The organism is Azospirillum sp. UFLA03-27, assembly GCF_059803775.1.
In genome coordinates this window covers 1-95,615 of sequence record NZ_JAUQTX010000001.1, presented here as the reverse complement: position 1 = coordinate 95,615, position 95,615 = coordinate 1, and the positions used below count along the sequence as shown (strand labels likewise).

Here is a 95,615-nt window from a genome sequence, read left to right as displayed (position 1 = left end):
CGTATAATCGTCGGCAGCGTCAGATGTGTATAAGAGACAGGGGTCGGGCGAGGCCTGGGGCGCCTTGGCCGACAGCACGCGGGACGCGGGCGAGGCCGCCGGGGCGCTGGCCGCCTGCGGGCGGGCGGTGGCGCTCGACCCCGGCGTGTGGCCCTGGCGGATCGCCCTGGCCGACGCGCTGCGCGCCGCGGGCCGGTTCGAGGAGGCCGTGACCACCGGACAGGTGTTGACGGCGGAACGGCCGGATTCCGCCGCGGCCCGGCTCGGTCTCGCCCGCGCCCTGGCGGCGGCGGGCCGGCGGGACGCCGCGCTGGAGGAGTACCGCGAGGCCGTGGCCCTGCGCCCCGGCGACCGCGAGGCGGCGCTGGAACTGGCGGCCCTGCTGGTCGAGTCCGGCGACGCGCTGGGCGCGCTCGAACTGCTGCAGCCCTTGTCCCGCCGGGACCCGGAGGACGCGGACCTCCACGCCGCCATCGGGCGGGCCTGGATCGCCCTGCAGGAGCCGACGAAGGCCCTGACCGCGCTGCGCCGTGCCGAACGACTCGACTCGGACGGCCGACTCGGCTGCGCGGCGCTGATCGCCACGCTGGAAGGCGGCGCGGGGGAGGACCTGTCGGCGGCCTATGTGCGCGCTCTGTTCGATCGTTACGCCGACCGCTTCGACCAGGATCTGGTGGACAAGCTGGGCTACTCCGCGCCGGCCCTGCTGCGCGAGGCGGTGGACCGGCTGGGGCCGGCATCCGAACATGGGGCGTCTGGGTTGCGGGTGCTGGACCTCGGCTGCGGCACCGGGCTGGCGGGCGTGGCGTTCCGTCCGCTGGCCGGGCATCTCGCCGGGGTCGATCTCGCCCCGCGCATGGTCGAGAAGGCCCGCGCTCGCGCATTGTATGATGAGTTGTCGGTCGGCGACGTGGTCGCGGCGGTGGAGGCGGCATCCGACGCCTGGGACCTGCTGGTCGCCGCCGACGTGCTGGTCTATCTCGGCAACCTGACCGCGCTGTTCGAGGGGGCCGCCAAGGCTCTGCGCCCGGCGGGCCGCTTCGCCGCGACGGTGGAGCGTCTGGATGGCGAGGCGGCGACCTCCGGCTACGCGCTCGGCCCGTCGCGGCGCTACGCCCACAGCGAAGCCTATCTGCGGGCGATGGCGGCGGCGGCGGGCCTGACGGTGCTCCTGATGGAGCCTTGCTCCCCCCGCCGGGAGAAGGGCGTGGGCGTGCCGGGTCTTCTCTTTATAGTGGAGAAGCCGGCGGTCTGACGAAAAGGCCGTTCGGGACGGGGGCGTCCGTTACGCCTCCGCCCGGAAGGGCTGCAGGCTGAGCAGGGCGCAGTCCCAATAGGGACGCGGGCCGAAACGCTCGGCCAGGAAATCGACGAAGACGCGGACTTTCGGCGACAGGTGGCGGTTCTGCGGGTAGACCGCGAAGACGTTCGATTCCGCCATGTAATAATCCAGCAGCAGGCATTGGAGCTGCCCCTTGGACAGAGCCTCGCCGCACAGGAAGGTGGGCAGAACGATGATGCCGACGCCGGCGATGGCGGACTCGCGCAGCAGGTCGCCGTTGTTGGTGCGCAGCGACCCCGACACGCGGACCGACCGCATGGCGTCACCGACGCGGAACTGCCACTGCTCGGCGGTCGGGATGTTGGTGTAGATCAGGCAGTTGTGGTTGGACAGCTCATCCGGTGTCTGAGGTATCCCGTGCTTCTCCAGATAAGCCGGGCTGGCGCAGACCACTTGGCGGTTGGGGGCCAGGCGCTTGGCGATCAGCGAGCTGTCGCGCAGCCGCCCGATGCGCACCGCCAGATCGTAGCCCTCGTCGATCAGATCGACGTAGCGGTCGTTCAGGTCCATCTCGATCTCGATGGACGGGTAGCGTTCGAGGAACTCGGCGACCGCCTTGGCCAGATGCAGCAGTCCGAAGGACACCGGCGCGTTGACCTTCAACCGCCCGCGCGGGGCGGCGTGCAGGTCGGCGACGGCCTGCTCCGCCTCCTCCAGATCGGCGATGATGCGGGTGCAGCGCTCGTAATAGGCCTGCCCGACCTCGGTCAGGCTGAGCTTGCGCGTGGTGCGGTTCAGCAGCCGCGCCCCCAACCGGTTCTCCAACTCCGCGATGCGGCGGGAAACCACGGACTTGGACAGGTTCAGGCGCTCCGCCGCGGTGGTGAAGCTCTTGGTGTCCACGACCTTGATAAAGGCCATCATGTCGTCGAGGCGATCCATCCCATTGTTCTACACCCGGGAACAATGAAGTTCCAGCGCCCTGGATTTGCTGGAGCGCGGCAACGCGCTATCTCTTTGGGACGCCGCAGCCTCCAGCGCGGCCGCAACGACAGAGGGGAGACGAGACATGGCGAAAGTTCTGGTGCTCTACTACAGCAGCTACGGCCACATCTCCACCATGGCGCAGGCGATGGCCGAAGGCGCCCGCTCGGTTCCGGGAACCGAGGTGACGGTGAAGCGCGTGCCGGAGCTGGTCCCCGAGGAGGTGCGGCAGAAGGCGCACTTCAAGGAAGAGCCGAACATTCCCATCGCCGACCCGAACGAACTGGCCAACTACGACGCCATCATCCTGGGCGTGCCGACGCGCTACGGCAACATGCCGGGCCAGATGAAGAATTTCCTCGACCAGACGGGCGGCCTGTGGGCGAAGGGCGCGCTGGTCGGCAAGGTGGGCGCCGCCTTCTCCTCCTCCGCCACCCAGCATGGTGGGCAGGAGAGCACGATCCTCACCACCCACACCGTGCTTCTGCATCTCGGCATGGTGATCGTCGGTCTGCCCTACAGCTTCCAGGGCCAGATGGGCGTGGACGAGGTGATGGGCAACAGCCCCTACGGCGCCAGCACCATCGCGGGCGGCGACGGCTCCCGTCAGCCGAGCGCGGTCGAACTGGACGGCGCCCGCTACCAGGGGCGGCATGTCGCGGAGATCACCAAGAAGCTGCACGGTTGAGGGTGGAGTGCGCCTCTTCCGCCCGGACGGCGGGAGAGGCGGCACCGGACAGACGGGAGTTCAGCGCATGGGCCTGTTGATCGACGGCCGTTGGCACGACCAGTGGTACGACACCAAGAACAGCGGCGGCGCCTTCTTCCGCCCGGAAACCCAGTTCCGCAACTGGGTGCGGGCCGACGGCTCGACCCCATTCCAGGCGGAGGCCGGGCGCTATCACCTGTTCGTGTCGCTGGCCTGCCCCTGGGCGCACCGCACGCTGATCCTGCGCAAGCTGAAGGGGCTGGAGGACGCCATCGGAGTCACCGTGGTCGATCCCCTGATGCGGGAAGAGGGCTGGACCTTCCCCGAGCCCGACCCGATCACCGGCTCCACCCGCCTGCACGAGGTCTACACCACGGCCGATCCCACCTACTCGGGGCGCGTCACCGTCCCGGTGCTGTGGGACAAGAAGACCGGAACCATCGTCAGCAACGAGTCTGCGGAGATCGTCCGCATGCTGAACCGGGAATTCGATGCCTTCGGCGACGCCTCGATGGACTTCTACCCGGCGGAGCTGGCGGAGGAGATCGACCGAATCAACGCCTTCGTCTACGACCGCGTCAACAACGGCGTCTACAAGGCCGGCTTCGCGACCAGCCAGGAGAAGTACGAGCAGGCGTTCGACGCCCTCTTCGCGGCGCTCGACGAGTTGGACGTGCGGCTGGCCGGACAGCGTTATCTGCTGGGGAACCGGCAGACCGAGGCCGACTGGCGCCTGTTCACCACGCTGGTGCGCTTCGACGCCGTCTATGTCGGCCACTTCAAGTGCAACCTGCGCCGCATCGCCGATTATCCGAACCTGTCCGGCTATCTGCGCGACCTTTATCAGGTGCCCGGCGTGGCGGAGACGGTCGACTTCCACCACATCAAGCGGCACTATTACGCCAGCCACACCATGATTAACCCGACCGGCATCGTGCCGAAGGGGCCGGCGCTGGATCTCGACGCGCCGCATGGACGGGACACGGTTGGATAACCCGGTGGGGTGACCGGGCCTCAGGGCTTGTAGCAGCGGGCCATGTCCTGGTTCTGGCCGATCATCTCGCACTGGAAGCTGTTGGAGAACTTGAAGCGGAACGGCCCGGTCTTGCGCACACTGACCAGGGTCTGTCCGCCGGGGTTCTTGAAGGCCACCCAGGCCGAGGAATCGAAATGGGTGGTGATCCCGTTGCTCAGCCGCACGCGGCCCTGGTTGTCCTTGATGACCTGCACGCCGGTGTTGAAGGCCATGACGCCCTTCGGTGATTCGGACGCAACGGCGAGGCCGTTCGTGCAGTTCACCCCCTCCGGCTGCACCGCGACACACTCATAAGGGCGCGGCTGCGACGCGGTGAGCACCATGGCGTAGATCGCCACTTCCAGAACGTTCATGGGCATGCGGAATCTCCCGGCAATCCGCACAAGGGTGCAGCAATGCACCGTGTACAGAATAATTCCGCCGTGGTTACGAAAAGTATAATGTCGCGGTCAAGGTTCTACCCTTTCGCGGACAGCGCTTTTTCCAGCTTCTCACGCAGGCCGAACGTGGTCAGCGGCTTCACCAGATAGCCGGTGGCGCCGGAGCGCAGGGCCGACAGGACGACGTCGGAGCGGTCGTGCTTGGTCAACATGATGACCGGCGCCCGCCCGTCCAAGGCCTCCAAAAAGGCCAGACCGCCCATCGGCGCCATGTCCACGTCGCAGAAGATCGCGTCGAAATCGACCCGGTTGCAGCGGGCCAGCGCCTCCGCCCCGTCGGCCGCCTCGATCACCGTGCCGACGCCCAACTGCTTCAGCAGCCGCACCGAGACGCTGCGGGTCACCACCTCGTCCTCGACGACCAGCACCGCGCAGGAATTGAACGACACGGCCACCCTCGCGCTTCGCCCCATGGGTACCCCTAAGGGTTACGCCCGCATGATATATCAGCGCGAAAGAAACTCAAATGCGTGCGATCAAGATTTTCACGTCGGCCAGGGCGCGGTCGAGGGCCGCCGCGTCCCGCCGCACCACCGCCGCGTCGCCGCGCAGGGCCGCCTCCTCCACCGAGCCGAAGAGGTCGGCGACCCGCCCGGCCCCGGCGGTGCGGGCGGCGCCGGCGGCCGAATGGGCGGCCAGCCGGACACCATCCAGGTCGCCGAGCGCCAATCGCTCTTTCAGGACGCGCGACAACTCGTCGGCGTTTTCCAGGAACAGGGCGTAGAGCATGGTGACGGTGGGGCCAGGGCCACCGAAGTTGCGCAACATCGGCTCGACGTCGAGGATGTCACGGTCGCATGGGGAGATGTTGAACGTCGGCGGTTCGGACGGGACAGACAGGGGCTGGGGCACGGCTGCGGCTCCCGGCAGGACACGGTATGGCCGTACAGTGCGTGTGGCAATTCAACCCGGTCAAGCCGTGGGCGGCGCGGCGAATGGACGCTTCGGCGATGCAGCAGCCCGCTGCGGAACCTGGGAAGGCGCAGCCTGTTCCCCAACGTCGCCAACAACCGCTGGAACGCCCGAGCAATGGCCGCCGCAACCGAGGAACAGCGTCTGGACACCCTGATCGTCGGTGGCGGCCCTGCGGGTCTGACCGCGGCGATCTATCTGGCGCGCTACCGCCGCCGCTTCCTGGTTGTGGATTCCGGGGCCAGCCGGGCCTCCTGGATTCCGCTGTCCCACAACCATGCGGGCTTTCCGGACGGGGTGACCGGCGACGAGTTGTTGGCCCGCATGCGCGCCCAGGCGGAGCGCTACGGCGCCCGGATCGTGCCGGGAACGGTGACGGAGGTGGAGCGGAGCGACGATGGCTACCGCGTGCGGACGGAGGACGGGCGGCTGTTCCGGGCCCGCACCGTGCTGGCCGCGACCGGCGTGATCGACCGCGAGCCGCAATTGCCCAACCTGTATCAAGCGGTGCAGCGGGGGCTGGTCCGCCATTGCCCGATCTGCGACGGGTTCGAGGTGACCGGCCACCGCATCGGCGTCATCGGGCACGGCACCGGGGCTCTGGGAGAAGCGCTGTTCCTGCGCACCTATTCCCGCGACATCACCGTGCTGACGCTGGGCGAACCGATGAATCTGGAGGAGGCGGAGGAGCGCCGCATGGCCGAGGCCGGGCTGCGCGCCGTCGAGGACCCGGTGGTGGAAATCCACACCGAAGGCGGGCGGATTGCCGCCCTGACCACGGCAGCCGGCGAGCGGCTGACCTTCGACACGCTGTACTCCGCCCTGGGCTGCCATCCGCGGATTGAGCCGGTGAAGGGGCTGGGCGTGCGCATCGGCCCGGACGGCCGGCTGGTTACCGACGACCACCAGCAGACGGGTATCGAAGGGCTTTACGCCGCGGGTGACATCGTGGAGGGCCTGAACCAGATTTCGGTCGCCATGGGGCAGGCCGCGATCGCCGCCACCGCCGTCCATCGCCGACTCCTGGCGGAGGATGGGGACCTCTGAGGGGCGATGCCTCCCTGGCGGGTGGTCAGCGGCACTGGGCAAAGTGTCGCATTTGACATTAATGAGTGGTAATACCAAACCAATGGCTTGAGCTATGCTCTTGCTTTGATGGAGCTTCCAGGAAAGGCATAAAGGGTTATGCCTTTTGGGCTCGGCCGGACGTTTACACCTGATTAAGAATTTGGGCTTTAGGACTTTCGCCATTGCGAAAGGCGGTCCGTGCGGCTGGGTGTGGCCCGGCGCACAGCGGGACGAGCGAAGGGGCGGCATGATGGCGCCATCAACCAACCCGCCGATCAACCCGGGCAGCCTGCCAGAACGAACGGAACCTGCTCCATGGCCCAATCCGTGACCCGCGCGCTTCAAGCCATCAAACGTCACAACGCCAAGCCGGAGCAGATCGACCACGCCATCCTCAGCGCCATCAACGTGACGCTGTGCATGCAGTCCGGCGGCAACGACCGGGTCGCGGAAGGCTTCAACCAGGACATCGCGCTGAGCGGACGGGCCTTCGGCGTCCGGAGCTGACCTACCCCTCCTTTTCCTCCCGCTTCCGCAGCTCGTCCTGCAGGAGATAGCGGGCTTCCGGCGGCAGATCGCCGATGGCTTCGGCCAACACGCGCAGGCGACGCCGCAGCCCATAGACGGTGTCCAGCAGCGACAGCACGACCGGCATCGCCTCGTCGTCGAGCGCCAGATCCTCCCGCAGATCGCAGATCAGTTCCAGCCGGGCCACGTCGGCCGCGCTGAAGACGAAACCGTTCCCTTCGTGCCGCGGCCTCAGCCAGTGCCGCTCCACCCACACCGTCAGTTGGGTGGAGGAGACGCGCCGGCAGGTGGCCAGAACCTCCTCGGTCCGCCACCCCACGCCGTCCGGTTTCCTGTCATCCTGGCCCATTTTATGCGGCCTCCATGTCCCGTCTCGGGTTGTGGTCGGACTTCCAATCCCGGACGAACGCCTCCAGCGCCGGGTCGGGTGCGTCGGGCAGGGCAATGCGCAGTGTCACATACTGGTCGCCCCGCACCCCGGTCGCTCCGGGAAGACCCTTGCCCTTCAACCGCAGCCGCGTGCCGTTGTTCGCCCCCTTCGGAACGGTCAGCATCACCGGCCCGTCGATGGTCGGCACGCGGACCTTGCCGCCCAGCACCGCCTCGGCCAGCGTCACCGGCAGGTCGAGTTGGATGTCGTCGCCGTCGCGCCGGAACCACGGGTGGGGCGTGACCTTGACGGTTACCAGCGCGTCGCCGGGCGGACCGCCGTTGCTGCCGGGCAGGCCCTGGCCCTTCAGGCGGATGGTGCCGCCATCCTCCAGTCCGGCGGGCAGGTCGATGTCCAGCGTCTTCCCATCCGGCATGGTGACGCGGCGCTTGCCGCCCTTGGCCGCCGCCAGGAAATCGACCGTCAGCGCCATGCTCAGGTTACCGCCCTTCATCGGCATGGCGCCGCCGCGGGCAAAGCCGCGCCCGCCGAACAGATCGGAGAAGATGTGTTCCAGATCGTCCGACGCGAATCCTTCCGCATGGGCGTAGCGGGCGCCCGCCGGGCCTTCCGCGAAGTCGCGGTAATACTGGCGCTGCGGCCGTTCCTGGCCGGAGGCGTCGATCTCCCCGCGGTCGAAGCGGGCGCGCTTGTCGGCATCCGACAGCAGACTGTAGGCGGCGCTGATGTCCTTGAAGCGCTGCTCGGCCTCCGCCTTGCCGGGGTTTAGGTCGGGATGGTGCTTCTTGGCCAGCTTCCGGTAGGCCTTGCGGATTTCGTCGTCCGAAGCGGTGGGGGATACGCCCAGAATCTCGTAAGGATTGCTCATGGCGATGACCGTGATTGGAAAGCGGGGGTCAGCGGCTAAGGGGTGAGCACGTTCGACGTGTATGTGTTCGACGCTCCCCCGCAAATCAAGAGGGGTGCCCTTCCGTCCGGCGCAGAGCGCCTGTGCTTGCGGCCGGGATGACGACGGGGCGGCGCGCGCCAATATGAGGCGGGCCGGACTTGGTTCCGGTTGAACGGTTCCAAAAGGAGATGGTCAGGGAGGAAGCCCCCGTCATGCCGCACACGCACCGGTCCTTCATGCCCACGGATCAGGCGGCCGCCGACCTGCGGCGGCGCCACAAGATCGCGAATGTGCTCCAGTCCCTCCTCCTGCTCGGCGGCATGGTGCTGCTGCTGGCTCTGTGCGGGATGATCCTGGCCGGGGTGGAAGGGGTGCTGTGGGCGCTTCTCGGTGGCGCGATCAGCCTGCTGTTCAGCCCGCGCCTGTCGCCGCGCATGGTGCTCGGCATGTTCGGCGCCCGCCGCCTGACCTATGTGGAGGCTCCGGTCCTGTTCGATGCGCTGGCCGCCATCGCCCGGCGGGCGGAGCTGCCTGCGGTGCCGGAGCTGTGGTACGTCGCCAGCCCGGCGCTGAACGCCTTCGCCGTGGGCAGCCGCCGCCGGTCGGCCATCGCGGTCACCGACGGGCTGCTGCGCGCGCTCAGCCTGCGCGAACTGGCCGGCGTGCTGGCCCACGAGGTCAGCCACGTGCGCAACAACGACCTGACCGTGATGGGGCTGGCCGACACGGTGACCAGCCTGACCCGGCTGATGTCGGTCTTCGGCATGGCCCTGCTGATTCTCAACCTGCCCCTGCTGATGATTCGGCAGGAGGCGGTTCCCTGGCTGCTGGTGCTGCTGCTTATCGCCGCACCCTGGATCGGCGTGCTTCTGCAACTCGCCCTGTCGCGCACCCGGGAGTTCGACGCCGACCTCGACGCCGCCCACCTGACCGGTGACCCGGAGGGCGTCGCCTCGGCGCTCGCCCGGATCGAACGGCTTCAGCACAGCCCGTGGGAGGGGCTGCGCTTTCCCGGCCGCCGCCGGGCGCAGAACATCCCATCCCTGCTGCGCACCCACCCGGACACCGAGGAGCGGGTGCGCCGCCTGATGGCGCTGCGCACCCCGCCGCCGGTCCTGCCGGGGCTCGACGCCCACCCCCTTCATGCCCGGCCGCACCTCGCCATGCCGGCGGCGGTGCGGCGCCCGCGCTACCGGATCGGCGGCTACTGGTACTGAAGGTTACAAGGCCGGCGTCCGCCTCTCCTGGACTCACGCTGCCCGGCTGGGTAGAACCGACGGGCGCGGTCGGGCAATTTTCCCAAATCCCAGGCTTGTCCAGGGATAGCGGAGCGCCCGTGGCGGTCGGTTGGCTACAAAAGGCGGGTCCCCTCCATGACCTTTCAAGGGCGTTTGGTCCTCCTGATCTCCGGGCTGGTGACGCTGGCGGTGGCGCTGGTCACGATTTTGCTGGCCTGGACGACCCATTCGGCGATCCAGACGCGGGTGGAAGCGGACGGCCGTGGCGCGGCGACCCTGCTGGCCCGCAGCGCCACGCTGGCGCGCGAGGTCCCGCGCGACATGGAGGCGCTTCTGGGCGACCGGCTGCTGTCGGAGGCAACGCTCGCCGCCCATCTCGTCGCGGTGATGGAGGCGGGCAAGGCGCCGATCAAGGCTGTGACCGACCGGCTGAAGGCCGTCGCGGATGGTGGCGGGCCGGATGAGATCTGGGTCACCGACAACCGGGGCCGCGCCTATCTGCACAACATTCCCGGCCCCGACATCACCTTCGGTCCCGACGCCCGTGCGCAGCCGCGCCAGGCGCCCTATTACGGCTTGCTGAACCGCGCGCCGGAGAAGGTGGTGACCGACGCTGTCACCGAAGGCGGCAAGCTGATGAAGTTCGCCGGTGTGGCCGGCGTCGACAAGCCGCGCATCGTCCAGGTCGGCGCCGATGTGCGCCGGCTGGGCGACATCGCCCGCAAGGCCGGAGTGGACGGGGTGATGGCCTCCCTGCTGGCCGGCGGCACGGTGGAGGGCGCGTGGCTGCTGGAGCGCGACGGGCGTCTCGCCGTGCACGCCACCGGTCCCAGCGCCGGGCCGCTGTCGGAGCGGGCGGTCGAGGCGGCGAAGGCCGCGGCGGCGGCCGGCGAGACCGGCCTTCTGCTCGAGGGCGACCGGCTGACCGCCTTTGCCCCGGTGCCGGCGGTTGCCGGGCAGGGGGCGGGCATCGCGGTGGTCCGCCTGCCGGCGGAGGACTTGGCCTCGGTGGTCGGGCGCCATGTGAAGATCGGCGTTCTGGTCGGGCTGCTCGTCCTGGCGGCGGGCGTCTACGGCGCCGTCCGCTTCGCGCGCAGCCAGATGGCCCCGATCGAGCGGCTGGGCGAGGCCGTCGCCGCGGTGGAGGCCGGGCGATTCAACCCCTTCACCCTGAATGAGGCGATGGAGCGCAACGACGAGATGGGCCGTCTCGCCCGCGTCTTCCGCAGCATGGCGCTGGAGGCGTCCTACCGCGAGGAGACGCTGGACGCCCAACTCCTGATGCGCACGGCCGAGTTGGAGACCCGCACCGAGAAGCTGGCCGCCGCCGAACACCTGATCGAGGAGGAGCAGCGCGCCGCCCGCGACGTGCAGGCGAATCTGCTGCCGCAGCAGCTTCCCGCCGGGCGCGACAGCCAGTTCTTCGGCCTTCTGGTCCCCGGCCCGGCGGTCAGCGGCGACTTCTACGACGTGATCGAGCTGGACGAGCGCCATTGCCTGCTGGTGGTGGCCGGGGTGTCCGGCTGGGGTGTGCCGGCGGCCTTCCTGATGCTGCTGGTGCGCGGCGCGATCCGCGAGGCGGCGGCCCGGCCCGGCATGACCCCGGCCGCTATCCTGGCGGCGGCCAACGACCGGCTGTGCGGGCAGAGCCCGTTCGACGGCTTCGCCACTGCCTTCGTCGCCCTCTACGACCGCGAGACCGGGATGCTCAGCCATTCCAGCGCCGGCAACCGCGCGCCCTGCCGCATCCGCGCGGACGGCAGCGTTCTGACCCTGGCCGACGCGGGCGGCCCGGCGCTGGGCGTGCGCAAGGGCATCCCCTACGGCGAGGCGGTGACCCGGCTGGAGCAGGAGGACACGCTGTTCCTGTGCACCGAGGGCGTACTGCGGGCGGTGAACGCCCAGCGCGAGCCGTTCGGGGAGGAGCGTCTGGCCGCCGTCCTGCACCAGGGCCGCGGCCTGTCGGCGCGCGACCGCTCCGAACTGCTGCTGCGCGCAGTGGAGGCCCATGTCAGCCCGGGCGGGCAAACCGGCGACATCGTCTGTCTGACGGTGCGCCGCCTGCTGCCCGCGTCCGAACTGGCGCCGGAGTCCGAAGCGGCTGTGTGACGCCCTTCGGCGATGTCCGTCGCCGATGGCCGGCAGCAAAAACGTTCCCTCTGATCGGGGTGATCCGGCTGGCCCGCCGGGTCATCCGTGCGACCACGGCGCGGAGCCGCGCGGCACCCCCATCTCCAGTCCTGGGTTCCGCCGTTCAGCTTCGGTTCAGTCGCCCCCGGACAGGATCGGCAGGACTTGCCTGTTTCTGCCGATGAGGGGACTTCCGATGTCCAACGCTTACTCCGAGGCCGCCGCCCGGCCGCCCGTCAAGACCCGCCCCGTCAAGACCCGCTACGACGGTGTGATGCTGTTCCTGCACTGGAGCGTCACCCTGCTGATCCTGGTGGCCTTCGCCATCGCCCAGGGGCGCGGGCTGGTGCCCCGCGGGCCGGAGCGGACCGCCCTGATGGATGTCCATCGCTCGCTCGGCGTACTGGTGTTGGCGCTGGTGGCGCTGCGCATGGTCTGGCGCGCCGTCAGCCCGCCGCCGCCGATGCCCGCCGACACCGCGCCGCTGCTCCTGCTGGCGGCCAAGGCGGGGCATCTGGCGCTCTACGCCCTGATGATCGCCGTGCCGCTGGCCGGCGTGACGATGACCCAGGCCCATGGCCATCCCGTCACCTTTTTCGGCCTGTTCACCCTGCCGACGCTGGTGGGGGAAAACCATGCCTTTGGCGACATCCTGGAGAAGCTGCATGAGCTTCTCGGCACCGCCATCATCGTGCTGGCCGGTCTGCACGCGGTGGCGGCCCTGGTCCACCAGTATGTGCTGAAGGACGGAACGCTGAGCCGCATGCTTCCCTGGGGAAACCGCTGAGCTGAGTAAAGGGCGGGCGGCGCCGGCACCGGAGTGCCGATGGGCGCCGCCCGCCGAGTGGCGAGGTCCTGCCTCCTCCATGGATGGACCCAAGCTCGGGTCCCCCATGGTCTGATGAACCCGCCCAAGCGGCATCTCTTCCCGACGCAATGGCGGTACCGCCCCCCGCTTTGACGCACCCCCCCCTGTTTTCCGGCTGTCCAGCGGGGGAGGTGAGGCGGTGAAGGGTAAGGCAATTCGTATGGCAGCGGGGGCTGCGTTGCTGGCGTCGGCGCCCGCCGGGGCGGTGCCGTTCGACCGGGTGTTCGTCTTCGGCGACAGCTTGTCTGACACCGGCCGCGTCTATGAGCTGACGCGCGGCGGCATTCCGCAGAGCCCGCCCTATTACGACGGGCGTTTCTCCAATGGCCCCGTCTGGGTCGAGCGGCTGGCCCCACTGATCGGCAGCCAGCCCGACCAGAAGACCAACTTCGCCTATGGCGGCGCGGAGACCGGCACCCTGTCGCAGACCGGCGTTCCCGGCATCCAGGGGCAGGTCGGGCAGTTCCTGTTCAGCCGCCCGAGCGGCACCGGCGGCGGGCTGTTCGCGGTGTGGGCAGGCGGCAACGACTACTTCAACCGCGTCTCGGCCGGGGCGGACCCGTCGGGCCTCGTCACCCAGACGGTCGGCAACATCGTCACCACGGTGGAGCGTCTGGCGGCGCTCGGGGGGAAGACCTTCCTGGTCCCGAACCTGCCGGACCTCGGCACCGTCCCGGACACCCGCAACTCCGACCGCGCCGCCCTGCTGAACACCGTCACCGCCTCCCACAACACATTGCTGTCGCAGGCGATGGCCGATGTGGAGAAGCGGCTGGGCGTCACCGTCGTGGTGGCCGACGTCAACGCGCTGTACCGCGCGGTGGCGGCCAACCCAACGGCCTACGGCTTCACCAACACCGTCACGCCCTGCGTGTCGGACAACGCGCCGACCGGCGCCTGCGGGACCGAGGCGCAGGCCGACCAGACCGTCTATTGGGACGAGATCCACCCGACCCGCGCCGCCCATCTGTTGATCGCGCAATACATGCAGGGCGCCCTGCTCGCCCTGAACGACGCGGCGGAGACAGTGGCGATGCAGCCGGAATTGGCCTTCGAAGCGACGCGAAGCTGGCACCGCGCGCTGCTCGGCTCCATCGCCGGACCCGCCGCGACGCGGGTGGAGGCGCCGCTCGGCTCCGGCGAACTGAGGGCGTTCCTGATCGGCGACGCCGCCTGGGGCCGTCTCGGCGGTACGGCGGAGCGCCAGGGCTTCCGCTTCAACACCCAGTCGGGCGGCGTCGGCGCCGAACTTCCGGTCGGGCCGGCCTCGCGCGTCGGGCTGTCGGTCGGCGGGTCGCGCGGCCGCGCCAGGCTGGACGAGGGGGCGGGCACGCTGGACATGACCAGCACCATCATCGGCCTGCACGCGGTGACCGAGGCGCGGGGCTTCCTGCTGGCCGTGGCGGGCAGCGTCTCCTTCGACCGCTACGGCGACATCGACCGGAACACCGGCTTCGCGCCGTTCCCCAACGCCTCGGCGGAGACGGATGGGCGGACCTACGCCCTGTCGGTCGCCGGGGGCTACACGGCGCAGCTCGGGCCGGTGGCGCTGGGACCGCGGCTGGGCCTGCGTTACATCCACACGCGCATCGACGGCTATCAGGAGAGCGGCGCCGGCCTGCTGTCGCTCGGCGTCGAGCGGCAGAGCGCCGAATCGCTGGAGAGCAGCGTCGGGGCCGAAGCCTCCACCGTCGTGGAGATCGGGCGGACGGTGCTTCAGCCCAGCCTGGGCATCGCCTGGGAGCACCAGTTTGCCGAGGACGCGCGCACCGTCACCATCCGCCTGCCCGGCGGTGCCGCCAACAGCGTGAGCCCGAGCGGCGACGGCCGCGACTCCCTGGTGATCGGCGCCGGCCTGTCGGCCCAGCTCTGGCAGGCGGTCAGCGCCTCGGTGGGTTACCGCGGCGAACTGTCCGGGGCAGACGGCCACAACCACGCCTTCACCGCCCGCTTGCGCATGAGCTTCTGAGGAAACGCCTATTCCATCCTTCCGGAAGGCTTTTTCCTGCTGGCGTTGCGGCGCCGCAAGAGGAACAATCGGTGCCGGCGCGTCGCCTCCGGGCACGCCCGCCCGAACAAGAACAACGGGAGGGAGTTTTATGGCCTACAAGCACATCCTCGTGCATCTCGATTCCGGCCCGCAGGTGGAAACCCGCCTCGACGCGGCCATCGCGCTGGCGAAGACCAGCGGCGCCTTCCTGCGCGGCCTGTTCGCCCAGCCGGACCGCAGCGCCACCAGCGTCATCGCCCGCCGCTCCAGCGACCATCTGGAGCAGGCAGCCGCCCGCAGCGAGGCGATGTTCCGCGACAAGCTCCAGGCGTCGGGCCTGCAGGGCCAGTGGCACGGCCTGACCCATGGCGAGCACAACCACGTCATCCGCGAGGTCATCATCTGGTCGCGCTTCGCCGACCTGACGGTGCTCGGCCAGTTCGACCGCAGCGCCCCCGCCGACGGCGTGGCGCCGGAGGAACTGAACGAGCAGGTGGTGCTGAATTCGGGCCGACCGGTGCTTGTGCTGCCCTTCGCGGGCACCTTCCCGGTGATCGGCAAGCGCGTCGCCGTCGCCTGGAACGCCGAGCGCGAGGCCGCCCGTGCCCTGTCCGACGCCATGCCCTTCCTCCAGGCGGCCGACGAGGTCACTGTCATCACCGTTCTGACCCAGGCCGCCCCGCCAGCCGGGACGGAGCCGCAGCGCATCGGCCTGCTCGACCATCTGGCGCTGCACGGCGTGACGGCCGACCAGACGCATTTTACGGTGACCGACATCGGCGCCATGGACGCGCTTCTGGCCCGCAGCATCGACTCCGGGGCCGATCTGCTGGTGATGGGCGCGCACGGCCATTACGGCTTCCCCTTCCTGCACCGCGGCGGCGGGACGCGTCATGTCCTGCGCACCTGCCCGGTGCCGCTGCTGCTCTCCCACTGACGCCGTCCGGTTGACGGAAACAGGCGGCGGGCTTTCCTCCGCCGTGCCGGGCGGCCATGTAGAGGCTTCCCGGCACCGGCTGGAGAGCGTGCATGTCCTGGCTCCGCGTCTTCCTGATCGCCTGTCCCGTCATCGTCCTGGCGGCGCTGTTCGCCGCCTGGGCGGCGACGGGCTTCGACCTATTCGGCCTCAGCCTGCCGGGCCTGCTCGCCCTGGTCGGCGGCGCCGTGCTGACCAGCGCCGTCGCCATCGGGCTGATGGCCCTGGTTTTTCTCAGCAACCGCAGCGGCCACGACGAGGCGGCGGGCCGCCCCGATCCCACGGACGAGCCGGACCGGTTCTAAAGCCCCGAACCCGAAAGGGGCCATCGGCCCTTTCTTCCGTCTGATGTCCGCATGGTCGGCGGAACGCCTGCGACTCCCCACCGTTGCTGAAGGGACGAAGGAGCCCCGGTTCTTGCGGCCGGACGGGCCATGCCTGCGGCCGGGGCGGGAAGGAGGGGAACGCCGCGATGGACGAACACCGCATCCGCCACCGTGCCTACGAGATCTGGGAGCAGGAGGGGCGCCCCGAAGGCCGCCGCGCCGAACACTGGGAACGGGCCTGCCGTGAACTCCAGGAGGAGGACGAGCGGGCGAAGGAGAAGGATTCCGAACCGCGGGACCTTGCCCAAGCCTCCGCGGATACCGGCGCCGGCATCTGACGTCCATCACAGCCATTCCTCCAAGGAGACGCCATGCCGCCCCGCCGTGACCCCGCTTCCTTCATGTGGTCGGAGGCTGTCGAACTGCTGGACCGTGCCGAGCGGCTGCACCGCCAGTTCTTCCGCCCGGCCCCGCCCGGCCCGCGCCGCGCCTGCTGGACCCCGCCCATCGACGTCTACGAGACGGAGGACGCGGTGACCATCGTCGTCGCCCTTCCTGGCGTCGGTGCGGAACAGCTTCACGTCGCCGTCGAGGACGGCGTTCTGGTGGTTGCCGGGGAGCGGACCCTGCCGCTGGGCTGCGACGGGATCATCCACCGCCTCGAGATTCCCCACGGCCGCTTCGAGCGGCGGATCGAGCTGCCCGCCGGGGCCTTCCGCATGGGACGGCGCGAGCTGTCGGCGGGCTGCCTCGTGCTGACGCTCGACAAGATGGGATGAAGGACGTTCGAATGACTGATGAGCACGCTGCCGAAGCGACACCGGCTCCCCAGACGCCATCCGCCTCGCCGCCCGCCTCCGGGTTGCCGGAGGATGTGATCCCGGTCATCCCCGTCCGGAACCTCGTGCAGTTTCCGGGTGTGGTGCTGCCGGTGACGGTGGGGCGGGCGCGCTCGGTCGCCGCGGCGCAGGAGGCGGCCCGCACCGAACGGCCGGTCGGCATCCTGCTCCAGCGCGACGAGGCGGTGGAGGACCCGACCGGCGCCGACATGCACCGCGTCGGCACGACCGCCAGCATCCTGCGCTACGTCACCACGCCCGACGGCTCGCACCATCTGGTGTGCCAGGGGCAGCAGCGCTTCCGCATCGTCGAATGGGTGCCGGGCCATCCCTTCATGGCCGCCCGCGTCGAGATGGTCGAGGAAAGCGACACCGCCACGCCGGAGGTCATGGCCCGCTTCCTGAACCTGCGCAACGAGGCGGTGGAGGCGCTGCAACTGCTGCCCCAGGCCCCGCAGGAGCTTCTGGCCGCCGTGCAGGCCATCGAAAGTCCCGGCGAACTCGCCGACATGACCGCCAGCTACATGGACCTGAAGCCCGCCGAGAAGCAGGAGGTGCTGGAGACCGTCGTCCTGCCGGAGCGGCTCGACAAGGTCGGCGGCCTGCTGGCCCGGCGGATCGAGGTGCTGCGGCTGTCCCGCGACCTCCGCGAGCGCACCCGCGAGGCGATGGACGAGCGGCAGCGTGAATACCTGCTGCGCGAGCAACTCCGCGCCATCCAGAAGGAGTTGGGAGAGGCTGACGAGGGGCGTCAGGCCGAGATCGGCGAGCTTCAGGACGCCATCGCCAAGGCCGGCATGCCGCCTGACGTGCGGGAGCACGCCGAGAAGGAACTGCGCCGCCTGGAGCGCATGCCGGAGGCGGCGGCGGAATACTCGATGGTCCGCAGCTACCTGGACTGGCTGATCGAGATGCCGTGGGACCGCCGGTCGGAATCCCGCATCGACATCGCCGAGGCCCGCCGCATCCTCGACGAGGACCATTACGGGCTGGAGAAGGTCAAACGCCGCATTCTGGAATTCCTGGCGGTGCGCAAGCTGAACCCGGAGGGGCGCAGCCCCATCCTGTGCTTCGTCGGCCCGCCGGGGGTGGGCAAGACCTCGCTCGGCCAGAGCATCGCGCGGGCGACCGGGCGGGCCTTCGCCCGCGTCTCGCTGGGCGGCGTCCATGACGAGAGCGAGATCCGCGGCCACCGTCGCACCTATGTCGGGGCGCTGCCGGGGAACATCGTCCAGGCCATCCGCAAGGCCGGGACGCGCGACTGCGTGCTGATGCTGGACGAGATGGACAAGCTGGGGCAGGGCTTCCACGGCGACCCGTCGGCCGCCCTGCTGGAGGTGCTGGACCCGGAGCAGAACGCGACCTTCCGCGACCATTACCTGGGCGTGCCCTTCGACCTGTCGAAGGTGATGTTCATCGCCACCGCCAACATGCTGGACACCATTCCCGGGCCGCTCCGCGACCGCATGGAGGTGATCGAGCTGTCCGGCTACACCGAGGACGAGAAGCTGGAGATCGCCAAGCGCTACCTGCTGGCCCGCCAGCTTACCGCCAACGGGCTGACGGCGGACCAGCTGGTGATCCCCGACGACACGCTGCGGGCGATCATCCGGGACCACACGCGGGAGGCCGGTAACCGCCAACTGGAACGGCTGATCGGTGCGGTCGGGCGCTACGCCGCCGTCCGCATCGCCGAGGGGGAGGTCGAGCGGATGCGGGTCGAGCCGGCGGACCTCACGGCGATCCTCGGACCACCGCGATTCGAGAACGACGTGGCGATGCGCACCAGCGTGCCCGGCGTGGCGACCGGACTCGCCTGGACCCCGGTTGGCGGCGACATCCTGTTCATCGAGGCCAGCCGCTTTTCCGGCTCGGGCCGCCTGATCCTGACCGGGCAACTCGGCGAGGTGATGAAGGAGAGCGCGCAGGCCGCTCTCAGCCTCGTCAAGTCGCGAGTGAGGGATCTCGGCCTCGACCCGGAGGGGCTGGACCGCTTCGACATCCACATCCACGTCCCGGCCGGCGCCATCCCGAAGGACGGGCCGTCCGCCGGGGTGGCGATCTTCACGGCCCTGGTGTCGCTGCTGTCCGGTCGCTGCATCCGTTCCGACACGGCGATGACCGGGGAAATCAGCCTGCGCGGTCTGGTGCTGCCGGTCGGCGGCATCCGTGAGAAGGTGGTGGCCGCCGAGCGCGCGGGGCTGAAGACGGTGATGCTGCCCGCCCGCAACCGCAAGGATTTCGACGACATTCCGGCGGCGGTGCGCGAGCGGCTGAGCTTCGTCTGGCTGGAGCGGGTGGACGACGCCGTCCGCGCGGCCCTGGTGTCGGAGCCCTCCGCGGAGGCGGCAGAGCGCAAGGCCGGGTAGCGTTCTCCGCAGGGGCCGGGACCCTTGCGCACCGGGGGTGCGGTGCGCCACATCAATGGCGCGCCCGCACGGAGCGCGCACAGGAGACGATCATGACGCCCGAGGAACGCACCCTCCTTTCCGATCTGTTCACGCACCTGCGCGAGGTGGAGAACCAGCCCCGCGATCCGGAGGCGGAACGCTTCATCCAGCAGATGCTCCAGGGCCAGCCCGCCGCCGCCTATTACATGGCACAATCGGTCCTGGTGCAGCAGCAGGCGCTGACCGCCGCCCAGCAGCGCATCGAGGATCTGGAGCGGCAGGTGAGGGAGGCGCAGGCCCGCGCCCAGCAGACCCAACCGCAGCCGTCAGGCGGCAGCTTCCTGTCCAACGCGCTCGGGCTGGGGCGCAGCCCATGGGCTGGCGGGGGCAACCGCCCGGCGGAGCAGCGGCCCGCTCAAGTTCCTCCGTCTCCGCAGGGGCCGGCTTACAACCCGATGCAGCCGCCGATGCAGCCGCCCGGGGCGCCGTCGCGCAGCCCGTGGGGGGCCGCTCCGCAGGCGGGCGGGCAACCCGGTTACGGGCAGCCCGGCTATCCGCCTCAGCCCGGTTACGCACCGCAGCCCGGCTTCGGCCCGCAGGGATACGCGCCGCGCGGCGGCGGGTTCCTGAGCGGTGCCGCCCAGACCGCGGCGGGCGTGGCCGGCGGCATGCTGGCGGCCAGCGCCATCTCCTCGATGCTCAGCCATTCGCCGGGTCCGTTCGGCGAGGCCGCAGCGGCGGCGGGCCAGACGGCCAGCCATGGCGAGACGATCATCAACAATTACTACGGCGACTCCGCCGACCCGGGCGCGGACCAGGGCTTCCCGCCGGAGGACAACAACCTCCAGAACGTCGACTATCAGACCGACGATGCCTCGTTCGATGACGGCGGCGGCGATGGCGGTGGAGACGACAGCTGGATCTGACCTTATCCAGTCCTTGCCTTATCCAATCTTTGGCGAAGGCGTGCCAACCTTTGGAAAAGGTCCGGTGCGCCTTCGTGCCGCCATCACAGTTAATATAAATTAAACAGTTAGGTCCCTACGGTGCGTCGGGCAAGGAAGGCCGTGCTCCCCCGATCCCCACGCAGACCCGAGGCCCATGACGACGCTCGTTCAGCCCCAGCCGACCGAAGACGCCGAGCGCAACGACGCGGAGCGCAAAGCCTCCGCCACCCAGATGTACCATGAGGTGGCGCGGATCATCGAACGGATGCACCGCCGGTTCCTCGACGTTCTGCGAATCGAGCTGTCCCGCATCGGCATCGACGACATCAGCCCGGTGCAGGTCATGATGCTGCTGAACATCTCCAATGGAGAGATCAGCGTGCGCGACCTGATCGAGCGCGGCTACTATCTCGGCTCCAACGCCTCCTACAATCTGAAGCAGTTGGTGGATAGCGGTTATGTGGACCGCTCCGCCTCGCCGCGCGACAAGCGCGCCGCCCGGCTGAAGCTGTCGGCCCGAGGGCTGGAGCTGTGCGAGCGGCTGCGCCACATGGCGTCCGTCCACTCGGACGGCCTGATCCGCAGCGACGGTGACAGCCAGGACTTCGAGGTCACCTACCGCACGCTGCGCCGTCTGGAGCGCAAATGGACGGACGTTATCCGCTCTGACGAAACGGAAATCCTCTAACGCGCATTGACCTCCCTCAGTGTGCGCGGCGGTACGCCGTGCCACGGTAAGGCTGCTGGGCTTTATGGGGAAAGTGGGATGAGGTTCGCCGTCGGCACGCAGGATTACCGCAGCATCGCCACCCATGGCGGCCGCACCCACCGTTTCCTGGTCTTCGAGGCCGAGGCGGGAGGCACACCCGTCGAGGTCGAGCGGATCGAACTGGCCGAGGACGAGGTGCTCCACCTCGCCGGCGACGGGCGCCCGCACCCCATCGACGCGGTGCGGGTGGTGATCACTGGCTCCTCCGGCGAGGGCTTCATCAAGCACATGAAGCGCCGCGGGATCGAGCCGGTGACCACGCTGGAGACCGATCCGGTGCAGGCAATCAGCGACTGGTTCGCAGGGACCATCAAGACGGCTCCGCCGCCCGAGCATCCCCACGAGCATCACGACCACGGTCCCGAGGACGCCCCGCAGGACCGCCACGGGGAGCCAGCCTGAGTCGTCACACTGGGAAGGACACGCTGGCAGTGGTGCCGGCGGCGTCGCTTTCCGTGTTCAGCGTGTCGCCGAGCTGGGCAGCCAGCGCCTCGGCCAGCATAAGCCCGTCCTCCGCCGTCGTGTCGAATCCGGCGGGCAGGGCGCGCCCATTGTCCTCGACGATCAGGCGGGCGCGCCCGTTGTTCTCCTGCGTCACCGATACGCGGATCCAGCCTTGCTCCGGAAAAGCGTGGTGCAGGCTGTTGGTGATCAGCTCCGCCGTGATCAGGCCCAGCGGCATGGCCTCGTACAGGCCGATCTGGATGGGGTCGCTCTTCACCTCGATGGGCACGTTGGCGAGGCCGCCGGGCGTCCCGTGCTTCACCGCGTCGGCGAGGGATTCGATGTAGCGGCCCAGATTCACATGGGTGCCGGTGCCCGACTCGTGGAGCTGGCGGTAGAGAATGGCCAGCGCTTCGATGCGCACCAGCGTCTGCTCGTAGGCGGCTCGGGCGTCCGGGTCGCGGATGCGGCCCGTCTGCAGTTTGAGCAGGCTGATGACGAGCTGAAGGCTGTTCTTGGCCCGGTGCTGAAGCTCGCGCAGTTCGGCCTCCAACTCGCGGATGCGCTCCGCGATTGGGTCCTCCGGCGCTCCCGAACCGGTGGCGGGGCGATCAGCAGGCAGGGCGACCGGCTGGGACCGGAGGGGATTGGGCATCACGCGATTCTCGGCTGAAGCTTGGCAATGTTTTCCTTAGGTACAGAACAATTTATGCGCTTGAACCCACTCCCGAGCTGGTTCTGAGGAAGTAACCCTCTGCGCATATCCAATTCGTTCGTCCACGTTCGGACGGAGAGGCAGGGCTTATGATCCCGGCGGACAAAGGGTCGGAGTCGCGGGCAGGCGGGGCAAGCCGGAAAATGCGTTTCCCCGGCCGCCCCGTCGTGGCATGAGTGCCGCCATGCGTTTGAGAACCCTTGCGATTCCCTTTTGCGCCCTGTTGGCCGTGGCCGGCGGTTGCGCCGCGGTGGCCGGAAACGGCCGACCGGCCGAGTCCTCCGTTCCGATTGCGCTCGACCCGGACCGCCCGGCTCTTGCGGAGGTTGGCGCTCTGCGATTTCGTGGCGCCCTCCGTCTGCCCGATGGGGCGGGGGTGGGGGGCTTGTCCGGCCTCTGGGTCAGCGACTCGGGCGACCGTTTCGCCGCCGTCTCCGACAACGGCAAGAGCGTCACGGGGCGGCTGTCCTACGACGCCCAGGGGCGTCTGGCGGGCGCCGGACACTACGATGTCCGTCCCCTGATCCTCGATAAGAGCCCGGACTACCGCGGCCGGCTCAATGATTCGGAAGACCTCGTCCGCCTGCCGGGCGGCGGCTGGCTGGTGCCGTTCGAGCGCAATCATCGCATCCTCCGTTACGATGGCGCCAACCGGCCGGAGGGAACCCCGCGGAAGCTTCCGGTGCCGCCCGGTCTGGAAAACGCCCCCGCGAACGGCGGGGTCGAGGCGCTGGCCGCGCTGCCGGACGGCCGCATCCTGGCCATCGAGGAGGGCGACGACGACGGCGTCCGCGAACGCCACGCCTGGATCGCTTCCGCCGCATTGAAAACGCGGGGAGACTGGCAGCCGCTGACCTACCGCGCCGCGCCGCGCTTCCGCCCCACTGCCGCGGCTCCGCTGCCGGACGGTGGGGTGCTGGTGCTGGAGCGGCGGGTGTCCCTGCTGGGCGGCTGGGCGGCGCGCATCGTCCATGTGCCGGCGGACTCTCTGCGCGGTGGCGCGACGATGGATGGGGTGGAACTGGCGCGCCTGGAGCCGCCGCTGCTGACCGACAATTTCGAAGGATTGGCGGTGCGGCCCGGTGAGGAGGGCGACCTGCTTGTCTACATCGTTTCCGACGACAACCGCAGCCCGCTCCAGCGGACCTATCTGATGATGTTCCAGCTTCCGGCCGGCGCTCTGAAAGTCACCGTCGCGGGGCACTGACCGGAAAGCGCCCCCGCGGTGAGCGGCGTCGCTCAGAAGTTGGCGTAGGGGCCGCCCTGGCCGGGCATGTCCGGCACACCCGGAGCGCCCGGACTCCCCATCGACTCGCGGTGATGGTGGACTCGGGCGATGCTGGGGGCGAGGTCTTGAAGCTCGATGAAGTTGTCGGCCTGACGGCGCAACTCGTCGGCGACCATCGGCGGCTGGGAGCGCACGGTGCTGATGACGCTGACCCGCACACCCTTGCGCTGCACCGCCTCGACCAGCCGGCGGAAATCGCCGTCGCCGGAAAACAGCAGGATGTGGTCGACGCGCTCGGCCATCTCCATCACGTCGATGGCCAACTCTATGTCCATGTTGCCCTTGATCTTGCGCCGGCCTGAGGCGTCCGTGAACTCTTTGGTCGGCTTGGTCACCATGGTGTAGCCATTGTAGTCCAGCCAATCGACCAGCGGCCGGATCGGCGAATATTCCTGATCCTCCACCAACGCGGTGTAGTAGAAGGCGCGCACCAGTCGCCCTTCGGAGGCGAAGCCGTCGCGAAGACGCTTATAGTCGATATCGAAGCCCAGGGACCGGGCAGCCGCGTACAAATTGGCGCCGTCGATGAACATCGCCAGACGCTCTTCCTTATAAAAGAGCTTCGTAACATCTTTCGGCAAAGTCGTATTCCGATCCAATTCCGTAATCCTTCCACGATGGATTGAATTATATGTCAGGCATACGCGAAATTGCGATTCACCAGATAAGTAAAGTAGGAGGTCGTCTACGCGCGAGCAAGGGGGAGCGCGGGCAGGGTCGCGCCGCGGGCGGGGTACGGCGGCCGCACCCGACAGGGCTCGAAGCGCTTGCGCAGGCGCGAACGCATCAATATATTCGGATGCCTTCGCAGATCCCGGAGTTGGTTTGGTATGGCTCGCGTTACCGTCGAAGATTGCGTCCTCAAGGTTCCGAACCGGTTTGAACTGGTCATGATGGCGGCCCAGCGCGCGCGAGAGGTCGCGTCCGGTGCCCCGCTGTCGATCGATCGCGACAACGACAAGAATCCGGTCGTTGCCCTGCGCGAGATCGCCGATGAGACGGTGATGCTGGATCATCTGAAGAACGCCCTGATCAAGGGCCACCAGAAGCACGTCGAGCCGGACGAGCCCGAGGAGGAGATCGTCGAGCTGATGGCCGGCGAGCACGACTGGGCAGCCCGCGGCGACACGTCGCTGGAGGATGAGGACGGGATGAGCGAGGCGGAGGAGGTCGGCGAAGGCGACGACCTGCTGTCCGACATGGAGAGCGACCCGGCGGCGGCCTTCGGCGAGACCGAGGACGACGTCGTCGGCCGCGATGCCGACGGGGATCTCTGACGCTGACCGACAGCGACCGGCTGTGGGGGCCGACGGCCCCCCTTTCCGTCGACCAACCAATCGTTTGCGAAACTTCATGGCGCACGCTGCGCCGGGTCGGGTGCCATGATCCGGCAATATGAGCTTGTCGAACGCGTCAAGGCGTACGACCCCTCGGCGGACGAGGAGTTGCTCAACCGCGCCTACGTCTTCTCCATGAAGGCGCACGGCTCGCAGACCCGCGCCTCGGGCGATCCCTATTTCCTCCACCCGCTGGAGGTCGCCGGCATCCTGACCCAGCTCAAGCTGGACGCCGGGACCATCGCGACGGCGCTGCTGCACGACACGGTCGAAGACACGGTCGCCACGCTGGAGGACATCGAGAAGCATTTCGGCAAGGAGATCGCCCGTCTGGTCGACGGCGTGACCAAGCTGTCGCGCCTGGAACTGCACAGCGAGCAGGCCAAGCAGGCCGAGAATTTCCGCAAGCTGGTGCTGGCGATGTCGGAGGACATCCGCGTCCTCCTGGTCAAGCTGGCCGACCGGCTGCACAACATGCGCACGCTGTTCCATCTGAAGAATCCGGACAAGCGCAAGCGCATCGCCCGCGAAACGATCGAGATCTACGCTCCCCTGGCCGAGCGGATCGGCATGCATCAGGTCAAGGACGAGCTGGAGGATCTCTCCTTCGCGGAATTGAATCCGGACGCCCGCGACAGCATCCTGGCCCAGCTTTCCCGCCTGCGGACCGAGGGCGAGAACCGCGTCCAGCGGATCATCCAGGAACTCCGTGGCACGCTGGCCGAGGAGGGGCTGCCCAACGCCGGGGTCACCGGGCGCGAGAAGACCGCCTATTCGATCTGGCGCAAGCTGCAGCGCAAGAATGTCAGCTTCGAGCAGCTGTCGGACATCATGGCCTTCCGGATCATGGTGGACACGGTGCCGGAATGCTATCAGGCGCTGGGCGTCATCCACGCCCACTACCCGGTCGTTCCGGGGCGCTTCAAGGATTACATCTCGACGCCCAAGCCCAACGGCTACCGCTCGCTCCACACCGGGGTGATCGGTCCGGAGCGCAACCGGATCGAGGTGCAGATCCGCACCAGCGACATGCACGAGATCTGCGAACTCGGCGTCGCCGCCCACTGGGCCTACAAGCAGGGCGAGCCGCGCACCCAGCAGGGGCGTGAGTACCGCTGGCTGCGCGAGCTTCTGGACATCTTGGAGCACGCCCAGAAGCCCGAGGAGTTCCTGGAACACACCAAGCTGGAGCTGTTCCAGGACCAGGTCTTCTGCTTCACGCCCAAGGGCGACCTAATCGCGCTGCCGCGCGGCGCCACCCCGGTGGACTTCGCCTACGCCGTCCACTCGGAGGTCGGCGACCATTGCGTCGGCGCCAAGATCAACGCGCGGATGCTGCCGCTGCGCACGCAGCTGCAGAACGGCGATCAGGTCGACATCATCACGTCCAAGGCCCAGACCCCGGTTCCGGGCTGGGAACGTTTCGTCGTCACCGGCAAGGCGCGGGCGCGCATCCGCAAGTTCCTGCGCACCCAGCAGCGCACCCAGTATATCGAGCTGGGCCGCGCCATCCTGCAGCGCCAGTTCAAGTCGGAAGGTTACGAGTTCTCGGAAAAGGCGCTGGAAGGCGTCATCAAGATCTTCCAGCAGCCAAGCGCCGACGATCTGATGGCCAGCGTCGGGTCGGGCCTGCATTCGGGCCGCGAGGTCTTCCACGCCGTCTTCCCCGGCCACAAGCCGCATGTGGCGACGCCCAAGGAAGGCGACGACAAGAACGCCATCACGGTGCCGAAGCCCAAGCCGAAGGCGAAGGGCAACAACGCGCCGCTGCCGATCCGCGGCCTGATCCCCGGCATGGCGGTCCATTACGCCCGCTGCTGCCACCCGCTGCCGGGCGACCGCATCGTCGGCATCGTGACCACCGGCAAGGGCGTGACCATCCACACCATCGACTGCGAGACGCTGGAGAGCTTCCACGAGTCGCCGGAACGCTGGATCGACGTCGCCTGGGACATTGGGCCGGACAGCCCGGAGGAGCATGTCGGGCGCATCTCGCTGGTGGTCAACAACGAGCCGGGCTCACTCGGCACGCTGTCCACGGTCATCGGCAAGAACGGCGGCAACATCACGAACCTGAAGATCACCAGCCGCAACACCGACTTCTTCGAGCTGCTGATCGACATCGACGTGAAGGATGCCAAGCATCTGACCAACATCATGGCGGCCCTGCGCGCCACCCCCGCCATCAACGCGGTGGAGCGCGCCCGCGGGCGGTGAGCGAGCCCGCGCGGCTGTGCCCGCCCAGAGCGCCCACCAGGAGCGAGGGAAGCATGTCCAGCCCGACCATCTTCAGCCGCCTGATCGCTGGGGAGCTGCCCTGCGCCGTGGTGTACGAGGATGCGGAGACCTTCGCCTTCATGGACGCCGGGCAGGTCAATCCCGGCCACGTGCTGGTGGCGCTGAAGCGCCCGGCCCCGACCATCCTGGACGTGACGGAGGACGAGGCGGCCGCCCTGTTCCGCACCGTCCACAAGGTCGCCCACGCCGTCCAGGCGGCCTTTTCGCCGGAGGGGATCACGCTTCTCCAGACGAACAGGCCGGCGGGCTGGCAGACGGTGCCGCACATCCATGTGCATGTAGTGCCGCGCTATGAAAACGATGGCGCCGATCTGGTCTGGCCGCGCCACGACCCGCCCATCGAGGAGCTGAAGGCGCTCGCCGCCCGGATCGCCGCGCATCACGTCGTCGAATGACGGCGTGACGCGACGCCACGCCACCGCTATATAGCAGGGAGAACCGGTGCCCGCCGGATGCAGGATGCGGGACCGGCGCGACACCGGAGTTTCGAGCCTATGCCCCGCCCTCTGCGCCTCGGCGTGAACATCGACCATGTGGCGACCGTCCGCAACGCGCGGGGTGGGCGTCACCCCGATCCCGTGCGCGCGGCGAAGCTCGCCGCCGAGGCCGGGGCCGACGGCATCACCGCCCATCTACGCGAAGACCGCCGCCACATCATCGATTCCGACATTGAGCGGCTGATGGCGGAGATCCGGCTGCCGCTGAACCTGGAGATGGCGGCGACGGACGAGATGCTCGCCATCGCGCTGCGCCACAAGCCGCACGCCTGCTGCCTCGTCCCGGAGAAGCGCACCGAGGTCACCACCGAAGGCGGGCTGGACGTCGCTGGGCAGATGGACAACCTGAAGCGCTACGTCGGTGATCTTGGCGCTGCGGGCATCCGCGTCTCGCTGTTCATCGACCCGGAGCCGGCGCAGCTCGACGCCGCGAAGGCGCTGGGCGCGCCCGTGGTGGAACTGCACACCGGCGCCTATTGCGACGCGCCCGCCGGGGCGGAACGCGCGGCGGAGTTGGAGCGCATCGTCCGGGCGGCGGCCCACGCCGAGGCCATCGGCCTGGAATGCCACGCGGGTCATGGGCTGAGTTATGAGACGGTCGGGGCGGTCGCCGCCATCCCGACCATCGTGGAGCTGAACATCGGCCATTTCCTGATCGGCGAAGCGATCTTCGTCGGGCTGGGCAACACGCTCCAGCGCATGCGCGCCGTCATGAAGGACGCCCGTGCGGCAAGCGGAGGCGTCTCATGATCCTCGGCATCGGGAACGACCTGATCGACATCCGCCGGATCGAGCAGTCGCTGGACCGTTTCGGCGACCGTTTCATCGCCCGCATCTTCACCGACGTGGAGCGCGCCAAGTCGGAGCGCCGCGCTGGGGCCGCCGGCAAGCACAGCGCGCGGGCCGCCACCTACGCCAAGCGCTTCGCCGCCAAGGAGGCCTGCTCCAAGGCGCTGGGCACCGGCTTCCGCGACGGCGTGTTCTGGCGCGACATGGGGGTGGTGAACCTGCCCTCCGGCCAGCCGACCATGCGCCTGACCGGCGGTGCACTGGAACGGCTGCAGGCGATCACCCCGCCGGGTATGCAGGCGCGCATCCACGTGACGCTGACCGACGAGTACCCCATGGCGGAGGCCTTCGTCATCATCAGCGCCGAACCGGCCGACACCTCCACCGACACGTCCATCACCACCTCCACGGCACCCCCCGCATGACCATGAACAGAGAGACCGCCTTGACCGGCAAATCCAAAGAGACAGGCGGCTTTGCCGAGACGGTGAAGACGGTCTTCTACGCGGTCATCATTGCCTTCGGCGTGCGGACCTTCGCCTTCGAGCCCTTCAACATCCCGTCCGGGTCGATGATCCCGACGCTGCTGATCGGCGACTACCTGTTCGTGTCCAAGTTCTCCTACGGATACAGCAAGTACACGGTCGGCTTCGGGTTGCCGCTGTTCGAGGGCCGCATCATGGGCCACGCGCCGGAGCGCGGCGACGTCGCCGTGTTCAAGCTGCCGCGCGACAACAAGACCGACTACATCAAGCGCGTCATCGGCCTGCCGGGCGACACCGTCCAGGTGACCGGCGGCGTTCTGCACATCAACGGCCAGCCGGTGAAGCGCGAGCGCATCGAGGACTATGTGTCCCGCGACGCGCTGGGGCGCGAGGTCCGCATTGCCCAGTATGTGGAGACCCTGCCGGGCGGGCGCAGCCACCGCATCATCGAGGAGTCGGACAACGGTCCGCTCGACAACACCCCGGCCTTCAAGGTGCCGGCGAACCATCTGTTCATGATGGGCGACAACCGCGACAACTCGCTGGACAGCCGCGTCCCGTCGCAGGTGGGGTATGTCCCGATGGAGAATCTGGTCGGGCGCGCCGAATTCCTGTTCTTCTCTCTGGAGGACGGAACCCGCTTCTTCGAGGTGTGGCGCTGGCCGGCGGACCTGCGGTTCAGCCGCCTGTTCAACGCCGTGAAGTGAGCCCCGCACAGCACCGGGGCGCGGAGACCGATTATTGTGAGCCCTGAAGAACGGGGGACCCCCATGGCGTCCGACGCGGACGTGAGCGCCGATTCCGCCGACCTTGCGGAACTGGCCGCGGCCATCGGCCACCGCTTTGCCGACCCGCAACGGCTGGCCGACGCGGTCACCCATCCCAGCCTGATGGGGCTGGAGCGCAACGTCCGCGGCGGACGGCCCGAGCAGGGGCCGGGCCTCGCCTACGAGCGCCTGGAGTTCCTGGGTGACCGGGTGCTCGGCCTCGTCATCGCGGAATGGCTGCTGGAACGTTTCCCCAACGAACGCGAGGGCGCGCTCGCCAAGCGGCACGTCTCGCTGGTCCGTCGGGAGGCGCTGAGCCGCGTCGCCGACGCGCTCCGGCTGGGGCGCTACCTGCGCCTGTCACCGTCGGAAGCTCAGGGCGGCGGCCGCAGCAACCGCACCATCCTGGCTGACGCCTGCGAGGCGGTGATCGGGGCGCTCTATCTGGACGGCGGCATGGACAAGGCGCGGGACTTCATCCGCTCCGCCTGGGCCGGGCAGATCGACCGCGCGGAGCCGCCGCCGCTGGACTCCAAGACGGCGTTGCAGGAATGGGCGCAAGGCAATGGGCGGCCCCTTCCCACCTATGAACTGATCGAGCAGAGCGGCCCGGCGCACGAGCCGGTGTTCCGCATCGCGGTCCGGCTGAAGGGCATGGAGCCGGTGACGGCCACAGGCCCGTCCAAGCGGGTCGCCGAACGGAAAGCGGCCAGCGCCTTGCTGCGCCAATTGGGAGTGCAGGTCGATGACTGACGGCCGCGACAAGTTTGAAAACGACGATTTCGACGATAAGGACGAGGGCGTGAGCGAGAGCGTGGACGCTGATCTTGAAGAGGGCGGCCCGGAAGAGGGCGCCGAAGAGGCTGCCTATGTGCCCGAAAACCCCCGCTGCGGCTTTGTCGCCCTGGTCGGCGCGCCGAACGCCGGCAAGTCGACCCTGCTGAACGCCATGGTCGGCTCCAAGGTGTCGATCGTCAGCTCCAAGGTGCAGACCACCCGCACGCGCGTGCTCGGCATCACCATCGCCGGCGACAGCCAGATCATCTTCGTGGACACGCCGGGCATCTTCAAGCCGAAGCGCCGTCTGGACCGCGCCATGGTGGCGGCGGCCTGGCAGGGGGCGGAGGACGCCGATCTGGTCGGCCTGCTGTTCGACGTGTCGCGCCGTGGGATCGACCAGGACACCCAGGGCATCATCACCCGCTTGAAGGAGCAGGGCCGCAAGGCGATCCTGATCCTGAACAAGATCGACCTCGTCCCGCGCGAGAAGCTGCTCGGCCTCGCCGACAGCTTCAACCAGGAAGGCATCTTTACTGATATCTTCATGCTGTCCGCCTCGACGGGCGACGGCGTCGAGCATCTGCGCGGCTTCCTGGCCGCCCGCATGCCGGAAGGCCCCTGGCACTACCCGGAGGACCAGATCTCGGACATGCCGATGCGCCTTCTGGCGGCGGAGATCACCCGCGAGAAGCTGTTCCAGCAGCTTCACCAGGAACTCCCCTACGCGGCGACGGTCGAGACCGAGCAGTGGGAGGAGTTCGAGAACGGGTCGGTCAAGATCTCCCAGGTCGTGTATGTCCAGCGCGACAGCCAGAAGGCCATCGTGCTCGGCAAGCAGGGCACCCGGATCAAGGCGCTGGGGCAGGCCGCCCGCACCGAGCTTGAGGAGATGCTGGAACAGCGCGTCCACCTGATGCTGTTCGTCAAGGTGCGCGAGGACTGGGAGAACGATCCGGAGCGCTACGAGGCCTGGAACCTCGACTTCGGCGCGTCCTAAAGCACCGGTCTGGGTATAGGCGTGGGCGGACGGTCCCCCATATAGAGGGGCGATCGTCCCCTATACGGACCGGCTGACCGTGCGCGTGCCCATCTTCAACGACTTGTACGACGCCGGCTCGCGCCTGTTGGGGCGAGCCGGCGATCTCGTTTCCGGCGGCATTCTGGAGCAGGACGTCCGTCTCGGCGTCACCGGGCTGCGGCGAGCCGGCAAGACCGTCTTCGTCACATCGCTGGTCGACAACCTGCTGAAGGCCGGGCGGCTTCCCTTCCTCGACGTGGTGTCCTCCGGTCGCTTCCAGGCCTCGCGCCTGCGCCCGCAGCCCGACGCCCAGGTTCCTCGTTTCGAGGTTGAGCAGCGGCTGGCCGAGCTTACCGGGCCGGCGCCCCACTGGCCGACCGAGACGCGGGGCATCAGCCAACTCCGCCTGTCCATGCGCTACCGCCCGAACGCGATGCTGAAGCGTACGGTGCAGCCGGTCGCCACGCTGAATCTCGACATCGTGGACTATCCCGGCGAATGGCTGCTCGACCTGCCGCTGCTCCACCAGTCCTTCGCGGAATGGAGCGCGCTCACCCTGGAGTTGGCCGGGCGTGCGCCGCGCGACGAGCTGTCGGTGTCCTGGCGCGGCTGGCTCGCCACCATCGACACGGCGGCCCCGGCGGAGGAGGAGCAGGCGCGGCGCGGCGCGGCGCTGTTCACCGACTACCTGCACGCCTGCCGCCGCTCCGACAATCTGCTAAGCCTGATCCAGCCGGGGCGCTTCGTCGAGCCGGGCGACATGGCGAACGCGCCGCTGCTGACCTTCTGCCCGTTGCCGGGTGACCGCCCTCGCACCCGCGGCAGCCTGTGGGCGCTGATGGAGGATCGCTACGAGGCGTACAAATCCAAGGTTGTCCGCCGCTTCTTCGCCGAGCATTTCGCACGGCTCGACCGCCAGATCGTCCTCATCGACGTGCTGGGCGCGCTGAATTCCGGTCCTGCGGGCATGGCGGACATGAAGCGCGCCCTGGAACTGAGTCTGGAGCCCTTCCGCCACGGGTCCAGCAGTTGGCTGGACTGGCTGTTGGGCCGGAAGATCGACCGCGTGCTGTTTGCCGCGACCAAGGCCGACCATGTCGCCTCGCACCAGCACAACAGCCTGCGCCATCTGCTGGACCGGCTGGTGTCCGACGCCCGCGCCGGCATCCGCTTCGAAGGGGCGCAGGTGGAGACCATGGCCATCGCCGCCCTGAAATCCACCGAGACGGTGGTGACCGAGCATGAGGGACGGCAGTTGCGCTGCGTGCGCGGTGTGCCGCTCGGCCGCGACCGCCCGACCGTGCTGTTCCCCGGCGAGATCCCCGAGGACGCCGACTTCCCGCCGGGGCAGGAGCGGCCCTACAACTTCATGGCCTTCCAGCCGCCCGCTGACCTCTCCCGCGAGGCGCGTGGCCTGCCGCACATCCGGCTGGATCAGGCCATGCAGTTCCTGCTGGGGGATTATCTGGAATGAGCGAGCGCACCAGCGACCGCCACTGGGTCCCGCCGATGGAACTGGACCCCACCCGCGCCGCCGCCGTCCCCGCGGCGGAGGAGGAGGCGATCATCGCCGGCCCCCTGGCCGGTTCGGCGGCGGAGCGCCTTCCCGCGCTGCTGGCGGAGGACCGGCCGCGCAGCCGGCTCGGCCGCTGGTTGGCCGGCTCGGTCGCCGCGCTGGTGCTGATCGCGCTGGGCTTCGACACCTGGGACCTGTTCAACCGCGCCTTCGCCACCAGCGCCGCGCTGGGCGTCCTGGTGGCCGCCGCCGTGACGGTGGCCGGCGGGGCGGCGCTGGCGATGCTGCTGCGCGAACTGCGCGCGCTGCGCCGCCTGCGCAAGATCGAGGAGTTGCGCGGCGAGGCCGGGCGCCTGTCCACCGAGATCGTGACGAAGGCCGGGGAGCCGGGCCACGCCGAGCGCTTTGCCGGGTCGCTGACCCGCCTCTATGACGGTCGTGCCGATCTGGCGTCCTCGCTGGAGCGGGTGCGCGACCATGTGACGGACGCCCACGACGACGCGGAGATCCTGCGCCTGCTCGACCGCGAGGTGATGGGGCCGCTGGACCGCCGCGCCTACCAGACCGTCCTGCGGGCGTCCCGCGACACGGCGGTGGCGACTGCGCTCAGCCCGGCGGCGGTCGTCGATCTCGCGGTGGTGCTGTGGCGCAACCTGAAGCTGGTGCGAGAAATCGCGGCGCTCTACGGCGCGCGGCCCGGCTATGTCGGATCGCTGCGCCTGTTGCGGCGGATGCTTGCCAACCTCGCCGTCGCCGGGGTGGCGGAAAGCGCCCACCACGTCGCCGTCGAGGCGCTGGGCGGCTCCATCGCCGCGGCGATCTCCACCCGCATGGGACAGGGGGTGATCAACGGGCTGTTGACCGCGCGGGTCGGGCTGACCGCGATGCATCTGTGCCGCCCCATCGCCTTCGGGCCGGACAACCGCCCCAGCATGGGCCAGATCCGCAAGGAACTGCTGTCCCTGCCGAAGCAGGTTCTGTAGCCGCTCACACCGTAGGGAAGGGCAGGCCGTGCCGGGGATGGGCGCGGTCGTGGATCAGGGCGCGGTCGCGGATCATCGGCCAGACGATGCGGCGCAGGAAGCGATGGTCCTGCGCCCGGTCGGCCTCTGCGGCGGCGTGGCGCTCGGCCAGCGGCAACAGGTCGGGCAGCAGTCCGGCGACGCCGCCCCAGTGACCGCCTGACATCACCTCCGTGTGCAGAACCCCGTCGCGCAGGACGTGGAAGGGCCGGTCGGAGGCGACCCAGGCATCGACGGCGGCCCTTCCGTCGGTGGATGGCAGCGTGTCCCAATCGCGGCAGAGGAAGCGCGCCACGGTGGGGTCGTCGGCGGCGGTCAGGCGCCAATAGGGTCCGGCGGTCGGCGCGTCTGAGGCCAATGCCACGAGGTCCGCCCCCGCCGCGGCCAGCGCGGCCATCCGGTCGGCGGCAAGGGTACCGTCGTGATGAACCCGGCAGATCCAACCCGGATAGAGCGCCACGGTCTGCCGCAAAATCTCCGCCGGGTCGTGGATATTGGCGGGTTGGCCGCTCCACAGGCTGAAGGCGATGACGTTGTGCCGCCGCGCTTCGGCCCCGCGTGGCCGAGCGGGCAACGGGGGCAGGGCAGGTGCCGTGTCGATGGCCGTCCGGTCCTTCAGTTCCAGCGCTTGGTCGCCCCAGGCGGCGGCCTCGTCCTCCCGACCGAGGAATGCGAGGGCGACGACCAACCGGTCGATGGCGTCGAGATGACGTGGATCCAGGCGCGCGGCCCGTTCCAGCGCACGGGCGGAGTCCTCAAGCCGGTGCACGACACCCAGCGCAATCCCCAGATTGAAGGCGGCGGACGGAAAATCCGGCGTGATGGCCAGGGCGTTGCGGTAGGCGAAGGTGGAGTCCTCCCGCAGTCCCATCGCGAACAGCGCGTTGCCGTAGAGAAAGGCGACGTCGGCGTCCAGCGGCAGCAGTTCCGCGGCTCGGGCCAGCGGGCGGAGGGACTCGGTGCCGCGCCCCTGCTCCACCAGCAGGCGCCCCTCCTCGTGCCGCAGCGCGCCCAAGCGTTCCACCGCGATAGCCAGGGTGGGGACGGAGGCGACGGCGCGCTCCAGGGCGGTGATGGCCCCGGCGGAGCGGCCCAGGCTGCGCAGGGCGTTCGCCATGTCGGTCCAGGCTTCCGCGAAATCGGGCTGGAGGGCGACGGCACGCCGGTAATCCTCCACCGCCGCCTCTGGTTGTCCTGAGGAGCGGCGGATGTTGCCGCTGTTGGCGTGCATGTCCGCCGCTTCGGGTCGCTGGGCGATGGCGCGGGCGATGAGTTGCAGGCCAAGCGCCTGCTCCCCCACCTGACCAGCCAGAACGCCAAGGAAATGCAAGGCGTCCGGCTGATCCGGGTCCACATCCAGGATGCGGTTGTAGAGCTGCTGGGCCTCGGCCAGCCGGCCGGCCAGATGGTGGTCCAGGGCGAGCGTCAGCGCTTCCGCGATCGTAGCCATGCATACAGGCTTAAGCACCCTGGCGCCCCTCCGCAAGCGTCATGGCTGTGAGAAGGGTGGGCGACGGTTCCTATGGTCCTGGAATGCGAAGCTTTCGTACCGGAAACAGCCTATGGGACTTCGTCCTTTGGCATAGCCGGAAAAAAGGTGAACGAACCCTTTACAATGCACGAGTGCGGCTGCAGTATATGATCTGGATTGTCCAATTATCGGTGTAATGTCATGAACGTGGCCATCGCCACCGCAACGGCTGCAAGGCCGTTGGCCTTCATGACGGCCCGCAACAGCGACGCTGTTGAAACCGGGGCCGACACCGGGACTCCGCCCGCAAAGGACCCCGTGACCGGGCAGTCCGAACCCCTCTCCGCCCGCTACACGAAGACCGCCTACCGTTACGATGCCGACGCGTCGCGGCTGGTTCTGCTGTTCCGCAGCCCGGAAGACGGCGCGACCCTCGACCAGATACCGACCGAGGCGGCTCTGCGGCAGTACCGTGAAGCGCAGAAGGACCGGAAAAGCGGCAAGGCGTCGCTTGAGCTTCTGGTTGGCGGCTCGGAAGGGCAGGACCAGCCGAACGGCGCCGGCCAGAGCGGGACCTCCGCCAACGGTTCCCCTGTGCACCGATGGGCCTCGGGTCAGTCCGGGGCCGGCGGGGGGCGTTCCGGCCCGTCACAGGGGACTTCCGCGCACATGTCGCCGGTGGTAGCCTCGACACCGATGGTGGCCCACGCGGCGGCCGCTCCCCCGGCGGGGACCGGTTCCGTCAACGTGGTCATCTGACCGACGCCGCGCGGACCGTACGGCGTCGGGCCGCCTGTTTCCTTTGGCCGCCTGTTTCCTTTGAAGGCATCCTCCGATGGCTCTCGACATTTCCTCCTCCACCCTGGGTGCCGCGGTCGGCTTGCGGCAGGCGCAGGGACAGATGGACTTCGGCGTGAAGACGCTGAACCAGACTGCGCAACAGCAGGATCAGGCGATCGCCACATTGCTTCAGGGCGGTTCGGATGGGTCCTCGTCCGGCGGAAACGTCACGGCCACGCGCGGGCAGAATCTGAACATCGTCGTGTAAGCGGCTGATTTGACGGGCTTGATCGTTCAAGCCAAGCCGCGGCCATAAAAAAAGCCCCTCTCGCTGGAGAGGGGCTTCGTGCGTTCCGGAGGACCGCTTACTTCAGCTCGTCGAAGGTCTCGATGATGTGGCTGACGATGCCGTATTCGCGGGCCTCGTCGGCCAGCATCCAATAGTTCCGGTCGGTGTCCTTGGAAACCTTCTCCACCGGCTGGCCGGTTTCGCGCGCGATGATGCGGTTCAGACGCTCACGCATGCGGATGATTTCCTTCGCCTCGATGGCGATGTCCGTCGCCCGGCCACCGGTGCCGCCCAGCGGCTGGTGGATCAGGAAGCGGGTGTTCGGCAGGCAGTAGCGGTCTTCCTTATTCGCGGCCAGGAAGATGTGGCAGCCGGCGCTGGCGACCCAGCCGGTGCCCAGCATCTTCACGCGCGGCTTCACGAAGCGGATCATGTCGTGAATGGTGTCGCCCGCCTCGACGTGGCCGCCGGGGGAGTTTACCACGACCGTGATGTCGTCGTTGCTCTCGTGGGCCAGAGCCAACAGCTGGGCCGAGACGGCCTGCGCCAGCTTCATGTCGATCTGCCCGAAGATCAGCACCGTGCGCGCCTTGAACAGGTTCGACTGCACGGCAGCGAACGGCGGCGGGGCGCTTTCCTTCGACTTCTCGTCCGGCTCCTGCTCGGGTTCGTCGTCGAAGCGGGTGTATCCGTCTTGCGCCATCGTTTTTGAACTCCCTGAGGTCGGCGTGTCTACCGGGGGGCTTTGGCTTGCGGGGGCCTGGGATGTCGGATGGGGACCGAACCACGCCACTCGTTTCTCCACATAGCCCGTATCGGTTCCTTGTTCAACGGGCCGCGACGCCAAATCCCACCCCGGTGCCGTCATAGTCGCGCTCAGGCTAGCCGCATCGGTGCGGATCGCCGCTTGCCGACCATCGCGAAGGAGAGGCACACTGCCCCTTGCACAATCGGAGGGCGGTGCATGGAAGGGGGCATCGGGGGCGGCGTCTCGGTCATCATTCCGGCCTACCGGGCGCAGGGCACCATCGCCCGCGCGGTGTCCAGCCTGTTGGCGCAGAGCTTTCCCCACTGGGAAGCGGTGGTGGTCAGCGACGACGGCGCCGACTACCGCGCCCTTCTGGCGGCCGCCGGCATCGCCGACTCGCGCCTGACCTTCGCAGGAACCGGCCGCGTCGGATCCGGCGCCCCGGCGGCGCGCAACGCCGGGCTACGGTGTGCGCGCCTGCCACTGATCGCCCCGCTGGACGCCGACGACCGGTTCGAGCCGGACCGGCTGGCGCGGCTGGCCCCGCTGGCGGCGGCGCAGGGGGCGGCGGCGGACAATGTGGCGGTGGTGCGCGACGGCGACGGCTTGCCGCTCTCCACCCTGTTCCCATCCGCTACCGGGACCACCACGCTGGACGCGGCGGTCTTTCTGAGAACCTCCGTCCCAATGTTCTTCGTGGTCCGTCGCGACCTCGTCCCCGGCTGGGAGGAGGGCGTCGATTTCTGCGACGACGTGGTCTTCAACATTCAGGTCCTCGACCGGCTGGGTCGCCTGCCGCTGGTGCTGGAGCCGCTCTATGAGTACCGGCAGCGGGAGGGGTCGATCACCTGCTCCGCCGACAGCGGCACGCGGGCTGACCTCTGCTACCGCCATGTTCTCGACCGATTGGACGGCGACGGGCTGCGGATCGCCGACGCTACGCTGCGCCACCGCTTCGCCGCCGCCCTGGGCGCCAAGCGCGCCCTGAACGCCGCCTACATGGCCGCGCAGGCTGCCGGACGCTGCGCCAATTTTCAGGAGTTCCTGGCTTTGCGGGAAAACTCCCTGCCGGGATAGTCGCCGATCACGCTCAGATGAGTCACCACCATGCCATCCGGCCAGAATTGATGAAGAGCGAGCGCGGACGGCTCCTCCGTCCAGCGGTAGGGCGGCTCCGGTGCCAGATCCAGCGCGATCTGGTAGGCCACGGACGGGGCGACGTAGCCATGCGCCCCGTTCCACGCGACCGCGGTCTGGCGGTGGGTGTGGCCGCACAGGACGGCCCGGACGTTCGGGCGGCTCCTCACCAGCCGCCCCAACTCCTCCGCACCCTCCAGGCAGCGCAGCGTGTCCAGGAAGGCCAGCCCGGTATCGAAGGGCGGGTGGTGCAGCGCCAGCGCCGTCGGCCGCTCCGGCTGCTCGGACAGACGCTGCGCCAGCCAGGACAGCCGGTCGGCGCACAGGCCCCCCACCGCCGAACCGGGGACGACCGAATCGAGCATCAGGATGCGGACCGGAAATTCTTCCACCGCGTGGTGAAGGAAGGGACCGGCCATGGGCATCCAGCCCGTGCCGGCGAAAGTCCGGCGCAGTTCCTCGCGGTCGTCGTGATTGCCTGGCAGCACGCGCAAAGGAATGGAGAGCGGTTCCAGCAGGGCGAACAGCGCCTCGTACTCGCCGGGCTTCGGCCCGTTGACGAGGTCGCCGGTGATGAGGACGAGGTCCGGGCGCGGCACCAGAGCGTTCAAGTGGGCCACCGCGGCGGCGAGGCGGGCGTTCGTGTCGTAGGCGGTGGTCGGGATGGTGCCGGGGGCCGTCACATGCAGGTCGGACATCTGGGCGATCAGCATCGGGCACCCCTTGGAACGCGAGGGTCGGAGGACCAAGGATTGTCACATCGCCGATTTCCCCGACGTGTTCAAGAGTCCAACCGGAGCAAAACTTCCTTTACGCTTCCATGACAGGCTGAGTCATCGGCCGAACGACAGTCCTGCCGCCACTGCATCGGATCGGGGAATGAGCGCGTCCACCTCCGCCTGTCTGCTCGCACGATTGCTGGCGTCCGGGAAGTTCTGGTTGAAGCGCGCCCGCATCGAATCCCCGGACCTCGGCGAGGGAGCCCCGCCACCCGGCGCGGATGGCGCCCTGCTGGCCGATCTTCGCATCGAAGGCGATCGGATTCGTGCGGTTCTACCGGCGGGCGAGGCACCCTGCTGCGCGCCCGGCCTTTGCCTCGATGGCGGACCGGTGCGTCCGCGCGGCGGCTGCACGGCGGTCGGGCCCGGTCAACCCGCTGATTTGACGGTGATTCTTCCCGATGGCGCGCGGTTGGAGATGGAGAAGGGCCGGGTTGTGGAACCCGAGCCGCCGCCCTTGCGCGCCTGAACCCTTGCAACCGTCTCGACTCCGGAACTGAACTGAACGATATAGTTCAGTTTACCGCCCGCCCATCACAGCGGCCCGGTTGACACGAAACGCCCCGCGCGCCCGTCCGGCGGGCCGGCGGGCCTGTGCGGGTTCCGTATTCATGCGCCACACGCTTCGCATCGTCGCCCTTCTGGTTCTGGTCGCTCTCGGCGGCGGCGCCTACTGGTACTTCGTCAAGCAGGGCGGAACCATCAACACGCTGCTCGCCGGCAAGGTTCCGTCCCCCGGCGGCGCGTCGTCCGGCGCTCCTGCGCCGGGCGGGGCACCGCCGATGCCGGTGGAGGCTTCGCCGGTCAAGGTCGGCACCGTGTCGCGCCAAGTCACCGCGGTCGGCTCGCTGCTGTCCAGCGAATCGGTGGTCATCCGGCCCGAGGTGGCGGGCAAGGTCTCCGAGATCGCCTTCCTGGAAGGGCAGGCGGTGAAGAAGGGGGCGGTGCTGATCCGGCTCGACGACTCCATCGCCCGCGCCACGCTGGCTCAGGCGCAGGCGAGCATTGCCTTCTCCCGCGCCGAGCTGGCCCGCGCCGACGAGCTGTACCGCCAGCGCACAGGCCCCGCCCGCAACCGCGAGCAGGCGCTCGCCAAGCTCCAGTCCGACGAGGCGGCGGTTCAGCTCGCCAAGGCGCAACTGGAGAAGCTGACCCTGACGGCGCCCTTCGACGGTGTGCTGGGCCTGCGCAAGGTCTCGGTGGGCGACGTGGTGGCTGCGGGCAAGGACATTGTGAACCTGGAGGCCATCGAGATCCTGAAGCTCGATTTCCGGGTGCCGGAGCTGTATCTGCCGACCGTCCGCACCGGCCAGACCCTGAAGGTCGCCGTGGACTCCTTCGGCGGGCGGACCTTCGACGGCACGGTCTACGCCATCGATCCGCTGGTCGACGTGAACGGCCGCGCCGTGGTGATCCGCGCCCGCGTCCCCAACAGCGACGGCGCGCTGCGCCCCGGCCTGTTCGCTCGGGTGGCCCTGACTCTGGACCAGACTCCCAACGCCGTGCTGGTGCCGGAGCAGGCGGTGAGCGCCTTCGGCAACAAGCAGTTCGTCTTCAAGGTGGTGGAGGGCAAGGCGGTGCAGACCACGGTCACGCTGGGCGAGCGCCGCAACGCCGAGGTGGAGATCACCGCCGGCCTGCAGCCCGGCGACGTGGTGGTGACCGCCGGCCAACTGAAGATCCGCGACGGTGCCCCGGTGATGGTCGTGAACAACAAGCCGGCGGGGAGCTGAGCCGATGGTCCTCTCCGACATCTCCATCCGCCGGCCCGTCCTGGCGACGGTCATGAGCCTCGCGCTCATGCTGATCGGCATCGTGTCGTACCAGCGCCTGTCGGTGCGCGAGTACCCGAAGATCGACGAACCCGTCGTCACGGTCGAGACCACCTACAAGGGCGCGTCGGCCGAGATCATCGAAAGCCAGGTCACCCAGATCCTGGAGGACTCGCTGTCGGGCATCGAGGGCATCGATGTGATGTCTTCGATCAGCCGCGCGGAGAAGAGCCAGATCACCCTGCGCTTCCGGCTGGACCGCAATGTGGACACGGCGGCCAGCGACGTGCGTGACCGCGTGGGCCGCGTGCGCGCCCAGCTTCCCAACGAGATCGACGAGCCGGTCATCGCGAAGGTGGAGGCCGACGCACAGCCGATCATCTATCTGGCCTTCTCCTCCGACCGCCATTCGCCGCTGGACGTGACGGACTTCGCCGACCGCTACGTCAAGGACCGCTTGCAGAACCTGCCCGGCGTCGCCCAGGTGCGGATCTTCGGTGAGCGGCGCTTCGCCATGCGGCTGTGGCTCGACCCGCAGCGCATGGCCGCCTATCGCGTCACCCCGCAGGACGTCGAGAACGCGCTGCGCAAGCAGAACGTCGAGATTCCGGCGGGCCGTGTCGAGAGCAAGGCGCGGGAGTTCACCGTCGTCTCCGAAACCGACCTGCGCACGCCGGAGGAGTTCGACCGCATCATCCTGCGCGACGACGGCGGCTATCTGGTCCGGCTGAAGGATGTCGGCCGGGCCGAGCTGGGGGCGCGGGACGAGCGGGTCAGCGCCCGCTTCAACGGGCGTGGCGCCGTCGCCATCGGCGTGGTGAAGCAGTCCACCGCCAACCCGCTGGACGTGTCCAAGGCGGTGAACGAAGCGCTGCCGAAGATCCGCGCCGCCCTGCCCGACGGCATGGGGGTGGATGTCGGCTATGACAGCTCCGTCTTCATCGCGAAGTCCATCGATGCGGTGTTCAGCACGATCTTCGAGGCCATCGTCCTGGTCGTTCTGGTCATCTTCGTGTTCCTGCGCAGCTTCCGCGCCACGCTGGTGCCGCTGGTCACCATCCCGGTGTCGCTGATCGGCGGCTTCGCACTGATGTACGCCTTCGGCTTCTCGGTCAACACGCTGACTCTGCTGTCCATGGTGCTGGCCATCGGCCTCGTCGTGGACGACGCCATCGTGATGCTGGAGAACATCTACCGCCACATCGAGGAAGGCGTGCCGCCCTTCCAGGCGGCCTTGCAGGGGTCGAGGGAGATCGGCTTCGCGGTCATCGCGATGACCATCACGCTGGCCGCGGTCTACGCGCCAATCGGCTTCATGACCGGCCGCACCGGCCGCCTCTTCTCCGAGTTCGCGCTGACGCTGGCGGGGGCTGTGATTGTCTCGGGCTTCGTCGCCCTGACGCTGTCGCCGATGATGTGCTCCAAGCTGCTGAAGCACCAGACCAAGCACAACGCGCTCTACAATGCCATCGAGCGGCTGCTGAACGGGCTGACCAACGGCTACCGGGCGCTGCTCCGCCTGTCGCTGAAGGCGCGCCCGCTGGTGCTGCTGGTCGGCGCGGTGGTGGCGGGGCTCAGCTACACGCTGTTCACCGGATTGAAGTCGGAACTGGCGCCGGTCGAGGACCGCGGCACCATCGTCGGCATCGCCATCGCACCGGAGGGCTCGACGCTCGACTACACGGAAAGCTACGCCAAGCGGATGGAGGACCTGTTCCGCCAGATCCCCATCGTCGAGAAGTTCTTCGTCGTGGTCGGCTTCCCGGTGGTCAACCAGGGCATCTCCTTCGTCCGCCTGATCGACTGGGACGAGCGCGATGTGAAGCAGCAGGCGATCACCGCCCAGCTCTTCCCCAAGATGTTCGGCATCCCCGGCATCCTGGCCTTCGTCACCAACCCGCCGTCGCTGGGCCAGAGCCCGGTGGACAAGCCGGTCAACTTCGTCATCCAAAGCTCGCTGCCCTACGACGAGCTTCAGAAAATGGTGGACGGGCTGATGGCGGAGGCGCGGAAGTTCCCCGGTCTGACCAACCTCGACACCGACCTGAAGCTGAACAAGCCGGAGCTGCGCATCACCATCGACCGCGACAAGGCCGCCGATCTCGGGGTGGACGTGGAGACGGTGGGCCGCACGCTGGAAACCCTGCTGGGCGGGCGGCAGGTCACGCGCTTCAAGAAGGAGGGCAAGCAGTACGACGTGGTGGTCCAGGTCGGCGACGTCGACCGCCGCAACCCGGACGACATCGCGTCCATTTACGTCCGCGGCACGCCGACCATGGCGGCGGAAGCCGGCGTCGCCACCAACACCGGGGCGATGATCTCGCTCGCCAACCTCGTCCACATCGAGGAGCGGGTGGCGCCCAAGGAGCTGAACCACTTCAACAAGCTGCGCTCCGTCACCATCACCGCCACCCTGGCGCCGGGCACCTCGCTGGGCGAGGCGCTGGGCTATCTCCAGGATGCTGCGAACCGGGTGCTGCCGGCCACCGCCCAGACCGACTATGCGGGGCAGAGCCGCGAGTTCCGGGAATCGGCGACGGGCCTCTACTTCGTCTTCATCCTGGCGCTGGCCTTCATCTATCTGGTGCTGGCGGCGCAGTTCGAGAGCTTCATCGACCCCTTCGTGATCATGCTGACGGTGCCGCTGTCGATGACCGGCGCGCTGGCCGCGCTGCACTTCGCGGGCGGGACGATGAACGTCTACAGCCAGATCGGGTTGGTGACGCTCGTCGGCCTGATCACCAAGCACGGCATCCTGATCGTGGAATTCGCCAACCAGCTCCAGCGCGAGGGGGTGGACATCCGCAAGGCGGTCGAGGAAGCCGCCGTGCTGCGTCTGCGCCCGATCCTGATGACCACGGGCGCCATGGTGCTGGGCGCCGTGCCGCTCGCCAACGCCCATGGGGCCGGCGCGGAGAGCCGGCAGGCCATCGGCGCGGTGATCGTCGGCGGCATGCTGCTGGGCACCTTCCTGACGCTGTTCGTGGTGCCGACCGTCTACAGCTACATCGCGAAGAAGAAGCCCTTCCCGGCAGTGGACGGCTCCTCCAGCCACCCCACGGGCGCGCAGCCGCAGCCGGCGGAGTGATCGTCGGTCGTTGATTTGGGACGGACGGTGAAAAAGAATGCGGGGCGCCCGGATCAGGGCGCCCCGTTGTCCTCCAGCGGCTCGACATCGACGCTGACGGACAGCGTGTGGCCGGCGGCGCCCATCAGGACGCCGCGGGCGGGGCTGACGTCGTCGTAATCGCGGCCCCAGGCGATGGTGATGAAGTCCTGGTCGGCGCGGCGCGCGTTGGTCGGGCAGACGTCGATCCAGCCGGTCTCGGCGCCGCACCAGACGGACGCCCAGGCGTGGCTGACGTCGGCGCCCACCAGGCGCGGCCGGCCCGGCGGGGGCAGCGTACGCAGATAGCCGGAGACGTAGCGGGCCGGCAGACCCATGGCCCGCACGCAGCCGACCACGATGTGGGCGAAGTCCTGGCAGACGCCACGCCGGTGCCGCATCACCTCGGCCATCGGGGTGGCGATCGTCGTCGCGGCGGGGTCGAAGGTGAAGTCGTCGTGGATGCGCCGCATCAGGTCCAACGCGGCTTCCGCCGCCGGGCGGCCGGGCGTGAAGGACTGCGCGGCGTAGTCGTGCAGCGTCGGGCTGGCCGCCACCAGCGTGCTGTCGAAACGGTACTGGACGACCTCCGCACCGTCCTCCGGGCCGGTCAGGCCGCCCAACGAATCGCGCACATGTTCCCAGGATGGGGTAAACGCGGCGTCCAGCGTCGGGGGCGGGCCGACCTCCACCTCGCTCTCCGCGGTGACGACCAGTTGCCGGTGCGGTTCCTGCATCGCGACGTAAGTGACGGTGTTGCCGAAATAGTCGGTGTGGGACGACTGCACCGCCGGCGCCGGCAGGATGGTCAGCGCGCTCTGGTGGACGCGCTGGCGCGGGTGCGGGCGGGCCGTCAGGTGCAGCAGATGGTGCGACACCGACACGTCCTCGCCATAGTCGTAGCGGGTCGTGTGGCGCACGCGGAAGCGAACGCCGAAACGGTCACCGGAGTGCTCGTCAGCGGGGGCCGCGCCGGCCATGGTCGGGGAGAGGTCAGGCCGGTCGGGCAAAGGCATGGCTGAAATAGGCGTGGGTCAGGAGGTTGGATATCTCAGGCAAAGACAGGGCGAGCGAGTCCAGCAGCGTGTGCAGGGCCGTGCCCGAGTCCAGAGCCTCCGGCGCGCGCAGCGAGGCGCGGGCGGCGCCGAGGATCGAGCGGGCCGAGGCGGCCGTGTCGCCCGGCACGGCCTGCGAACCGCTGGGCAGGGCCGCCACATGGCGCTCCAGCGCCGCCAATTGGAAATCCAGGGCGCGCGGGTTCGAATCGTCGGCCAGCAGCAACTCAAGCACCGGGCGGCGGCGCACGCTGGTCAGATAGCGGGACCGGTAGGTCATCACGCTCTCCCCCAGTTCCAGCAGCACGCTCAGCGTTGCCACCTGCACCGGCTCGTCTTGGCGGTCGAGCGTGTGGACCGGGATGCCGCGCATCACCGAGATGATGTGGAGCGCCCGCTCCATGCGGCGCCCGATGTCGAGGAAGCGCCAACCCTGGCCGCGCGTCATGCTTTCCTGCTCCAGCCCGGCGATGGCGGCGAGGCTGGTCATCAGGTCGTCCAGCCGCAACAGCATGGCGGCGGCGTCGAGCTTGTGCGCCGGCGGCTGGCTCTGCCGCTCCAGCATCGTCACCACCCGCCACATGTCGAGCGACAGGCGGTCGCGCACCGAATAGGCGGTTCGGTGCACCCGCTGCACCTGGGCGCGCAGGCTGTTGGGATGGTCCGGATCGACGACCGAGCTGTAAAGCGCCGCCCGCAACGCCCGCCCGCCGCCGAGCGCCGTGACGCGCGTCAGGTCCCAGGGGATCATGCCCTCCCAGGCCATCAGATGGAGCAGCGGGCGGAGTTGGAGCGACGCGCCGGGCACGTTGCCGTCGGTCAGGCGGGAATGGGTGGAACGGAGCAGGCGCACCGTGCCCTCCGACCGCTCCGCGTAGCGGCCCAGCCAGTAGAGACTGTCGGCCACCCGGCTGGGCAGGTCGGCAGAGGCCGCCTTGGGCACCGGCTGCGGCTCCTGGGCAGGCTGCGGGCGCGGCGTCGCCGGTGTGGTCTCGGCCCGGCGCCCGGACAGGATCCAGGTGTCCTTGCTGCCGCCGCCCCGCTGCATGGAGACGACCAGCTTCCCGGATTCGGTGGACACGCGGGTCAGGCCGCCGGGCATGACGGTGTAGCTGCCGTCCGGGCGGGCGCAGAGGAAGACACGCAGCACCAGCGGGCGCGGCTGCAGCCGCCCGCCCTGCCAGACCGGTGCCGTGGACAGGGCCAGCCGTTCCTGCGCGACGTAGCACCAGGGGCGGGCCTTGATGCGCTCCACCAGGGCGGCGCGCTCCCCCGCCGACAGGTCGGCGCCAAAGATCGGCTCGAAGGACAGGGACGGGAAAGCCGGCTTCACCACCAGCCCGTCCAGATGCTCGATGACGTAGGCGCGCTCGTCGTCGTTGCCGCACCACCAGACGGCGACGCCGGGCATCTTCAGCTCCTCGCCCAGCAGATGGCGGCAGAGCATGGGCAGCGACGACTTGACCGCCATGGATTCCATGAAGCCGGAGCCGAGCGCGTTCGCCACCACGACGTTGCCGGCACGCACCGCCTCGATCAGACCCGCCACACCCAGCGAACTGTCGGCGCGCAGCTCCAGCGGGTCGGCGAAGTCGGCGTCCAGGCGGCGCAGGATGACGTCCACCGGCTCCAGCCCCGACAGGGTCTTCAGATAGACCTGACGGTCGCGCACGGTCAGGTCGGCCCCCTCCACCAGCGTGATGCCGAGGTAGCGGGCCAGATAGACGTGCTCGAAATAGGTTTCGTTGTAGGGGCCGGGCGTCAGAAGGACGATCCGCGGCTGGTCGCGGCGCGGGCTCAGCGACAGCAACGTTTCCTTGTACGCCTCGAAGAAGGGCGACAGATGCTCCACCTGGCAGTGGCGGAAGCTGTCCGGCAGGACCTTCGCCAGCACAGCCCGGTTCTCCAGCGCGTACCCGCTGCCGCTCGGCGCCTGGGTGCGGTCGGACAGCACCCACCAGCGCCCGTCCGGCGCGCGGGCAAGGTCCGCCGCGTAGAAATGCAGGTGGATGTCGTTCGGCACTGGAATGCCGTGCACGGCGCGGCGGAATCCGGGGTCGGCGTGGATGACCGCCGGGGACAGCCGCCCGCTGCGCGTCAGGGTCTGCGGCCCGTAGATGTCGGCCAGCACCGCGTTCAGCAGCGTGGCGCGCTGGATCAGTCCCGATTCGACCGCCTTCCATTCGTGGGAGGGGATCAGCAGCGGCACCATGTCGAGCGGCCAGGGCCGCTCCATCCCCTTGGGGTCGCCGTAGATGTTGTAGGTGACACCGTTCTGGTGCAGCAGGCGCCGCGCCTCTTCCCACCGCTCGGCCATCAGTTCCGGGTCGAGGGGGCCCAGCGTGCCCATGAAGGTCTGCCAGTGCGGGCGCAGACGGCCCTGGCCGGTGACCATCTCGTCATAGACCTCGCCGCGGCCATAGCCCATGGCGTCGGCCTCGCCGAACAGCGACCCCTGGAGGAACGGCACCGGACGCAGCCCCGGTGGAGGGGGCGCGCTGGGGTCAAGAAAGGGCGAATCACGGTCGGCCAAGGTTCGGATCGTACGTTCACGGCGGTGCAATGCGCAGCAAGTGTGAACGCCCGCTCCCGCCGATGCAAGCGGCGCATCGGCGCCCCCCGGCCGAAAGGCGTATTCCGGCCGGGGGCTGAGGACCGATCAGCCTCGCCGCAGGTCCAGAGTCATCGGGAACTGAGGGTTGCGCTCCTCCGCCGGTGTCTCCATCGGGCCGGGGGTGTGGCCGAAGGGGAAGAAGCGGGCGAGGCGCCGCCCCTCCGCCTCGTTGGCGTTGACCGGGAAGGTGTCGTAGTTGCGCCCGCCCGGATGCATGACGTGGTAGGTGCAGCCGCCGATGGAGCGGCCCGCCCACAGGTCCAGGATGTCGAAGACCAGCGGCGTGTGCACCGGGATGGTCGGGTGCAGGCAGGAGGGCGGCTGCCACGCCCGGTACCGCACGCCGGCCACGAACTCGCCTTCCGTCCCGGTGGGGATCAGCGGCACGCGGCGGCCGTTGCAGGTGATGGCGTAGCGCGCGTCGGTCAGGCCGGTGACCCGCACCTGCACCCGCTCGACCGAGCTGTCGACGTAGCGCACGGTGCCGCCGCCGCCCGGCTCCTCACCCAGGACGTTCCAGGGCTCCAGTGCCATGCGCAGTTCCAGCGAGATGCCGCGCTGGTTGACGTGGCCGTAGACCGGGAAGCGGAAGTTCATGTGCGGGTCGAACCAGCGCTCCTCGATGGGATAGCCGTGGTCGCGCAGGTCGGCGATGACGTCCGCCAGATCCTGCTGCACGAAGTAGGGCAGCATGAAGCGGTCGTGCAGTTCCGTCCCCCAGCGCACCAGCTTGCCCTTGTAGGGCGCCTTCCAGAAGCGCGCGACCAGGGCGCGCAGCAGAAGCTGCTGGGTCAGGCTCATCTCCGCGTGGGGCGGCATCTCGAAGGCGCGGAACTCGACCAGCCCGAGCCGCCCGGTGGAGCTGTCCGGGGAATAGAGCTTGTCGATGCAGAACTCCGCCCGGTGGGTGTTGCCCTGTACGTCGGTCAGCAGGTTGCGCAGCACGCGGTCGACCATCCAGGGCGGGCAATCGCCCGTCGCGGCGGCCTTGTCGATCTGGTTGAAGGCGATCTCCAGCTCGTAGAGCGCGTCGTCGCGGGCCTCGTCCACGCGCGGCGCCTGGCTGGTCGGGCCAATGAACAGGCCGGAGAAGGCGTAGGAGAGCGACGGGTGGTTCTGCCAGAAGGTGATCAGACTGCGCAGCATGTCGGGCCGCCGCAGGAAGGGGCTGTCCGCCGCGGTGGCGCCGCCCATCACCACATGGTTGCCGCCGCCGGTGCCGCAGTGGCGCCCGTCGATCATGAACTTCTCCGCACCCAGCCGCGACTGGCGGGCGTCCTCGTAAAGTTCCAGCGTGTTGCGGACCAGCTCGTCCCAACTGTGGGAGGGGTGGATGTTCACCTCGATCACGCCGGGGTCGGGCGTGACGGCCAGCGAGTTCAGGCGCGGGTCCTTCGGCGGCTGGTAACCCTCGATCACCACCGGCATGTCCAGTTCGAGCGCCGTCGCCTCGATCTCCGCCAGCATCGCCAGATAGTCCTCCAGCGTGTTCATCGGCGGCAGAAAGAGGTGAATGCGCCCGTTGCGCGCCTCGCAGGTCAGGGCGGTGCGGACCACCCACCAGGCGGACTTGCCGTGCTCCGGCATCTCGCTGCGCACTTCGGCCATGGCGCGCTGGACGCGCTCGTTCCGTCGGGAGGCGTCCTGTCGTTCGGCCTCCTCGCGAAGGGCGTGCTGGCGCAGCGGCACCCGGTTCGGCGGCAGCGGCGCCCGCTCCTCGAAGGGATCGGTCTCCCAGGAGTAGGGATAGTCCTGCGGCGACACCCAGGGCAGCGAGCCGAGCGGCAGGCGGAAGCCGACCGGGCTGTCGCCCGGCATCAGCAGCAGCCGCTCCTGGCGCAGCGGCCACGCGCTGGACAGCCACACCGGCCCCTGCTGGGTCACCTTGCGGTTGATCGGCAGGGCGAAGCCGACCGGCTCGTTCAGGCCGCGGGTGAAGACATGGGCGAGGCGAGCGCGCTCCTCCTTGTCCTCCAGCTTGCTGTCCAGCGGATCGACGTTGACCGGCAGCAGCGATTCGCGGCGCAGGTAGTGCCAGGGGTCCTCATAGGCCGCCAGCACCAGCGCCGGGTCGAGCCCCAGCTTCTTCGCCAGCGTGACCAGGAAGGCGCCGGCATCCTCCGCCGTGTGCCCGTAGTCGGTGTCCTCGCGGGCCAGCAGGTCGCTGTTCGCCCACAGCGCCTCGCCGTCGCGGCGCCAGTAGACGGTCATCGCCCAGCGCGGCAGCGATTCGCCGGGATACCATTTGCCCTGGCCAAAATGCAGCAGCCCACCCGGCGCGAAGCGGTTGGCCAGCCGGTGCACGAGGTCGGCGGCCATCTTGCGCTTGTTGGGGCCGAGCGCCGTGGTGTTCCACTCCGCCCCGTCCATGTCGTCGATGGAGACGAAGGTCGGCTCGCCGCCCATGGTCAGGCGCACGTCGCCGGCGGTCAGCTCCTCGTCGATGCGGTGGCCCAGCGCCTCGATCCCCGCCCACTGCCGGGGGGTGTAGGGCTTGGTGACGCGCGGCGCCTCATAGATGCGGGTGACCGACATCTCGTGCCCGAACTCCACCTCGCACTCGTCGATGAGGCCGGAGATGGGGGCGGCGGACGAGGCGTCCGGCGTGCAGGCCAGCGGAATGTGTCCCTCGCCCGCCAGCAGGCCGGAGGTGGGGTCGAGGCCGACCCATCCGGCGCCGGGCAGGAAGACCTCGGTCCAGGCGTGCAGGTCGGTGAAGTCCTCTTCGGGGCCGGACGGGCCGTCGAGCGCCTTCTGGTCGGCGGTGAGCTGGATCAGGTAGCCGGAGACGAAACGCGCGGCCAGACCGAGGTTGCGCAGGATCTGCACCAGCAGCCACGCCGAATCGCGGCAGGACCCGGTGCGCTTGCCCAGCGTCTCCTCGCAGGTCTGGATGCCGGGCTCCAGGCGGATGACGTAGCCGATGTCCGTCTGAAGGCGCTGGTTGATGCCCACCAGGAAGTTGATGGACGCCGCCGGTTCCCGCGAGATGCCGGTCAGGTAATCGGCCAGCAGCGGCCCCGGCTCCTCCACCTCCAGATAGGGGCGCAGCTCGCGCTCCAGCCAGGGTTCGTAGGCGAAGGGGATGGTCTGGGCCTTCTCCTCCAGGAAGAAGTCGAAGGGGTTGATCGCCGCGATCTCCGCGACGAGATCGACCTCGATCACGAATTCGCGGGTCTTCTCCGGGAAGACGAAGCGGGCCTGGTAGTTGGACTGGGGATCCTGCTGCCAGTTCAGGAAATGATGCTTCGGGGTGACGCGCAGCGAATAGCTGAGGATCGGGGTGCGGCAGTGGGGAGCCGGGCGGAGCCGGACGATCTGTGGCCCCAGATTGACCAAACGGTCGTAACGGTAGACGGTCTTGTGGTTGAGAGCGACGTGGATCGCCATGAAGTTCCACCCGTTGTCTGCGCTGGCCGGTCCCCTGCGGCTCTCCGCCGCGCGGGCGAGGGCATAGTACCATTGAAGAGTTCGTGCAGACCAGAGCGCCTTCGCAATCGCGGCACGAACTGGTTGCACAAAAAACAAGCAGATGCATATTGGACCGGTTGCGCCTTTCTTCACCGCTCCACCCGCTTTATAAAGACCCAATTCCTGTCCGCCGGCCCCGTTCGCCGGACGGGAGCGACCCAGGCAGAGTGTGAATCGGAAATGGCGACGCTGGCTGGCCTGTCCTTGGGTGGCGGTGCATCTGCGGGCGATGGAGCGCCCGGCGGTGCCACGCGCGGAGTCGTCACCGGCAAATACTTCAACTTCAACCCGTTGCCGCCTCCGGCGGATATGCTCGGCAATCCATTGGTCGTCGCCAATTTGCCGACCCATAAGGCGCCGAAGGAGACGTGGCGCAGCCGGTGGCAGCGCCGGCTGGCGCGTTTCCACATCGGCAAGCAATCCGCGCAGGCGAAGCGGCGCTGGAAGATCCAGGACACCATTTCCTCTGTGATCGCCTCGGTGTCGCCGTCGGCGACCATGCTTGGGGAGCGGCGGGGACCGGAGAAACGCCCGGCGTCGAGCGTTCCGGTCATCGTGGTCCGGCACCCCTATCATCTCCGCCATGTCTTCGAGATGATCCTGCAGTCTCCCGACGACCTCGCGGCGGAGCGGCGCTTCCTCGAACTGCTGATGGGACGCGTTCTGCGCAAGTATGGGGAGCAACTCACCCAGATCCGCGGCTCCGCCTTCTCCTTCGAAAACGAGGCGCGGGAGTATTTCTTCGCGGGATTCAAGCTGGAACGGCAGATCAAGAAATACACGAGCCCTGAAGAACGCTTTGCGGCGCTGCAGTCGATCTACGTCAATTATTTTCATGGACGAAACTATTATCTCTACGCCCTGCTGCGTCGGGAAAAAATGGCGCCCGACAACAAGCTGTTCATGCTGAATTCCCGTGCCGTCTATTTCATGGCGCGGATCGGTTGGAACGGGGACCTGCTGGACAAGCCCAATCCGCGCTCCCTGCCCAGCCGCGAGGACATCTTTTTCCTCGTTCAGCGTGACAAGACGGTCCTGACGCGCTATCGCAGCGACCAGGATTTCCAGCGGCAGGTCAAAGCCGTCCTGGAAGCGTTTCCGGCGTAAGGGATGTGTGCGATGCGGGCAGCGATTCTTCTGGCGGGCATGCTGATGGCCGGCACGGCCGTGGCGGCGGACACCAGCGGAGAGGCCGCCAAGCCTGCGGACTGCGCCGGGGAGACTCCGGTCGCGCTCCTGCTGTGCCGTGATCCATCGCTGGCGGGGGCCGCCGACAAGCTCGATTCGGCGCTGCGTGCGCTGGCCGACGAGGCCGGGAAGGCTGGCGAGGAGGCGGTCGCCGCCGGCCAGCGCGCCTGGGTCCAGCGGCGGGACGCTGCCTGCCCGGTCGCGGAGGCCGATCTTGCCGACCCGAAGAAGAACAAGGACCGCGCCGCCTGTCTGACACGCCAGATGGCCGACCGCACCAAAGCGCTCGAATCGGAACTGGCCGCCCGCCGTGCCCCGCTGGCCGACGAGCCGCTGACCGTCACCGCCGCCGCCCCGCAACGCCCGGCTCAGCCTATCGGCCAAGGCCAGGCCAAGCCGGTCTCGGCGAAGCGCACGGTGGATGTGCCGGCCCTGACCGGCCGCTGGGCCAAGGCCGATCCGGCCACCCGGACACCGATCGACGATTGCCGGACCTCCTACCTGGAGATCACCAGCGACGGGGCCTTCAGCCTGCACGATCCGCGCATTGCCGCTTTTCCGCTGGAAGGCCCGCTGGCGCCCGGCGAGGGCGATCTGACGGAAGGTTTGTCCTTCGGCGGGGAAGAGGGTCTGCCGGAAGGTGTTCTGCGCCTGGACGCCGCCGAGGCGCCGCGGCTGGACAGATTGTTCCTGACGCTGGACCAACCGGCCTTCGGCGCCACCTTCGTCCGCTGCCGCTGACGCCGCGGACCGGCTCTCAACGGGCGAGCGTTTAACGGGCCAGCGTTTCCAGGCGCAAGCGCATGGTGCCGCTCAGTTCCTCACCCGGTTCGAGACGGTGCAGGCCGGTGTCCGGTTGCTCCGGATGGTTGACCGCGTCGGTCATGTGGGACACCGGCTCGACGCAGAGATAATCCTCGCCCGGTGGGGCATAGACGATGAGATGGCCGAACGGTCCTTCGGTCTCGATCGACAATCGACGGTTGAGCGTCGGCCAATCCAGCGCCGCCACCCCGTCCCAGCCGGTGAAGCCGTTGTCGAGAACGGTCCGGTCCATGACGATCCCGTCCGTGAAGGCCCAGCGGGGCGGCACCGCGGCGCGCTCCACCGGAAGGATGGTCGGCCCGTTCAGCCAGACGCCGTCGACCCGAGCGGTCAGGCGGGTGCCCGGTGGCTTCGGGAAATAGGGGTGCAGCCCGATCCCGGCGGGCATCGGCGTGTCGTCCTCGTTGACGAGGGAGAGGGTCAGGCTGGCCCCGTCCTCCTCCAGCACCACGGTCTGCGTCGCGCGGTAGCGCCAGGGCCAAGCGTCGGCAGGGTGCCGGAAAACCATGCGCACGGCGGATTCGGCGGCCTCCTCGACCGTCCAGGCGGCGCGCCAGCCATGGCCGTGGATGACATGCGGGTTGCCGTCTCCGTCGAGCGGAAGCCGCACCTGTCGCCCGTCGAAGCTGAATTGCCCCCCGCCGATCCGGTTGGAAAAGGGCACAAGCGGGAAGCAACCCATGTCGTTGGCCGAGCCGTGGCGCAACGCCCAATCGGTGGCCGGGCGCAGGAGGTCGATCGTTCCGTCCGCGCCGTGCCAGGCGAGGCGGGCAACGACGCCGCCGTGCCGCGGGCACAGCGTGCATTCCAGGGAGCCGTTCGCAGCGCTGCGATGCAGCGTGAGGGTGTGGGCGCCGATTCCCTGGTCCAACTCGACCTGCTCCATCCGGATCTCCTGCCAGCGGTGGTTGGGCGCCGGTATCGGTTCGGGTATCGCACAGCCCGCAGGGGAAGGGAAGGGCGGGGCTGCGCGCAAAAGTGTGCCACGGTCCAAGCCCGATGGCCCCTTGCAACACCTCTGCGCAAACATCCTCTGCCGCGGTGCAACCACACCGTTCGGTCATTTCGGCCGACGTATACCGGCTGTTTACCGGACCGCGCAGATTATGGCCGACTGTCCAGGCCATTCGCCGCCACGCCGATCCTGCCCATAGGCTGCCCGTGTCAATGCCCGCCTCAAGGACGCCCGCCTCCGCAGGGGCACCCGGCCCCGCCGGCACGCTCGACGAGGCGGTGCTGTGCCAGACGCTTGCCGATCACCATGGCGGGCCGGCGCGGATGGTCATCGGCATCGCGCTGCGTCCGCATCTCGACAGCCTCGTGCTGACCCCGACAGAGCTGATCCACAGCAGCCGGCATCTGAAGGCGCTGCAGGCCAAGGCCACGCTGATGGAGTCCGCCCTGGGCCGGGTCGCCACGGTGCAGGCCCGCCTTCCCGGCCAGGATGCCAAGGCGCGCCGCCGTGCGCTGGACAACGCGCTATCCGAAACCGTGGCGAAGGCCCGCGCCACCCAACTCGCCTTCACCGGGGCGGGGCGGGGGCGTGCCCTCATCGATTCCATCCTGCGCAGCGCACCGGGAAAATCGCCGACCGGCGATGCGGGATTCGATCTGCGCGCGGCGATTTGCCTGGAGCTTGAGGAACGTCGGACCTGGGCGTCGAAGCTCGACGCTCTGATCCAGCTGTTTCCGGCGGAGCGGCAGGACGCCCTGTCCACCGCGCTGGACGAGGTGATCGGCGACGTGCTGGCCTCGCCCGCCGCGACGCAGGAACTGTTCGGAAACACGCCGGCCGGTGGCTCACCGCTGGTGAGGCTGTGCGACCTTCTGTTCGGACGCGTGCCGATGGAGGCGTTCGGACCGAACCGGCTGGGCGTTCTCAACGGCCTGTTCCGCCAGGGGCGCTTGCCCGCCGCCCGCGACATGGTTCTGGAGCGCATCCGGCGCCAGCTTCGCGCGCCGCAAACGCTCGGGCGCGGCACGGCGGAACAGGAAGCCGACCTGCTGCGCGCGCTGATGGGGCATCTGCTGACCCCGTCAGGGCTGACCGGCGGATCGGCCATGGCCGACGCGCTGACCGTCCGCTACTCCCGCCGGTTGGAGCAGGGTGGTGCGAGCGCCTATCGGCGGTCCATCGTGGGGCTCAGCGAAACGCAGCCGGACCTGATCTGCCGAATCCATTATCTGGCCGCCGTCTCCACGGTGCCGGCCGCGGAGCGGCACATGGGTGAGATCGTGGACGCGCTGGACGCCGCGCTGAAGAACGAGCTGCTGGTGGAGACCATGGTGCTCCAGACGCCCGACACGGCGCTGGTGCGGCAGGCCCTGACCGGCGCGGTGGAGGCCATTCGCGGTTCGGCGCTGCCGGAGCACGATCGGGAACGGATCGCCGCCCGCGCGGATTCGGTGGTCGATGACTTCGTCCGGCGGGGCCGGCTCGTCCAGCGGCTGCGCCAGATCGAACCGCTGCCGCGCCGCCGGATCATTCGCCTCGCGGAACTTGCCTGTTCCGGTCTGATCGGCGACGGCGGGGCGCTTTCCGTCCTGCGCCAGCACATTCTGGAGACGGCCCGCCAGCCGCAGTTCCAGGCCGAACTGGCCGGCGCCCAGAGCGACGACATCGCCCAGGCGGAGGTCCGCCGCCTGTACGAACTGCTCGACCGTCTGAGTCAGATGCAACTGCCGCCGGCCAAGCCGTCGTCCCTGCGCGACCAGCCGGCGGCGCGGTCCGCCTTCGAGCCTTGCGGGGCGACGGCGCTGCCCACCGTCGCGGCTCCGCCGGTCCGCAGCATCGCCCTTCCGGTGAGCGTCGCTGCAGTAACAATGGAGGCACCGTTGGTCGGCGCCACCGCGTCGAGCCTATGCCCGGCCTGCTTCGTGCCGAAGGCCCCGCGCGAGGTGTGCCGGGATTGCGGCTATCCGGTCCGCGTGCCGAACCGAAACGGGGTCCATCTGCTTCCGGGAACGCGGCTGCTAGGGCGCTATCTGGTGGGCCGCGTCCTGGGGCAGGGGGGCTTCGGCGCCACCTATCTCGGCTGGGACGAACGGCTTCAGATCAAGGTCGCGGTGAAGGAATTCTACCCCGCCAATCTGGTGTCCCGCGTCGCCGGATCGCCGGGGATCGCCCCCTTCTCGGACGAGCACGCGGCGAGCTTCTCCACCGGGCTGGCGAAGTTCCTGGAGGAGGCGCGGATGCTCGCCCGCCTGCGGGAGGTCAAGGAGATCGTCAGCGTCCAGGACTTCTTCGAGGAGAACGAGACCGCCTATCTCGTCATGGAGCTTCTCGACGGGCGGACCCTGAAGCGGCATGTCTCCGAGAATGGCGGACGGATCGCGGCGCGCCCGACGCTGACTCTGCTGTCGCCGATCATCAAGGCGCTGCACGCCGTGCACGAGCAGGGCCTGATCCACCGCGACATCAGCCCCGACAATATTTTCCTGACGAGCGGAGGGGAGCGCAAACTGCTGGATTTCGGCGCCGCACGCCACGCCGCGGGCAAGAGCGCCGATCTGACGGTGATCCTGAAGCCGGGTTACGCGCCGCCCGAACAGTACGCCCCGGACGGAAAGCAGGGGCCTTGGACGGATGTCTACGCGCTGTGCGCCACCGTCTACTATGCGCTGACCGGAAAGACACCGCCCGATGCCACCAGCCGCTTCATGAATGACCGGGTGCCCCGTCTGGCCGAAGGCGGCGCCACGGTGCCGCCCGGGTTCGAGAAGGTGTTGCTGAGCGGCCTCTCGATGCGCTGGCAGGACCGGCCCCGCAGCATGCGGGATCTCCTGGTGGCGCTGACCGGGGCGATCAACGGGCCGTGACGACCCGGAGGATTGGGGCGGGAAACGGGGCGGCGCGCGGTTTCACCGCCCCAATCACCTGAACAGGACCGCCGCGATCGGCGATCCCTTCCCCGGCGCCGTTACTTGGCGTCGGCGGCAACCTGCATCTTGACGATCTTGTCCGGGTCGCTGACCTGACCGTTGCGGGACTGGCTGCCCTTCTTGATCTTGTCGACGAACTCCATGCCTTCGACGACCTTGCCCCAGACGGTGTACTGCTTGTCCAGGAACGAGGCCGGGGCGAAGCAGATGAAGAACTGGCTGTCGGCGCTGTCCGGGTCCGGCGTGCGGGCCATCGACAGCGTGCCGCGGACGTGCGGCTCGTTGCTGAACTCAGCCTTCAGCTTCTTGCCGGAGCCGCCGGTGCCGGTGCCGGTCGGATCGCCGGTCTGGGCCATGAAGCCGTCGATCACGCGGTGGAAGACGACGCCGTTGTAGAAGCCCTGACGGGTCAGCTCCTTGATGCGGGCGACGTGGTTCGGTGCCAGGTCGGGGCGCAGTTCGATGACCACGCGGCCGTCCTTGAGGTCGAGGTAGAGGGTGTTTTCCGGATCCAAGGCCTTGGCCTCCCCCTGAGCGAAGATGAATGTGGCGAACAGTGCCGCCATGAGAATGCGCGTCCACCGCAACATGCGAAACACTCCGATGTGCCGATTCCGCGGACGCGACCATAGGGGAAACCGGCGCCGATGCAAAGACGCCCTGCGGGGCTGCCTTCATCGGTGCCTTTCCGATCCGTTTCCGCCGCCGGCTCATCATTGTCCCAACGCTGCACGGTCGCGCCCCGGCCGCGATGGACGATAGACTGTCTTTCGGGTGTTCATACCCGAAAGAGACCGATGGCAATCTGGACGGCGAGGGGTGGGGCGTGCGGCAGCAAAGCGTGCGGCGGTTGAGACGATGGTTGGTGCTGGTGAAGCTGGTGCTGATCGGTGGCGCGGTCGCCCTCGCCGTCCAGCACCGGACCGATCTGGCCGCCACCGCCGCCACGCAGGCGCTGCGCCGTGCCGGCTTCCCGGACGCCGCCGTGACGGTGACCGACCTGTCGGTGGAGCAGACCAGCGCCGTGGTCCGCCTGGACCGGCAGGGCACGGTCGCTGGAACGCTCACCATCCGCCATCCGACGGACGTCCTTCTGGAGGGGCGAATCGAACGGCTGGATCTTGCGGATGTCCGCCTGAGGCTGGACGTGGCCAAGGACGGCGTCCTGCGCATCGCCGGCTATCCATTGACCGGCTCCGCCGCGGCGGGAGGCAACGGCGGCGCGGCGGGCGGCGGAAACGTCGTGATTCCCATCGACACCATCCAGCTCGCCGACTCCGCGGTGACGCTGGCGACACCGCGGGGTACGGCCGGCGGGACGCTGCGCCTGACCATGACACGCGACGGCGCGACCCACCGCGGGCAGGCGACGCTGACCGCCCCGGCCAAAGGGCTACCGGTCCTCACCCATTGGACGGGCGCCGGCACGATCGCCGAAACGGTGGGCACCCTGACCGCCAAGGCCCGACTCACCTGGGACGGCGCGGCGCTGAAAGCCCAGGGCGACCTGCTGCTCGCCGACCTCGCCGGGCAGTTCGGGCCGGTCGCCGCCAGCGGGATCAACGGGGTTCTGTCCTTTCCCAGCCTGCTTCCCCCGGTGGTCGCGCCCGGTCAGACGCTGGCGGTGAAGCTGCTCGACGTCGGGTTGCCGCTGACCGACGGCACCCTCCGCTTCGGCTATGGGGCTAAGGGCCGGCTGAGCGTGGAGCGGGCCGAGTGGCATTGGGCCGGCGGCGTGCTGCGGGCGGACCCGTTCGACATCGACCCGGCAGCGCCGCGCGGAACGGTGACGCTGCGGGCGGAGCGAGTCCATCTCGGTCCCATGCTGGCGATGGTCGCGGTGGACGGGCTGGAGGCCAGCGGAACGGTCAGCGGGCGCCTGCCGGTGCGCATCAGGACGGACTCCGTCCATCTGGACGGTGGGCTGCTGGAGGCCGACGGTCCCGGCACGCTGCGCTACGATCCCGAGAATCCGCCTAGCTTCCTGATGGGGGAGGAGGGCAGCCCGACCGCCCTGCTGATGGGGGCGCTGACCGATTTCCGCTATGACACGCTGAGCGCCACCGTAGAGGGGCAGGCTGGCGGAGAGCTGGCGGTCGGCATCGCCATCCGTGGGTCCAATCCGGCATTCTACGATGGCTATCCGGTCGCGCTTAACCTTAAGGTGAGCGGCGCGCTCGACCGGATCCTGCGGCAGAGCCTGGACACCTACCGCATTCCCGAGACGGTGCGTGATCGCATGACGGAGTTCCAACGAAAGAATCCATGAGACACACCGTTCGAAGCCGGCGCGTCCTGACCGCCGCACTGATCGCCGGGTTGGGGGCCGGAATGGGCGCCTGCACCCCGACCGTCAAGGTCGAGGCGCCCGACAAGCCCATCGAGATCAACCTGAACATCCGGATCGAACAGGAAGTCCGGGTGAAGGTCGAACGCGACCTGGAAAAGGCCATCGCGGACGATCCGGCCCTGTTCGGACTGCCTTCGGACAGCGGCGCGAAGGGAGAGAGAAAGCCATGAAGCGCATGTTTGCCGCCGCCGGGCTGGTCCTGGCGCTTGCCCTGTCGGTTCCTGCGATGGCGCCGGCCCAGGACGCCCTGGGCGCCGCCAAGGCCGCCGGGCAGATCGGCGAGCGGCCGGACGGGTTGGTCGGGGCAGTCCCCGGCGCGCCGGCTGCCGCGGCTCAACTCGCCGAGCAGGTCAACGCCCAGCGCATCGCCCGCTACCGCGAGATCGCGGGAAGCAACGGCACCTCGGTGGATCAGGTCCAGGCCCTGGCCGGAAAGCAGCTGATCGAGCGGACTCCTGCCGGCCAGTATGTGCTGTCGGGCGGACGCTGGGTCCGCAAGTAAGCCACCGGCGCCCATGACCGCCGACCTCAGCGCCCGGATCGGGGCCTGCCGCTCGGCTCTGGCCGCCGCACCGGGCGATTCCGCGGCGCTGGCCGGGCTGTTCGGTGCGCTCGACGCGCTGGGCGAGCCGGGCACGCCGGAGGAGGCGGTGGCCCGCTCCGCCTTCGGCGATGCGTTGCGGCGGCAGGGGCGGGCGGCGGAGGCCGAGGCGCACCACCGCGCCGCCCTGTCGTGGCTGCCGGATTTCGGCGGCAACCATTTCAACCTTGGCCTGACGCTCCAGGCGTTGGGCCGCACCGCGGAGGCGGTGGACGCCTATGGCGAGGCCGCGCGGCTGATGCCGCGCTTCGCCCCGGCCCCCTGCAACCAGGGTGTCCTGCTCCGTGCGTTGGGCCACCGCAAGGCGGCGGAGACGGCGTTGCGCCGGGCCGTGTCGCTCGACCCCGCTCTGGTTCCCGGTTGGCTCAACCTCGGCACGGTGGTGCAGGAGCGCGGTCAGCCGGAGGCCGCCGCCCATTGCTACCGCAACGCCTTGGCGCTTCGCCCCGATCTGGCTGAGGCCCATGCGAATCTTGGTTTGGTGGTGAAGGAGGCCGGGCACCTCGCGGACAGCCTGCCGTCTTTCGAACGTGCCTTGGCGCTCGGCCTGCCCGACGCGGGCGGCGTGCTCGCCCAACTCGTTCAGCAGATGCGGCATCTCTGCCGTTGGAACGGGCTGGCGGAGCGCTCCGCGCAACTGGCCGCTCTGGTGCGCGGCGGCGCGACGCGGCAGGTCCACCCCTGGATCTTCCTAGGCGAAGGCGCCGGCCCGGGGGCGGAGTTGGCCTGCGCCCGCCGCTACGCGGAGTGGCGGGCGCAGGGCATCGCCGCCATACCGATGCGCCGCGACGCCGGAGCACGCGGTCGCCTGCGCGTCGGCTATCTGTCCGCCGACTTTCACGAGCACGCCACCGCGGCCCTCATCGCTGAACTGATCGAGCGCCACGACCGGGAGCGGGTCGAGATCGTCGGCTGCAGCTATGGCCCGGACGACGGCGGACCGATGCGGCGCCGGCTGACTGCCGCTTTCGACCGCTTTGTGGACCTTGCCGCCTGTTCCCACGCCGACGCGGCGGCGCGCATCCGGGCGGACGGCGTGGACATCCTGGTTGACCTCAAGGGCTACACCCAGCACGCCCGGCCGGAGATCGCCGCCCATCGTCCCGCCCCCGTGCAGGCGCAATGGCTGGGCTATCCGGGAACGATGGGCGCCGGATTCATCGATTACGTGATCGGCGACCCTCTGGTCACGCCGTTCGATCACCAGCCCTTCTACGCGGAGCGGATCGTTCAGCTTCCGGCCTGCTACCAGCCCAACGACCGAAGGCGGCCGATCGGTCGGACTCCGTTGCGAGCGGCCTGCGGCCTGCCGGAGCGGGGCGTCGTCTTCTGCTGCTTCAACGCCGCCTACAAGATCACGCCGGCCCTGTTCGACCTGTGGTGCCGGCTGCTGCGCGCTGTGCCGGACAGCGTGCTGTGGCTGCTTGACAGCCATCCGGAGGCGAGCGCTAATCTGCGGCGGGAGGCGGTGCGCCGCGGCGTGGCGGCGGACCGGCTGGTCTTCGCGCCCCGGCGTCCCCCGGCGGAGCATCTGGCGCGCTACCGTCTGGCCGACCTGTTCCTGGACACCACGCCGGTCGGAGCCCATACCACGGCCAGCGACGCGCTGTGGGCCGGCCTTCCGATGCTGACGGTGGCGGGGGAAGGATTCGCGTCCCGTGTCGGGACGAGCCTGCTGCGTGCCGTCGGCCTGCCCGAGCTGGTCACCCGTTCGCTTGCTGATTATGAAGCCGCAGCCGTGCGATTGGCCGGCGATCCGGACGGCATCGCCCGGCTGAAGGCGCGTCTCATGGCAGAGAGGGAGCGTGCGCCGCTGTTCGACACCGACCGCTTGGCCCGTGCCCTGGAGCGTGCCTACGCGACCATGTGGGACATCCACATGGCCGGCAAGGCGCCGCGACCGTTTGCCGTCCGGGACGAGGATTAAGGGAAGGGGCAGCGGTCGGCGGTCACCTCCACGAAGGAGCGGGCGCCGGGGGCGAAGGTGAAACGGTACTCGGTGTTGTCGATCACCACCGTCTGGTGCAAGGGCAGAACGCCCTTGGCAACCGTCTCCTTGCCGCCCATCCCGGCGATCTTGATGGTCACCGGCTGTGACGGATCGAACCAGCTTTCGGCGTTGCCCTGTGCGTTGCGCGACGACTGGCCCTCGCCGCTGACCGTCACCGCGCCGTTGTTGAAGCTGGTGCTGCGGTTGCCCGACTTGAGGAGGGGGGTGGCCAGGGCGAAGCGCTTGGTTTCCGCCGGCTGGCAGTTGCGCACCGCCTGGACCTGAGCGATGACGAAGGCGAGGCGGTTGGGATCCATGCCGCCCTTCAAGCGCTCCGACACCAGGCCGGCCAGCCGGGCGAGATCGCCCGAGGGCACCTCGCGCTGGAGCCGGGCCTCCAACTCCGCCGCGCGGGCCTCCGCCGTTCGGGCGGCGTGCTGCATCTGGCTGGCGAGCAGTTCCAGTTCCGCCTTCTGGCGCGACAGGGTGGAGATCTCCTCCCGCAACGTCACGTCGCGGCCCTTCAACTGCTCGATGCCCATCTGGTAGGCGAACAGACCGACACCGAGGAGAACGGCGGCGAACAGACCGAACTTCGCGAACCCCGCCCAGAAGCGGCGGCGATAACGGCGTTCGTAGTCGTAGCGTCCCAAGGCCATGTGCAGCAAACCCGAGCGGAAGAGGAGGGTGCTATGGCTACCCAGATCGGCCGTCCGATGCAACCCCTTGACCTTGGCAGGAAAAGCCCTTTCAGGTCAGTTGCTGGTTCCGGACGGGCCGAGGAACCCGGCGCTGATGCCCGGTGTGCGGAACTCGCCCACATTCTTGAACACGAAGCGGAAGAAGATGGTGTTTCCTTCCTCCTCGCCGTTCTGGATGGTGGTGTAGTCGCGCTGGGCGATGGTCTCGAAGATCAGGCATTCGTCCTGATAGCGCAGCACGGCGGCGCTGGAGCGCGGCCCCGCATCGGGGCGGAACGCCTGGGAATGGGACACGCTGGCCGACCAGTGTTGCGAGAACTGCGACGCCAGGGTGAGGCTGGCCTGTTCGACCTCGTTCCGTTCCACGACGTAGGGGTTTTCCGTCTGGTCGACGTAGGTGTAGGTGCTGTAGAGGCGCAGCAGGGGCACGCCGGCCGATGCGTTGACCGAATGGCGGCGCGGCTTCAGCGTGTCGTGGTCGATGCGGAAGCCGTAGTTCAGGTCCAGCCAGTCGGCCGGACGCAGGTCGAGGCGACCGACGTAGTCCGACGACTTCTTGTCGAGCCCCGAACCGCCGCGGAAGTTCTCGGTGTCGTCGGCACGGAAGCTCTGGCCGACGAACAGGCTCGCCGAGCCCGTCTTGTAGCCCTGGAACGTCGTGCGCAGGCCATAGGTGGCGCGGAGGCCGCCGTCCAGACGATCGATGCCCGTGAAGCGGTTGGGCATCAGCAGGTTGACCTCGTCGAACTCGACGTCGAGGCTGTCCTCGTTCGGGAAAGCAGGATCGTTGTCGACGTTCGGTGAGGCGCTGATCTGCCCGATGGGCTCGATGGTCTGGAAGTTGCTCTCGCCGTAGCGGACGAAGGGGTAACGGACCGTCGTCGTGGCCTGCGGGAAGAAGCGCAGGCGCTGCACGCTGTCGTTGCCGGTTCCGCCGGCCGGATCGTTCGGATCGAACCGCTGGGCGGTGTAGCCGGCCAGCAGGACGCTGCCTTCGACCGTGGTGATGAAACCCAGGTTGGAATAGATGTCGCGCTGCCAGCCGGGCTGTACGGCCAACCGCTGGGTGTCGGGACCGCCGCTGCCCGGCCGGGCGATCGCCAGAAGGCTGCTGTCCAGCGACCAGCGCCCGCCCATCAGGCTGCCCGGTTCGCCCAGCGCGTTGTAGCGCGCCTCGGGAAGCACGTACGGTTCCTGCACCGGGTTGCCCCAACGCAGATCCTGGAAGCCGTAGGCGTTGACCGCGGCGTAGTTGCGGCCGTTGAAGCCTTCGACAAAGGCCCGGCTGGTCAGCACCTCGTCACGGATGTTGAAGTAGCGGCGCAGATACAGCTCGTCGCTGGCCCGCTTCAGGTTGAAGCCCCAGCGCCATGTCTCGTCGATGTCGAAGAGTCCACTGGCGAAGGCATGGCCGCGCCACCGCCGGTCGTCGGCGCCCTTCAGCGTGCCGTTGGGAATCTCACCCTGGGTTCCCGACACGTCGAGCTGCAACCGTCCGTTCTCGAAGCGCTTGCGGTACTGGCCGCCCAGGAACAGGCCCTGTTCGGAATAGCCGCCGACGTCGAAGGTCGCATCCTGATCCGGCGCGATGTCCCAGTAGTAGTGGGCGATGGCGCCGAAGCCGAGATTGGAGTTGTTGCGAAAGCTCGGCGTCAGGAAGCCGGAGCGCCGGTCCACCGTCGGGTCTGGGTGGGAGAGATAAGGGGTGTAGAAGAACGGGACGCCGAACATCTCCATGAAGGCGTCGCGGTAGCGGACTTCGTGATCCTCGTTGTCCTGGACCACGCGGGCGGCACGGATCTGCCAGACCGGGGCGCGGGTCGGATCGGTCTTGCAGAGTTCGCAGGGGCTGTAGACCGCCCTGTTCAGGCGGATCAGCCGCCCGCCGCGCCGCTCGCCCTCGTTGCCGGCCATGCGGCTGTTGTCGGTCATCAGCACGCGGACGTTCTCGACGAACGCGTCGCGCATGTCGTCGGTCAGTTCCGCGTAATTGGAGAACAGGATGTCGCCCGACGGCTCGACCAGGCGCACGTTGCCGGAAGCGATGACCACCTTGGTCTTCTGGTTGTAGGTGATCGTGTCGGCGTGGACGGTCCGCGGGCCCTGCGACAGCTCGACGTTTCCCGACGCCGTCACGAGGCTGTTCGCCTCGTCGAAGGTGACCGTGTCCGCACCCAGAAGGACCGGTGGGTCCTGCGGCTTGCCGTTGGACGCTTCCGCAGCCGGACCTGACGCCGGAACGACGACCTCGAGCCGTCCTCCCTGGTCCGCCCCGACCGGCGGGGCGCCGTTCGCCTGCGGCGTCGGAGCGGGAGGCTGCTGGGCGTCGGCCAGATCGGCCAGGACGATGCCGCAGGCGGCCATCAGGGCGACGATGCCGGATCGCAGGACCAGCGACCGGCGGTCCAACGGGCGATGCATCTTCGGGCTGGTGGCGCGGGCGCGCCGGGCATGTCGGGACGGGAGCTGGGACATGCCGAACGTTTGAGGTAACCAACCGGCCAAGTCAACGGTTTCGCGGCGCGTCTCGCGAATTGTCCAACGTCTGTTGCCGTAAGGCGGAGTCATGAAAAAGGGGACCGTCCGCGACAGGCGGATGTCCCCTTTTTTTCTGCCCGTTCCGCGCCTCTGAGAGGCGGTTTCCGCACCCGTCGAACGCCTAGGCGAAGGCCTTGTAGGCGATGAGGGTGAAGGTGTCGCGCACCCCGGTCAGGGTCTGGATGTTTTCGGTCACGAATCGGCCGATGTCCAGATCCTGGGGCAGGTAGCACTTCATCAGCAGATCGTACTGGCCGGAGATGGAGTGCACCTCCGACACCTGCTCGATGTCCTGAACGGCCTGGTCGGCCACCTGATAGGCTTTGCCCAGCTCGCACTTGACCATGACGAAGATGGTCTGCATGGCGCTCAGCCCTCCTGCGAGGATTGCTCGGTGGACTCGACCGGGGCCGGGCGCCGGGCGGAGCGCAGCATGAAGGCCGGCATGTGGTCGCCGAAGCCGATCACCGGTGTGTCGTCCTCATCCTCGTCGCGGCGGCGGCGGCGGTCGCGGTCACGATCGCGGCGCGGCTCCTGGCGGCGGCTCTCGGCTGCGGCCAGCGATTCGCGCGGCTGGCGGTCCTCACGGGGCTGCCGGTCCTCGCGCACCCGTTCCTCACGCACCGGGCGCTCGTCGCGGATGGGCCGCTCCTCACGCGGTTGCCGCTCCTCGCGGGGCGCCCGCTCTTGGGGCGCCCGTTCCTCGCGGTCGGGGCGTTCGGCACGCGGCGCGCGGTCGCCGCGCTCCTTGTCCTTGCCTCGGCCACGGCTGCGGCCACGGCGCGCCTCGTCCTCGCTGAGGAACTCGGCCGACTCGAGGCCGTCAATGGCGATCAACGGAATCTCCCGCTTGATGAGACGGCCGATGGCCGAAACCTGCTTGCCGTCCAGCGGGCTGGCCAGCGTGAAGGCGCGGCCCGAGCGGCCCGCCCGGCCGGTGCGTCCGATGCGGTGGACATAGTCTTCCGCGCTGATCGGCACGTCGAAGTTGAAGACGTGGCTGAGGCCCTGCACGTCCAGGCCGCGCGCCGCCACGTCGGAACAGACGAGCAGCGTGATCTCGCCCTTCTTGAAGGCGTCCAGCGTCTCCATCCGCTTCGACTGCACCATGTCGCCGTGGAGCGCGCCGGCATTGAAGCCGTGGCTCTCCAGCGACTTCTGCAGGATGGCGACGTCGCGCTTGCGGTTGCAGAAGATGAAGGCGTTCTTGACGTCCTCGGTGCGCAGAAGGTGACGCAGCGCCTTGCGCTTGTCCTCCTCGTGCACCAGGACCATGGCCTGGGTCACCGTCTCCGACGGCGAGGCCGGCGGGGCGACGGTCACTTCCTTCGGGTTCGACAGGAAGGCGTCGGCAAGGCGGCGGATTTCCGGCGGCATGGTGGCGGAGAAGAACAGCGTCTGGCGCAGCTTGGGCAGCTTGCTGACGATCCGCTCGATGTCCGGGATGAAGCCCATGTCGAGCATCCGGTCCGCTTCGTCGATGACGAAGACCTTGATGTCGTTGAGCATGATGTTGCCGCGCTCGAACAGGTCGATCAGACGGCCCGGCGTCGCGATCAGCACGTCCACACCGCGGTCCAGCCGCTTCACCTGTTCGGTGAAGGTCTCGCCGCCAATCAGGAGCGCCATGCTGAGCTTGTGGTGCTTGCCGTAGGTCTCGAAGCTTTCGGCGACCTGCGCCGCCAGCTCCCGGGTCGGCTCGAGGATGAGCGACCGCGGCATGCGAGCACGCGCCCGGCCCGACGCCAGGATGCTGATCATCGGCAAGGTGAAGCTGGCCGTCTTCCCGGTGCCGGTTTGCGCGCAGCCGAGCACGTCGCGGCCTTGCAGGACCCAGGGAATGGCCTGTTCCTGAATTGGCGTCGGCTGGGTGTAACCCTTGTCCTCGATTGCCCGCAGGACGTCAGGTCCAAGCCCAAGTTCCGAAAAGAGCATCCAACCTGTTTCTGTCTGGAGTGCGAAAATCGTGCCGATACGGCCCGACGAGTAGATGGTGCGGCAGAATATGAAGTCAAAGGGCGCTGTCAATAGACCTTGTGATGAAATCGCGCATCGCGCGGGTCCGGAAGGGCCGCTTGGCGTTCCGCGTCCGCTCGGCTAGGCTGTGAAAAAACCGCGGAAACCGCGGAAATCCGGGGTCCAGATTGGTCGAAGGGCGGGTTTCAGCCGATTCTTCCGCCCTGACCGGACAAAGAAAAAAGGCAGCCATCCGATGCTACTGTCCTCCGAACGTTCCGTCCTGGTGGTGGTCGATATCCAGGAAAAACTGATGCCGGCCATCGCCGAGTCCGAGCGTGTCGAGCGCAACGCCGCCACGTTGCTGAAGGGTGCGGCGCTGCTCGGCGTGCCGGCCTTCGCCACCGAACAGTACCCCAGGGGCCTCGGCCCGACCGCCGCCTCCCTGCGTGCCCTGCTGCCGCCGGACGGGGTGGTGGAGAAAATCGCCTTCTCCGCCGCGCGGGAGCCGGCCTTTCTGGAGCGGCTGGAGCGGATCGGCCGCCGGCAGATCGTGCTGGCAGGGTCCGAGGCCCACGTCTGTGTCATGCAGACGGCGCTGTCGCTGGTCGAATTGGGGTTCGAGGTGGTGCTGGTGGCCGACGCCGTGTCGTCGCGCACACCCGCCAACGCGGAGCTTGGCATCGCCCGCATGCGCGCCGCCGGGGCGACCATTGTCAGCACGGAAATGGTTCTGTTCGAGTGGATGGAGCGGTCGGACATCCCGGCCTTCAAGGCGGTGCTCGACCTGATCCGCTGATCGGATGAAACAAAGTCAGAGCGAGAAAGCAAGAGGGATGAGCGACCGGATTCCCCTGATTCTGCTGCCCGGCATGCCGCTGGACGCCGCGCTGTGGGAGCACCAGACCGGCCATCTGGCCGATGTGGCGGAGACGGCCGTCGGCGACCTGACCGGCCAGGACTCCATGGCCGCCCTTGCCGCCGCGGTGCTGGCGCAGGCGCCGGCGCGATTCGCGCTCGCCGGCTTGTCGATGGGCGGTTACGTCGCCTTCGAGATTCTGCGGCAGGCGCCGGAGCGGGTGGTGAAACTCGCCCTGCTCGACACCAGCGCTCGCCCGGACACGCCGGAACAGACGGCCACGCGCCAGGATGCCGTTCGTCTGGTGGGGCAGGGGCGGCTGCGGCAGGTGGTGGCTGCCGGCATGCCACGCCTGGTTCATCCCGACCGCAGCGCGGACCCCGCCCTGGTCGACTCGGTGCAGGCCCAGGCCCAGCGGGTCGGGGCGGACGGCTACGTCCGCCAGCAGACCGCCATCATGAACCGCCCGGACAGCCGGCCCGGCATGGCGGCCATCGTCTGTCCGACTCTGGTGCTGTGCGGGCGGCAGGACGCCATCACGCCCCCCGCGCTGCACGAGGAGATCGCCGAGGGCATTCCCGGCGCCCGCCTCGCCCTGATCGAGGATTGCGGTCATCTGTCGGCCATGGAACAGCCGCAGGCGGTCACCGCCCTGCTGCGCCAGTGGCTTCTCTACGCCTGAGCGGCTCCCCGCCTCAGCAGTCAGGACCCCCGCTGCAACCGTCCAGGTCGGCGCGGCGGGCGGGAAAAAGGGCGAAGGTCATGTCGCTGATCAGCGACCGGAAGTCCGGGTCGTTCGGCCCTTGGGGCCGATCAAGCCAGCCGGTGGCCGAGGACAGGGCTCCGCCGCCCCGGCAGAAGGCGCCCTGGACGACGATGGGGCCGCCGGGCGGGCTGGTGCGCAGGGGCTGGCCGCTGCACAGGTACGAATTCAGGGTGGTCTCGGCGGGGTTGAAGGCCAGAACGACCCGATAGTCGGGCCGCGCCGTCTGGTTGGGTGTCGTGGTGAAGTTGGTGCGCACGCCGGAGATGCGGTTCTGCATGTTGGCGGTCACCAGCGGCCCGAAGGTCTGCGGGTCCATGCCGAAGGGATTGCCGTGGATCACCACGCGCAGGTCACGATTGGAGGCCGCGTAGGACACCTCGCTCAGCGTGTAGGCGGGAACGGGCAGGTCGGCCACCACGCGTTCGTTGGTGCAGGCCGCCGCCATCGCGCAGAGGGCAAGAAGGCTGGCACGGGAGAGGAGGGTCATGGCTCGCCTGGGCTGCTGATTGGACCGGGGCAATCAATCATGGGACGCTACCCCGGCACCGGCAAGCCCGCGCTTCCGGAAGAGCCGCCGCTCAGCCGACCGCGCGTCCCGGCGGCGCTCAAACTCACACGTCGATGTCGTCGACCCGGACGAACTTCGCGTTCTCCTGGATGAACTGGAAGCGCAGCTCCGGACGGCGTCCCATCAACTCCTCGACGCGGGTCTTGGTGGCCTTCACGTCCTCCGCCTGCTCGGGGTCGGCGCTGTTCGGCACGACGACGCGCAGCAGAGTCCGCTTGGCCGGGTCCATGGTCGTCTCGCGGAGCTGGGCCGGCATCATCTCACCCAAGCCCTTGAACCGGCTGATCTCCACCTTCTTGCCCTTGAAGGTCTTGTTCATGAGTTGGTCCTTGTGCGCGTCGTCGCGGGCGTAGACCGACTTGGCGCCGTGGCTGATGCGGTAGAGCGGCGGCAGGGCAAGGTACAGGTGCCCGTTCTGGATCAGGCCGCCCATCTCCCGGTAGAAGAAGGTCATCAGCAGCGACGCGATGTGCGCGCCGTCCACGTCGGCATCGGTCATGATGATGACCCGCTCGTAGCGCAGCTTGTCGCTGGAGAAATCCTTGCCCACCCCGCAGCCGAGCGCCTGGGTGAGGTCGTTCAGCTCCTGGTTCGCCTTCATCTTGTCGGAGGAGGCCGAGGCGACGTTCAGGATCTTGCCGCGCAGCGGCAGGATGGCCTGTGTTTCGCGGTTGCGCGCCTGCTTGGCGGAGCCGCCCGCCGAATCGCCCTCGACCAGGAAGATCTCCGTCCCCTCCGGCGAGTTGCGGGAGCAGTCGGCCAGTTTGCCGGGCAGACGCAGGCGCCGGGTCGCGGACTTCCGTCCCAACTCCTTGGACTGCTTGCGCTTGGCGCGCTCCTCCGCCTTCTCGATCAGCCGTTCCAGAAGGGCCTTGGAGGAGGACGGGTCGCCCGATAGCCAGTGGTCGAAGTGATCCTTGATCGCCGCCTCGACCAGCCGGTGGGCTTCCGCCGTCACCAGCTTCTCCTTGGTCTGGCCCTGGAAATGCGGCTCGCGGATGAACACCGACAGCAGGATGCAGGCGTCGCCCATCACGTCGTCCGCGGTGACCTGGGCGGCGCGCTTGTTGCTGGTCAGCTCGCCATAGCCTTTCAGGCCGCGGGTCAGCGCGGCGCGCAGGCCGGCCTCGTGCGTGCCGCCCTGCGGGGTGGGCACCGTGTTGCAGTAGGTGTGCGAGAAGCCCTCGTCATCCTCCGGCCAGGCGATGGCCCATTCCACGCGCCCCTGCTGGTTCGGGAAGTCCAGCGCGCCCGAGAAGGGCAGGCGGGTCAGCGTCCGGCGTTCCTTCAGGGCGGCGTTCAGGTAGTCGAGCAGGCCGCCGGGGAAATGCAGCGTCTCCTGCGCCGGAGTGGTGCTGTCGGGCGACAGCAGCGACGGGTCACAGCTCCAGCGGATCTCCACGCCCCGGTACAGGTAGGCCTTGGAGCGCGCCAGCCGGTAAAGCCGGTGCGGCTCGAAATGGGCGGCCTCGCCGAAGATCTCGGGGTCGGCGTGGAAGCGGATGGTCGTGCCGCGGCGATTGGCCGCGCCCTGGCGGGCCAACGGCCCCTGGGGCAGGCCGCGGCTGTAATGCTGCACGTAGAGCTGGCGGTCGCGCGCCACCTCGACCGCCAGCCGGTCAGACAGGGCGTTGACCACCGACAGGCCGACGCCGTGCAGGCCGCCTGAGGTCTGGTAGACCTTGTTGGAGAATTTACCGCCCGAGTGCAGGGTGGTGAGGATGACCTCCAGCGCCGACTTGCCGGGGTATTTGGGGTGGTCGTCGATCGGGATGCCGCGCCCGTTGTCGCGCACCACCACTGTGCCGTCGACGGTCAGCTCCAGGTCGATGCGGCTGGCGTGGCCGGCCACCGCCTCGTCCATGGCGTTGTCCAGAACCTCGGCCACCAGATGGTGCAGCGCCCGGTCGTCGGTGCCGCCGATGTACATGCCGGGGCGCCGGCGGACGGGCTCAAGCCCCTCCAGAACCTCGATATCCTGGGCGGAATAGGTCTCGGCCTTGCGCGCCGTGTTCTCGAAAAGATCGCTCATGGCCCCAGTTATAGGAATTTCGTCAGGGCTGCGCAAGCGCATGCGGTGGCTCCTATATACTCCTCGCACCATATTTTGTGATGCGCTTTTTCGACCCCAGAACGAACCAGGGCGGAGTCACGATGAGCGACGGCACTCCCACCGATCAAAACCAAGCCCAACCTGACATGGAGGGCGGACCGGCACTGCGCACCATCGCCATGCCGGCGGACACCAACCCCAACGGCGACATCTTCGGCGGCTGGCTGCTGTCCCAGATGGATCTGGCCGGCGGCGTCGCCGCACTGCGCCGGGCGGGCGGTCGCGTGGCGACGGTGGGGATCGAGGCGATGACCTTCCACAAGCCGGTCTATGTCGGCGACGAGGTGAGCTGCTTCGCCCATGTGATCAAGGTGGGCCGCACCTCCATCCGCGTGCGCGTCGAGACCTGGGTGCGCCGCCAGCGCAGCGCCGGGGAGGCGATCAAGGTGACGGAGGGCGTCTTCACCTACGTCGCCATCGGCGAGGACCGCCGCCCGCGCGAGGTTCCGCCGGAATGACGCGGAATCCGCCTTCTTTCGAAGGTTGCGCACTGTGCCTCTCTCTTTTGAGGGTGTAGGGCGCCTATTACTCGGCGGCGCAAAGAGCATGGCGCGGTGAATTCTTTCGGATTGCTTCTTTTCCGTTTGACCGAAGGAATCGCGTATGATTCCATCATACCGCCATGACCATGCTCCAGAACCTCACCGACTCGCTGAAACGCGCCGCGAAAAGCGCCCTTCGCCAGGCCATCGGGCCGGCCATCGGCTCCTGCGTCGTCGCCTACTTCGTCTACTACGCCGTCCAGGGGGACCGCGGGCTGCTCGCCATGAACCACCTGAAGGCGGAGATCGCCACGGCGGAATCCGTCCTGGATCAGGTGAAGGCCGAGCGCGAGCGAATGGACCGCCGCGCGCAACTGATGCGCAGCGACCACCTGGACCGCGACATGCTGGACGAGCGTGCGCGCACGATGTTGAACCTTTCAGGCCCCCGCGACGTCATAATCGCACTCCCTCCGGCGCAGGTCGAAGGTGATGCTAGCGCTGAGAAGTAGGTCATATCAGTGAATTAACCGAAAGCCGGTTAACGCCGAATTTCGCGTTTAAAAACAGATATTTGCGTCTCGTGCGCTTGTCGTGTACTGTGCGCCCCGCATCCGCTTCCGGTGCGAGGGGGATGCACCCTCATAAGTGGGATGTACCCTCGCAACGTGCTGCAGCCCTGGCTGTTCGCTTGCCGTCGCTGCATAAACCCTGGGGAGGAAACATGGCCGCGTCACGACGCCGTCCGAAGGCGCAGACTGACTCCGCTTCGAAGCAGGCCGCTTCGACCGAGGACCTGATCAAGTACTATCGCGAGATGCTTCTGATCCGCCGCTTCGAGGAGAAGGCGGGCCAGCTCTACGGCATGGGCCTCATCGGCGGTTTCTGCCACCTCTACATCGGCCAGGAAGCCGTCGTGGTCGGCATCCAGGCCGCGCTGAAGGACAACGACGACGTCATCACCAGCTACCGTGACCATGGCCACATGCTGGCCTGCGGCATGGACCCCAAGGGCGTGATGGCCGAGCTGACCGGCCGCCGTGGAGGCTACTCCAAGGGCAAGGGCGGCTCGATGCACATGTTCAGCCGCGAGAAGAACTTCTATGGCGGCCACGGCATCGTCGGCGCGCAGGTCCCGCTGGGCACCGGTCTCGCCTTCTCGCACAAGTACAACAAGGATGACGGCCTGTCCGCGGTCTATTGCGGCGACGGCGCCATCAACCAGGGTCAGGTTTACGAGAGCTTCAACATGGCGGCGCTGTGGAAGCTGCCGGTGCTCTACGTGATCGAGAACAACAAGTACGCCATGGGCACCTCGCAGGAGCGCGCCTCGGCGGGCGAACTGCACCAGCGCGGCGCGGCCTACGGCATTCCCGGCCATCAGGTCAACGGCATGGACGTCCTCGAGGTCCGCGAGGCCGCCGACAAGTGGGTGGAGTACATCCGCGCCGGCAACGGCCCGGTCATCCTCGAGATGAAGACCTACCGCTACCGCGGCCACTCGATGTCCGACCCGGCCAAGTACCGGACCAAGGAGGAGGTCGAGAAGATGCGGAGCGAGTCCGATCCGATCGACAACCTGAAGCGCGTCCTGCTGGAAGGCGCTTACGTGACCGAGGACCAGCTCAAGGAAATCGACCGCGAGGTCAAGGCCGTGGTGACCGAGGCTGCCGAATTCGCGCAGCAGAGCCCCGAGCCCGATCCGGCGGAGCTGTGGACGGACGTCCTGGTCGAAGCCTGACGACAACGATAAGCAGGAGCGGCGCCGAGGGCCGGAGGCTTCGCCTCCCGGTGAACCCGCGCCGCCGGAGGTTGAGGAATGCCGATCGAAGTGCTGATGCCGGCGCTGTCGCCCACCATGACCGAGGGCAAGCTGGCGAAATGGGTCAAAAAAGAAGGTGACGAGGTCAAGTCCGGCGACGTGCTCGCCGAGATCGAGACCGACAAGGCGACCATGGAGGTCGAGGCGGTCGACGAAGGCCGCATCGGCAAAATCCTGGTCGCCGAGGGCACCGAGAACGTCGCCGTGAACACCCCCATCGCCGTGATCCTCGGCGAGGGCGAGAGCGTCACCGACGCCGTGTCCGGCTCCCCGACGCCGGCCCCGAAGGTCGCCGCCGAGCCGGTGGTGAAGGATACGGGCGCGCATGCCCCAGCCACCCTGCCGGTCGGTCCGGCCAGCGGCCCGGCCGCCGCGCCGCCGGCTTCGGACGAGGACAAGTTCTTCGACAAGACGGTGAAGAAGACCGTTCGCGAAGCGCTGCGCGACGCCATGGCCGAAGAGATGCGCCGCGACCCGACCGTCTTCCTGATGGGCGAGGAAGTCGCGCAGTACCAGGGCGCCTACAAGGTGTCGCAGGGCCTGCTCCAGGAGTTCGGCGCCGACCGCGTCATCGACACGCCGATCACCGAGATCGGCTTCGCCGGCCTGGGCGTCGGCGCGGCCTTCCGCGGCCTGCGCCCGATCGTCGAGTTCATGACCTTCAACTTCGCGATGCAGGCGATCGACCACATCGTGAACTCGGCGGCCAAGACGCTGTACATGTCCGGCGGCCAGATGGGCTGCCCGATCGTGTTCCGCGGCCCGAACGGCGCCGCCGCCCGTGTCGCCGCGCAGCACAGCCAGGACTTCACCCCCTGGTACGCCAGCGTGCCCGGCCTGAAGGTCGTCGCCCCCTACAGCGCGTCGGACTTCAAGGGCCTGATGAAGTCGGCGATCCGCGATCCGAACCCGGTCATCTTCCTCGAGAACGAGATCCTCTACGGCCAGTCCTTCGAGGTGCCGGAGAGCGAGGACTTCATCGTTCCGATCGGCCGCGCCAAGATCCGCCGCGCCGGCACGGACGTGACGATCACCGCCCACTCGCTGATGGTCAGCTACGCGCTCGCCGCCGCCGACCTCCTGGAGAAGGACGGGATCAGCGCCGAGGTCATCGACCTGCGCACGATTCGTCCGCTCGACACCAAGACCATCGTCAACTCGGTCAAGAAGACCAACCGCCTCATCACCGTCGAGGAGGCTTGGCCGACCTGCGGCATCGGCGCCGAGCTGTCGGCCCTGATGATGGAGCAGGCCTTCGACTATCTGGACGCCCCGGTGATCCGCGTGACCGGCCTCGACGTGCCGATGCCCTACGCGGCGAACCTGGAAAAGCTCGTCCTTCCTTCGCCCGACCGCATCGCGGAAGCGGCGAAGAAGGCCTGCTACCGCAAGTAAGGAGGGCGAGCGAATGACCATCCAGATTCTCATGCCCGCCCTCTCTCCGACCATGACCGAGGGCAACCTCGCCAAGTGGCTGAAGAAGGAAGGCGACGCGGTGAAGTCCGGCGACGTGATCGCCGAGATCGAAACCGACAAGGCCACCATGGAAGTCGAGGCGGCCGACGAAGGCCGTCTCGGCAAGATCCTCGTGCAGGCCGGCACGCAGGGCGTCGCGGTGAACACCCCGATCGCCGTGCTGCTGGAAGAGGGTGAGGACGACAGCGCGCTCGCCAAGGCCGCCGCTCCAGCTCCGGCCGCTGCGCCTGCCGCTGCTCCGGCCCCGGCGGCTTCCGCTTCGGCGGCTCCGGCTCCGCAGGCCGCGGCCGCTCCGGCTCCCGCCGCCCAGAGCGGTAGCCGCGTGTTCGCCAGCCCGCTGGCCCGCCGTCTGGCCGAGCAGGCCGGTCTCGACCTGAAGGCCGTCAAGGGCTCCGGCCCGAACGGCCGCATCGTCAAGGCTGACATCGAGGCCGCCAAGGCCGGCGGCACCGCCAAGGCTGCCGCTCCGCAGGCCGCCGCCCAGGCTCCCGCCGCCGCCCCGGCGGCTGCTCCGGCCGCCGCCGCTGCGGCCCCGAAGGCCGCGGGCATCGACGCCAAGGACCTCTCGGACAAGCTGGGCATGCGCTACAAGGCGCAGCCGAACAGCTCCATGCGCAAGACGATCTCCCGTCGTCTGACCGAGGTGCAGCAGACGGTGCCGGATTACTTCCTGGCCATCGACTGCGAGCTGGACGCGCTGCTGAAGGTCCGCGCCGACCTGAACGCCCGCTCCAAGGACTACAAGCTGTCGGTCAACGACTTCATCATCCGCGCCGCCGCGCTGACGCTGAAGAAGTTCCCGAACATCAACGCCGCTTGGTCGGAGGAGGCCATCCTCCGTTACGACCACGTCGACATCTCGGTCGCCGTGGCCACCCCGACCGGCCTGATCACGCCCATCGTCAAGAAGGCGGAGACCAAGGGCCTGGCCGAAATCTCCAACGAGATGAAGGGTCTGGCGGAGCGCGCCCGCGACGGCAAGCTGAAGCCGGAAGAGTACCAGGGGGGCACCTTCTCGATCTCCAATCTCGGCATGTACGGCATCCGGGAGTTCGCGGCGATCATCAACCCGCCGCAGGCCTGCATCATGGCGGTCGGCGCCGGTGAGCAGCGTCCGGTCGTGAAGAACGGCGCGCTCGCCATCGCCACTGTGATGACCGTCTCGGTCACCGTGGACCACCGCGTCGCCGACGGCGCGCAGGGTGCGGAATTCCTCGCGGCTTTCAAGAAGCTGATCGAGGACCCGCTGAGCATGCTGCTGTAAGGGGGCGCTGACCATGGCTGACATGAACTACGACCTCATCGTCATCGGCGGCGGCCCGGGTGGCTATGTGGCGGCGATCCGCGCCGCCCAGCTCGGCCTCAGCACCGCGGTGGTGGAGCGTGAGAACCTCGGCGGCATCTGCCTCAATTGGGGCTGCATCCCGACCAAGGCGCTCCTGCGCTCGGCCGAGGTGCTGCGCAACGCCAAGCACGCCACGGAGTACGGGCTGGTCATCCAGAACCCGTCCTTCGACCTGGACAAGGTGGTTCAGCGGTCCCGCAAGGTGGCGGGGCAGCTCAACGGCGGCGTCAAGCACCTGCTGAAGAAGAACAAGGTCGCCGTCATCGAGGGCGAGGCCAAGCTGCTCGGCAAGGGGCAGGTGGCCGTGTCCAAGGGCGGTGCGGCGGTCGGCACCTTCGGGGCGAAGAACATCATCATCGCCACGGGCGCCCGCGCCCGCACCCTTCCGGGTCTGGAGGACGACGGCAACCTCGTCTGGACCTACCGCAAGGCGATGACCCCGAACACGACGCCGAAGTCGCTGCTGGTCATCGGCTCCGGCGCCATCGGCATCGAGTTCGCCAGCTTCTACAACGAGCTGGGCGCCAAGGTGACGGTGGTTGAGGTGATGGACCGCATCCTGCCGGTCGAGGACGAGGAAATCTCGACCTTCGCCCGCAAGCAGTTCGAAAAGCAGGGCATGCGCATCATCACCAACGGCAAGGCCGGCAACCTGCGCAAGGGTGCCGACAGCGTGACGGTGGCGGTGGAAGCCAACGGCAAGACCGAGGACATCACGGTCGACCGCGTGATCCTCGCCGTCGGCATCTCGCCGAACACGGAGAATCTGGGCCTGGAGAACACCAAGGTCCAGACCGACCGCGGCCACATCAAGACCAACGCCAATTGCCAGACCGACGAGCCGGGCGTCTACGCCATCGGCGACGTGACGGGGGCTCCCTGGCTCGCCCACAAGGCCAGCCACGAGGGCGTCATCGCCGTCGAGCACATCGCCGGCAAGCACCCGCACGCGCTGGACGTCCGCAACATCCCGGGCTGCACCTACTCGCACCCGCAGATCGCGTCGGTCGGTCTGACCGAGAAGAAGGCGAAGGAGGCGGGCTACGAGGTCCGCGTCGGTCGTTTCCCCTTCATCGGCAACGGCAAGGCCATCGCGCTGGGCGAGGCGGACGGCATGGTGAAGACCGTGTTCGATGCCAAGACCGGCGAGCTGCTGGGTGCCCACATGGTCGGCGCCGAGGTGACGGAGCTGATCCAGGGCTACACGGTCGCCAAGACCATGGAGACCACCGAGCAGGAGCTGATGCAGACGGTGTTCCCGCATCCGACCCTGTCGGAGATGATGCACGAGTCGGTTCTTGATGCCTACGGCCGGGCCATCCACTTCTAAGTGGCCTGTCTGATCGACTGAGTGGGGTCTGATCGACGGTCGTTTCCTCCCTCGCCCCCCGGGGCGGGGGAGGGACGATTCGGGCGCCGTCATCCTTTTGGCGGTGTTGTTTCGTCGCGGCTGATAATCAGACTTGACCGGTCGGTCATTCCGGCCTATCCGGCGGGACCGTGTCCGCCGGCCTTGCGCCGTGTCCCTTGCGCCGTCGGCGGCGCGTTACCGTTCAGCATCGGCGCTGCCATCGGGCAGCCCGTGGGAGCACTTCAGACCATGACCGTGGCCGATCACCCCGAGAAGCTTCGCCATCCCGAAAAGGCCCACAAGCCCGACAACCCGATCCAGCGCAAACCGGGCTGGATTCGCGTCAAGGCGCCGACCAGCCAGGAATACAACGAGACGCGCAACCTGATGCGCGGGCTCAAGCTCAACACCGTGTGCGAAGAGGCGGCCTGCCCGAACATCGGGGAGTGCTGGAAGCACAAGCACGCGACCTTCATGATCCTCGGGTCCGTCTGCACCCGCGGCTGCGCTTTCTGCAACGTCGGCACCGGCCGCCCCGACCAGCTCGACCCGCACGAGCCGGACAACGTGGGTGAGGCGGTGGCCCAGCTGAAGCTGAGCCACGTCGTCGTCACCTCGGTGGACCGCGACGACCTGGAGGACGGCGGGGCGGAGCATTTCGCCCGGACCATCCGCGCCATCCGCGCCGCGTCGCCCGACACGACCATCGAGATCCTGACCCCCGACTTCCAGAAGAAGAAGGGGGCCGTGGAGGTGGTGGTCGAGGCGAAGCCCGACGTCTTCAACCACAATCTGGAAACGGCGCCGCGCCTCTACCCGACGATTCGTCCGGGCGCGCGCTACTTCACCTCGCTGCAGCTGCTGGCGCGGGTGAAGGAGCTGGACCCGTCGATGTTCACCAAGTCCGGAATCATGGTGGGCCTGGGCGAGACGCGCGAGGAGGTCGGGCAGGTGATGGACGACTTGCGTGCCGCCGATGTTGACTTCATGACGATCGGCCAGTACCTCCAGCCGACGCCCAAGCACGCGGCGGTGGACCGGTTCGTGACTCCGGAAGAATTCCAGAGCTACGCAACACTTGGCCGCGGCAAGGGTTTCCTGATGGTGGCCTCGACGCCGCTGACCCGCTCCAGCTATCACGCGGGGGCGGACTTCGCGAAGCTGCGGGAGGCTCGTCTCCGCAAGCTCGCGGCAGCGGTGGGCTGAGAGGCGGCCGAAAGAGAAACGGAGCGGGTATGCCGACGCACGCGGAAAAGAAGGTTCTTCCCTACACGCCGGAACAGATGTACCGGCTGGTCGCCGATGTGGAGAAGTACCCGGAGTTCCTGCCCTGGTGCCTCGCTGCCCGCATCCGCCGCCGCGAAGGCGACGTGATGTTCGCGGACCTCGTCATCGGCTTCAAGATGGTCCGCGAACGCTTCACCTCGCGGGTGGAACTGGACGAGGCGAACCGCCGCATCAACGTCCAGTACACCGAGGGGCCGTTCCAGTACCTGAACAACCACTGGATCTTCACCCCGCACGAGGGCGGAGTCTGCGTGGATTTCTACGTGGATTTCGAGTTCCGCTCGAAGATGCTGCAGAAGATCATGGGCGTGCTGTTCAACGAGGCGGTGCGCCGGATGGTGCAGGCCTTCGAGACCCGCGCCAACCAGCTCTATGGCAACGGCGCCACCCGGCCCGCCGCGGCGCGAACCGCCTGAGGCCGCTCCTCCGTCAGCGAATCGCGGTTTCCGGGCGGGCCGTGCGCAGCCGCTCCAGCGCGGTCTGCACGGTCGCGAGGCGCACCGCCTTGCGGTCGCCGGGAAAGGTGTATTCCTTGTGCTTGGCGGCGCCGCGCCGGACCGCCGTGGCGATGTAGACGCGCCCGACCGGCTTTTCCGGTGTCCCGCCGCCGGGTCCGGCAACTCCGGTAACCGCCACCGTCACGTCGGCCTTCGACTTCGCCAGGGCGCCCACTGCCATGGCCACCGCCACCTCCGCGCTGACCGCGCCGTGGGCGTAGATCAGGCTGGGCGGCACGCCGAGCATCTCCGACTTGGCGACGTTGGAGTAGGTGACGAAGCCGCGATCCACCACCTTGGACGACCCCGCGATGTCGGTCAGCGCGCCCGCGATCAGACCGCCCGTGCAGGATTCGGCGGTCGCCAGGCTGTAGCCGGCCAATTCGTATTCCGCGAGCAGCTTGGCCGCGAGTTCGCGGATGTGATCGGGAAACATGCGGGTCCCTTTCGTCGTCGTGCCAAAACCAGCCCCTCTCTCCTTCTGGGGGAGGGCTACGGAAAGCTCATGCTATCCCGGCAGACGGACCGTCGCCATCGCCTGCGCCGCGATGCCTTCGCCGCGCCCGGTGAAGCCGAGCCGCTCGGTCGTCGTCGCCTTCACGCTGACCCGGTCCACCGGCATGCCCAGAATTTCGGCAACGCGCGCGGTCATCGCCTCGCGGTGCGGGCCGACCTTCGGGCGCTCGCAGATGATCGTCACGTCGACATGGGCGATCCGCCCGCCGCGCGCCGTCACCAACTCCGCCGCGTGTTTCAGGAACAGCGCGCTGTCGGCACCGCGCCATTGCGGGTCGCTGGGCGGGAAATGGCTGCCGATGTCCCCGGCGCACAGCGCGCCCAGGATGGCGTCGGTCAGCGCATGCAGCCCGACGTCGGCGTCGGAATGGCCGTCCAGCCGGTGCGTGTGCGGAACCCGCACGCCGCAAAGCGTGACGTGATCGCCCTCGGCGAAGCGGTGCACGTCGAAGCCCGATCCGGTGCGAATGTCGGACAGGGCGGAGTCGAGCGCGCGGGTGGCGCGGGTCAGGTCGTCGGGGGTCGTCACCTTGAAATTCTCCTCCCTGGCGGGCACCAGCGCGACCAGTAGCCCGGCGCGTTCGGCGACCGCCGCATCGTCGGTCAACTCCAGCCCGGCGGCGTCGCGATGCGCGGCCAGGATCTCGGGAAAGCGGAAGCCCTGCGGGGTCTGGGCGCGCCACAGGCCGCTGCGGTCCACCGTGCCGGCCGCAAGCTCCCCGTCCGGACCGCCATTGCCGCGCTTCAGCGTGTCGGCGACCGGAACGGCGGCCAGCGCCGCGGGGTGGGTGTCGAGCGCCGCGATCACCGCGTCGATGGTACCGGCGTCGATCAGCGGGCGGGCCGCGTCGTGGATCAGCACGAGGCCCGGCGCCGAGTCGGCCAACGCCTCCAGCCCGTTGCGCACCGAATCCTGGCGGGATGCCCCGCCGGCCACCGGTTCGGGTAGGTCCAGCCCCGCGACGGCCGCATCGTAGAGATCGCGAAAGGCGGGATTGATGACGACGCGCACCGCGCTCACCTTGGGGTGGCGCCGGAAGGCCTCGACTGTGCGGCGCAGAACCGGCTGGCCGGCCAGATCGAGATATTGCTTGGGCCGCTCGGCGCCGAACCGCTGTCCAGTCCCGGCGGCGACGATCAGCGCGACGCAGGAAGACGCGTTAATGGAAGACATGGGGCGTTTCCCTGCCGTTTGGGCTATGGTATCCGCGCTTGACGGGCCGTCCGCGTGACGCTTACGTCATGGCGGCCGGACGCAGCGGAGCCTAGCCGCTCACCGGCGTTCCGCCAAGAGCTTCAGAGACTTGTCCAACAGCCACTTTGGGTCCAGCAGCGACTTTGGGTTTCCGCAGAGGGAAGGGCACGGGTCCGCCGCATGTCGCAGAACATCGTCTACAGCCTGACCGCGCTGATGGCTCTGCTGCCGGCGTCCATCTACCCGTATCACCGGATCGCGGGGCAGGGGGCGGATGGCCGCTCCGCCTATTTCTGGGGCGCCCTGGCGCTGGGTTTCGCCGGACCGGCGGCCTGGGCGCTGACCCAGGTGGCGGGACGCTGGCACACCGGCCTGTCCACCGCGCTGTGGATCACCATCGCCGCCTGCATGCTGCTGTTCATGGCGATGAGCGCGCTGACCCGGTCGGCGTGGCGGCTCTCGCCGCTATTGCTGCCCTATCTGCTGACCGTCGGCGCCTTCGCGACGCTGGCCCAGCAGGCGCCGGCGCCGGTGCTGCGCGGCGGGGCGCCGGGCATCTGGATCGACCTGCACATCGCCGTATCGGTCATCACCTACGCGCTGCTGACCATGGCCGCCGTGGCGTCGCTCGCCGCCTTCCTTCAGGAGCGGGCGCTGAAGTCGAAACGCCCGACGCCGCTGACCCGGTTCCTGCCCCCGGTGACGGAAAGCGAGCGGATGCAACTCCACCTCCTCGGCGCCTCGGAGGCGGTTCTGGGGGCCGGTCTCGCCACGGGAATGGCGGTGCTCTATTACGAAACCGGCGCGCTGCTGCGCGCCGACCACAAGACGCTTCTGTCCGTCGCCAGCTTCGTCGTCATCGGTGGGTTGCTGCTCGCCCACGCCCGCACCGGCGTGCGCGGGCGGATGGCCGCGCGTCTCGTGCTGATCGCCTATCTGCTGCTGACTCTCGCCTATCCGGGCGTCAAGTTCGTCACCGACGTCCTGCTCGGCTAACCCCCACGCATGACAGCCAGCGCGGCGTTCGTGGGATGTGCACTTGCAACATGCCGAAACGCTGTGCTACCGTGCACAAATTCTCATCATATCGCTAATGTGCCCATGATGTGGGCAGGTGAACATGGCCATTCAAATCGGCACCATCTCGCTTGAGGGTCCGGTGATCCTCGCTCCTATGTCCGGCGTCACCGACCTGCCGTTCCGGCGGCTGGTGAAGCAGTCGGGCTGCGGACTGGTCGTTTCAGAGATGGTCGCAAGCCAGGCGATGATCCGTGAGAACCGCCAAACGCTGCGCATGGTCGAGTGCGAGCCGGAGCAGTTCCCCATGGCGGTCCAACTCGCCGGCTGCGAGCCCGACGTGATGGCCGAGGCGGCGAAGCTGAACGAAGACCGCGGGGCGGCCATCATCGACATCAACTTCGGCTGCCCGGTGAAGAAGGTGGTCAACGGCCACGCTGGCTCCTCCCTGATGCGCGACGAGGCGCTCGCCGCCCGCATCCTGGAGGCCACGGCGAAGGCGGTCTCGATCCCGGTGACGCTGAAGATGCGCAAGGGCTGGGACGACAACAGCCTGAACGCGCCTCGTCTCGCCCGCATCGCGGAGGAGTGCGGGATCAAGCTGGTCACCGTTCACGGTCGCACCCGCGAGCAGTTCTACAACGGCACCGCCGACTGGTCCTTCATCCGCTCCGTGAAGGAGGCGGTGTCGATTCCGGTTGTGGTCAACGGCGACATCACCTCCTTCGACGCCGTGGACCGCTCGCTCGCCGAGTCCGGCGCCGACGGGGTGATGATCGGGCGCGGCGCCTACGGGCGCCCCTGGTTCCCCGCCCAGGTGATGCATTACATCCGCACCGGCGAGCGGTTGCCCGACCCGCCGCTCCACGAGCAGCTCGACGCACTGCTGGAGCATTACGACGCCATGCTGACCCATTACGGCGTTGAAGGCGGGCTGCGCGTCGCCCGCAAGCACATCTCCTGGTACTCAACGGGCCTGCGCGACTCCGCCGAATTCCGCTCGGAGGTCAACCGCATGTCCGATCCCGAACGAGTGCGAGGCTTCATCCGCGACTTCTACGCCCCGGCGATCGAAAGGATGGCTGCCTGATGGCCCGTGCATCTGCCGCTGCTCCATTGCCCCGCCGCCCGGCGCGGCCCCGTGCGCCCTCCGGTTCCTACCGACCCGTCCGCTCCTGCATCGATCCGTCCATCATGCTGAACGCGCTCCCCGACCCGGTTCTCGTCGTCGACGGTTCCGGCGACATCCGCTACGTCAATCTGGAGGCGCAGGAGTTCTTCGGCCTGTCCGCCGCCATGATGGAAGGCATGCCCCTGGCGGAGCTGCTGCCGCCCAACAGCCCGGTCAGCCAATTGATCGAGCAGGTCCAGCAGGGCCGCCACCGCGCCTCGCAGGAGGGCGTCGTCATCGACACGCCGCGCATCGGTCCGCACCATGTCACTGTGCGGGTCACCGCGCTGGGCGAGCCCGCCGACCATGTGCTGCTGACGGTCAACGAACGCACGCTGGCCCGCAAGATCGACAATTCCCTGACCCACCGCAACGCCGCCCGCTCGGTCACCGCCATGGCGTCGATGCTCGGGCATGAGGTCAAGAATCCGCTGTCGGGCATCCGCGGGGCGGCGCAGCTCTTGGAAGAGAACTGCAGCGAGTCCGACCGGGTGCTCACCCGGCTGATCTGCGACGAGGCCGACCGCATCGTCGCCCTGGTCAACCGGATGGAGGTCTTCTCGGACCAGCGCCCGCTGGAACGCGATGCGGTGAACATCCACACCGTTCTGGAGCATGTCCGCAAGGTGGCCCAGAGCGGCTTCGCGCGGAACATCCGTTTCATCGAGCGCTACGACCCATCCCTGCCGCCAGTTTATGGCAACCGCGACCAGCTCATCCAGATTTTCCTCAACCTGATTAAAAATGCAGCAGAAGCTGCACCGGAATCGGGCGGCGAGATCATACTCAGCACATCTTATCAGCACGGCGTCCGCATGGCCCTGCCCGGCGGCGACACCCGCCTGCACCTGCCGTTGCTGGTGTCCGTTCAGGATAATGGGGACGGCATACCCGACGATCTGCGCTCCAACCTCTTCGATGCGTTCATTACGACCAAGGTCAATGGGACTGGCCTGGGGCTTGCATTGGTAGCCAAAATCGTCGGCGACCACGGCGGCGTCATCGAATTTGACAGCCAGCCGCGCCGCACCGTCTTCAAGGTCTCGCTACCCATGTTCGATGAAGCGCAGATGAGCGGCGATCCTGCACCGGCCAGAGGCATCCGAGGGGCCATCGGATGAGTGCAGCCACGATCCTGGTTGCGGACGACGACCGCGCCATCCGCACCGTTCTGACCCAGGCCCTCGCCCGTCTCGGGCACGAGGTGCGCACCACCGGCAACGCCTCCACGCTCTGGCGCTGGGTGGCGGACGGGCAGGGCGACCTCATCATCACTGACGTGGTGATGCCCGACGAGAACGGGCTGGACCTGATCCCACGGATCAAGAAGATCCGGCCCGACCTGCGCATCATCGTGATGAGCGCGCAGAACACGCTTATCACCGCCGTGAAGGCGGCGGAGCGCGGCGCCTTCGAGTACCTGCCCAAGCCCTTCGACCTGAAGGAGCTGGTCTCGGTTGTCGAGCGGGCGCTGAACTCCAACACGCCGCCGGCGGCGCTGCCCGCCGACGCCGGCGAGGCGGACGAGCAGCTTCCCCTGATCGGCCGCTCGCCGGCCATGCAGGAGATCTACCGCGTCCTTGCCCGTTTGATGGGCACCGACCTGACGGTGACCATCACCGGCGAGTCGGGCACCGGCAAGGAACTGGTGGCCCGCGCGCTGCACGATTACGGCAAGCGGCGCAACGGCCCCTTCGTCGCCATCAACATGGCGGCCATCCCGCGCGAACTGATCGAGTCCGAGCTGTTCGGTCACGAGAAGGGCGCCTTTACCGGAGCCACCAACCGGTCGACCGGCCGCTTCGAGCAGGCGCAGGGCGGCACCCTGTTTCTCGATGAGATCGGCGACATGCCGCTGGAGGCGCAGACCCGCCTGCTGCGCGTGCTGCAGGAAGGCGAGTACACCACCGTCGGCGGACGTACACCAATCAAGACGGACGTACGCATCGTCGCCGCGACCCACCGTGACCTGCGCACCCTGATCCGCCAGGGCCTGTTCCGCGAGGATCTGTTCTATCGTCTGTGCGTCGTTCCCATCCGTCTGCCGCCGCTGCGCGAGCGTACGGAGGACGTGCCGCTCCTGGTTCGCCACTTCCTGAACCAATGCTCGGCCCAAGGGCTGCCGGTGAAGAGCATCGACCAGCCCGCCATGGACCGGTTGAAGCGCTACCGCTGGCCCGGCAACGTCCGCGAGCTGGAGAACCTCGTCCGCCGCCTCGCCGCGCTCTATTCGCAGGAGGTCATTGGGCTCGACGTGGTGGAGGCGGAGCTTGCCGACACCACGCCCGCCGCCCAGCCGGTGGAGGAACCGCAAGGCGAGGGCCTGTCCGCCGCCGTGGAGCGCCACCTCAAGGATTATTTCGCCGCACACAAGGACGGGATGCCGTCAAACGGCCTCTATGACCGGGTGCTGCGCGAGGTCGAACGTCCCCTGATCTCGCTCAGCCTCTCGGCGACGCGGGGCAACCAGATCAAGGCGGCGCAACTGCTCGGACTCAATCGCAACACGCTGCGCAAGAAGATCCGCGATCTCGACATCCAGGTGGTGCGCGGGTTGAAGTGATCCGGCGCCCGGCGGATTGGCCGGGCGTCGCCGCAATCCCACAGCGTGGTGTTTTTGCGACAGACTTCCGGCACCTCTGCCGTTCGCAATGCTCCTTAGGGACTGTGCGAAAGGCAGAGGGGTTGCCGCTTGGCAGGATGGCAACAGCTCGTGTATCATTCTGGCAACAGACTGGTTGCCGGAATTCATGTCGTCCACACCCCCTGAAACCGCCACGCCGCTTTGGCAGCAGTTCCTTCGCTGGGCAATCCGGGTCGGGTTGGCGAAGCGGCTTGCCTTCGCGCTGTCCCTGGCGGCCCTGGTGGCGGGCTTCGCGACCTATACGGCGCTGACGGAGAGCGCGCCCTTCGGGGAAACCAACCCGCGGACCGTCACGTGGCTGCTGACCCTCGATCTGGCGCTTCTGCTGCTGCTCGGCGTGCTGATCGCACGGCGCATTGTCTATCTGTGGATCGGGCGGCGGCGCGGCCTCGCCGGGTCGCAGATGCATGTGCGTCTGGTCGCGGTGTTCAGCCTTCTCGCCGTCGCGCCAGCCATCATCATGGCCATCTTCTCCACGGTCTTCTTCTATGTCGGCGTGCAGTCCTGGTTCAGCGAGCGGGTGCGCACGGCGGTGAACGAATCGCTGGCGGTCGCCAGCGCCTATCTCCACGAGCACCAGCAGAACATCCGCGCCGATGCGCTCGCCATGGCGAACGACCTGAACCAGGAGGCGGCGCGCCTCGCCAGCGATCCCGAGCGGTTCGAGCAGGTGGTCGCCACCCAGGCGATGCTGCGCGCCCTGTCGGAGGCCATCGTCTTCAACGGCACGACCGGCGCCATTGTCGCGCGCTCCGGCTACACCTTCGCGCTGGAGTTCGACCCGATCCCCGACGACAAGCTTGCCACCGCCCGACGCGGCGAGGTGGCGATGATCGTCAGCGAGAACGACGACCGTGTGCGTGCGCTGGTCCGGCTGGACCGTTTCGCCGACACTTATCTCTATGTCGGCCGCATGGTTGAACCGCGCGTGCTCTCGCACATGGCCTCGGCGGAAGGGGCAGTGCGGGAGTTCGGGGCGCTGGAAAGCCAGCGTGGCAGCCTGCAGATCACCTTCACCTTGATCTTCCTGGTCGTGGCCATGCTGCTTCTGCTGGCGGCGGTCTGGGCGGGGCTGATCTTCGCGACGCGGCTGGCGCGGCCGATCAGCGCCCTGATCGGTGCCGCGGAGCGGGTGCGCGCCGGCGACCTGACCGTCCGGGTGACCGAGCCGCCCGCCGAGGACGAGCTTGGCCTGCTGTCGCGCGCCTTCAACCGCATGACGACGGAGATCGAAAGCCAGCGGCACGAACTTCTCTCCGCCAACCGCCTGATCGACGAGCGCCGCCGCTTCACCGAGACCGTGCTGGGCGGCGTGTCGGCGGGCGTGATCGGGTTGGATGCGGAGGGTCGCATCACCCTTCCCAACTTCTCGGCTGCGCGCCTTCTCGGCGTCGAGGACGCGGAAAGCCTGATCGGGATGAAGCTGGCCGAGCTGTCGCCGGAGATGGGCGAGCTTCTGGACCATGCGCCGGGCCGCCCCGGCCGGGTGGTGCAGGACCAGATCCAGATCCGCCGTCCCGGCACGACGCCGCTGACGCTGCTCGTCCGCATCTCCACCGAAGGGCGGGGCAGCGGGGAGATCCGCGGCTATGTGGTGACGTTCGACGACATCACCGAACTGGTCTCCGCCCAGCGCAAGGCGGCCTGGGCCGACGTCGCCCGCCGCATCGCCCACGAGATCAAGAATCCGCTGACGCCGATCCAACTCTCCGCCGAGCGGCTGCGCCGCAAGTACCTGAAGGAGATCACCACCGACACCGAGGTCTTCACCATGTGCACGGACACCATCGTCCGTCAGGTGGACGACATCCGGCGGATGGTGGACGAATTCTCAGCCTTCGCACGCATGCCGCAGCCGGTGATGAAGCCCTGCAACCTCAACGACCTCGTCCGGCAGGCGGTTTTCCTGCAATCCAGCGCGCACGCCGGCAAGATCAAGTTCGACATGGCGCTTCCCCAGGGGCCGCTCACCGTGCCCTGCGACAGCCGCCAGATCAGCCAGGCGCTGACCAACCTGCTGCAGAACGCCGCGGACGCCATCGAAGGGCGCCCACCGCCGGCCGAAGGCGCGGAGCTGCCGCCCGGCCATGTCGCCATCCGGGTCGAGGCCGATGCCGAGCGCATCGCCATGATCATCGAGGACAACGGCAAGGGCCTGCCGACCGAGGAACGCGACCGGCTGACCGAGCCCTACGTGACGACGCGCGCGAAAGGCACGGGACTGGGGCTGGCAATCGTCAAGAAGATCATGGAGGACCACGGCGGCGTGCTGACCCTGGAGGACCGCGAAGGCGGCGGGGCGCGCGTCGGGCTGGTCATCCCCAACACGTCCAACAGCTCCGGCACGGCCGCGGGCGATGCCCCCGGCGGCGTTGGCACGCCGGCGGAGACCGGTGAAGAGAAGAGGCACGCAGCCCATGGCGCATGACATTCTGATCGTCGACGACGAAGCGGACATCCGGATGCTGATCGCCGGCATCCTGAACGACGAAGGCATGAAGACGCGTGAAGCCGCCGACGCCGATCAGGCGTTCGCCCAGGTCTCCGCCCGCCGGCCGAGCCTCGTGGTGTTGGACATCTGGCTCCAGGGCAGCCGGCTGGACGGGCTTCAAATCCTCGAACAGCTGATGCGCGACCACCGGAACCTGCCGGTCATCATGATCTCCGGCCATGGCAACATCGAGACCGCCGTCTCGGCGATCAAGATCGGCGCCTACGACTTCATCGAGAAGCCCTTCAAGGCCGACCGGCTGCTGCTGATGGTGGACCGCGCCATCGAAGCGGCCCGGCTGAAGCGCGAGAACGAGGAGCTGAAGCTGCGCGCCGGCGGCGAGGTGGAACTGATCGGCCGGTCCACCGCCGTCAACCACGTCCGCCAGAGCATCGAGAAGGTGTCGCCCACCGGCAGCCGCGTTCTCGTCACCGGCCCCGCCGGCTCCGGCAAGGAGGTGGTGGCCCGATTGATCCACGCGCGGTCGCGCCGGGCCGGCGGCCCCTTCGTCGGGTTGAACTGCGCCACCATGCGTCCCGACCGGCTGGAGATGGAGCTGTTCGGCACGGAAGCCGGTGTGGACGGTGGCGGGCGCAAGATCGGCACCTTCGAACAGGCGCACGGCGGCACGCTGCTGCTCGACGAGGTGGCCGACATGCCGCTGGAAACCCAGGGCAAGATCGTCCGCGCCCTGCAGGAGCAGGTGTTCGAGCGGGTCGGTGGCGGCCAGCGGGTTGAGGTGGACGTGCGCGTCATTGCGACCTCCAACCGCGACCTCCAGGCGGAAATCGACCAGGGCCGCTTCCGCCAGGACCTGTTCTATCGTCTTGCCGTCGTGCCGATCCGCGTGCCCTCGCTTGCCGAGCGGCGCGAGGACATCCCGCTGCTGGCCCGCCACTTCATGCAGCGCTCGGCGGAGGCCGCCGGCCTGCCGGCCCGCGACTTCGGCGAGGACGCCATGGCCGCGCTGCAGGCCTACGACTGGCCGGGCAACGTGCGGCAGTTGCGCAACGTGGTGGATTGGCTGCTCATCATGGCGCAGGGCGATCCCAAGGAGCCGATCCGCGCCGACCAGCTGCCGCCGGAAATCGGTGCCATCACCCCCACCGTCCTGAAATGGGACAAGGGTGGCGAGATCATGGGCCTGCCGCTCCGCGAGGCGCGCGAGGTGTTCGAGCGCGAGTATCTGTTGGCCCAGGTGACGCGCTTCGGCGGCAACATCTCCCGCACCGCCTCTTTCGTGGGGATGGAGCGTTCCGCCTTGCACCGGAAGCTGAAATCGCTCGGCGTGCACGGCAGCGAGAAGGGCAAGCTGTTCGTCGAGTAGGCTTGCCCAGCATCGTCAAGCACAAGGAACCGCCCTTTCTCCTAAAGCAGGTATTCCGAGCATGTCCCGAACGCGGGCGGCTTGGGAACCTGCTTTTATTTTGTCTGAGGGCGGTGCTTGCCGACTTGTGTCGTTGGTGTGCGTCCTCTGATTCTGCTGATCGGTGTGAATTTCAACGGGCCGGCCCATTTCCAGGGATCGGTCAACATCGATGGCCGGTCGCAGGACTTCAACTTCGACACCCGCAAGGACGGTGCTCCGGAAGGAGTCGTCACGCAGTTCTATTACACGATCGACAACAGCTGACGCCAAAGCCGGGAAAACGGGTCTCCGTTTCGCGATGATTGCCGGGGGAGGGGTGATGGGGCAGGGCGCATCCGTCACCCCTCTTCCTGTCCACGCTCGCATGTTGGCCCGTATTTCCCTTCGCAAACATAGAGTTGGTGCGCTCTGCCGCAAAATGATAAGGTCCCTGTCCTAAGTGCCTGGAAAATGGGCGGGGAAGGGTGCAAAGGCCGTGAAGGTCATCGTTTGCGGAGCCGGGCAGGTCGGCTCGAACATCGCGCGCTATCTGGCGTCCGAGGGCAACAACGTCACGGTGATCGACCATTCGCCGGAACTCATCCAGCGAATCAGCGATACGCTCGACGTGCAGGCCATGGTCGGCCACGCTTCACACCCCGACGTTCTTGAGGCGGCGGGGGCGGGCGAGACTGACATGATCATCGCGGTCACCCAGATCGATGAGATCAACATGGTCGCCTGCGAGGTCGCGCACGCCCTGTTCAAGGTGCCGACCAAGATCGCCCGCGTCCGCAACCAGAGCTATCTGAAGCCGATCTGGGCGGACCTGTTCAGCCGCGACCACATGCCGATCGACGTCATCATCTCCCCGGAGATCGCGGTGGCGCGCGCCATCGCCCGCCGGCTCCAGGTGCCGGGCGCCTTCGACATGATCCCGCTGGCGGACGGCAAGGTCCGCGTCGTCGGCGTGCTGTGCACGGAAACCTGCCCGGTGCTGCACACGCCGCTGCGCCAGTTGACCGGCCTGTTCCCCGACCTTGGGCTGGAGGTGGTGGCGATCATCCGCAACGACCGGTCCTTCATCCCCGGCGGCGACGACCAGATGCTGCCCGGCGACGAGGTCTATTTCGCCTGCGACAACCGCCACCTGAACCGCGCCATGGCCGCCTTCGGTCATGAAGAGGTGGAGGCCCGCCGCATCATCATCCTGGGTGGCGGCAACATCGGGCTGTGCCTGGCGGAGGAGTTGGAGGCCAAGTACCCCCACGTCACCGCCCGCATCATCGAGATGAACCGCAGCCGCGCCCAGTTCGTGGCGCAGCGCCTGTCGCGCACCATGGTGCTGCACGGCGACGGGTTGGACCCGGAAATCCTGGAGGAGGCCAACGTCCGCGCCACCGAGACGGTGGTCGCCGTGACCAACGACGACGAGGGCAACATCCTCTCCTCGCTGCTCGCCAAGCGGCATGGGGCGAAGCGCGCCATCACGCTGATCAACAAGGCGTCCTACACCTCGCTGGTGTCGCCGCTGGGGATCGACGCGGTGGTCAGCCCGCGCGCCATCACCGTGTCGAACATCCTCCAGCACGTCCGTCGCGGCCGCATCCGCGCGGTGCACAGCCTGCGCGACGGCTTTGCCGAGGTCATCGAGGCGGAGGCGCTGGAAACCTCAGCGGTGGTGAACACGCCGCTGCGGGAGGTGAAGCTGCCCTCCGGGGTCATCGTCGGAGCGATCGTGCGCGGCGACGAGGTCATCATCCCGCGCCCGGCCACGGTGATCCGCCCGAAGGACCGCGTCATCATCCTCGCCACCGCGGGTCAGGTGAAAAAGGTGGAGAAGATGTTCGCCGTCCGGCTTGAATTCTTCTGATCGTCTCCCGTATCGTTTTTGGCACCAACAAAAAGAACCTCCATGGCTCGATGGGCATACGTCAACGGCCGTTACCTGCCGCACCGGCAGGCGGCGGTTCATGTGGAAGATCGCGGTTTCCAGTTCGCCGACGGCGTCTATGAGGTGGTGACCCTCCTCGATGGGCGCTTCGCGGACCTGGACGGCCATATGGAGCGTCTGGGCCGCAGCCTGTCGGAACTGCGCATGGACTGGCCGGCGGCGCCGCGCGTCGTGACGATGATCGCCCGCGAGCTGGTGCGGCGGAACGGTGTCCGCAACGGTTCGCTCTACATTCAGGTCACCCGCGGTGTCGCCCCGCGCGACTTCAAGTTCCCGGTGGACATCCCCGCGACGCTGGTGATGACCGTCAAGCGGGTCACCGCCTTCGCCAAGCCGGAGCAGCTCGAGAAGGGCGTGTCCGTTGTCACGGTGCCCGACATCCGCTGGGGCCGGCGGGACATCAAGACGGTCGGCCTCCTCGCGCCGGTGCTGGCCAAGCAGCAGGCCGCCCAATCGGGCGCCTACGAGGCGTGGCTGATCGACCCGGACGGCACGGTGACGGAGGGGTCCTCTTCCAACGCCTGGATCGTCACGCAGGACGGCGTGCTGGTGACCCGCGCCCCGTCGCAGAAGATCCTCAACGGCATCACCCGCCTGTCGCTTCTGCGGCTGGCCGGCGAGCGCGGCATTCCGGTGGAGGAGCGCAGCTTCACGGTGGAGGAGGCGCTCGCCGCCCGCGAAGCCTTCGTGTCCTCCGCCGGCACCTTCGCGCTTCCGGTGACCCGCATCGACGGGAAGCCGGTGGGCGAGGGCCGGCCGGGGCCGGTCACGCGCACGCTGCGTCAGGCTTATCTCGATTATGTGGCCGCCGGGGTGCCGTCATGAGTGACGCCGCCGCCGTCATCGACCGCCTGCCTGTGCTGCCGCGCGCCGTCCTCTACGACTGGGACAACACGCTGGTCGACAATTGGGGCACGGTGCGCGCCGCGCTGAACCACGCGCTGGTCACCTTCGGCCATCCGGCCTGGACCGAGGATGAGGCGCGGGAGCGCATCAAGCAGTCGTTGCGCGACAGCTTCCCCCGCATCTTCGGGGAGCGCTGGACCGACGCGCGCGACCTTTTCTACGCCTATTTCGAGGCGCATCACCTGGAGCATCTCCGGCCCCTGCCGGGTGCGGAATCCCTGCTGCGCGGCTTCGCCGAGCGCGGAATCTATCAGGCGGTGGTCTCGAACAAGACCGGCCGCTTCCTGCGGGCGGAAGCCGACGCGCTGGGCTGGACCGGCTATTTCGGCCGTCTGGTCGGCGCCCAGGACGCCGAATTCGACAAGCCGCACGGCGCACCGGTGATGATGGCGCTGGAACCGGCGAACATTCCGCCGGGTCCGGACGTCTGGTTCGTAGGGGACGCCGACATCGACATGGAATGTGCCCATGGCGCGGGAATGGTCCCGGTGCTAATAGGGGCAGGCGAGGGCAGCGGCTTCACCCGCTTCCCTCCGGCCCACCGGTACGACACCTGCCATGCATTGTGCGGCTTGGTGGGCAACGGTGGTGACACCATATCGGATGACCAGTAGTCGAGACGGTTGCGACCAGCCATACCTTATCGCTGCAGGGGGCGGGCTTCTAACAAGGGGCCCCAAAAAACACTGAAGAAGGGGGCGACATAAAATGTCTGAAAAAAGCCAAAATGTGCAGGACGTGTTCCTCAACCACGTCCGCAAGAACAAGACTCCCGTAACCGTGTTCCTTGTGAACGGTGTTAAACTTCAGGGAATCATCACCTGGTTCGACAACTTCTCGGTTCTGCTGCGGCGCGATGCGCATTCGCAGCTCGTCTACAAGCACGCCATCTCCACCGTGATGCCCGCGCATCCGATCCAACTCTTCGAGCCGCCCAAGGAAGGTGAAAACGTCTGATTTTTCGACCAATGGCAATGGCCGGACGCCTGATGCCTCCGGCCGCGCCATCGTGGTCCACCCCGTCCTCCGCAATGAGGCGGACGGGGTCCTGCGCCATCCCGAATCCTGCCTGGACGAGGCGGTGGGCCTTGCCCGCGCCATCGATCTGGAGGTCGTGCACGCCGAATGCGCGCGGGTGAACCGCCCGCAGCCTTCGATCCTTCTCGGGTCGGGGACGGTGGAGCATTTTGCCCAGATCGTGGAGGAGACGGAGGCATCCCTCGTCATCCTCGACCACGCGCTGTCGCCGGTGCAGCAGCGCAATCTGGAGAAGGCCCTCAAGGTCAAGGTCATCGACCGCACCGGCCTGATCCTGGAGATCTTCGGCGCCCGCGCCCGCACGCGCGAAGGCATGCTCCAGGTCGAACTGGCGGCCCTGACCTACCAGAAGTCGCGCCTCGTCCGCTCCTGGACCCACCTGGAACGCCAGCGCGGCGGCTTCGGCTTCCTCGGCGGCCCCGGTGAATCCCAGCTTGAGATGGACCGCCGGTTGATCGGCGACCGAATCGTCAAGATCAAGAAGGAGTTGGAGGAGGTCCGCCGCACCCGCGGTCTGCACCGCAAGGCCCGCGCCAAGGTGCCGTACCCCGTGGTGGCTCTGGTCGGCTACACCAACGCCGGCAAGTCGACGCTGTTCAACCGGCTGGCCAACGCCGACGTCTTCGCCAAGGACCTGCTGTTCGCCACGCTGGACCCGACGATGCGTCAGGTGACCCTGCCGTCCGGGCGCAAGGTGATCCTGTCGGACACCGTGGGATTCATCTCCGACCTGCCGCACGGCCTCGTCGCCGCCTTCCGCGCCACGCTGGAGGAGGTCGACGCCGCCGACATCATCCTGCATGTCCGCGACGTGTCCCACCAGGACAGCGAGGCCCAGAAGGCCGACGTGCACGAGGTCATGAGCGATATGGGCATCGACCCGGACGCCGACGACCGCGTGATCGAAGTGCTGAACAAGATCGATGCGCTGGACGAGGAGTCCCGCGAGGCGATCCTGGCCCAGACGGCCCGCAACCCGCGCGCCGTCGCGGTGTCCGCCCTGTCGGGGGCGGGGATCGCCGATCTCGACCGGCTGCTCGACCAGCGGATGAATGCCCACCGCCATGTGGTGGACCTGTCCGTCGCGTTGGGGGACGGGGCGGCGCTCGCGTGGCTCTATGAAAAAGGTGAGGTGCTGGAGCGGCGGGACGATGAGGTCCAGGCCCACATCCAGGTGGCCATCGACCCGGCGGATCTGGCCCGTTTCGAGAAGCGGTTCGTGCACGGCTGATCTTTCGCCATAAAGGAATCGGGCGCGTCATAATTCGTTCGTGCACATGCGACGACATGACGCGCCCGATTTCAGCCCCGTCCTACGACGTCCGAGGTGTAGCCTTTTCCCAACGCGCCCCCGATATTTGAGCCGGGGAGCCGATGGGTTATCCCCGGGAGGAGGCCCGCCTATGCGTTTGCAGACCGATCCAACACACTTTTCGATCACCGCCTTCCTGGCCGATCAGGTGACCCTGGTCGCCCGGCAGGAGCAATTGTCGCCCGGTGCCGCGGTGCTGCGCATCCAGGAACTGTCGCGCGACAACGCCGGTCGCGCCCGTCTTCTGGAAATCATCAGTGACGCTTGGCGCAAGGAAACCAACCCGGCGGAAAGCAGCAAGATCGCCGCCCTGCGGTCCGAACTGGCCGCCTGGGCGCTGCACGCCACCCCGAGCGACAGCCTGCCGCGCTCCTGAGGGAGGCGGGGGGTGCCGGGACAAGGATTTGTCCGTGGCTATGCAGCGGGCAGGGCGCCATAATGGACGCTCGGCCCGCCTTCTTTTTCCGGATTCCCTTGCGCGTCCCGATCGCACTCCCTGTCTCTTATACACATCTCCGAGCCCACGAGACTATAAC

The 95,615-nt window shown here is 68.3% G+C and carries 88 protein-coding genes; 64 read left to right on the top strand and 24 right to left on the bottom strand.

From position 1 onward, the window contains the following. The first annotated feature begins 25 nt into the window (after positions 1 to 25). Positions 26 to 1,255 carry a class I SAM-dependent DNA methyltransferase gene (locus Q4I23_RS00440; RefSeq protein WP_498524960.1) on the top strand — a complete coding sequence of 410 codons (1,230 nt, stop codon included), beginning with the start codon at positions 26 to 28 and terminating at the stop codon, positions 1,253 to 1,255. A gap of 30 nt (positions 1,256 to 1,285) precedes the next feature. Here Q4I23_RS00440 and Q4I23_RS00435 read toward each other — a convergent pair whose 3' ends face one another. Continuing rightward, complete coding sequence (locus tag Q4I23_RS00435) at positions 1,286 to 2,224, bottom strand: LysR family transcriptional regulator (RefSeq protein ID WP_035679155.1); 939 nt, start codon at positions 2,222 to 2,224, stop codon at positions 1,286 to 1,288. 127 nt (positions 2,225 to 2,351) lie between these two features. Here Q4I23_RS00435 and wrbA point away from each other — a divergent pair, with 127 nt between their 5' ends. Continuing rightward, on the top strand, positions 2,352 to 2,954 hold the full coding sequence (gene wrbA, locus Q4I23_RS00430) for an NAD(P)H:quinone oxidoreductase (protein ID WP_094302591.1): 603 nt from the start codon (positions 2,352 to 2,354) through the stop codon (positions 2,952 to 2,954). A 67-nt stretch (positions 2,955 to 3,021) separates the two neighbouring features. Next, positions 3,022 to 3,969, top strand: coding sequence for a glutathione S-transferase family protein (locus tag Q4I23_RS00425; RefSeq protein WP_498524959.1), 948 nt, complete (start codon positions 3,022 to 3,024; stop codon positions 3,967 to 3,969). 20 nt (positions 3,970 to 3,989) lie between these two features. Here the strand turns inward: Q4I23_RS00425 and Q4I23_RS00420 are convergent, their stop codons facing one another. From Q4I23_RS00420 to Q4I23_RS00410, 3 genes are all read right to left on the bottom strand, one after another. Continuing rightward, positions 3,990 to 4,370, bottom strand: coding sequence for a hypothetical protein (locus tag Q4I23_RS00420; RefSeq protein WP_237906235.1), 381 nt, complete (start codon positions 4,368 to 4,370; stop codon positions 3,990 to 3,992). Positions 4,371 to 4,468: 98 nt separating this feature from the next. Further along, positions 4,469 to 4,840: a response regulator gene (locus tag Q4I23_RS00415; RefSeq protein WP_454016761.1), complete on the bottom strand. Its 372-nt coding sequence runs from the start codon at positions 4,838 to 4,840 to the stop codon at positions 4,469 to 4,471. 73 nt (positions 4,841 to 4,913) lie between these two features. Next, entirely contained in the window at positions 4,914 to 5,303 is a 390-nt protein-coding gene (locus tag Q4I23_RS00410; protein WP_498524958.1) for an Hpt domain-containing protein, read from the bottom strand. Positions 5,304 to 5,480: 177 nt separating this feature from the next. On the opposite strand from Q4I23_RS00410, the gene Q4I23_RS00405 reads away from it, so the two are divergent. Then, positions 5,481 to 6,410: an NAD(P)/FAD-dependent oxidoreductase gene (locus tag Q4I23_RS00405; RefSeq protein ID WP_498524957.1), complete on the top strand. Its 930-nt coding sequence runs from the start codon at positions 5,481 to 5,483 to the stop codon at positions 6,408 to 6,410. A 336-nt stretch (positions 6,411 to 6,746) separates the two neighbouring features. Further along, entirely contained in the window at positions 6,747 to 6,938 is a 192-nt protein-coding gene (locus Q4I23_RS00400) for a hypothetical protein (RefSeq protein ID WP_014198714.1), read from the top strand. A 1-nt stretch (position 6,939) separates the two neighbouring features. Here Q4I23_RS00400 and Q4I23_RS00395 read toward each other — a convergent pair whose 3' ends face one another. Then, complete coding sequence (locus Q4I23_RS00395; protein WP_498524956.1) at positions 6,940 to 7,308, bottom strand: chaperone modulator CbpM; 369 nt, start codon at positions 7,306 to 7,308, stop codon at positions 6,940 to 6,942. 1 nt (position 7,309) lies between these two features. Further along, a complete protein-coding gene (locus Q4I23_RS00390; RefSeq protein ID WP_454016756.1) occupies positions 7,310 to 8,218 on the bottom strand; it encodes a DnaJ C-terminal domain-containing protein in 909 nt (302 codons plus the stop codon). 233 nt (positions 8,219 to 8,451) lie between these two features. Between Q4I23_RS00390 and Q4I23_RS00385 the strand changes: the two genes are divergently transcribed. The 12 genes from Q4I23_RS00385 (at position 8,452) to Q4I23_RS00330 (ending at position 21,114) form a co-directional block, all read left to right on the top strand. Next, a complete protein-coding gene (locus tag Q4I23_RS00385) occupies positions 8,452 to 9,456 on the top strand; it encodes a zinc metalloprotease HtpX (RefSeq protein ID WP_498524955.1) in 1,005 nt (334 codons plus the stop codon). Positions 9,457 to 9,612: 156 nt separating this feature from the next. After that, a complete protein-coding gene (locus tag Q4I23_RS00380) occupies positions 9,613 to 11,586 on the top strand; it encodes a PP2C family protein-serine/threonine phosphatase (protein ID WP_498524954.1) in 1,974 nt (657 codons plus the stop codon). Positions 11,587 to 11,803: 217 nt separating this feature from the next. Beyond that, entirely contained in the window at positions 11,804 to 12,394 is a 591-nt protein-coding gene (locus tag Q4I23_RS00375) for a cytochrome b (protein WP_498524953.1), read from the top strand. Between the two features lie 241 nt (positions 12,395 to 12,635). Beyond that, on the top strand, positions 12,636 to 14,444 hold the full coding sequence (locus Q4I23_RS00370) for an autotransporter domain-containing protein (RefSeq protein ID WP_498524952.1): 1,809 nt from the start codon (positions 12,636 to 12,638) through the stop codon (positions 14,442 to 14,444). 130 nt (positions 14,445 to 14,574) lie between these two features. Continuing rightward, positions 14,575 to 15,402, top strand: a complete 828-nt coding sequence (locus tag Q4I23_RS00365) for a universal stress protein (protein WP_014198723.1) — start codon at positions 14,575 to 14,577, stop codon at positions 15,400 to 15,402. 92 nt (positions 15,403 to 15,494) lie between these two features. Beyond that, positions 15,495 to 15,746 (top strand): hypothetical protein, encoded by a 252-nt coding sequence (locus tag Q4I23_RS00360; RefSeq protein ID WP_498524951.1) that lies wholly within the window; start codon positions 15,495 to 15,497, stop codon positions 15,744 to 15,746. A 167-nt stretch (positions 15,747 to 15,913) separates the two neighbouring features. Beyond that, positions 15,914 to 16,105, top strand: a complete 192-nt coding sequence (locus Q4I23_RS00355; RefSeq protein ID WP_454016750.1) for a DUF2934 domain-containing protein — start codon at positions 15,914 to 15,916, stop codon at positions 16,103 to 16,105. Between the two features lie 33 nt (positions 16,106 to 16,138). Further along, positions 16,139 to 16,546, top strand: a complete 408-nt coding sequence (locus tag Q4I23_RS00350) for an Hsp20/alpha crystallin family protein (RefSeq protein WP_014198726.1) — start codon at positions 16,139 to 16,141, stop codon at positions 16,544 to 16,546. A gap of 11 nt (positions 16,547 to 16,557) precedes the next feature. Then, positions 16,558 to 18,975 carry an endopeptidase La gene (lon, locus tag Q4I23_RS00345; protein WP_498524950.1) on the top strand — a complete coding sequence of 806 codons (2,418 nt, stop codon included), beginning with the start codon at positions 16,558 to 16,560 and terminating at the stop codon, positions 18,973 to 18,975. Between the two features lie 92 nt (positions 18,976 to 19,067). Beyond that, positions 19,068 to 19,922 (top strand): DUF2076 domain-containing protein, encoded by an 855-nt coding sequence (locus tag Q4I23_RS00340; protein ID WP_498524949.1) that lies wholly within the window; start codon positions 19,068 to 19,070, stop codon positions 19,920 to 19,922. Between the two features lie 175 nt (positions 19,923 to 20,097). Next, the gene (locus Q4I23_RS00335) at positions 20,098 to 20,631 is read left to right on the top strand and encodes a MarR family transcriptional regulator (protein ID WP_454016747.1); all 534 of its coding nucleotides are present in this window, start codon (positions 20,098 to 20,100) and stop codon (positions 20,629 to 20,631) included. Between the two features lie 78 nt (positions 20,632 to 20,709). Beyond that, positions 20,710 to 21,114 carry a NifB/NifX family molybdenum-iron cluster-binding protein gene (locus Q4I23_RS00330; RefSeq protein WP_498524948.1) on the top strand — a complete coding sequence of 135 codons (405 nt, stop codon included), beginning with the start codon at positions 20,710 to 20,712 and terminating at the stop codon, positions 21,112 to 21,114. 4 nt (positions 21,115 to 21,118) lie between these two features. On the opposite strand, the gene Q4I23_RS00325 is transcribed toward Q4I23_RS00330, so the two are convergent. Continuing rightward, a complete protein-coding gene (locus Q4I23_RS00325) occupies positions 21,119 to 21,811 on the bottom strand; it encodes a sensor histidine kinase (RefSeq protein ID WP_014198731.1) in 693 nt (230 codons plus the stop codon). Positions 21,812 to 22,247: 436 nt separating this feature from the next. Between Q4I23_RS00325 and Q4I23_RS00320 the strand changes: the two genes are divergently transcribed. Further along, positions 22,248 to 23,078 carry an esterase-like activity of phytase family protein gene (locus tag Q4I23_RS00320; protein ID WP_498524961.1) on the top strand — a complete coding sequence of 277 codons (831 nt, stop codon included), beginning with the start codon at positions 22,248 to 22,250 and terminating at the stop codon, positions 23,076 to 23,078. 32 nt (positions 23,079 to 23,110) lie between these two features. Here the strand turns inward: Q4I23_RS00320 and Q4I23_RS00315 are convergent, their stop codons facing one another. Next, the gene (locus Q4I23_RS00315) at positions 23,111 to 23,692 is read right to left on the bottom strand and encodes a LabA-like NYN domain-containing protein (RefSeq protein ID WP_454016744.1); all 582 of its coding nucleotides are present in this window, start codon (positions 23,690 to 23,692) and stop codon (positions 23,111 to 23,113) included. 297 nt (positions 23,693 to 23,989) lie between these two features. On the opposite strand from Q4I23_RS00315, the gene rpoZ reads away from it, so the two are divergent. The 10 genes from rpoZ (at position 23,990) to Q4I23_RS00265 (ending at position 33,629) form a co-directional block, all read left to right on the top strand. Next, entirely contained in the window at positions 23,990 to 24,436 is a 447-nt protein-coding gene (gene rpoZ / locus Q4I23_RS00310) for a DNA-directed RNA polymerase subunit omega (RefSeq protein WP_237906219.1), read from the top strand. Positions 24,437 to 24,541: 105 nt separating this feature from the next. After that, positions 24,542 to 26,713 carry a RelA/SpoT family protein gene (locus Q4I23_RS00305; protein WP_454016743.1) on the top strand — a complete coding sequence of 724 codons (2,172 nt, stop codon included), beginning with the start codon at positions 24,542 to 24,544 and terminating at the stop codon, positions 26,711 to 26,713. A gap of 53 nt (positions 26,714 to 26,766) precedes the next feature. Beyond that, positions 26,767 to 27,189 carry an HIT family protein gene (locus Q4I23_RS00300; protein WP_454016742.1) on the top strand — a complete coding sequence of 141 codons (423 nt, stop codon included), beginning with the start codon at positions 26,767 to 26,769 and terminating at the stop codon, positions 27,187 to 27,189. A 99-nt stretch (positions 27,190 to 27,288) separates the two neighbouring features. Next, on the top strand, positions 27,289 to 28,041 hold the full coding sequence (locus Q4I23_RS00295) for a pyridoxine 5'-phosphate synthase (protein ID WP_498524947.1): 753 nt from the start codon (positions 27,289 to 27,291) through the stop codon (positions 28,039 to 28,041). Further along, positions 28,038 to 28,505, top strand: a complete 468-nt coding sequence (gene acpS, locus Q4I23_RS00290) for a holo-ACP synthase (protein WP_454016740.1) — start codon at positions 28,038 to 28,040, stop codon at positions 28,503 to 28,505. Before Q4I23_RS00295 ends, acpS begins: the two co-directional genes overlap by 4 nt. Further along, on the top strand, positions 28,502 to 29,272 hold the full coding sequence (lepB, locus tag Q4I23_RS00285) for a signal peptidase I (protein WP_035679215.1): 771 nt from the start codon (positions 28,502 to 28,504) through the stop codon (positions 29,270 to 29,272). The genes acpS and lepB overlap by 4 nt, the downstream gene beginning before the upstream one ends. A gap of 63 nt (positions 29,273 to 29,335) precedes the next feature. Continuing rightward, a complete protein-coding gene (rnc, locus tag Q4I23_RS00280; RefSeq protein WP_237906214.1) occupies positions 29,336 to 30,085 on the top strand; it encodes a ribonuclease III in 750 nt (249 codons plus the stop codon). Next, entirely contained in the window at positions 30,078 to 31,109 is a 1,032-nt protein-coding gene (gene era / locus Q4I23_RS00275; protein WP_454016739.1) for a GTPase Era, read from the top strand. The genes rnc and era overlap by 8 nt, the downstream gene beginning before the upstream one ends. Positions 31,110 to 31,188: 79 nt before the next feature. Continuing rightward, positions 31,189 to 32,604 (top strand): YcjX family GTP-binding protein, encoded by a 1,416-nt coding sequence (locus tag Q4I23_RS00270; protein WP_498524946.1) that lies wholly within the window; start codon positions 31,189 to 31,191, stop codon positions 32,602 to 32,604. After that, positions 32,601 to 33,629: a YcjF family protein gene (locus tag Q4I23_RS00265; protein WP_454016737.1), complete on the top strand. Its 1,029-nt coding sequence runs from the start codon at positions 32,601 to 32,603 to the stop codon at positions 33,627 to 33,629. The genes Q4I23_RS00270 and Q4I23_RS00265 overlap by 4 nt, the downstream gene beginning before the upstream one ends. A 4-nt stretch (positions 33,630 to 33,633) precedes the next feature. Here the strand turns inward: Q4I23_RS00265 and Q4I23_RS00260 are convergent, their stop codons facing one another. Next, on the bottom strand, positions 33,634 to 35,118 hold the full coding sequence (locus Q4I23_RS00260) for a tetratricopeptide repeat protein (protein ID WP_498524945.1): 1,485 nt from the start codon (positions 35,116 to 35,118) through the stop codon (positions 33,634 to 33,636). 222 nt (positions 35,119 to 35,340) lie between these two features. On the opposite strand from Q4I23_RS00260, the gene Q4I23_RS00255 reads away from it, so the two are divergent. After that, complete coding sequence (locus tag Q4I23_RS00255; protein WP_454016735.1) at positions 35,341 to 35,898, top strand: hypothetical protein; 558 nt, start codon at positions 35,341 to 35,343, stop codon at positions 35,896 to 35,898. Between the two features lie 76 nt (positions 35,899 to 35,974). Beyond that, complete coding sequence (locus tag Q4I23_RS00250; RefSeq protein WP_040134149.1) at positions 35,975 to 36,187, top strand: hypothetical protein; 213 nt, start codon at positions 35,975 to 35,977, stop codon at positions 36,185 to 36,187. Positions 36,188 to 36,284: 97 nt separating this feature from the next. On the opposite strand, the gene Q4I23_RS00245 is transcribed toward Q4I23_RS00250, so the two are convergent. Continuing rightward, positions 36,285 to 36,911 carry an ATP-dependent Clp protease proteolytic subunit gene (locus Q4I23_RS00245; RefSeq protein ID WP_237906208.1) on the bottom strand — a complete coding sequence of 209 codons (627 nt, stop codon included), beginning with the start codon at positions 36,909 to 36,911 and terminating at the stop codon, positions 36,285 to 36,287. A gap of 261 nt (positions 36,912 to 37,172) precedes the next feature. Between Q4I23_RS00245 and Q4I23_RS00240 the strand changes: the two genes are divergently transcribed. Next, a complete protein-coding gene (locus tag Q4I23_RS00240; RefSeq protein ID WP_498524944.1) occupies positions 37,173 to 38,033 on the top strand; it encodes a glycosyltransferase family 2 protein in 861 nt (286 codons plus the stop codon). Here Q4I23_RS00240 and Q4I23_RS00235 read toward each other — a convergent pair. Continuing rightward, positions 37,991 to 38,806, bottom strand: coding sequence for a phosphodiesterase (locus tag Q4I23_RS00235; RefSeq protein WP_498524943.1), 816 nt, complete (start codon positions 38,804 to 38,806; stop codon positions 37,991 to 37,993). The two genes, Q4I23_RS00240 and Q4I23_RS00235, sit on opposite strands and share 43 nt — an antisense overlap. 166 nt (positions 38,807 to 38,972) lie before the next feature. Here Q4I23_RS00235 and Q4I23_RS00230 point away from each other — a divergent pair, with 166 nt between their 5' ends. The 3 genes from Q4I23_RS00230 to Q4I23_RS00220 all read left to right on the top strand — a co-directional run bounded on the left by Q4I23_RS00230 (position 38,973) and on the right by Q4I23_RS00220 (position 43,732). Beyond that, a complete protein-coding gene (locus Q4I23_RS00230; protein WP_454016732.1) occupies positions 38,973 to 39,341 on the top strand; it encodes a hypothetical protein in 369 nt (122 codons plus the stop codon). A gap of 142 nt (positions 39,342 to 39,483) precedes the next feature. Further along, positions 39,484 to 40,605: an efflux RND transporter periplasmic adaptor subunit gene (locus tag Q4I23_RS00225; RefSeq protein WP_454016731.1), complete on the top strand. Its 1,122-nt coding sequence runs from the start codon at positions 39,484 to 39,486 to the stop codon at positions 40,603 to 40,605. A gap of 4 nt (positions 40,606 to 40,609) precedes the next feature. Next, entirely contained in the window at positions 40,610 to 43,732 is a 3,123-nt protein-coding gene (locus Q4I23_RS00220) for an efflux RND transporter permease subunit (protein ID WP_498524942.1), read from the top strand. Positions 43,733 to 43,785: 53 nt separating this feature from the next. On the opposite strand, the gene Q4I23_RS00215 is transcribed toward Q4I23_RS00220, so the two are convergent. The 3 genes from Q4I23_RS00215 to Q4I23_RS00205 all read right to left on the bottom strand — a co-directional run bounded on the left by Q4I23_RS00215 (position 43,786) and on the right by Q4I23_RS00205 (position 50,809). Further along, a complete protein-coding gene (locus Q4I23_RS00215) occupies positions 43,786 to 44,670 on the bottom strand; it encodes a transglutaminase family protein (RefSeq protein ID WP_498524941.1) in 885 nt (294 codons plus the stop codon). 73 nt (positions 44,671 to 44,743) lie between these two features. Then, positions 44,744 to 47,338: a circularly permuted type 2 ATP-grasp protein gene (locus tag Q4I23_RS00210; RefSeq protein ID WP_454016728.1), complete on the bottom strand. Its 2,595-nt coding sequence runs from the start codon at positions 47,336 to 47,338 to the stop codon at positions 44,744 to 44,746. A gap of 126 nt (positions 47,339 to 47,464) precedes the next feature. Continuing rightward, the gene (locus tag Q4I23_RS00205) at positions 47,465 to 50,809 is read right to left on the bottom strand and encodes a transglutaminase family protein (protein ID WP_498524940.1); all 3,345 of its coding nucleotides are present in this window, start codon (positions 50,807 to 50,809) and stop codon (positions 47,465 to 47,467) included. 123 nt (positions 50,810 to 50,932) lie between these two features. Here Q4I23_RS00205 and Q4I23_RS00200 point away from each other — a divergent pair, with 123 nt between their 5' ends. Together Q4I23_RS00200 and Q4I23_RS00195 are read left to right on the top strand one after the other, a co-directional pair. After that, positions 50,933 to 51,997 (top strand): hypothetical protein, encoded by a 1,065-nt coding sequence (locus tag Q4I23_RS00200; protein WP_498524939.1) that lies wholly within the window; start codon positions 50,933 to 50,935, stop codon positions 51,995 to 51,997. Between the two features lie 12 nt (positions 51,998 to 52,009). Further along, on the top strand, positions 52,010 to 52,819 hold the full coding sequence (locus Q4I23_RS00195) for a lysozyme inhibitor LprI family protein (protein WP_454016725.1): 810 nt from the start codon (positions 52,010 to 52,012) through the stop codon (positions 52,817 to 52,819). Between the two features lie 31 nt (positions 52,820 to 52,850). Here the strand turns inward: Q4I23_RS00195 and Q4I23_RS00190 are convergent, their stop codons facing one another. Then, complete coding sequence (locus tag Q4I23_RS00190) at positions 52,851 to 53,789, bottom strand: aldose 1-epimerase (protein WP_498524938.1); 939 nt, start codon at positions 53,787 to 53,789, stop codon at positions 52,851 to 52,853. A gap of 281 nt (positions 53,790 to 54,070) precedes the next feature. On the opposite strand from Q4I23_RS00190, the gene Q4I23_RS00185 reads away from it, so the two are divergent. Next, the gene (locus tag Q4I23_RS00185; protein WP_498524937.1) at positions 54,071 to 56,722 is read left to right on the top strand and encodes a serine/threonine-protein kinase; all 2,652 of its coding nucleotides are present in this window, start codon (positions 54,071 to 54,073) and stop codon (positions 56,720 to 56,722) included. 101 nt (positions 56,723 to 56,823) lie between these two features. On the opposite strand, the gene Q4I23_RS00180 is transcribed toward Q4I23_RS00185, so the two are convergent. Next, the gene (locus Q4I23_RS00180) at positions 56,824 to 57,351 is read right to left on the bottom strand and encodes a peptidylprolyl isomerase (RefSeq protein ID WP_051140648.1); all 528 of its coding nucleotides are present in this window, start codon (positions 57,349 to 57,351) and stop codon (positions 56,824 to 56,826) included. 260 nt (positions 57,352 to 57,611) lie between these two features. On the opposite strand from Q4I23_RS00180, the gene Q4I23_RS00175 reads away from it, so the two are divergent. From Q4I23_RS00175 to Q4I23_RS00160, 4 genes are read left to right on the top strand one after another with little or no spacing between them, the layout of a single operon-like run. After that, on the top strand, positions 57,612 to 59,054 hold the full coding sequence (locus tag Q4I23_RS00175; protein WP_498524936.1) for an intermembrane phospholipid transport YdbH family protein: 1,443 nt from the start codon (positions 57,612 to 57,614) through the stop codon (positions 59,052 to 59,054). Next, positions 59,051 to 59,305, top strand: a complete 255-nt coding sequence (locus Q4I23_RS00170; RefSeq protein WP_498524935.1) for a YnbE family lipoprotein — start codon at positions 59,051 to 59,053, stop codon at positions 59,303 to 59,305. Before Q4I23_RS00175 ends, Q4I23_RS00170 begins: the two co-directional genes overlap by 4 nt. Then, positions 59,302 to 59,637: a YdbL family probable chaperone protein gene (locus Q4I23_RS00165; RefSeq protein WP_237906194.1), complete on the top strand. Its 336-nt coding sequence runs from the start codon at positions 59,302 to 59,304 to the stop codon at positions 59,635 to 59,637. The genes Q4I23_RS00170 and Q4I23_RS00165 overlap by 4 nt, the downstream gene beginning before the upstream one ends. Before the next feature lie 13 nt (positions 59,638 to 59,650). After that, entirely contained in the window at positions 59,651 to 61,663 is a 2,013-nt protein-coding gene (locus Q4I23_RS00160; RefSeq protein WP_498524934.1) for an O-linked N-acetylglucosamine transferase, SPINDLY family protein, read from the top strand. Here the strand turns inward: Q4I23_RS00160 and Q4I23_RS00155 are convergent. From Q4I23_RS00155 to Q4I23_RS00140, 4 genes are all read right to left on the bottom strand, one after another. Next, complete coding sequence (locus tag Q4I23_RS00155) at positions 61,660 to 62,385, bottom strand: hypothetical protein (RefSeq protein ID WP_454016719.1); 726 nt, start codon at positions 62,383 to 62,385, stop codon at positions 61,660 to 61,662. The genes Q4I23_RS00160 and Q4I23_RS00155 overlap by 4 nt on opposite strands. Before the next feature lie 96 nt (positions 62,386 to 62,481). After that, positions 62,482 to 64,902, bottom strand: coding sequence for an LPS-assembly protein LptD (locus Q4I23_RS00150; protein WP_498524933.1), 2,421 nt, complete (start codon positions 64,900 to 64,902; stop codon positions 62,482 to 62,484). A 184-nt stretch (positions 64,903 to 65,086) separates the two neighbouring features. After that, positions 65,087 to 65,329: an Lrp/AsnC ligand binding domain-containing protein gene (locus Q4I23_RS00145; RefSeq protein WP_014198771.1), complete on the bottom strand. Its 243-nt coding sequence runs from the start codon at positions 65,327 to 65,329 to the stop codon at positions 65,087 to 65,089. 5 nt (positions 65,330 to 65,334) lie between these two features. Beyond that, a complete protein-coding gene (locus Q4I23_RS00140; RefSeq protein WP_498524932.1) occupies positions 65,335 to 66,900 on the bottom strand; it encodes a DEAD/DEAH box helicase in 1,566 nt (521 codons plus the stop codon). 277 nt (positions 66,901 to 67,177) lie between these two features. Here Q4I23_RS00140 and Q4I23_RS00135 point away from each other — a divergent pair, with 277 nt between their 5' ends. Together Q4I23_RS00135 and Q4I23_RS00130 are read left to right on the top strand one after the other, a co-directional pair. After that, positions 67,178 to 67,720, top strand: coding sequence for a hydrolase (locus Q4I23_RS00135; protein WP_237906188.1), 543 nt, complete (start codon positions 67,178 to 67,180; stop codon positions 67,718 to 67,720). Between the two features lie 37 nt (positions 67,721 to 67,757). Next, complete coding sequence (locus tag Q4I23_RS00130) at positions 67,758 to 68,462, top strand: alpha/beta fold hydrolase (protein ID WP_498524931.1); 705 nt, start codon at positions 67,758 to 67,760, stop codon at positions 68,460 to 68,462. A gap of 13 nt (positions 68,463 to 68,475) precedes the next feature. Here Q4I23_RS00130 and Q4I23_RS00125 read toward each other — a convergent pair whose 3' ends face one another. Then, the gene (locus Q4I23_RS00125; RefSeq protein ID WP_498524930.1) at positions 68,476 to 69,033 is read right to left on the bottom strand and encodes a hypothetical protein; all 558 of its coding nucleotides are present in this window, start codon (positions 69,031 to 69,033) and stop codon (positions 68,476 to 68,478) included. A 124-nt stretch (positions 69,034 to 69,157) separates the two neighbouring features. Beyond that, positions 69,158 to 71,146: a DNA topoisomerase IV subunit B gene (gene parE / locus Q4I23_RS00120; protein WP_498524929.1), complete on the bottom strand. Its 1,989-nt coding sequence runs from the start codon at positions 71,144 to 71,146 to the stop codon at positions 69,158 to 69,160. Between the two features lie 122 nt (positions 71,147 to 71,268). On the opposite strand from parE, the gene Q4I23_RS00115 reads away from it, so the two are divergent. The 8 genes from Q4I23_RS00115 to Q4I23_RS00080 all read left to right on the top strand — a co-directional run bounded on the left by Q4I23_RS00115 (position 71,269) and on the right by Q4I23_RS00080 (position 79,406). Then, a complete protein-coding gene (locus tag Q4I23_RS00115; protein ID WP_498524928.1) occupies positions 71,269 to 71,685 on the top strand; it encodes an acyl-CoA thioesterase in 417 nt (138 codons plus the stop codon). Positions 71,686 to 71,849: 164 nt separating this feature from the next. Then, positions 71,850 to 72,221, top strand: a complete 372-nt coding sequence (locus Q4I23_RS00110) for an FtsB family cell division protein (RefSeq protein ID WP_014198780.1) — start codon at positions 71,850 to 71,852, stop codon at positions 72,219 to 72,221. Positions 72,222 to 72,433: 212 nt separating this feature from the next. Beyond that, complete coding sequence (gene pdhA, locus Q4I23_RS00105) at positions 72,434 to 73,450, top strand: pyruvate dehydrogenase (acetyl-transferring) E1 component subunit alpha (RefSeq protein ID WP_014198781.1); 1,017 nt, start codon at positions 72,434 to 72,436, stop codon at positions 73,448 to 73,450. 78 nt (positions 73,451 to 73,528) lie between these two features. Beyond that, a complete protein-coding gene (locus Q4I23_RS00100; RefSeq protein ID WP_498524927.1) occupies positions 73,529 to 74,926 on the top strand; it encodes a pyruvate dehydrogenase complex E1 component subunit beta in 1,398 nt (465 codons plus the stop codon). A gap of 13 nt (positions 74,927 to 74,939) precedes the next feature. After that, a complete protein-coding gene (locus Q4I23_RS00095; RefSeq protein ID WP_498524926.1) occupies positions 74,940 to 76,271 on the top strand; it encodes a pyruvate dehydrogenase complex dihydrolipoamide acetyltransferase in 1,332 nt (443 codons plus the stop codon). A 13-nt stretch (positions 76,272 to 76,284) separates the two neighbouring features. Further along, positions 76,285 to 77,682 (top strand): dihydrolipoyl dehydrogenase, encoded by a 1,398-nt coding sequence (gene lpdA / locus Q4I23_RS00090; protein ID WP_498524925.1) that lies wholly within the window; start codon positions 76,285 to 76,287, stop codon positions 77,680 to 77,682. A gap of 270 nt (positions 77,683 to 77,952) precedes the next feature. Next, positions 77,953 to 78,909, top strand: a complete 957-nt coding sequence (lipA, locus tag Q4I23_RS00085) for a lipoyl synthase (RefSeq protein WP_498524924.1) — start codon at positions 77,953 to 77,955, stop codon at positions 78,907 to 78,909. A 29-nt stretch (positions 78,910 to 78,938) separates the two neighbouring features. Then, positions 78,939 to 79,406 carry a type II toxin-antitoxin system RatA family toxin gene (locus Q4I23_RS00080; protein WP_040134124.1) on the top strand — a complete coding sequence of 156 codons (468 nt, stop codon included), beginning with the start codon at positions 78,939 to 78,941 and terminating at the stop codon, positions 79,404 to 79,406. A gap of 13 nt (positions 79,407 to 79,419) precedes the next feature. Here the strand turns inward: Q4I23_RS00080 and Q4I23_RS00075 are convergent, their stop codons facing one another. Together Q4I23_RS00075 and Q4I23_RS00070 are read right to left on the bottom strand one after the other, a co-directional pair. Continuing rightward, a complete protein-coding gene (locus Q4I23_RS00075) occupies positions 79,420 to 79,923 on the bottom strand; it encodes a CinA family protein (RefSeq protein WP_498524923.1) in 504 nt (167 codons plus the stop codon). 72 nt (positions 79,924 to 79,995) lie between these two features. After that, positions 79,996 to 81,177, bottom strand: coding sequence for a bifunctional 2-C-methyl-D-erythritol 4-phosphate cytidylyltransferase/2-C-methyl-D-erythritol 2,4-cyclodiphosphate synthase (locus Q4I23_RS00070; RefSeq protein WP_498524922.1), 1,182 nt, complete (start codon positions 81,175 to 81,177; stop codon positions 79,996 to 79,998). Between the two features lie 201 nt (positions 81,178 to 81,378). Here Q4I23_RS00070 and Q4I23_RS00065 point away from each other — a divergent pair, with 201 nt between their 5' ends. From Q4I23_RS00065 to Q4I23_RS00005, 13 genes are all read left to right on the top strand, one after another. Next, positions 81,379 to 82,194 carry a cytochrome C assembly family protein gene (locus tag Q4I23_RS00065; RefSeq protein ID WP_040134121.1) on the top strand — a complete coding sequence of 272 codons (816 nt, stop codon included), beginning with the start codon at positions 81,379 to 81,381 and terminating at the stop codon, positions 82,192 to 82,194. Positions 82,195 to 82,318: 124 nt separating this feature from the next. After that, positions 82,319 to 83,305 (top strand): tRNA dihydrouridine synthase DusB, encoded by a 987-nt coding sequence (gene dusB / locus Q4I23_RS00060; protein WP_498524921.1) that lies wholly within the window; start codon positions 82,319 to 82,321, stop codon positions 83,303 to 83,305. After that, positions 83,305 to 84,507 carry a two-component system sensor histidine kinase NtrB gene (locus Q4I23_RS00055; protein ID WP_498524920.1) on the top strand — a complete coding sequence of 401 codons (1,203 nt, stop codon included), beginning with the start codon at positions 83,305 to 83,307 and terminating at the stop codon, positions 84,505 to 84,507. Before dusB ends, Q4I23_RS00055 begins: the two co-directional genes overlap by 1 nt. After that, positions 84,504 to 85,949, top strand: coding sequence for a nitrogen regulation protein NR(I) (gene ntrC / locus Q4I23_RS00050; RefSeq protein ID WP_014197046.1), 1,446 nt, complete (start codon positions 84,504 to 84,506; stop codon positions 85,947 to 85,949). The genes Q4I23_RS00055 and ntrC overlap by 4 nt, the downstream gene beginning before the upstream one ends. A gap of 187 nt (positions 85,950 to 86,136) precedes the next feature. After that, complete coding sequence (locus Q4I23_RS00045) at positions 86,137 to 88,458, top strand: sensor histidine kinase NtrY-like (RefSeq protein ID WP_454016704.1); 2,322 nt, start codon at positions 86,137 to 86,139, stop codon at positions 88,456 to 88,458. Further along, positions 88,448 to 89,848, top strand: coding sequence for a nitrogen assimilation response regulator NtrX (gene ntrX, locus Q4I23_RS00040; RefSeq protein ID WP_454016703.1), 1,401 nt, complete (start codon positions 88,448 to 88,450; stop codon positions 89,846 to 89,848). The genes Q4I23_RS00045 and ntrX overlap by 11 nt, the downstream gene beginning before the upstream one ends. Before the next feature lie 138 nt (positions 89,849 to 89,986). Then, a complete protein-coding gene (locus Q4I23_RS00035; RefSeq protein WP_498524919.1) occupies positions 89,987 to 90,154 on the top strand; it encodes a hypothetical protein in 168 nt (55 codons plus the stop codon). Positions 90,155 to 90,365: 211 nt separating this feature from the next. Further along, entirely contained in the window at positions 90,366 to 91,742 is a 1,377-nt protein-coding gene (gene trkA, locus Q4I23_RS00030) for a Trk system potassium transporter TrkA (RefSeq protein ID WP_014197050.1), read from the top strand. 42 nt (positions 91,743 to 91,784) lie between these two features. Beyond that, on the top strand, positions 91,785 to 92,648 hold the full coding sequence (locus Q4I23_RS00025; protein WP_454016702.1) for a D-amino-acid transaminase: 864 nt from the start codon (positions 91,785 to 91,787) through the stop codon (positions 92,646 to 92,648). Then, entirely contained in the window at positions 92,645 to 93,343 is a 699-nt protein-coding gene (locus Q4I23_RS00020; protein WP_237906170.1) for an HAD family hydrolase, read from the top strand. The genes Q4I23_RS00025 and Q4I23_RS00020 overlap by 4 nt, the downstream gene beginning before the upstream one ends. Positions 93,344 to 93,437: 94 nt before the next feature. Beyond that, complete coding sequence (gene hfq, locus Q4I23_RS00015; protein WP_035675971.1) at positions 93,438 to 93,686, top strand: RNA chaperone Hfq; 249 nt, start codon at positions 93,438 to 93,440, stop codon at positions 93,684 to 93,686. 52 nt (positions 93,687 to 93,738) lie between these two features. Continuing rightward, entirely contained in the window at positions 93,739 to 94,998 is a 1,260-nt protein-coding gene (hflX, locus tag Q4I23_RS00010) for a GTPase HflX (RefSeq protein WP_498524918.1), read from the top strand. A 172-nt stretch (positions 94,999 to 95,170) separates the two neighbouring features. Beyond that, a complete protein-coding gene (locus Q4I23_RS00005; RefSeq protein ID WP_454016700.1) occupies positions 95,171 to 95,455 on the top strand; it encodes a hypothetical protein in 285 nt (94 codons plus the stop codon). The last annotated feature ends 160 nt before the right edge of the window (positions 95,456 to 95,615 follow it).

Bases quoted from the DNA above. Each gene is read 5' to 3' on its own strand.
- Q4I23_RS00435 (WP_035679155.1), bottom strand. From the start codon at position 2,224: ATGGATCGCCTCGACGACATGATGGCCTTTATCAAGGTCGTGGACACC.
- wrbA (WP_094302591.1), top strand. From the start codon at position 2,352: ATGGCGAAAGTTCTGGTGCTCTACTACAGCAGCTACGGCCACATCTCC.
- Q4I23_RS00425 (WP_498524959.1), top strand. From the start codon at position 3,022: ATGGGCCTGTTGATCGACGGCCGTTGGCACGACCAGTGGTACGACACC.
- Q4I23_RS00420 (WP_237906235.1), bottom strand. From the start codon at position 4,370: ATGCCCATGAACGTTCTGGAAGTGGCGATCTACGCCATGGTGCTCACC.
- Q4I23_RS00405 (WP_498524957.1), top strand. From the start codon at position 5,481: ATGGCCGCCGCAACCGAGGAACAGCGTCTGGACACCCTGATCGTCGGT.
- Q4I23_RS00400 (WP_014198714.1), top strand. From the start codon at position 6,747: ATGGCCCAATCCGTGACCCGCGCGCTTCAAGCCATCAAACGTCACAAC.
- Q4I23_RS00395 (WP_498524956.1), bottom strand. From the start codon at position 7,308: ATGGGCCAGGATGACAGGAAACCGGACGGCGTGGGGTGGCGGACCGAG.
- Q4I23_RS00390 (WP_454016756.1), bottom strand. From the start codon at position 8,218: ATGAGCAATCCTTACGAGATTCTGGGCGTATCCCCCACCGCTTCGGAC.
- Q4I23_RS00385 (WP_498524955.1), top strand. From the start codon at position 8,452: ATGCCGCACACGCACCGGTCCTTCATGCCCACGGATCAGGCGGCCGCC.
- Q4I23_RS00380 (WP_498524954.1), top strand. From the start codon at position 9,613: ATGACCTTTCAAGGGCGTTTGGTCCTCCTGATCTCCGGGCTGGTGACG.
- Q4I23_RS00375 (WP_498524953.1), top strand. From the start codon at position 11,804: ATGTCCAACGCTTACTCCGAGGCCGCCGCCCGGCCGCCCGTCAAGACC.
- Q4I23_RS00370 (WP_498524952.1), top strand. From the start codon at position 12,636: ATGGCAGCGGGGGCTGCGTTGCTGGCGTCGGCGCCCGCCGGGGCGGTG.
- Q4I23_RS00365 (WP_014198723.1), top strand. From the start codon at position 14,575: ATGGCCTACAAGCACATCCTCGTGCATCTCGATTCCGGCCCGCAGGTG.
- Q4I23_RS00360 (WP_498524951.1), top strand. From the start codon at position 15,495: ATGTCCTGGCTCCGCGTCTTCCTGATCGCCTGTCCCGTCATCGTCCTG.
- Q4I23_RS00355 (WP_454016750.1), top strand. From the start codon at position 15,914: ATGGACGAACACCGCATCCGCCACCGTGCCTACGAGATCTGGGAGCAG.
- Q4I23_RS00350 (WP_014198726.1), top strand. From the start codon at position 16,139: ATGCCGCCCCGCCGTGACCCCGCTTCCTTCATGTGGTCGGAGGCTGTC.
- lon (WP_498524950.1), top strand. From the start codon at position 16,558: ATGACTGATGAGCACGCTGCCGAAGCGACACCGGCTCCCCAGACGCCA.
- Q4I23_RS00340 (WP_498524949.1), top strand. From the start codon at position 19,068: ATGACGCCCGAGGAACGCACCCTCCTTTCCGATCTGTTCACGCACCTG.
- Q4I23_RS00335 (WP_454016747.1), top strand. From the start codon at position 20,098: ATGACGACGCTCGTTCAGCCCCAGCCGACCGAAGACGCCGAGCGCAAC.
- Q4I23_RS00330 (WP_498524948.1), top strand. From the start codon at position 20,710: ATGAGGTTCGCCGTCGGCACGCAGGATTACCGCAGCATCGCCACCCAT.
- Q4I23_RS00325 (WP_014198731.1), bottom strand. From the start codon at position 21,811: ATGCCCAATCCCCTCCGGTCCCAGCCGGTCGCCCTGCCTGCTGATCGC.
- Q4I23_RS00315 (WP_454016744.1), bottom strand. From the start codon at position 23,692: ATGTTCATCGACGGCGCCAATTTGTACGCGGCTGCCCGGTCCCTGGGC.
- rpoZ (WP_237906219.1), top strand. From the start codon at position 23,990: ATGGCTCGCGTTACCGTCGAAGATTGCGTCCTCAAGGTTCCGAACCGG.
- Q4I23_RS00305 (WP_454016743.1), top strand. From the start codon at position 24,542: ATGATCCGGCAATATGAGCTTGTCGAACGCGTCAAGGCGTACGACCCC.
- Q4I23_RS00300 (WP_454016742.1), top strand. From the start codon at position 26,767: ATGTCCAGCCCGACCATCTTCAGCCGCCTGATCGCTGGGGAGCTGCCC.
- Q4I23_RS00295 (WP_498524947.1), top strand. From the start codon at position 27,289: ATGCCCCGCCCTCTGCGCCTCGGCGTGAACATCGACCATGTGGCGACC.
- acpS (WP_454016740.1), top strand. From the start codon at position 28,038: ATGATCCTCGGCATCGGGAACGACCTGATCGACATCCGCCGGATCGAG.
- lepB (WP_035679215.1), top strand. From the start codon at position 28,502: ATGACCATGAACAGAGAGACCGCCTTGACCGGCAAATCCAAAGAGACA.
- rnc (WP_237906214.1), top strand. From the start codon at position 29,336: ATGGCGTCCGACGCGGACGTGAGCGCCGATTCCGCCGACCTTGCGGAA.
- era (WP_454016739.1), top strand. From the start codon at position 30,078: ATGACTGACGGCCGCGACAAGTTTGAAAACGACGATTTCGACGATAAG.
- Q4I23_RS00265 (WP_454016737.1), top strand. From the start codon at position 32,601: ATGAGCGAGCGCACCAGCGACCGCCACTGGGTCCCGCCGATGGAACTG.
- Q4I23_RS00260 (WP_498524945.1), bottom strand. From the start codon at position 35,118: ATGGCTACGATCGCGGAAGCGCTGACGCTCGCCCTGGACCACCATCTG.
- Q4I23_RS00255 (WP_454016735.1), top strand. From the start codon at position 35,341: ATGAACGTGGCCATCGCCACCGCAACGGCTGCAAGGCCGTTGGCCTTC.
- Q4I23_RS00250 (WP_040134149.1), top strand. From the start codon at position 35,975: ATGGCTCTCGACATTTCCTCCTCCACCCTGGGTGCCGCGGTCGGCTTG.
- Q4I23_RS00245 (WP_237906208.1), bottom strand. From the start codon at position 36,911: ATGGCGCAAGACGGATACACCCGCTTCGACGACGAACCCGAGCAGGAG.
- Q4I23_RS00240 (WP_498524944.1), top strand. From the start codon at position 37,173: ATGGAAGGGGGCATCGGGGGCGGCGTCTCGGTCATCATTCCGGCCTAC.
- Q4I23_RS00235 (WP_498524943.1), bottom strand. From the start codon at position 38,806: ATGCTGATCGCCCAGATGTCCGACCTGCATGTGACGGCCCCCGGCACC.
- Q4I23_RS00230 (WP_454016732.1), top strand. From the start codon at position 38,973: ATGAGCGCGTCCACCTCCGCCTGTCTGCTCGCACGATTGCTGGCGTCC.
- Q4I23_RS00225 (WP_454016731.1), top strand. From the start codon at position 39,484: ATGCGCCACACGCTTCGCATCGTCGCCCTTCTGGTTCTGGTCGCTCTC.
- Q4I23_RS00220 (WP_498524942.1), top strand. From the start codon at position 40,610: ATGGTCCTCTCCGACATCTCCATCCGCCGGCCCGTCCTGGCGACGGTC.
- Q4I23_RS00205 (WP_498524940.1), bottom strand. From the start codon at position 50,809: ATGGCGATCCACGTCGCTCTCAACCACAAGACCGTCTACCGTTACGAC.
- Q4I23_RS00195 (WP_454016725.1), top strand. From the start codon at position 52,010: ATGCGGGCAGCGATTCTTCTGGCGGGCATGCTGATGGCCGGCACGGCC.
- Q4I23_RS00190 (WP_498524938.1), bottom strand. From the start codon at position 53,789: ATGGAGCAGGTCGAGTTGGACCAGGGAATCGGCGCCCACACCCTCACG.
- Q4I23_RS00185 (WP_498524937.1), top strand. From the start codon at position 54,071: ATGCCCGCCTCAAGGACGCCCGCCTCCGCAGGGGCACCCGGCCCCGCC.
- Q4I23_RS00180 (WP_051140648.1), bottom strand. From the start codon at position 57,351: ATGGCGGCACTGTTCGCCACATTCATCTTCGCTCAGGGGGAGGCCAAG.
- Q4I23_RS00170 (WP_498524935.1), top strand. From the start codon at position 59,051: ATGAGACACACCGTTCGAAGCCGGCGCGTCCTGACCGCCGCACTGATC.
- Q4I23_RS00165 (WP_237906194.1), top strand. From the start codon at position 59,302: ATGAAGCGCATGTTTGCCGCCGCCGGGCTGGTCCTGGCGCTTGCCCTG.
- Q4I23_RS00160 (WP_498524934.1), top strand. From the start codon at position 59,651: ATGACCGCCGACCTCAGCGCCCGGATCGGGGCCTGCCGCTCGGCTCTG.
- Q4I23_RS00155 (WP_454016719.1), bottom strand. From the start codon at position 62,385: ATGGCCTTGGGACGCTACGACTACGAACGCCGTTATCGCCGCCGCTTC.
- Q4I23_RS00150 (WP_498524933.1), bottom strand. From the start codon at position 64,902: ATGTCCCAGCTCCCGTCCCGACATGCCCGGCGCGCCCGCGCCACCAGC.
- Q4I23_RS00145 (WP_014198771.1), bottom strand. From the start codon at position 65,329: ATGCAGACCATCTTCGTCATGGTCAAGTGCGAGCTGGGCAAAGCCTAT.
- Q4I23_RS00140 (WP_498524932.1), bottom strand. From the start codon at position 66,900: ATGCTCTTTTCGGAACTTGGGCTTGGACCTGACGTCCTGCGGGCAATC.
- Q4I23_RS00135 (WP_237906188.1), top strand. From the start codon at position 67,178: ATGCTACTGTCCTCCGAACGTTCCGTCCTGGTGGTGGTCGATATCCAG.
- Q4I23_RS00130 (WP_498524931.1), top strand. From the start codon at position 67,758: ATGAGCGACCGGATTCCCCTGATTCTGCTGCCCGGCATGCCGCTGGAC.
- Q4I23_RS00125 (WP_498524930.1), bottom strand. From the start codon at position 69,033: ATGACCCTCCTCTCCCGTGCCAGCCTTCTTGCCCTCTGCGCGATGGCG.
- parE (WP_498524929.1), bottom strand. From the start codon at position 71,146: ATGAGCGATCTTTTCGAGAACACGGCGCGCAAGGCCGAGACCTATTCC.
- Q4I23_RS00115 (WP_498524928.1), top strand. From the start codon at position 71,269: ATGAGCGACGGCACTCCCACCGATCAAAACCAAGCCCAACCTGACATG.
- Q4I23_RS00110 (WP_014198780.1), top strand. From the start codon at position 71,850: ATGACCATGCTCCAGAACCTCACCGACTCGCTGAAACGCGCCGCGAAA.
- pdhA (WP_014198781.1), top strand. From the start codon at position 72,434: ATGGCCGCGTCACGACGCCGTCCGAAGGCGCAGACTGACTCCGCTTCG.
- Q4I23_RS00100 (WP_498524927.1), top strand. From the start codon at position 73,529: ATGCCGATCGAAGTGCTGATGCCGGCGCTGTCGCCCACCATGACCGAG.
- Q4I23_RS00095 (WP_498524926.1), top strand. From the start codon at position 74,940: ATGACCATCCAGATTCTCATGCCCGCCCTCTCTCCGACCATGACCGAG.
- lpdA (WP_498524925.1), top strand. From the start codon at position 76,285: ATGGCTGACATGAACTACGACCTCATCGTCATCGGCGGCGGCCCGGGT.
- lipA (WP_498524924.1), top strand. From the start codon at position 77,953: ATGACCGTGGCCGATCACCCCGAGAAGCTTCGCCATCCCGAAAAGGCC.
- Q4I23_RS00080 (WP_040134124.1), top strand. From the start codon at position 78,939: ATGCCGACGCACGCGGAAAAGAAGGTTCTTCCCTACACGCCGGAACAG.
- Q4I23_RS00075 (WP_498524923.1), bottom strand. From the start codon at position 79,923: ATGTTTCCCGATCACATCCGCGAACTCGCGGCCAAGCTGCTCGCGGAA.
- Q4I23_RS00070 (WP_498524922.1), bottom strand. From the start codon at position 81,177: ATGTCTTCCATTAACGCGTCTTCCTGCGTCGCGCTGATCGTCGCCGCC.
- Q4I23_RS00065 (WP_040134121.1), top strand. From the start codon at position 81,379: ATGTCGCAGAACATCGTCTACAGCCTGACCGCGCTGATGGCTCTGCTG.
- dusB (WP_498524921.1), top strand. From the start codon at position 82,319: ATGGCCATTCAAATCGGCACCATCTCGCTTGAGGGTCCGGTGATCCTC.
- Q4I23_RS00055 (WP_498524920.1), top strand. From the start codon at position 83,305: ATGGCCCGTGCATCTGCCGCTGCTCCATTGCCCCGCCGCCCGGCGCGG.
- ntrC (WP_014197046.1), top strand. From the start codon at position 84,504: ATGAGTGCAGCCACGATCCTGGTTGCGGACGACGACCGCGCCATCCGC.
- Q4I23_RS00045 (WP_454016704.1), top strand. From the start codon at position 86,137: ATGTCGTCCACACCCCCTGAAACCGCCACGCCGCTTTGGCAGCAGTTC.
- ntrX (WP_454016703.1), top strand. From the start codon at position 88,448: ATGGCGCATGACATTCTGATCGTCGACGACGAAGCGGACATCCGGATG.
- Q4I23_RS00025 (WP_454016702.1), top strand. From the start codon at position 91,785: ATGGCTCGATGGGCATACGTCAACGGCCGTTACCTGCCGCACCGGCAG.
- Q4I23_RS00020 (WP_237906170.1), top strand. From the start codon at position 92,645: ATGAGTGACGCCGCCGCCGTCATCGACCGCCTGCCTGTGCTGCCGCGC.
- hfq (WP_035675971.1), top strand. From the start codon at position 93,438: ATGTCTGAAAAAAGCCAAAATGTGCAGGACGTGTTCCTCAACCACGTC.
- Q4I23_RS00005 (WP_454016700.1), top strand. From the start codon at position 95,171: ATGCGTTTGCAGACCGATCCAACACACTTTTCGATCACCGCCTTCCTG.